The sequence below is a fragment of the Xanthomonas arboricola pv. guizotiae genome (assembly GCF_002940205.1).
Lineage (GTDB): Bacteria > Pseudomonadota > Gammaproteobacteria > Xanthomonadales > Xanthomonadaceae > Xanthomonas > Xanthomonas arboricola_C.
Map to the genome: position 1 here is coordinate 56,757 of NZ_MDSK01000008.1, position 104,154 is coordinate 160,910.

A 104,154-nucleotide genomic window follows, 5' to 3' on the forward strand; every position below is an offset into this window, starting at 1 on the left:
CGACATCGCCATCCGGGGGCTGACCGACCTGCGTGCGCAGACCTTCGACCAGACCGTGGACGTGAACCCCAAGGCCGGCAATCTGCTCACCGTGGTCGGCGCGGTGGCCGGCGGCCCGGTCGGGGCGGCGGTGGGCGCGGCCGCCAATGCGGTGCTCGGCAAGCCGCTGGGGGCGATCGGCGCCAAGACCTATCACGTCACCGGGCCGTGGAAGGATCCGCAGGTGGACGTGGTGGAACGCGAGGTGCGCGAGCGGGCGTCCGGCAAGCCGCCTGCAGAAGGCGCGCCCGCGGCAACGCCAGGCACGCCCGGTCGGTCGCCACGCTGACGCGCCCGGTTGCGGGCGCGCTGGCGAGTGTCGGTGCTGCTGGTCGCGGGCGCTCAGGCCTTGCGGCAAGGGATCGAACGCGGCACGCGCATCAGCGGGCGCGTCCCGTGCGCCGACGCACTCAGTCGAGCGGACCGTCGCCGTCGCTGTCGGCGCGCACGAACATCGGCAGACGCAGGCGCGAACGGTGGCCCTGCACCGGCGCCTGATCGGCACCGGCGGCGCCACGGAAATAGCCGCGTTGCCATTTCTCGCGCGCCGCGGCCGACTGCGCATCCGGCAGTTCCTGCAGAAACTGCGTGCGGCTGCGCGTCCAGTCGGCATGCTGTTGCGCCAATTGCGGCGCCTCCGACAAGGGCTTCCACTGCGGCTGCACCTGTTCGATCAGCTGGCGCGGCAGCGGGAACAGATGGCAGAACGGCTCGCCGGCCGCGAAGCGCACCTGCCCGGGCCGGGTGAACTTCCAGTTCATGGTGAAGGTGGACGGGCTCCAGTCGGTTTCGACCATGCCGCTCAGCGCGCCGATGCCGTCCTTGGGCCGGTTCAATGGTCCGGTGACGAACAGGTCCATGCCGGTGTCGGTGCGAAACAGGCAGGGCACGTGGAAGGTCAGCACGCCGTAGCCGAAGTGGCTGAGCGCCGGTGACGCGGCGCCGGCGTCGGTAGTGATCCGGATCGCATCCAGGCCATCGCGCCCGTCCCAGCTGGCTTCGAAACCGGCCTGGCACAGCAGCTCCCAGCCATGCGCATTGGCGATCGCCAGCGGCAGGCAGCGGTAGGCATAACGCTGGTCGGTGGCGTCCATCCAGTCGCGCTCGTGCGGGGCGGGGCGGATGTCCAGCGTGTGGCCATCCAGGACGTGGGCAGTGAGCTTCATGCGCGGGCGTCGGCGTGGCGATGGGCCCGCGATGATAGCTGTGCGGCATGTTCAGCCGAACGACTTGTCTCCCCGGCGCGCGGGCCCCATCCTGACTGCATGACCGATAACGCTCTCACTCTGGCCGAAACCCGGCTGCTGCTTCCTTCCGGCCTGGACACCGGCCATCTCGACCGCACCTTCGGCGCCCTGCTGGGCCCGGGCATCGACTTCGGCGACCTGTACTTCCAGCATTCGCGACGCGAGAGCTGGAGCGTGGAAGACGGCATCGTCAAGGACGGTGCGCATTCCATCGAACAAGGCGTGGGCGTGCGCGCGATTGCCGGCGAGAAGACCGGTTTCGCCTATTCCGACGACATCCAGCGCGACGCCTTGCTGGAGGCGGCGCAGTCCGCGCGCGCGATCTCGCGCGAGGGCGGTGCGCAATCCACCCGCTCGCTGGTGCGCGGCAACGGCCGTGCGCTGTACCCGGCCACCGACCCGATCGACGACATGGACAGCGCGACCAAGGTCGAGTTGCTGCGCCGTATCGACCAGTACGTGCGCGCCGCCGAGCCGCGCGTCAAGCAGGTGATGGTGAGCCTGTCCGGCGGGGTGGACACGGTGCTGATCGCGCGCAGCGACGGCGTGCTTGCCGCCGACGTACGCCCGCTGGTGCGCCTGAACGTGCAGGTGATCGTCGAGCAGGGCGGGCGGCGCGAGTCCGGTTACTCCGGCGGCGGCGGCCGTTACGGCTATGCCGAACTGTTCGCCGATGGCCGCCCGGAAGGCTTCGCCCGCGAAGCGCTGCGTCAGGCGCTGGTCAACCTGGATGCGATTCCGGCACCGGCCGGCGTGATGCCGGTGGTGCTCGGCCCGGGCTGGCCCGGCGTGCTGCTGCACGAGGCGGTGGGGCATGGCCTGGAAGGCGACTTCAATCGCAAGGGCACCAGCGTCTACGCCGGCCGCATCGGCGAGCGCGTGGCCTCGCCGGGCGTGACCATCGTCGATGACGGCACCCTGGATGGCCGCCGTGGCTCGCTCAATATCGACGACGAGGGCACGTCGACCCAGTGCACCACGCTGATCGAAGACGGCGTGCTGGTCGGCTACATGCAGGACACCCACAACGCGCGCCTGATGGGCGTGGCGCCCACCGGCAACGGCCGGCGCGAATCGTTCGCGCACCTGACCATGCCGCGCATGACCAATACCTACATGCGCGCAGGCCAGCACGATCCGCAGGAGATGATCCGCTCGGTCAAGAAGGGCATCTACGCGGTCAACTTCGGCGGCGGCCAGGTCGACATCACCAGCGGCAAGTACGTGTTCTCGGCCACCGAGGCCTACCTGATCGAAGACGGCAAGGTCACCGCGCCGGTCAAGGGCGCCACGCTGATCGGCAACGGCCCGGAGACCATGCAGAAGGTGCGCATGATCGGCAACGACCTGGCGCTGGACGAAGGCGTAGGCGTGTGCGGCAAGGACGGGCAGAGCGTGCCGGTCGGCGTCGGCCAGCCGTCGCTGCTGATCGACGGCATCACCGTTGGTGGAACGCAGGCCTGAGATGCGGGGAATTGGGAATCGGGATTCGGGAATCGCAACGGCAAGAGCGCGGAGCGGGGTTCCTGGCTTTTGCGATGCAGCGGTCCCGATGCGCTTGCGGCATCGGGATTTGAAGGTCGTCGCAGCGGGAGTTGGTTGCTGCGTGTCTGGCGCTTACGGCGCGTCGACCTCGATGCGTCGCAGCAGGAATTGGCAGTGGAAGTCGGGCCGGTCTGCGAGCACTGCCGGGCTGCTGCACCGCCGCTTCCGTGACTCCTTACTCGTCGTCTTCCGACGCCGATTCGCCGTCTTTCAATCCCGAATCCCCACGCTCCAATCCCTGCTCCTGCGACAGCTCGCGCAGCACCTGGAACAGCTCGCGGTAGGCGCGCGGGGGCTTGTTCTTGGCCCGCTCGTGGATCGCGTTGCGCACCAGTTGACGCAGCTGCTGGCGGTCGGCGGCCGGGTAGGTTTCCAGCAGTTCAGCCAGCGCCACGTCGGCTTCGGCGAGCAGGCGTTCGCGCCAGCGCTCGACCCGGTGGATCGCCGCCACTTCACGGCGCGCGGTGTCGCTGTTGGCATCCAGCGCATCGCGGATCGCGGCCAGCGTTTCGTCGTCCTCGCGGCGCATGTGCTTGGCCAGAAACGCCAGCTGGCGCTTGTGCGCGATATGCGAGGTGATGCGCTTGCTCTCTTCGATATGCGGGATCAGCGATTCGGGCACCGGCAACTTGGCCAGCTGCGCCGGAGTGAGCGCCACCAGCTTTTCGCCCAGGTCGAAGATTTCCAGCGCCTCGCGCCGCTGCTGGCTGCGGCTGGCGCCGCGGAATTCACCGGTGTCTTCGTCGCGTCCGCGCATCGCCATCCATCCGAAACAAGAAGTTATTCATCATTGAGACTAGGATAAAGCATTGAACGCACTCTCCTCCGAAACACGTGTCCAGGACGACAGCCTGCAGCGCCTGGATGCGCTCACTGACATCGCGCAGCGCCTGCTCGAGCGCGCCCGTGCCGCCGGCGCCACCCAGGCCGAAGTGAGCTGCAGCGAAGAGCGCGGCCTGGACGTCAACGTGCGCCTGGGCGATGTGGAAACGGTGGAATCCACCCGCGACCGCGGCATTGCGGTCACCGTGTACTTCGGCAAGCGCAAGGGCAGCGCCAGCACCGCCGACCTGCAGGATTCCAGCCTGGAATCGACCGTTGCCCAGGCCTGCGCGATCGCCCGTTACACCGAGGACGACGTCGCTGCCGGCCTGGCCGATCCGGAACTGATGGCGCGCGACTTCCCCGAGCTGGACAGCTGGCACCCATGGGCACTGGATGCCGATACCGCGGTGGATCTGGCGCTGGCCTGCGAAACCGCCGGCCGCGACGCCGACGCGCGGATCAGCAATTCCGATGGCGCCTCGGCCAGCACAGGGCTCAGTCTGTCGGTGTACGCCAATTCGCATGGCTTCATCGGTCGTGAGCGCGGCACCCACCACTCGATCAGCTGCGCGCTGATCGCCGGGCAGGGCGACGGCATGCAGCGCGATGGCTGGTACAGCAGCGCGTTGGCGCGCGAAGACCTGGAGGCGCCGGAAGCGATCGGCCGCCACGCCGCCGAACGCACCCTGGCGCGGCTGCAGCCACGCTCGCTGCCGACCGGCCAGCTGCCGGTGCTGTTCGCACCGGAGGTGGCGCGCTCGTTGGTCGGGCATCTGCTCGGCGCGGTCTCCGGCGGTGCGCTGTATCGCCGCGCCAGCTTCCTGCTCGACAGTGTCGGCAGCAAATTGTTCCCGGACTGGTTCAACATCGAAGAACTGCCGCATCTGCGCCGCGGGCTGCGCTCGGCTGCATTCGACGGCGAAGGCGTGGCGACGCGGCGTTCGGCATTGATCAGCGACGGCGTGCTGCAGCGTTACGTGCTGGGCAGCTACTCGGCGCGCAAGCTGGGCCTGCAGACCACCGCCAACGCCGGCGGCGTGCACAACCTGCAGGTCACCGCCAACGCCGGCGACCTGGCTTCGCTGGTGGCCGGCATGTCGCGCGGGCTGCTGGTCACCGAGCTGATGGGCAACGGCGTCAATCCGGTGACCGGCGATTATTCGCGCGGCGCCGGCGGCTTCTGGATCGAGAACGGCGTGATCGCCTATCCGGTCGACGGCCTGACCATCGCCGGCAATCTGCGCGAGATGTTCGCCGGGATCGAGGCGGTCGGCAACGATGTGGACCCGCGTTCGCACGTCAAGATCGGCTCGGTGCTGCTCAACCGCATGACGGTGGCAGGCGATAGCTGAGCGCGGCCGACCAGGCTGCTGCGCCCACTGCCAGACTGCAGAGCACCCGGCGCACGTCGTGCCGCTGTGCCTGACGGCAGCCGCCGTACATCGCCGAGACCATGTCTTCCCGCACTGGTGGCTGGCTGAATCGTTGCTATAGTCCGCCGCACCACAACCATGCATGGGGAGACATGATGAGCGAATTCGAGCCGCACGCCGTACCGCCGCCGCCGCCGATCGGCACCAGCGCGCCGTCGGAGGAGCGCACCCTGGCGCTGGCCGCGCACCTGCTCGGCATCCTGACGTCCTTCATCGGCGCACTGGTGATCTGGCTGATCAGCAAGGACGCCAGCCCGTCCAAGCCGTTCGCCACCGATCAGGCCAAGGAAGCGTTGAACTTCCAGATCACCGTGATCATTGCCTACGTGGCTGCGGTGATCCTGACCATCGTGTCGTTCGGCATCCTGTTCTTCGTGCCGACGCTGGTGTGGATCGCCAACCTGGTGCTGTGCATTCTGGCCGCGGTCAAGGCCAACAACGGCGAACACTACCGTTATCCGTTCACGCTGCGCCTGATCAAGTAATCCGGCGCGACGGCAATGACAAAGGCCCGGCAGCGATGCCGGGCCTTTGGCGTTTCAGGCGATGACGCGATCAGTTCTGCGCCGGGGTGTTCTCGGCGAAGTACTCGTGGCTGTCGGCGTTGGTGATCGCCTGGGCCGGGTTGCTGATCGCCAGGCTGCGCGCTCCGGACTGGCCATACACGCGGTCCTGGGTACCGGCCACCGCGGTGAAGTGGCTCATCTCGTGCACCAGCGTGCCGGCCTTGGAGTCGGTGCCCTGGGTCGGCGCGCTCCAGAAGGCGTTGCAGACGTAGATTTCGTACGGCGCATTGGCATAGACGTACGCGTAGGCGCTGTCGGTGCAATCGCAGTTGATGGTGATCTGGCCGTTGTTCTGGTCCAGTGCGTTGTCGATGTTGACGAAGTTCGAGCTGACCCTGCTGTAGCGCGAGGCGTTGTAGGCGCCGAACCAGGTGGTGTAGCGCGCACCGGTGCTGCCGGCATTGAGGTAGTTGCGCGCGTTCTGCGAGTAGGCGCGGGCCGCGGTGACCGCGCTGCCGGCCTGACTGGTGCGGGTGGTGCTGCAGTTCAGGTAATTGACGCCATTGACCACCGCGGTCGGCCCGATCGCCATCTGGCGCTGCACGCCGCGGTTGACGCCGTCCAGCCACACCGTCAACGGCGCGCTGCCGGCCACTGCGGTCTTGCCGTCGGCGGTCTTGAGCAGGCTGCCATCGGCCAGCGAGGCGTATTGCAGCGGCGAACTGACGCGGATGGTGTAGTTGCCGCTGGTGGACAGGTCGTAGGCGCCGGCCAGGTCGACCACGCCCTGCACGGTCTGGCCGGGCTTGAGGATGGTGAAGTCGGCCGCCTTGGGCAGGCCGCGCTTGACCAGGCGTCCGGTGTAGGTCACCGGCGCGCCATCGCGGCTCACTTCCAGGATGCCGTTGTCCAGCGTCTGCAGCGGTAGTTGATAGGTCGGCACGCGGGCGATCTAGCTGCCGTTGTTGGTGACGGTCACTGCGATCTTGCCCTGGTGTCGCCCGGCCTGATCGGCGACCGGCGCCAGTTCGATGGTCAACGGGACCGGGCCGCGCACGGACTGCGCCTGCGCCGAACCGAGCACGCCAACAACGGCCAACGTACCTGCCGCAAACGATGCGAGAAAAACGTTCTTCACCAGTGACTCTCCATGTGGTCGGGGGATGTCCGCGGGACGCGGGCAGGTCAACCTAGGCAGAGCGAGCAGACGCAACAAGAGAGCCGATTGCTGCTGTTTTTGGCCTGCTGGTGGCTACGCAATGACAAATATGGACATCGATGGCGACAATTCAGCCGGGAATTGCGGATCGGTTCACGCTTTTTGCCGGTCTGCGGAAATTTACACGTTAAAAATGTACGTAAAGAGAATTTACGTTTTGTGACACGGCGCGGTGCCTGCAGGGCGGCGCGCTGCAACCGCACCGTGCGCTGGCGCACGGTGTGCGCAAAGAGAGGTGCGACCGCCTGCTCGACGCGGGCTGCTGGAATCGAACGCGCTTGTGTAATCCGTCTGCGGTGGCGTTGAAGCCGGCTGTGCTGGCGTCCTCGTCCCGCGCATCGGCGGCGCCGGTGCCGGCGCTCCGTTGCCGGACATCAACACGCGGGGCGCGGCGCCGCGACACGGCCGCTCGAACGAACGCAGCGCGCCAGCTAATGCGCGCGGTCCACCGCAAACCGGCCCAGCGTCGCCAGCGTGTCGCCGAGCGTACCGTAGGGCTGCAGGATGGCGTGCATGCGGGTGGCCAGTTCGGCCAGCTTGGCCTTGGCGCCGTCCATTCCGAGCAGGGCCGGATAGGTGGACTTGGCCTGCGCGGCGTCCTTGCCGGCGGTCTTGCCCAGCTGCGCCGAGCTCGATTCCACATCCAGGATGTCGTCGCGGACCTGGAATGCCAGGCCCAGCGCATCGGCAAACGCATCCAGGCGTTGCTGGTCGTCGGCTGCGGCGGCGCCGGTGAGCGCGCCCATGCGTACCGCGGCGCGGATCAATGCGCCGGTCTTGAGGGCGTGCATGCGCTCGAGATCGCGCAGCGATTGCAGCTGGCCGGTGGCGTCGATATCCAGCGCCTGGCCGCCGCACATGCCGGCAGCGCCCGCGGCGGTGGCCAGACTCTGCAGCCAGCCGACCCGCAGTTCCGCGCTGACCGGGGCCGCGGCCAGCAACTCGAAGGCGCGTGTCTGCAGCGCGTCGCCGGCCAGGATCGCCGTGGCTTCGTCGAAGGCGATGTGCACGGTGGGCTGGCCGCGGCGCAAGGCATCGTCGTCCATTGCCGGCAAGTCGTCGTGCACCAGCGAATAGGCGTGGATCAGCTCGACCGCCACCGCGGGCGTGTCCAGGCGGTCCTCGTCGGCGCCGAACAGCGCGCCGGTCGCATACACCAGCAGCGGACGCATGCGCTTGCCGCCGCCCAGCACCGCGTGCCGCATCGCGGCGTGCAGTCGCTGCGGTGCCAGGGTGGGGCTTGGCAGACTGGCCTCCAGGCGGCGTTCGGTGCGGCCGATCCAGTGCTCGAACAACGCCGAACTCACCTCAGCCGCCGTCCTGCGACGGCGGCTGGAAGGCTTCGGCCAGATCGGGGCGCGCGGGGTCGGTCAGCATGCGCACGCGCAGTTCGGCCTGTTCCAGTGCCTGCTGGCAGTCGCGGTACAGGCCGATGCCGCGCTCGTAGGCGGTGAGCGATTGTTCCAGGCTCTGGTCGCCGGCTTCCATCTTCTGCACCAGTTGCTCGAGTTCTTCCAGCGACTGTTCGAAGCGGGCGACCGGGGAGGTTTCGTTCAAGGATTTTTTGACCATCGTCAAAGTGTGCGGCGCGCAGGCAGGCGGGTCAATTCGCATTGGCGTGGTCACGCCAGCGCAGGGATGCGCCATGCGTGCTTAGCCAGTCGCTCAATGCCGCCGAGACGATGCAGTCGCCGGCTGCCAGCACCTGGCCGTCGGCCCACAGCACCGGCAGGCGCGCGCGTTGCCAGGGCGGTAGATCCAGCGCCTGCAGCAGGTGCTTGAGCCGATGCGAATGCGCGCGCTGCGGCAGCACGATGCGCTCGCCCCCCTGGCGCGCGCGCACCAGCAGCGGTTGCGCGAAGCGCAGGCCGGGGGCGCCGTGCAACTGCAGCTGCGCGCCATCCGGCAGTGGCAGTGGGGTCGCGCCATCCCAGCGGGCCTGCCATGACGCCGGCCACGCGCTGTGCGGACACAGCAGGTACAGGCACTGGCGCCAGCGCCGCACCTGCACCTGTTGCCAGGCAAAGCAGGCCTGCCGATCCGGCGCGGCGTCGTCGATTTCCCGCTCCAGGGCGGCCACGCCGTGCGCGGGCAGCGGCGGCGCCTGCGCTGCCGCCACCCAGGCGCGCAGCAGCCGCGGCCGACGTGTTGGCGGCTGCGCACGCAAGGCCTGCAGATCCAGTGCGCCGGCGGCGGTCAGCAGGCCGGGCAGCAGCGCGGCGTCCTCCTGCAGCAGCAGGTCGCTGGCATCGGCGCTCAGCTGTGCGCTGCGTGCCAGTGCCTCGGCGGCCTGTGGCCAGCGCTGCTGCAATACCGGCATCAGCCGGGTACGCAGGAAGTTGCGGTCGTGGCGGGCATCGGCATTGCTGGGGTCTTCGATCCAGTGCAGGCGATGTGCCTGCGCATACGCCAGCACCTCGGCGCGCGCGTGCGCCAGCAGGGGGCGCCACAGCATGCCGGCGGCGAAGGGACGCTGCGCGCGCATCGCGGCCAAGCCGTCCGGGCCGGAAGCGCGCAGTGCGCGCAGCAGGAAGGTTTCGGCCTGATCGTCGCGATGGTGCGCCAGCGCCAGCCATTCGCCGGGCGCCAGTGCGGCGGCAAACGCGGCGTGGCGTGCATGGCGTGCCGCCGCTTCCAGCCCCAGGCCGCTGTCGCGCGCGACCTGCACGCGCACGATCTGCAAGGGGACGTGCAAGGCATCGCACTGGCGCTGGCAATGCGCGGCCCAGGCGTCGGCATCGGCATGCAGGCCGTGATGCACATGCACCGCACGCAGCCCCGTGTCGCGATAACGCGGCGTCGCTGCCAGCAGGTGCAGCAAGACGCTCGAATCCACGCCGCCGCTGTAGGCGACCAGCACCGGGCCGGGCGGCGCGGCCGGTGGCAGCAACCCGGTCATCGATGCAGGTGGCGTGCTGCGGCGCTGCATCCGCACGCGGGCGGCGGGGTATGACGCGCCGCCACCGTCCGCGCTGCGCGCAGCCTGACCATCAGCGCTTGGCCGCAGTCTCGAAGGTGGCCGACTGCGGCAACTCCACCGGCACGCCGGCGCTGTCGCAGGTACCGGCCTTGCACAGGCGCTCGCGCAGGCGTGGGGTGGCCTGGACGATGACGTGGTAGATCACGTTCTCTTCCAGCGTGCCGCGGAAGGCGGCGCTGCCCGGGCCGGTGGCCCAGATGCCGACGTCTTCGCCGCCATGGCTTTCGGACTTGGTCGGCACCAGCGATTCCTGCATGTAGCTGGGCGCCTCGGTATCGACATGGGTCAGGTCCGGGCGGCCGGCGGCCGGCTCGCTGTTGCTGGGCTCGTGCGGGTACTTCTTGGGGCCGGCCGGCTGCGCGTTGCTGGCGCCGGTGTAGCCGGGGCCGTTGGCGTAGCTCAGCGTGGTATAGGGCTGGCCGGCCAGGTCGGTGGCCAGTTGGCTGCGGTCGCCTTCCTCGCCGCCGGTGCCGCGCACCTTGCCCAGGATCGGGTTGCCGCGCACCGGGTAGCCGACGAAGTTGAGCGTATGCGAATGGTCGGCGGTGACGATGATCAACGTGTCCGGTGGCGCGGTCTGCACGGCGGTGCGTACCGCATCGGACAGCGACACGGTTTCGTCGAGCGCGCGATAGGCATTGCCGGCGTGGTTGGCATGATCGATACGGCCGCCTTCGACCATCAGCACGAAGCCGTTCGGGTCGCGCGACAGCGACTGGATCGCGGTGCGGGTCATCTCGGTCAGGCTGGGCTCGCCCTGCGCGGTGCGGTTGCGGTCGTGATCGAACTGCATGTGGTCCGGCTCGAACAGGCCCAGCAGTGCGGGCGCGCCGGCCGCGGCCTGCAATTGCTGCTCGTTCCACACATAGGCGCCCTGCGGGTGCGCCTGCTTCCACTCGGCGACCAGATCGCGGCCGTCCAGGCGCAGGCCGACCTTGTCGTCGTATTCCGGATCGCGTTCCTGCACAGTCTGAAACTGGCTGCGTCCGCCGCCCAGCACCACCTGCGGGCCACGCCCGAAGCGCGCGCTGGACAGCAACTGCTGGGCAATGTCCTGGCAGCCGGCCGTGCGCGCGGACTCGGGCAGGTCGGTGTCGTTTTCCCAGTTGCGGTCCGGCGAATGCGCATAGGTCGCCGCCGGGGTGGCGTGGGTGAGGCGGGTGGTGGTGACGATGCCGGTGGCCATGCCGGCGCTGTCGGCCAGCTGCAGCCAGCTCAACAAGCCCTTGCCCAGGCTATCGGCGCAATCGCTGCGGTTGCCGCTGCTGACGCCGATCGCGCCCATATGCGTTTTCACCCCGGTGCTGATCGCGGTCATGGTGCCGGCCGAATCCGGCGTCTGCGAATCGGTGTTGTAGGTCTTGCTGAAGGCGGTCGCCGGGAACTGCTCCCACGACAGCAGGTTCTCCTCGCCCGGCCCGCCCTTGCGCTGGCCATCCAGGATGCGCGCGGCCGCCACCGTGGTCAGGCTCATGCCGTCGCCCAGGAACAGGATCACGTTGCGCGCGCGCCCGGCCATCGCGCCGTTGCCGGCTGCGCGCGCGGCGCCCGAGCGGTACCACCATTGCGGCGTCTCGCCGGCGGGATGCGCCACCTGCGGCACCTCCACGCGCACGGCGGCGGGCGCGGATGCGCTGGTGCCGGCGCTGGACGCGCAGGCGGCGACACACACGGTGGTCAGGGCGGCGAGGGCAGGCAGGCGGTAACGCATCGGCATCGAACTCGTGACTGAATTAGCGCGCATTATGCCGGGATGCCTGGCGTCACACAGATGACACGCCGCTGTTCCAGTCGTGGCCTCGCGGGCGGCGCGGGCCTGGGCTATGGTGCATGCACTCTCCCCCGGATGATTCGACGCATGACACTGGTCTCGGCCTGGTTGCGCATTCCGTTCTGGCAACGCGTGGTGGCCGGCTTCGTGCTGGGCGCAATCGCCGGCGCTGCCATGGGCCCGGCCGCCGATGTGTGGTTCGGCCCGCTCGGCGATCTGTACGTCACCCTGATCAAGATGATCGCGATCCCGCTGGTGTTCTTCGCTGTGATCAATGCGATCTCCTCGCTGCATGGGCAAAAATCCGTCGCCGCGCTCGGTGGGCGTACCTTCCTGTGGTTCGTCATCACCGCCGCGCTGGCGGTGGGCGTGGGACTGGCGGTAGGCACTGTCATGCAGCCGGGCGCCGGCCATTTCAGCCTGAGCGTGGATTCGGCCTGGAAGCCGCGCGATGTGCCCAGCCCGATCAAGGTGCTGCTGGACGTGGTGCCCTCCAACCCGTTCTACGCACTGACCGGCATCGGCACCAGGACCAATGCGGCCGGCGAAACGGTGCTGGCGGCCGGGCGCGGATCGATCCTGCCGGTGATCTTCTTCGCCGCGCTGCTGGGCTTTGCGATGGTCAAGCTCGGCGAGCGCGTGGCCGAGGCACGCAAGCTCACCGCGCAGTTGAGCGACATTATGATCCAGGTCACCCGCTTCGTGCTGGAGATGACCCCGCTCGGCACCTTCGGGCTGATCGCCAGCCTGGTCGGCAGCTATGGCTTCGAGAAACTGCTGCCGTTCGGCAACTTCGTGCTGGCGCTGTATGTGGCCTGCGCGATCCATATCGTGGTGGTCTACAGCAGCCTGTTGTTGCTGCATGGATTGAATCCGTGGAAGTTCTTCCGCGGCGCGGCGCCGGGCATGCAGGTGGCCTTCGTCAGTTCATCGAGCTTTGCCGCGATGCCGGTGGCGATGCGCTCGATCACGCATAACCTGGGCGTCAGCAAGGACTACGCCGCGTTCGCGGTGCCGCTGGGCGCCAGCATCAAGATGGATGGCTGCGGCGCGATCTTCCCGGCCCTGTGCGCGGTGTTCATCGCGCAATACACCGGCGTGCCGCTGACCGCCAACCAGTACTTCGTGGTGTTGATCGCCTCGGTGCTGGGCAGCTTCGGCACCGCCGGCGTGCCCGGCACCGCGGTGATCATGGCCACGGTGGTGCTGAGTGCGGCCAACCTGCCGCTGGAAGTGATCGGCTACCTGTACGCCATCGACCGCATCCTCGACATGATGCGCACCATGACCAACGTCACCGGGCAGATGCTGGTGCCGGTGCTGGTGGCCAAGCAGACCGGCCTGCTCGACAAGGCGGTCTATGAGTCGGCCTCGACGAACGTAGGGTTGGAAGATCCGCTGACCGACCGCGCGCCGACGCAGCGCTGACCGCCGCCGATGCGCGCTGGATTTCCCACGCTGCGCGATCGCCTGCAGCAGTTGCCCGAGTTGCACTGCGTCGACGGCGTGTTGGTGCAGCGGTCGTTGGCCGACGACCCGTTCGAGCAGCAGTATCTGCAGGTGCGGCGCAAGGAAGGCCGGCTCTACACCGATGCCCAGGTGCGCAGCCTGCCGCGTCCCGGCGGCAGGCTCGGTGCCAGCCTGGAATGGCAGGTGCGTGCGCTGTCCAGTGCCTTGCTGGTCCAGCACCTGCGCGCGCAGGCGGGCGAGGGCGCGATTGCCGAGCTGGGCTGCGGCAACGGCTGGCTGGCGCAGTTGCTGGCGCAGTCGCTACAGCGCGACGTCTGCGGCATCGACGTCAACCGCACCGAGCTGACCCAGGCCGCGCGCGTGTTCGGCCACGACCAGCGCCTGAGCTTCATCGCCGCCGACATCCAGACCCTGGCGCTGCCGCGTGATCTGTTCGATGTCATCGTGATCCCGGCCTGCATCCAGTATTTCGCCGCCCCCGCCTCCTTGGTCATCCGCCTGCTCGCCCAACTGCGCGACGGCGGCGAGTTGCACATCCTCGACAGCCCGCTGTATGCGGATGCGCAAGCCGCCAACGCAAGCGCCGCGCGCAGCCTGCGCTACTTCACCGAGCTGGGCGTTCCGGCGCTGGCCGCGCACTACCACCAGCACACCTACGCCAGCTTCGACCGCTTTGCGGTGCAGCGACTGTTCGACCCGCGCCGCCCGGGGGCGCGCCTGCGACGAATGCTCGGGATGAAACAACCCCACTTTCCCTGGCTGTGTCTGCGCAGGCAGGACAACCTGGATGCGCTGCGTTCCTGAGTGAAGCATCGGCACTGCCGGACGCGGCGTCAGGCGTTTGCCTCGGGCGCGCTGACGTCCTACCTGCATGGCACACTGCCAGCTCATCCATTGACGGGGGCGGGCGGTGATTGGCCAACAGCGTGATCTGACATTTCGTTTTCTGGCCGAGCCCAGCGACGCCAACTTCGGCGGCAAGGTGCATGGCGGCGTGGTGATGAAGTGGATCGACCAGGTCGGCTTTGCCGCGGCCAGCGGCTGGAGCGGGCATTACTGCGTCACCGTGGCGGTGGGCGGCATCCGCTTCGTGGCGCCGGTGCGGATCGGCGATCTGGTCGCGGTATCGGCCAAGCTGGTCTACACCGGCCGCACCAGCATGCACTTCGCCATCGATGTGCGGGCGCGCAGCCCGATGGGCGGCGACTCGCGGCTATGCACCCATTGCATCATCGTGTTCGTGGCGATGGACCCGGATGGTGTCACGCCGGTGGAAGTGCCTTCCTGGCAGCCAGGCACGCCCGAGGATCAGCGCCTGGCCGAATACGCGCTCAAGGTGATGGAGCTGAGCAAGGGCATCGAGGGCACCATGGCGCATTACCAGGCCGATGCCGCGCGCTGATCGCAGTGGCAAGGTGCGCGGTGCTGCGCACGTGATCCAGATGCGTGTGCGCCGACGGTAGGGAGCTTCCGCGCAAAGACCGTCCACCACGCAAAAGGCCGCGGAATCCGCGGCCTTGCTGTCGTGCAGTGGATCAGGTGCTCGGGATCACAGCACCCGACGTGCCTGGATGAACTTCTCGCTCCAGTAACCGCTGGCCAGCGAATCCACCCGCACGTCCTTGCCGCGGCTGGGCGCGTGCAGGAACTTGCCATCGCCGACCACCAGGCCCACGTGGTCGATGCGACCGCGCCTGCCGAAGAACACCAGGTCGCCTGCCTTGAGCGCGTTGGGGTCCTTGATCAGTTCTGCAGACTCGTCACGCGCGATGTCGCGCGACACGCGCGGCAGGTCGATGCCCAGGGCGGTCTTGAACACGTAGCCGACCAGGCCGCTGCAGTCGAAACCTTCGGTGGACTCGCCGCCCCAGACGTACGGGGTGCCGAGCAGGGCCATGGCACGTTGCAGGATCACCTGCACACGGCTGTCGGCCACGGCGTTCTGGGCAGCATTGGCTGCGCTCTGGGAGACGTCGTAATTGGCCAGCAGGCGGCTGAGGTCACCGGCGAACATCGCCGAGCGGTCCATCAGCGGAATGGCGTCGTTGGCGGCCAGGTGCGGAAGCAGGGCGGCCAGTGTTGCGGTGGCAGCGGCGTCGGCGCGGCTGCGGGTTGCGGCTTTCTCGGCGGCGACGGCGTTGTCCGCCGTGGTCGTCTGCGGAGCGGAGGGGGTGCCGTTGGCGGTCTGGGCCAGGGCGGGCAGGGCTGCGAGCCAAAGGGCAGTGGCGCATAGCAGGCGGAGCGGTTTCCGGGGCGGAAGCGGTGCGGCGCCAGTGTTGATCTGTTCGTCGTTCGTCACGCGGGAATCACAATTCTGCTGTCGATGCGGGATGATGCCTTGGTGAAAGAATCGTTACGTTCAAAAAAAGTTAAATTTCCGTTTTGTTACTTGCGATGTGCGTCACAATTCAGTGCAAAACCCGCTTTGAACCTGAATAATGGTCACGCCAGTAGGCGCCATCCAGGAAATCCAGGCGGACTGTACCGCCGGTGGTGGGTGCATGTACGAAGCGGCCTTCACCGACATAAATGCCGACGTGGGTCACGCTACCGCCGGAACCGAAAAACACCAGGTCGCCGGTGGCGAGTCGCTCGGGTGGGATACGTGGACCCTGGATGGCGGCCAGATCGCGCGAGGTGCGCGGCAGCGCCAATGCCATCACGTCCTTGTAGACGTAGGTGACCAGCCCGCTGCAGTCGAAGCCGGTCTCCGGCGTGTTGCCGCCAAATCGATAGGGCGTGCCAACCAGTCCCAATGCGCGCATCAGGATGTTGTTGGCAGCGGCCGGGTCGGCCGGCGGTACTTGTGGCCACACGCGCGCTGCCGGCGGCTGCGCGGCTGGGCGCCGGACCGGTGGTTGCGACGAGCAGCCTCCCAACAGCAGCAGGCCCAGCAGCAGGCTTGCCGCGGCGCGCCGGGAGCGGGCGGCGAAAACTGGCGTGATATGCACGGAGCCGGGATAATGGGCGGTTAGAAAGGTCGCCATGATGGCGGCGCACCCGGCGGCCGACAAGCCGTCCTCCACCGTCTGCCACCGGGCAGCCTATCCAGAGCCAGGCATGAAGATCGAAAAAGACAGCGTCGTCCGCTTCCACTACACCGTTTCGGAGATTGGCCAGGAGCCGATCGAAAGCTCCAAGGAGCGTGACCCGTTGGCGATCATGATCGGCCACGGCAACATCATCCCGGGCCTGGAAGCGGCCATGATGGACAAGGAAGCCGGCGAGAGCTTCGGCGTGGACGTCAAGGCCACCGACGCCTACGGCGAATACCGCGAAGGCCTGAGCCAGCGCGTGCCCAAGAAGCATTTCGGCGCCACCAAGCTGGTGCCTGGCACCCAGGTCGTGTTGCAGACCAACTTCGGTCCGCGCGCAGTGACGGTGCAGAAGGTCGGCATGAGCGTGGTCGATGTTGACCTCAATCACCCGATGGCCGGCAAGGACCTGCACTTCGACGTGGAGATCATCGAAGTGCGTGAAGCCACCGCAGAAGAGCGCGACCATGGCCACGTGCACGGCGACGGTGGTCATCACCACTGAGGACGGGCGGGCCACGCGGTTGCGCGGTGATCGGGTGGGCAGGGCGCGTGTACCCACACGCACCTGTCGTATGCCGCTGTTCGGGCGCTGCGACGTCGCACGCGGCCCGGATGCATGTCGACCCGCCGCGATGGCTTGCCGCCCGTTTTGCGTGATTGCTGTTCCTGACGGCCCGCCTCCTCGGCGGGCCGTCTGCATTCTGCGGCGCGCGCCGCCGCACCTGGTTGCCTGAGCCGTGATGACATCCCGCGACACGCTGTTCCCCATCGCCGCGAGCGAGCGCATCGCGGTGCTGGACGTCCTGCGCGGCTTCGCGCTGCTGGGCATCCTGCTGATGAACATGGAAGCCTTCGTCGGCCCGCTCGATCTGGCCATGACCGGCGTGGAGCCGCACTGGCACGGTGCCGACCGGCTTGCCGACGCGCTGGTTTACGTGTTCGTGCAAGGCAAGTTCTACACGCTGTTTTCGCTGTTGTTCGGAATGGGCTTTGCGGTGATGGCGCAACGCGCCGCGCAGGCCGGGCGCGGGTTGTTGGGCACCTATTTGCGGCGTACCGTCGGGTTGCTGGTGATCGGGCTGCTGCATGCGCTGCTGCTGTGGTCCGGCGATGTGCTGGTGACCTACGCCTTGCTGGCCTTGTTGCTGCTGGCCACGCGCTCGGTGCCGACGGTGACGCTGCCGTGGTTTGCCGTGTTGGTCTACTGTGGCGCGCCCGGGTTGATGTTGCTGTACGGCGTCGCAGGTACCTTGACGCAGCTCGATCCGGCCGCTGCCGTGGAATGGAAGGCCGCGATGGCCGATGCGGCGCAACAGGCGGCAGCGAACGTGCAGGCGCAGCGCACCGCCTTCGGGAGCGGTAGCTATGCGCAGGCCACGCTGCAGCGCTGGCACGACCTGCAGCACGCGATGACCGGGCTGAGCATCAATGGCCCGGCGATGCTCGGCATGTTCCTGCTGGGCAGCTGGTTTGTGCGCAGTGGCGCGATCGCCGCGCCCGAGCGCTTCCCGCGCCTGTTCCGGGCCCTGCGCTACGGAGTGCTGCCGCTCGGGCTGGGCGTGATGGGCGTGAGTTACGCGCTGGAGCCGTGGATCGATCCGGCGCGGCTGGATCTGCGCCTGTCGGGTGCATTCGCGTTGTCGCTGATTGCCGGCCCGCTGATGAGCCTGGGCTATGCGGCGTGGGTGGTGCGCCTGGCGCCGCGCCTGGCCTGGCTTGCGCCCGCCGGACGCATGGCGCTGAGCAACTACCTGCTGCAGTCGCTGGTGTGCACGTGGATCTTCTACGGTTACGGGCTGGGCTATTTCGAGCAGCTGCCGCGCGTATGGCAGCTGCCGTTCGCGCTGGCGCTGTTTGCGTTGCAGGTGGTGCTGAGCCACCAGTGGTTGCGCTGGTTCCGCTTCGGGCCGATGGAATGGCTATGGCGCAGCGTGACCTATCTGCGTGTGCCGCCGATGCGCCGCAGCGACGCGCGCGTGGGGTAGTGCGCACATGAGCGGCGCGCCTGTCGATGTGGTGGTGGTCGGTGCCGGCGCCATTGGGCTGGCGACTGCGCTGGCGTTGGTCGAAGCGGGCCGGCAGGTGCACGTGCTCGACGCCGGTGCGGTGGGTGCGGCGACGTCGTACGGCAACTGCGGCACCATCACGCCGAGCCATGCGCCGCCGCTGGCAGCGCCGGGCATGATCGCGCAGGCGCTGAAGTGGATGCTGACGCCGGACGCGCCGCTATATATCCGGCCACGCCTGGACCCGGCGCTGTGGCGCTGGTTGCTGCGGTTTGCGCAGCGCTGCAATACGCGTCACTGGCAGGCCAGCGCGCAGGCGCGCGCGGCGTTGCTGGGCGATGCGCGGCAACGCTTCGACGACTGGGTCGCGCGCTATGCGCTGGACTGCGAATTTCGCAGCGATGGGCTGGACTACGTGTTTGCCGATGCGCGCCGCTTTGCGCACTATCGCCACGAGTGCAACCTGCTTGCGCAGTGGGGCATCCAGGCCGAGATGATCGAGGGCGCCGACTACATGCGCCAGGATCCGGCATTTCGCGCGGGCATTGCCGGTGCGATCCATTTCCCCGGCGATGCGCATCTGCGTCCGGAGCGTTACACCGCAGAACTGGCAAGAGTGCTGCGTGTGCGTGGTGCGGTGATCCAGGCGCAGTGCCGCGTCGATGCGGTGGTGCCGGACGCACGCGGCGCATGCGTGCACACCGCGCGTGGGCGAGTGCAGGCGCGCGAGGTGGTCATCGCAACCGGCCCATGGTCGCCGCAGCTGGCGGCGCAGCTGGGCCTGCGTCTGCCGGTGCAGGCCGGCAAGGGCTATTCGATCACCTACACCGCCCCGGCGCTGATGCCGCGTCGCCCGGTGGTGCTGAAGGACCGGTGGGTGTTCGTGGTGCCGTGGCGCGATCGTCTGCGTATCGGCAGCACGATGGAATTCTCCGGGCACGACACCCACCTCAACCCTACGCGCCTGGCGGCACTGGAGCGTGCAGCGGCCGATTATCTGCATGCGCCGGCCGGTCCGGCCGTGATCGAGCGCTGGTATGGATGGCGGCCGATGACCTGGGACGACCTGCCGGTGCTCGGCGCGCTGCCGGGCTGTCCTCACGTCTGGCTCGCAGCCGGACATGGCATGCTCGGCATCAGCATGAGCACTGCAAGCGGACAACTGATGGCCGACCTGATCACGGGCCGCGCACCTGCGCTGGACCCGCATCCCTACCGGGCGGAGCGCTTCGCATGAGTGCCCGGTACGACTACGACGTGGTGATCCTGGGAGGCGGTTCCGGCGGACTGGCCGCTGCGTTTCGCGCGGCTAAGTACGGCGCACGCGTGGCGATGATGGAGCCCAACGCGTTGGGCGGCACCTGCGTCAATCTCGGTTGCGTGCCGAAGAAGACGATGTGGCTGGCGGCCGATCTGGCCGGCAAGATCGAGCTGGCGAGTGCGTTGGGATTCGATGTGCCGCGCCCGACACTGGCCTGGCAGGAACTGGTCACCCACCGGCAGGGCTACATCGGCAACATCCACGCCAGTTATCGGCGCCGCCTCGACGAAGATGGCGTGGTCATGATTCCGCAGCGCGGCGTGTTGCAGGATCGCCATACCATCATGGGCAGCGACGGCGTGCCGGTGACCGCCGAGCACATCGTGATCGCCACCGGTGCGCATCCGCTGCGGCCGGACATCGAAGGTGCCGAGCACGGTGAGGTGTCCGACGATTTCTTCAATCTCTGTCATGCGCCCGCGCAGGTGGCGATCGTCGGCGGCGGCTATATCGCGGTGGAGATCGCCGGCCTGCTGCAGGCGCTGGGCAGCCGGGTGCATCTATTCGTGCAGGGCGAGCGGTTGCTGGAGCGCTTCGATGCCGAGCTGACCCTGCAATTGGCCGACAACCTGCGGCATCTGGGCGTGCGCCTGCATTTCGGTTTTTCCACCACCGGCCTGGAACGCGATGCAGAGGGCAGGCTACGCGTGCATGGCCATCCTGCGCACCCCAGCGAGCAGGGCAACGACGTCTTCGACAAGGTGTTTTTCGCCGCCGGCCGACGCGCCAACACGGCGGGGCTGGGTCTGGAAGAGGTCGGGGTGCGCCTGGGCGCCAAAGGCGAAGTGGTGGTGGACGAAGGCCAGACCACCAGCGTGCCGAACATCCATGCCATCGGCGATGTCGGCGGCAAGGTCGGACTGACGCCGGTGGCCATCGCGGCGGGACGCAAGTTGATGGATCGCCTGTTCGGCAAGCAGCCGGATGCGCGCATGGACTACGAAGGCGTGCCGAGCGTGGTGTTCTCGCATCCGCCGCTCGGGCAGGTCGGGCTGACCGAGGAGCAGGCGCGCGCGCGGCATGGCAGCGCGGTGCGCGTCTACCGCAGCAACTTCCGCCCGATGTTGCACGCGCTGGCCGACGCGCCGCAGCGCAGCCTGTTCAAGCTGGTCTGCGTGGGCGAACAGGAGCGCGTGGTCGGCGTGCATCTGCTGGGCGAGAGCGCCGACGAAATGCTGCAGGGCTTTGCGGTGGCAGTGAAGATGGGTGCGACCAAGCGCGACTTCGACGAGACCGTGGCGATCCATCCCACCTCGTCGGAAGAGATCGTGTTGATGCATTGATGCATTGATGCATTGGTGCGGCAGTTGTGGCGGGACCAACGAGGGCATCAGTCCCTGGCCCGATGCAGGGAATGATGTCGGTCCCTGCGTTGCACAACTTGCGGTAGCCCCGCGCGACACCGCATGCCACTTCTGCACCCGACGCAGGTGCGCTTGACGCAGGCCAGGGCGATGCAAGCAGACGGATCAAAGCCCCTCTCCCCTCGGGAGAGGGGTTGGGGTGAGGGTCCGGTAAAGTCGATGCATCACTCACCTGCCGATCTGCCGTCTACAGCCGGCGATGCCTCACCGGCATTGCATGGAAGTTGACCGCGCTGCTTGGTCTGCCGTGCCTGGTTCCGCGCGTCACCTCACTCCAACCTCCGCTCCGCGCTGTCAGCCCAAGCGCTTCAAGACACGCGCGCCGACAGCACGCTAAGCCTGCCTCCCCGTTCGGACGGAAGAGGGATCTCGATCCCGTAGCTGGCATCCTTGCGCGATGTCCAAGCCCCGCAACCCAACGACGCGTCGATCCGCCAACCCATCTGCGCGTGCCGCCTCCAACGCCGAGCCGCCCTCCAGCGAACAGGCGCGATTACGCATTCTCGCGGCGATTCGTGCAATTCCTTCCGGCCAGGTTGCCGGTTACGGCGACGTCGCGTTGCGCGCCGGCCTGCCCGGGCGGGCGCGGCTGGTGGCGCGCGTGCTCAGCGGCAATGACGATCCGCAGCTGCCCTGGCACCGGGTGTTGCGCAGCGATGGCCGGATCGCGTTGCCGGAAGGCTCGTCCGGCTACCGTGAGCAATGCCGGCGGCTGCGTGCCGAAGGCGTGGTGGTCGCGCAGGGCCGGGTGCGCCGTGCCAGTGTCGCGCAGCGCCTGGATGCCGCCGTGTGGGGACCTTCATAAGCCTGCCGTTATGATGGTCGGCATTCCGAAGGATGCCGTCATGCCCCAACTGCCGCCCGTCACCAAAGCGTTGTTGATCGCCAATATTGGCTTGTTCCTGCTGCAGTGGGCACTGGGCGACCTGGGCGCCGGCGTGCTGCCCTCCGATGCGGCGCTGTCCTCGTTGATGCTGTGGCCGATCTCCAACGGCTTCGATGCGTTATCGCCCGGCGCCAGCTTCATGCCGTGGCAGCTGCTGACCTATGCGTTCCTGCACGGCGGCTTCAACCATCTGTTCTTCAACATGCTGGCGCTTTTCATGTTCGGCGCGGCGCTGGAGCAGACCTGGGGCCAGAAGCGTTTTCTGACCTATTACCTGGTGTGCGTGGCCGGTGCCGGCGTGTGCCAGTTGCTGATGGCCTGGTTCACCCAGAGCGGGGCGCCGGTGGTGGGCGCGTCGGGTGGTGTGTTCGGCCTGTTGCTGGCCTACGGCATGCTGTTTCCCAATCAGCGGGTGATGCTGCTGTTCCCGCCGATCCCGATGAAGGCACGCACCTTCGTGATCGTGTTCGGCGCGATCGAGCTGTTCCTGGGTGCGACGGGCTGGCAGCCGGGCGTGGCCCACTTTGCGCATCTGGGCGGCATGCTGTTCGGCTGGCTGATGATCCGTTACTGGCGCGGGCAGTCGCCGTTTGGCGGCAGTGGTGGCAGGAAGGGCGGTGGCAAGGGGCGTAAGCCGCCATTGCGCGTGGTGCGCTGAAACAGTCGCGGCATCGCAGATCGACGCTGACCCGTAGGAGCGGCCCCGGCCGCGATGGCCTTACCGATGAAGCCCCATCGCGGCCGGGGCCGCTCCTACCAGGTGTGCGTTGTCACAGATGAAAACTCAGGCACAAAAAAGCGCGCTGCGCGTGGTGCATTGAACCAGTTGCGGCATCGCAGATCCACGCTGACCCGTAGGAGCGGCCCTGGCCGCGATGGCCTTACCGATAAAGCCCCATCGCGGCCGGGGCTGCTCCTACCAGGTGTGCGTTGTCACAGATGAAAACTCAGGCACAAAAAAAGAGCGCGGAGTCCGCGCTCTTTTTTTTGTTGCCTGCCGCTGGGTGTCGATTGCCAGCGACTTCCCGGCGCTCGAATCAGCGCCAGATCTTCAACTGCTCGGCGTCCACGCGCTGCATCGGCTGGCCGGCCTTGCAGCTGAACGCCGCACCGAACTCCGGCAGGTTGGACAGCGGGCCGTTGGTGCGCCACTGGCCCGGCGCCCGGATGTCGGCGCTGGCGCGCTGCACCGCTTCGTTAGGCGACAGCTGCTGGGCCCACAAGCCGGCCCAGGCGGTGAAGAAGGCCTGCTTGTCGGCCTCGGTGGCTGCCGGCTGCGCCTTGCTGAAGGCCTGCCAGGCCAGTTCGACGCCGGCCAGATCGGCCAGGTTTTCTTCGGCGGTCTGCGCGCCGTTGACCTTGACGTTGGGCACGCCCGGGTACGGGTAGGCAGCAAACTGGCTAGCCACCTTGCCGCTCAGCAGGGTCCAGCTGGTCTTCTCGGCCGGCGTCCACCAGCTGCGCAACTCGCCCCTGGCGTCCACCAGCGAGCCCTTGGCGTCGATGGCGCGGGTGATTTCGTGGGCGACCAGCGCGCCATAAGCGCCGTACTGCGCAGCCGGCGTGCCGCCGGCGGCGAGCACCGGCGGCTGCAGCACGGCGGCGGTGACGATCAGGCGGTTCTGCGCAATGTCGTAGGCCACCGCCGGCTGCTGCGGCAGCACGTCCCAGCGACGGTCGGCGTTGCCCTTGCCGATGCGCTTCATCTCCTCGCGGTGACGCCAGGTCGAGGCGATCAGCATGTTGCCGCCGAAGCTGCCGCGGCCCATCGGCTGCACGGTGTAATCCAGATCGCGACGCGGCGCGCCGACCTCGATCTTCATCGCCGCCAGCTTGGCCTTGGCTTCGGCGATCACCTCGCCGTTGCCCCAGCCGGTGCGCTCCAGCGCGGCCAGCTGCGCGTCGCGCACCTGGTCGGCGATGGCTTCGGCCTGCCGGCGCATGTCGCTGCTCAGATAACGCGCCACGTATTCGCGGCCGAGCATCGGGCCGGCGGCGACGTTGATCGCGTCCAGCACCTGCTGCCAGCGCTGCGGCGGCAGCGCATCGCCACGCAGCAGACGGCCGCGGAACTGGTATTCGGCATCGTGGAAGCTCTTGGACAGGTACGGTGCCATGGCATCGCCCACGCGCCAGCGCAGATAGGCCTTCCACTGGTCCGGCTTGATGCTGACGATCATGCTGTCGAGCTGCTTGAACATGGCCGGGTCGGCCATCGACACCAGGTCGTCCTTGACGCCCTGCGCTTCCAGGAAGTCGGCCAGGCGCAGATTCTTGTACTGCTTGGTCAGCTCCTTGGTGGCGATCGGCGCGTAGTTGTTGAACGGGTTGTTGATGCCCTGCACCGACTGCGCGCTGCGCGCCAGCGCGGTCTCGATCTGCAGCACGGAGGCGGCATCGGCGTCGAGCTTGTCGGCCGGCGTGCCGGTCAGCGCCAGGATCTGCTTGACGTAGGCGCGGTAGCGGCCCATCAGCGCCTGGGTGTCGGCGTCGGTGCGGGTGTAGAAGGCCGGGTCGGGCAGGCCCATGCCGCCCTGCATGAAATACCCGATATGGCGATCGAGTGCCTTCAGGTCCACGTCCGGGCCGAAATTGAAGCCGACCGGGATGCCGACCTGATGCAATGCGGCGATCGAAGCGGGCACATCCTTGGCCTTCTTGATCGCGTCGATGCGCGACAGCAAGGGAGCGATGGGGTTGGAGCCGTCCTTCTCGACGGAGGCTTCGTCCAGGCCGCTGGCCCAGAAGTCGCCGAGCAGTTTCTGCACGTTGCCCTGCGGGGCCTTCATCGAGGCGTCGAGCAATTCGCGCTGCTGCTGCAGCGCGCGCTCGGACAACTGGCCCAGCGCGGTCACGGCGCCGGCCTGCGGTACCGGGTTGGCCTTGAGCCAGCCGGCGTTGGCATAGTCGTAGAAATCGGTGCAGGCCGCCGAGACGGCCGGAGCCTTGGGCGTTGCGGCCTTCTTCTTGCGAGCGGCGTCGGCGTCGGGGGCGGACAGCAGCGTGATCAGGCTGAAGCCAAGAGCGAGGGCAAGCGGACGAATGGTGGGCATCGAGAAGAAGGGTGGCCAGAGTAAAGTCGGCGGAGTTTAGCAAGGCTGCGTGCTGCGCAGGCATGCGCCCGCTGCGGTTCGTCTCCGGTACCGGCCGCCTTGCATGAACGCGACAGGCCCGCAAGCACGGGCCTGTGCATGTTGCGATCGAGCTGAAAGCGCTTGCAGCCGCCGACCAGATCACCACGCGGTCTTTTTCGGCACGCACCATCGGATCACCTGCCTTGCATGCGAAGGCCTGTGCGAAGGACGGCATGTTCGAGGGTGCGGCTGACTGCGGTGACGATGGCGGCGATGCATGTGGCCGGCCGTGATTCAGCCCCCGGACGCAACAGAAAAGCCGAAGGAAAAAAAAACGGGCGACGATCTTTCGATCGTCGCCCGCCAGGGTGACCGCGCTTGCGCGATTACCAGATCACGACCTGCTTGTCGCCCTGACGCACCATCGCATCGCCGGCCTTGCACGAGAACGCGGCGGCGAAGGCCGGCATGTTCGACGGCGCACCGATGGCGCGGAAGTTGGCCGGCGCGTGCGGATCGGTCTTCAGGCGCACCACCAGTTCTTCCGGAGTGAAGTTGCGGCGCCACACCGTGGCCCAGTTGAGGAAGAAGCGCTGGTCGCGGGTGATGCCGTCGGTCTTGGGGTCGTCCTTGCCGGCGGTGGCGGTCTTCATCGCGTCGTAGGCGGTGTTGAGGCCGCCCAGGTCGGCGATGTTTTCGCTCAGGGTCAGGTCGCCCTTGACCTTGTCGCCGGCCGGGGTGCGATAGCCGTCGAACTGCGCCACCAGCTTGCCGGTGCGCGCCTTGAACGCGTCCAGATCCTTCTGCGTCCACCAACCCGGATCGGCGATGAAGTTGCCATCGGCACCGAAGCGGCTGCCCTGGTCGTCGTAGCCATGGGTCATCTCATGCCCGATCACCGCACCGATGCCGCCGTAGTTCATTTCCTCCGGCGCATTCGGGTCGAAGAATGGCGGCTGCAGGATGGCGGCCGGGAATACGATCTCGTTCTGCAACGGGTTGTAGTAGGCGTTGACGGTCTGCGGGCTCATGCCCCATTCGGTCTTGTCCACCGGCTTGCCGATCTTGGACAGGTTCCACTTGTAGTTGTACTCGGACGCGGCCATCACGTTGCCCAGGTAGCTGTCGCGGCTGGTGTTCAAGCCGTTCCACTCGCGCCACTTTTCCGGGTAGCCGATCTTGGGCGTGAAGCTTTCCCATTTGGCGATCGCCTTGGTCTTGGTCTCCGGGCTCATCCAGTCCAGCTTTTCGATGCGGGCCTTGAGCGCGGTGCGCAGATTGCTCACCAGGGTTTCCATCTTGGCCTTGGAGTCGGCCGGGAAGGCGACCTTGACGTACATCTGACCCAGCGCTTCGCCGGTCTGGCCATTGATGGTCGCCAGCACACGCTTCCAGCGCGGCTTGATCTGCTTCTGCCCGCGCAGGGTCTGGTTGTAGAACGCGAAGTTCTCATCGACGAACGGCTGGCTGAGGAACGGCGAGGCGCCATCGACGGTGTGGAAGCGCAGGTAGGCGCGCCAGATCGCCGGATCGGTGTCGGCAATCATCGTGCTCACTTCCTGGTGGAAGGCCGGGATCGCCAGCGAGAACATCTCCGGCGTGGTCACGCCCTGCGACTTGAAGAACTCGGTCCACGACCAGTTGGGGGTCAGCCTGTCGGCATCGGCCGGGGAGATCGGGTTGTAGGCCAGCGAGGCATCGCGCGACATCTGGGTGCTGGTCTTGGAGACCTTGGCCAGACGGGTCTCGAACGCGACCACCTGCTTGGCCTGCGCGGCCGCATCGGCCGCAGCCACGCCGGACAGTTCCAGCACCTTGGCTACGTGCGCCTGGTAGGCCTCCAGCTTGGCCTTGTTGGCGGCGCTGGTGTAGTACTCCGGATCCGGCAGGCCCAGGCCGCCCTGCATGGCATAGGCGATGTTCTGGCTGGATTTCTTGAAGTCGGCCTCGGCACCGAAGCTGAAGAGCTCGTTGTTGCCCTTGGCGGCGCTGCTGCGCAGATAGTCGACCAGCTTGGCCTGGTCGTTGATGGCGTCGATCGCGGCCAGTTCCGGCTTCAGCGGCTCGATGCCCTGGGCGTTGATCTTGGCCTCGTCCATGCCGGTGGACCACAGGTCGCCGACGATCTTTTCCACGCCGGTGGCGCTGGTGTCGGCCGCGGCCTGTTCGACCAGTTGCTGCTGGATCGCATTGGAGCGCTCGTCGAGCATCTCTAACGCGCCCCAGCTGGTGCGATCGCCCGGCACCGGGTTGGCGGCCAGGAACTTGGCATTGGCGTAGGCATTCAAATCCGTGCAGGCGTTGCCGTTGGTGTCCAGGTCGGCGGCGGTGAACGGGTTCACGGCCGGCAGCTTGCTATGGTCCAGGGTCAGCGCCTTGGGAGCCGCCGGGGTGGTTGCGGCGGTATCGGCCGCGGGCGCGGCCGGCGCGGCGTCTTCGGATTTCTTGCAACCGCTCAGCGCGGCGGCCACGGCCAGGGACAGGGTCAGCAAATGAGGTGTACGAATCACAAAGGGCTCCAGGAGCAGATGTGGGAAGCCCCGTCGCCGGGGCTGTGGCCGGCACTCTACGCCTGCCCAGCCGGATGGCATGGTGTCGAAGGTCATGGGTGCGGCGCGTGCAGGCGGGCCGGTTGCCCGGATCGGCCGCCGTCCTGCGCCGGGAGCCGGGCCCAGCGGCAGCCCGGTGCTTGCGCGCGCCATGCGCCGGGGCGTTAGGCCATGCTCGCCTGGCCTGGCCAGGCCTGGCCTGGCAGGCTGCGTCGATGAGCGAGCACGGTCGAGCGGGCCAGGAGCACTCGAATGCTGCGGCTGTGCAAGCAGTGCTATATACGAGCGCATGCCTACCGCCTCCGAACCGTTGGATGCCCTGATCATCGGCGCCGGCCACAATGGCCTGGTCTGCGCCGCCTACCTGGCCAAAGCCGGCAAACGGGTGCTGGTGCTGGAGGCGCGCGATGTCGTCGGTGGCGCAGTGGTCACCGAAGAATTCCATCCGGGGTTTCGCAACTCGGTGGCGGCGTACACGGTGTCGTTGCTGCAACCCAAGGTCATCGCCGATCTTGCCCTGGAGCGACATGGCCTGCGCGTGGTGGCGCGCCGCATCAACAACTTTCTGCCATTGCCGACGGGCGAGTACCTGCTGGCCGGGGCAGGGCGCACCGCCGTGGAAGTCGGCAAGTTCTCCGCGCGCGATGCCGCTGCACTGCCCGCCTATGAAGCGCGCCTGGAGCAACTGGCCGATGTCTTGCGTGCGCTGGCCTTGCAGCCACCGCCGGATGTCAGCGATGGTGGATGGCTGCGCGCGCTGCCGCAGCTGTGGCGCGCGGGCAAGCTGGGGCTGCAGCTACAGGAATTACCGCTCGCGTTGCGGCAGGAGCTGCTGGACCTGTTCACGATTTCGGCCGCCGAGTATCTGGATCGCTGGTTCGAAAGCGCACCGATCAAGGCGCTGTTCGGCTTCGATGGCATCGTCGGCAATTACGCCAGCCCCTACACGCCGGGCACGGCCTATGTGTTGTTGCACCATGTGTTCGGACAGAGCAACGGGGTCAAAGGCGCCTGGGGGCACGCCATCGGCGGCATGGGCGCGATTACCCAGGCGATGGCCGCGAGTGCGCGCGAGTCTGGCGCGACCATTCGCACCGGCTGCGCGGTGGAGCGCGTACTGGTGGAGCAGGGACGTGCGGTTGGCGTTGTCACTGCCGAGGGCGAGACGATTCGCGCCCGTGCCGTGGTGGCCAACATCAATCCGAAGTTGCTGTATCAACGCCTGATGCAGCCGGACGACGTACCTGCGGCAACGCGCGAACGGATCGCGCATTACCGCTGCGGATCGGGCACTTTCCGCATGAATGTCGCGCTCTCGCACCTGCCGGATTTCACCGCCTTGCCCGGCAGTGGCGATCATCTGACCGCCGGCATCATCCTGGCGCCGAGCCTGGACTACATGGATCGCGCCTGGCAGGACGCGCGCACCTGGGGCTGGTCGCGCGAGCCGGTGGTCGAGTTGCTGATTCCCAGCACGCTGGACGACACGCTGGCACCGCCCGGTCAACACGTGGCCAGCCTGTTCTGCCAGCACGTGGCACCGCAGCTGCCGGATGGCCGGCATTGGGACGATCATCGCGAGGAAGTGGCCGAGTTGATGATCGCGACGGTCGAGCGCTACGCACCCGGATTCGCGGCCTCGGTGCTGGGCCGGCAGATCCTCAGCCCGCTCGATCTGGAACGCATCTTCGGGCTGATCGGCGGCGACATCTTCCACGGCGCCCTCAGCCTCAACCAACTCTTCAGCGCACGCCCGATGCTGGGGCAGGGCGCCTATCGCGGCGCGATTCCCGGGCTGTATCTATGCGGGTCCGGCACGCATCCCGGTGGCGGGGTGACCGGGGCGCCTGGGCATAATGCGGCGCGGGTGATCTTGGGTGGCTGATGCTGCCAGCGATGGCAGCCCAAAAAAAGGCCCCGGAAGACCGGGGCCAGAGGCAGTACGTCTGGAGGGTGAAGGTGAGTGAACCCACCTTCGCCTTTGCACGCGATCAAACAATCAGAAATCGTAGGACGCTGTCAGACGCATGTAGCGCGGCTGGTTGTAGCTCCAGGCTTCGGTGCCAAGCCCATACGTGTTGGACACGGTTCGGCGAGTGACTTCATTAGTGCTGGAGACGCGATTGACCGAACGGTCATTCAGTACATTGAATACATTCAGCGAAAACGCCAACTTGTGATCGGCGAAGCCTGGACGATACGTGACGCCTAGATCGAGATTTTTGATCCATGGAGTCTCGCCAGCGCCGCCCGCAGAGACAGGTTGACCATAGCAGTAGTGATACGACGAACCATAACCGACCGGATCGTAATTCACCGCTGCAGCGTCAGGGCCGGCGTAATAACCCAGGCACGACTTCGGCGTGCCCGACATCACCCTGAGCGTGGCAGATGCCAGCCATTCTGGAGTGAATTGGTAGGCGCCGAACGCCTTCAACTGATGGCGACGATCGTTGGCCAGATTGCCACCGGCGTAGTACATCAGCTGGGCTGCGTCCCAATCCTGGGTTTTGGAAATGTCTGCTTGCCCAAGATCCGACTTCACCTGCCCTTCGGTGTTGCCGTACAGGTGCGACCAGGTGTAGTCGACACGGCCATACCACTTTTCATCGAAGGGATGCTCGATGAATAGATCCACGGCAACGTAGTTGCGCTTGGCCTTGTCGGTGAAGCCCCAATCGGACTGCGACATCCGCAGCTGGGTGTAGCCAGAGCCATCGGTGTTGGCAAGGTTGTAGGTATTGGTTTCGCCAGGGTTGAACATTACGCAACCAGGAATGGTCACGCTACTCGGGTCGCCGCCAGCTGCTTCCAACGTATCGGACATGCGTCCTGGATCGCAGACATCGTCGATCGCGGTCTGCAATTTACGGTAGGTGACTTTGGCGCCTGAATTCCACTTCTCGCCAAGCGTCTTTTCGAAGCCGATCAGGAATTCGTCTTGATACTGCGACTTCAGATCGCCTGGTGCGAACGAGTTCGGATCCGGGGCTTGACCATATTCACCATTGGAGGAAACCGGGCCGGGGCCGAGTGCAGCCAGTCCGGTCGGTTCGCCATTGGCGTCGATCCCGGTGTAAGTAAAATATTCGTTCGTGAACGTCGAGGCCGATGCCCCGCGAATGGCGACCTGATTGGGCAGCGCCAGATAGTAGCGACCGACATTGGCGAACACCTTGAAGGAAGAGTCGCCAAAGACATCCCAGCTCACCCCGACGCGCGGAGCCCACTGGTCACCACTATCCACGTAAGCCACATGATCGCTGTTGTAGTTGGTGAACTTGTCGTTGCGGATACCCAGCGTGAGGAGCCAGTGATCGTTGACCTGCCACCGATCTTCCAAGTAATAGGCCTTCTGCTCGACGGCCATGCTGGTGACTGTGGTGAGGATACGGCGGTTCACGAAGTAGCCATTACCTCCGGAGGGGCCAACGCCCAGAGCACCATTGATGGGTTCGCTGGGATCGTCCTGCCTGCCGTAGATCCAGCGATACCCTGGACCACTGGTAAATACGCCTTCGTCGTAAGCATTGAAGTACATATTATCCACGCCGGCGGTCAAATCATGATCGCCCAGACGATAGTTCAGCTCCAGGCGCAGATTGCGGCTCTTATTGATCGGGTCTGCTGCCTTGACGGTCGTGGTGGCCTGCCCGTTGGTGATTCGCCGACCTCCGGTGATTGCGGGGTCCTGTAGAGCCGAACTGGCGATGTTGGGCAATACCGATGCACCGGGGTTGAACTGTTGGTTGTGCTGAGTATCGCGTCCCCACGTTGCATTGAGGGTCAGGTCGTCTGTGATGTAACTGGTGAACTTGACGATATCGACACTATCTTTGAGCTTGTACGTATCCGTGAACAAGCCTGAAGGGCCCTGATCCGTAAGTGTTGCATAGTCATAGTTGTTGTATACGCCAGAACGTCGGTCGTTATTTTCAATGCGCGTATATTCTAAAATATTGCTGTCATTGATATTCCAGTCCAGTTTTCCGTAGAACTTCGGCGAACTGTTCTCATAATGGTTGCGTCCCTGGTCGCTGGCGGCCGTCGCAATATTGGTGGTTGCTCCGTCGACCTTGTCCGTCTCGCCGGCCACGAACAGGAACAGGCGATCCTCAATCAGCGGGCCACCCGCGTACGCGCTGTAAACGGTTCTGTTCTGCACGTCGCCCTTGCCGCGGCGATAGATCGTGCCGGGCAGTTCGTCATCTTCATAACCATAATTCGCCGGTAGTTCGCTATTCGGATACCAAGCATCGCCGCGTGAGCTCGCCAGCGATTTCGGTTCCCATACCGCCTGCGCTCCGAAATGCCACTCGTTGGTGCCGCGCTTGCCCACCTGGCTGATGACGCCGCCGGTCGAGCGGCCGTATTTTGCGCTGTAACCGCCTGTATAGGTTTCCTGCTGGTCGATGGCGCCGTAAGGCAGGCTGAGCCCGCCGAGGTTGTTGAAAGGGTTGGTGACGTTGACGCCGTTGATGTAATAAGCGTTTTCCGTCACACCCGCGCCGCCAAAGGAGATGGTGGAGCGCGAGCCGTTATTGAAAGCACCGCTTCCGGAGATGGCACCCGGAGCCAACAACGCAATCGCTTCGGCGCTGCGTCCCAGCGGCAGTGTGGCCAGCTGCTCGGAGGTGATTACCGAGCGGGAGCTGGTCGAGCTCACATCGATCTTGGGTGCGTTGGCTGCGGTCACCGTGATCGCGCCTAGCGTGGTCGTATCGGCGTTGCCTGCGGCGCTGGCGCCAGCGAACGACACCTCGGTGCCGGATCCTACGCGCAACTGCACGTTCTTGCGGGTGTCCACGACCTGATCGCCGCGCTTCAGGGTGACGGTGTAGGCGCCAACCGGCAACGAGCCGAGGTTGTAGCGGCCATTGGCGTCGACGGTGATGGTGCGGCTGAGGCCGGTGTCGCTCTGCACGACAATCGTGCTGCCGGCTTCGGACGGGGCGCTGCCGTAAATGCTGCCGGTGGTGCTCTGCGCGTAGACCGCGCCGTTGGTTAGGCATGCACCGAGCACGACGGCTAGGGCGGTGCGTTTGAGGACTTGGCGACGAAACTGCTTGCTCATTGCTGACCTTTCAACTGGATTTCGGATTAGGGCGGTCATCGAGGAGTCAGATGGCCTTAACTCGAACGTAATGAATGTCTGCTTGGAAGTGCAAGCATTTGAAACGTTTTGTTAATGAAATAACGGATATCCGCGTCGGAAGTGAGGAACTCGGCACAAAAGTGAGGATGGCCGCACATCGAAACAAACAACCTCGACAATGCGAGTGGTTTATTTAGTTACATTCGATACAGATTGTTGTCGGTGATTCATCGAGCTCGACTATCTCATCGGTCATTGCGCCTGAATGGAGCGAGCCAGCCGCCAGCTTCGCATCACAAGCGCATCGGCAAGCGAGCCCACGCTTGCCAGCCGCGTGATCATCCAGCGCTGCAGGCATCATTGAGGCAAGGCCGGCTGTCTAAACACCCAGCACAGTGCAAGCCGACTGACGCCGCCAGTGCAGACGAGTCGTTAGTCCCGCGAGAAGTCGCTGAAATTGGCAGGCCCAGCCGGAACCAGCCCCGAGGTCGTTGGAATCCGTCCGTTTGGGGGGGGGGGGGCGCCGGTCGCGCGGCGGTCTCGAATACATGGGGCGGGTATCGGAACAAAGCGCAGCCGCATCCAGCCAAGCCGGTACACTGGCCACTCTTTTTGGCGCAGCGCCAGGCGATGGCTGAGCCGGTTGCGACGCAGCACATGACAAGTTGAGTTAAGCGATGAAAACGATGTTCGAAGGTGGTTGCACGGCAGCGATCAGTCCCGCGCAGGCAACTTGCGCATGACGGGCGAGCGCAGGGTTGCCGCGCATGCGGTGCAGGGCGCGTTGGCGCCGCATCCGCGGATCCGCAATGTCATTGCGGTGGGGTCGGGCAAGGGTGGGGTGGGCAAGTCCACCACCGCGGTGAATCTGGCGCTGGCGCTGCGTCAGCTGGGTGCGCGCGTGGGCGTACTGGACGCGGACATCTATGGGCCGAGCGTACCGGCGATGCTCGGCCTGAGCGGGCGGCCGGACAGCCCGGACAACAAGTCGATCGAGCCCTTGCGCGCGTTCGGAATCGAGGCGATGTCGATCGGCCTGCTGGTCGACCAGGACACGCCGATGATCTGGCGCGGGCCGATGGCGACCTCGGCATTGACCCAGCTGTTCAACGACACCCTGTGGGACGACCCGGATTACCTGCTGGTCGACCTGCCGCCAGGCACCGGCGATATCCAGCTGACCCTGTCGCAGAAGATCCCGGTGGCCGGTGCGGTCATCGTCACCACGCCGCAGGACATCGCCACGCTGGATGCGCGCAAGGCCTTGAAGATGTTCGAAAAGGTCGAGGTGCCGGTGCTCGGCATCGTCGAGAACATGGCGGTGCACAACTGCAGCCAGTGCGGCCACCGCGAGCACCTGTTCGGCGAAGGCGGCGGCGAGCGCATGGCCGCGCAGTACGGCGTGCCCTTGCTGGGGTCGTTGCCGCTGGCGATCGCGATCCGCGAGCAGGGCGATGCGGGCCAGCCGATCGTGGTGGCCGCGCCGGAGTCGGCGGCAGCGCAGGCCTATCTGGCCGCTGCCACGCGCCTGGCGGAGGAGCTGGGCAAGCGGCCGCGCGCCAGCATCCCGATTTCGGCTTCGCTGCTGTAGCGCGCAGGCCGGCGCTGGTGCCGGCCGCTTGCTAGAATTCGCTGCCTTTCGCGCGGGCCGCTCGGCCTGCCGCCTTCCGTCTTCAAGGAACACCGCATGAGTATCAAGAGCGACCGCTGGATCAAGCGCATGGCCGAACAGCACGCGATGATCGAGCCGTTCGAACCCGGCCAGATCAAGCACGATGCCGCCGGGCAGCGCATCGTCAGCTTCGGCACTTCCAGCTACGGGTACGACGTGCGCTGCTCGCGCGAGTTCAAGATCTTCACCAACATCAACTCGACCATCGTCGACCCGAAGCACTTCGATCCGGGCAGCTTTGTCGATATCGAATCGGATGTGTGCATCATCCCGCCCAACAGCTTCGCGCTGGCACGCACGGTGGAATACTTCCGCATCCCGCGTGACACCCTGGTGGTGTGCCTTGGCAAGAGCACCTACGCGCGCTGCGGCATCATCGTCAACGTGACCCCGCTGGAGCCGGAGTGGGAAGGCCACGTCACGCTTGAATTCAGCAACACCACGCCGCTGCCGGCGCGCATCTACGCCAACGAAGGCGTGGCGCAGATGCTGTTCTTCCAGTCCGACGAAGTGTGCGAGACCTCGTACAAGGACCGTGGCGGCAAGTACCAGGGCCAGACCGGCGTGACCCTGCCGCGCACCTGATGCAGTGGGGCGGCCGCGACCCTCAGCAGGGTGCAGTCGCCCGCTCGCGGTAGCGCAGCAGCTGGCGCACGCCGGCGGCGATCAGCAACAGCGGCCACCAGGTGGCGATCAGGTTGCCCACGTCCAGATGGGCCAGCCCCAGGTTGTCCAGCAGGAACAATGCGCCCAGGACGATCAGGAACAGGGCGGGAATCAGGCGATAGTTCATGGCGATGTCCTCGGTGGGTGTGAGGCCATGCTGCGCCGGATGCGCCCGTCGATCAGGTGCCGGAAGTCAACAATCGCGGATGACAGACGTCATGCGGGTAGGGGCATGCGGCAGCAATGCCATTGGCGGGGCTGATTGTGCTGCCGCGTCTGACCGGACGCTATCGACGCGCTAGCCTGCGCTGGTGGGCAGGCAGCGCCTCCGGTTTTGCAGCGCAATTGACAGCGCACCAGGCTTCGCCCGTACCCTCATCCGCCCCTTCGGGGCACCTTCTCCCGATGGGAGAAGGGATGTCGGCGCTCTGACCAGGCGCTGGGGCTGATCGACTGCTGGAATCGCTCCATTCCATATTCATGGGAGCTAACGCCGATCATGCGCACAGGCAATGGAGCCGCGCCTCAAGGCGCATTGCCGCATCCAATCAGTGACAGATCAGCAGCTACGGCCGATAGTTCGGGAATCAACAGCGCCAGAAGCGCGCTCTTACGAATCCCGAATCCCGATTCCCGGCTATTTGCCCCGCCCAAACAACATCCCCACACCGCAGGCGACCAACGCCGCCGGCCACCAGGTGGCGATCAACCTGCCAAGACTGACATTGGTCCAGCCCAGGTTATTGGCCAGGAACAGCAGGCCGACGAGGATCAGGATCAGCGCGGCGACGACATTGGATTTCATGCGGGCAGGTGGTTGTGAGACGGGCGCCTATCGTAGCCGCTGCGCCCACGCAGCGACATGCTGGTGCAGCGCATCGGCCTCGAAGCGTTGCGCGCTGCCGCTGCCCCAGACCGGGCCAGGCCAGGCCGCATCGCCCGGATGCCGGCCGACCAGATGCACGTGCAGCTGCCGCACGATATTGCCCAGCGCGCCGATATTGAGCTTGGCGACCCCGGGCTCGAGCCGCAGCAACTGCGAGAGCTGATTGATCTCGGCCAGCAATAGACGCTGCTGGCCGCCATCCAGATCGATCCACTCGCTGACATCGGCGACCCGCGGCACCAGCACCAGCCACGGGAAGCGGCTGTCGTCCATCAGCCGCACCTGCGACAGCGGTCCGTCGGCGACGAACACGCTGTCTGCGGCCAGCCGCGCATCGGGCTGGAAGCCGCTCGTTTCGGACATGCCTGCTGCAGTCCCGCTCATCCCAGATGCGCTTCGAAAAAGCCCAGCGTGCGCTGCAGTGCACGCTCGGCGCTGTCGGCGTCGTAATGCGTGGGATCGATGCTGCGGTTGAAGGCGTGGCCGGTCGGATACACGAAGGTTTCCATCTGCGGCAGCTTCTCGCGGTGGGCCTGGATCGCCTCGGGCGGAATGCTGGTGTCCTGCTCGCCGAAGTGGAACATCACCGGCGCCTTCGGCGTTTCGTCCAGCAGCTGGGTGTTGCGGCCGCCGTAGTAGCTCACCGAGGGCAGGCCCAGGCGGATCGCCGACAGCAGCGCCACCGAGCCGCCCCAGCAATAGCCCACGGTGCCGACCTTGCCGGCGCGGCCGAGCAGGGTGGCGGCGGATTTGACCACCTCCACCGCGCGCTCCAGGCCGACCGCATTGGCCAGTGCCAGGCCGCGCTGCAGGCTTTCCTGGTCGTAGGGCAGCTGCACGTCCTTCTCTTCCAGGTCGAAGAAGGCCGGCGCCAGCACTTCGTAGCCGCGTGCGGCGTAATCGTCGGCCACCGCGCGGATATGTTCGTTGACACCGAAGATCTCCTGGATCACCACCAGGCCGCCGCGCGGGCTGGAGGTCGGGGTGGCGTGCCAGGCGGCGACCTGGCCGTCGGGGGTGTCGAGCGTGGTCCAGTGACCCATGGGAACTCCTGCTGAGGTAGGGGGAAGGCGCGCATTATCGACCGGATCGGCGGCGCTGCAGGTGAGGGTCTCGCTAAGATGACCTTGCCCGCCCGCAGCGCGGTTCAGGGCGCTGCCCGCGCGCCGCTATAATCGCTGCACTTCAGGCCCCAGGCCGCTCCGTTCCCAGGCTCCTGCTTCCATGTCCCAGCTGAATCACAAAGTCGGCTTCGTCAGCCTTGGCTGTCCGAAGGCGCTCGTCGACTCCGAACGCATCCTCACCCAGTTGCGCGTGGAGGGCTACGACATCGTGCCCAGTTACGACGCTGCCGACGTGGTGGTGGTCAACACCTGCGGCTTCATCGACTCGGCGGTGACCGAGTCGCTGGATGCGATCGGCGAGGCGATGAACGCCAACGGCAAGGTGATCGTCACCGGCTGCCTGGGCAAGCGCCCGGAACAGATCCGCGAGGCCTACCCGCAGGTGCTGGCGGTGTCCGGCCCGCAGGACTACCAGAGCATGATGGAGGCGGTGCACGCCGCATTGCCGCCGCGCCACGACCCATTCGTGGATCTGGTGCCCGACTACGGCATCAAGCTGACCCCGCGGCATTACGCGTACCTGAAGATCTCCGAAGGCTGCAACCACCGTTGCAGCTTCTGCATCATTCCCTCGATGCGCGGCGATCTGGCCTCGCGTCCGGTTGATGAGGTGCTGCGCGAAGCCGAGCGGCTGGTCCGCGGCGGGGTCAAGGAACTGCTGGTGGTCTCGCAGGACACCTCGGCCTACGGCGTGGACCTGAAGTATGCCGAGCGTCCGTGGCGCGACCGCATGTACCAGACCCGCATGAAGGCGCTGTGCGAAGGCCTGTCGGAGCTGGGCGTGTGGACGCGGCTGCACTACGTGTATCCGTACCCGCACGTGGACGATGTGATTCCGTTGATGGCCGAAGGCAAGCTGCTGCCGTACCTGGACATCCCGTTCCAGCATGCCAGCCCGCGCATCCTCAAGCTGATGAAGCGGCCCGGTGCGGTGGAAAAAACCCTCGAGCGCGTGCAGCGCTGGAAGGCGATGTGCCCGGAGATCACGGTGCGCTCCACCTTCATCGTCGGTTTCCCCGGCGAAACCGATGCCGAATTCGAATCCATGCTCGAGTTCCTGGACCAGGCCCAGCTCGATCGCGTCGGCGCGTTTGCGTATTCGCCGGTGGACGGTGCCAGCGCCAACGCGTTGCCGGATCCGGTGCCGGAAGAGGTGAAGCAGGAGCGTCTGGCGCGCTTCATGGCCAGGCAGGCGGAGATTTCCGCCGCGCGGCTGGAGGCCAAGATCGGCAGCGTGCAGCAATGCCTGGTCGACCTGATTGAGGACGATATCGCGGTGGCGCGCTCACGCGCGGACGCACCGGAAATCGATGGCCTGGTGCATATCCAGAACGGCGGCGAGCGCGGCTTGAAGGTCGGCGACCTGGTCGATGTGGAAATCACCGACAGCGACGAGCACGATCTGTTCGGCGATGCATTGCCGGCCAATGTCGCAATCCAGCAGGGACGCGCGTTGAATCTGCAGATGGTGTAACTGGGCGCTGGTCGTAAACATCTGTCCGTAGGAGCGCGCTTGCGCGCGATGGGTCTTATCGATAACGCTCCATCGCGCACAAGTGCGCTCCTACACACAGGTCAGTAGATTGCGATCACTCGCCTACTGGCTGGCGTAATCCACCGACACCACCACGAAGGTGTGCTTGCCCGACGGCAACTGCGCTTCGAACTCGTCGTCCACGCGTTTTTTCAGCAGTGCGCGCGCCAAGGGCGAGTCGATGCTGATCCAGCCGCGTCCGGCGTCGGTTTCGTCCGGGCCGACGATACGGTAGTGCAGCAGCTCGCCGCTGTCGGCGTCCTCCAGTTCGACCCGTGCGCCGAAGAACACCGCGCGCGGATCGGTCGGTGCGGTATCCACCACGCGCAGCGCTTCCAGGCGTTTGCTGAGATAGCGCACACGCCGATCGATCTCGCCCAGCTGCTTCTTGCGATAGGTGTATTCGGCGTTCTCCGAGCGGTCGCCTTCTGCCGCGGCGGCGGCCAGCGCACGCACCACCTCCGGCCGACGTACGCGCCACAGCTCTTCCAGCTCGGCCTTGAGCCGGGCATGGCCGTCGGGCGTGATCAGTGCGGTGCTTTTTTCGGCGGGCGGGCGCCAGCGGCTCATGGGCGGTGTATCGGACAGCGGGGCCGCGATGCTAGCGCGCATGGCCGGCTTGCGCATCTGCCGTCGCACGGCGAAGCTTTGCGCTTTTTTGGACACGGACGTTGTCATGTTGCTGATGCCGCTGCACAAGCCCTGGTCGCGCCAGAACATTCCCTGGGTGACCCTGCTGCTGGTGTTGATCAATGGGGTGGTGTACCCGGGCTACCCTTCGGGGCGACCGTGTCATCGAGACGTGTCAGCGGCGGTCAAGCTGATCAACGCTTCCCACCAAAAATGCTGCCGAAGATGCCGCGCACGATCTGCTGGCCGATCTTGCTGCCGATGGTGCGCGAGGTCTGCTTTGCCATCGTTTCCAGCATGCCCTGACGGCGGCCGGTGCCGAACACGGCATCCTTGACGGCTTTTCCGAAACCGCTGTCCTGCGTTTCCTCGTCCTCGCGGGTGCGTGCCGGCGGTGCGGCGTTGTGTTCGGCGACCTGTTCGACCCGGCGCGCCAGCAGCTCGGCAGCCGATTCTCGGTTGATCGCGGTGTCGTAGCGGGTGCCGACCGGGCTGGCCGCGCGCACCTGTGCGCGTTCGGTCTCGCTGATGGCGCCCATGCGGCAGCGCGGCGGGGCGATGAGCGTTTGCTGCACCGGTGCCGGCACGCCCTTGCCTTGCAGCGGCGACACCAGCGCCTCGCCGGTGCCCAGGCTGGAGATCGCCGTGGCCACATCGAGCTTGGGATTGGCCACGAAGGTCTGCGCCGCGGTCCTGAGCGCCTTCTGGTCGCGCGGGGTGAACGCACGCAGGGCATGCTGCACGCGGTTGCCGAGCTGGCCGAGGATGTTGTCCGGAATGTCGTCGGGAAACTGCGAACAGAAATACACGCCCACGCCCTTGGAGCGGATCAGCCGAACGACCTGTTCGATCCGCTGCACCAGCGCGGCGGGCGCATCGTCGAACAGCAGATGCGCTTCGTCGAACACGAATACCAGCTTGGGGTGTTCCAGGTCGCCCACCTCGGGCAGAAGCTCGAACAGTTCCGAAAGCAGCCACAGCAGGAAGGTGGAATACAGCTTCGGCTTGAGCACCAGTTGATTGGCCGCCAGGATGCCGATCACACCACGGCCGTCCGCAGACACGCGCATCAGGTCGGCCAGCTCCAGCGCCGGCTCGCCGAAGAAGTGCTCGCCACCGTCCTGCGCCAGCCGCAGCAGGGCGCGCTGGATCGCGGCCACCGACTGGCTGGAGACCAGCCCGTAACTGGTGGACAGCTCCTTGCGTTCTTCCACCACCAATCCAAGCAGCGCGCGCAGGTCGTCCAGGTCCAGCAACAGCAGGCCGCGGTCGTCGGCCAGCTTGAACACGATGTCGAGCACGCCCGACTGGGTGTCGTTGAGTTCCAGAATGCGCGCCAGCAGGGCAGGGCCCATCTCGCTGACGGTGGTGCGCACCGGGTGGCCGAGCTGGCCGTACAGATCCCAGAGCACCACCGGGCTAGCGGCCGGTGCGTAGTCGGCGATGCCGATCTCTGTGGCGCGCTGCAGCACGCCGGCGGCGTCGTCGCCTGCCACCGCCAGGCCGGCGACATCGCCTTTCACGTCGGCCAGGAACACCGGGACACCCATGCGCGAGAAGCCTTCGGCCAGGGTCATCAGGGTCACGGTCTTGCCGGTACCGGTGGCGCCGGCCACCAGTCCGTGGCGATTGCCGAAGCGCCCTTCCAGCACGACCGGGATGTCGTCGGTGACGCCTTTGCCGAGCAGGAACGAGGCCATAGCGCAGATCCGGTGGGAAACGCCGGATTCTAGCGGGCAATCCGGCTGGGCGGACCGGGCGGGGCTTGGCCCCGGATTTCGACCGCGCTGTCTGGCTGCCAGCCGCCGACAGGCAGTGCAATGACGCAGCCTGCGCGCCAGTCGCTTGACGCACTTCCCCAAGGCATTCCAGGCGCGCTGCGCCACCGCCAAGCTAACGGCCCACTGACCCTGCCGGCCCCGCCGCCTTGCCCCGGTGTCGCCCCGGCGGCTACCCTGCCTGCCTTTCCGCTGTACTGCCTACGATGCCGCTCGCTCATTTTGGTTTGCGCCCATGGCCGGTTCTGGTCGTGGTGGCGCTGATGTCTGTCGTCCCCGCTGCCCACGCCGTTTCCAAACGCGACACGGAGAAGGCCGCCGTGCTCGATGCGCGCATGGCCGCCGCCGAAAAGCGTTACCGCGATGCGCTGGTGCTGGTGAACAACTCCGACCCCAAGGGCACCGCCGAAGGCGATGCCGCGCTGGAGGACATGGAAGACGTCATCGACGCCTGCATCAAGCAGCGCGGCTGCCTGGTCGCCAATCAGCTGGCCACCTACAAGCGCCTGCTGAAGGCGCGCGCCGATGCCGAAGCGCCGGCCGCCGAAGACCCGCAGGACGACGACACCCTGCTGCAGGCCGACCCGGACCACCTCGGCCCGGCGGCGAACGGCGTGCCCGAGGCGGCGCGTGCTGCCACGCTGCTCAACGACCAGCGCCACGATTTCGACAAGATGGTGCAGTACAACCCTGCCGTGCAGGCCGGCATCCGCCGCTGGCTGACCGACATGCGCCCGGCGCTGCTGACCAGCTACGAGAACTACAGCAACCTGCGCGGGGTGATGTGGCCGGAATGGCAGAAGCGCGGCCTGCCCGAGGCGCTGCTGTTCGGCATCATGGCCAAGGAATCCAACGGCAAGGTGCACGCCAGCTCGCGTGCGGGCGCGGCCGGGCTGATGCAGTTCATGCCGGCCACCGGGCGCCGTTTCGGGCTGGGCCCGGACGGCACCGGCTTCGACACGCGCTTCGATGCACGCAGCGCCGCCGAAGCCAGCGCCGCCTACCTCAACGAGCGCATGGCCGGGCTCAACCGCAACATCGAGCTGGCGCTGGCCGCCTACAACGGCGGCGAAGGCCGCGCCGCGCGCGTGTTCTCGCAGAGCGGCGGACGCGGGTTCTGGGAGCAGGACGTCTACAACCAGTTCCCGGCCGAAACCAAGGACTACGTGCCGATGGTGATCGCCGCGGCGTGGATCTTCCTGCACCCGCGCCAGTACGGTGTGGACTTCGCCAAGCTCGACGCGCAGCCGGCCACGCTGAAGCTGGCCAAGTCGACCACCATCTACGAACTCACCATCTGCCTGGGCAGCATGGGCACGCGCGATGGCTACATGCGTGCGCTGCGCAATCTCAACCCGCGCTACGACTCCGATGGCTGGATCCCGGCCGGCACCGTCATCAACGCCACCAACCGCATCGTTGGCCTGTACACGCGTTACTGCGTGAGCGGCCCGCGTGCGGATCTGGCACGCACCCTGATCACGGCCGATCTCAACAACGCCATCGTGCGCAGCAGCGCATCGCCCGAGTACACGCCAAGTGTGGCGGTCGGCGACGTGAGCCCGATGGCCGGCGTGCCGACCACCGTGGCCACCGGCCAGCCGGCGATCGCCAAGCCCAAGGCCAAGCAGGCGCGCAGCTACACCATCGCCAGGGGCGACACGCTCGGCCGCGTCGCGCAGAAGTACCAGTGCGAGCTCAAGGCGCTGGCCAAGGCCAATGGCCTGAAGGCGCCGTCGTATGCGCTCAAGCCAGGGCAGAGCATCAAGCTGGCTGGTTGCGATCGCTGAGCAGCGCTTGCAGTACCACGTTGGTTAGAGCATCGGCCAGCCGCGCCGGGCCGCGCTCCGTTAGAAGCGGTAGGCCGCCCCGTAGGAGCGGACCTGGCCGCGACAAAGCAGCCCCGGTAGCTCCAGCACAGGCAAGGCCGCTCCAGATCGGAGGCTGGGCGTGCCAAAGGCGCAAGCGCCCCCAGGCTCACTGCGACTGCCACGTCGCGGTCGGGCCCGCTCCTACAATCGCATCGTTCTTGTGGGAGCCGGAGTGGGCATCGGTGCTGTGGCGAGCGAGCCTGAGTGCGACGCCGCTGTCATGGCGGCGTTTCGTCGCGGACCCATGCTCCTGCATCGGAGTAGACCATCGAGCTGACCAGCGGAGATCGTCGGCTAGTGCAGGCGTACCGTATCAGTGCGCTGCGCCGTTGTAGGAGCGGACCTGGCCGCGACGAAGCAGCCCGGGTAGTTCCAACGTAGGCGAGGACGCGCTGCATCGAAAGCTGGGAGGGCGACATGCGCCTGCGCATTGAACGTCGTCGAGAAGGCCCTGTCGCGGTCAGGCCCGCTCCTACGACGGCGTCGCTGCGGCTGGCGCGCGGCGGTGATCAGCCCACCTGGCGACGTGCGAGCGCTTGCCCCAGGCGCACCGAGGTCTCCGCGGCAAGTCCGCCATCGAGCGTCGCGACACCTGGCGGCAGCAGCACGATCACGGTCGAGCCGTAATTGAAGCGCGCCATCTCCGCAAACCGCTCCAGCACGATGCCCTTGCCGCGATAGTCCTTGCGCGTGATGCGATCGCCGTAGCGCGGGATCTCCACGCCGCTCCACACCGTTTCCACCCCCGACACCAGCAGCGCGCCCACCATCACCGAGACCATCGGGCCGAAGTCGGTGTCGAAGTGGCAGACCAGGCGCTCGTTGCGCGCGAACAGCCGCGGTACGTTGCGCACCGCATCCGGGCCAACGCTGAACAGGCGGCCGGGCACGTGCACGGTCTCGCGCAAGGTGCCGGTCCACGGCATATGCACGCGGTGGTAGTCCTTGGGCGAGAGGTAGACGGTGGCGAACAGGCCGTCGTTGAACGGCAATGCCGCTTCGGCGTCGCCGAGCAATTCGGCGGCAGTGAACGACTGTCCCTTGGCCTGGAAAATGCGGCCGTTCTCGATCGGGCCGAGCTGGCTGATGCGGCCATCGGCGGGCATCAGCAGCGCCGCAGGATCGGGGTCGGGCACGCGTGCGCCCGGCTTCAGGGCGCGGGTGAAGAACGCATTGAAGGTGGGATAGGCGCGCGGGTCCGGTTCCAGTGCCTCGCCCAGGTCCACGCCGAACTTGCGCGTGACCGTGTCGATCAACCATTGCTTGGTGGACGGCGTATCGGAATAGGCCAGCGCGCGCGCCAGCGAGGACAGCAACCGGTGCGGCAGCACGTAGGTCAGGGAAGTGACGAGACTCACGGAGCGGTTACCTTGGTCAGTTGCTGGAGGTCGGCGGCGATCGCCCTGGGGTCGAGCGGGGGACGGATCAATCCGGCCAGGCGGCCCCGCGGGTCGAGCACGGCGATGCCGGCCGAGTGATCCATGCTGTAGTCGTTGGGATTGTCCGCAAAGCCCTTGCCCGGCACTTTCTGGAACACGAAGCCCAGCGCGGTGGCGAAGCGCTGCAGCGCCGGCACCTCGGCGGTGGCGGCCAGGGTGTCCTTGTGGAAGGCATGCGCGTATTCGCCCAGGCGGGCGGGCGGGTCGCGCTGCGGGTCCACCGACACGAACAGCACGCGCGGGCGCAGGCCATCGGGGATGCTTTCCCACTGCTGCTGCGCCACCGCCAGATCGGTCAGCGTGGTCGGGCAGACGTCCGGGCAGAACGTGAAGCCCAGGAACACCAGCGTCCAATGTCCCTTCAGCTCACCGGGGACCAGCTGGGTGCCGTCGGACTGGCGCAGGCTGAACTGCGGCAGCGTGCGTGGCTGCGGATAAAAGGTGATGGTGCTGGTGGGCGGCCAGGGCGAGCTGGGCGCGGCGCCGAGAAACTTCTGGCCCAGCAACAGCCCCAGGCCGGCGGCCAGCGCCACCAGCAGCACGATGCCGGTATTGCGATTGAACATGGCGGTTTCCACTGCAACGGACGCTCATGATACCGATCCGACCTCTATAATCGGGGGCCGATTCCTCTTTAGTTGTTGCCATGACTGCCGCCGCGGCCGACGAACTGCACACCATCATCGACCTGATCCGCTACGGCACCAGCCGTTTCAATGCAGCCGGTCTGACCTTCGGCCATAGCTACGACAACGCGCTGGACGAAGCCACCCAGCTGGTCCTGCACAGCCTGCATCTGCCGCACGATCTGGGCCCGGCCTACGGCCAGGCGCGTTTGCTGCGCTCGGAAAAAGAGCAGGTGCTGGGCTTGTTCGAGCGCCGCATCAGCGAGCGTGTGCCGGCGGCGTACCTGACCGGCGAGGCCTGGTTCGCCGGGCTGAGTTTCAAGAGCGATGCGCGCGCGCTGGTGCCGCGTTCGCCGATCGCTGAATTGATCGAAGCCGGCTTCGAGCCCTGGCTGGGCGGCCGCGAAGTCACCTGCGCGCTGGACCTGTGCACCGGTTCGGGCTGCATCGCGATCGCCATGGGCCACTACAACCCGCAGTGGGACGTGGACGGCGTGGACATCAGCGACGATGCGCTGGCACTGGCCGCCGAAAACAAGGCGCGCCTGCACGCCGACAACGTCACCCTGCTCAAGTCGGACCTGTTCGCCGGGCTGGGTGGCCGCCGGTACGACCTGATCGTCACCAATCCGCCGTACGTCACCAACGACGAAACCGACGCGCTGCCGCAGGAATATTCCTACGAGCCGGAGCTGGGTCTGCGTGCGGGCGACGACGGCCTGGATCTGGTGCTGAAGATCCTGCGCGATGCGCCGCAGCACCTCAGCGAAGACGGTCTGCTGATCTGCGAAGTGGGCGAGTCCGAGCAGCACCTGATCAAGCTGCTGCCGGAAGTGGATCTGGCCTGGGTCGAGTTCAAGGTCGGGCAGATGGGCATCTTCGCGGTCGAATGCCGCGAGCTGATCGCGCACGGCGCACGCATCGCCGAGCTGGCCGCGCAGCGATGAGCCTGCGCGCATGAGTGCCAATTCGTTCGGCAAGCTGTTCACTGTCACCACCTTCGGCGAGTCGCATGGGCCGGCGATCGGCTGCGTGGTCGATGGCTGCCCTCCCGGCCTGGAGATCGCGCCGGAAGACTTCACCCACGATCTGCAGCGGCGTGCATCCGGCAAGAGCCGGCACACCTCGGCACGCCGCGAGGCCGACGAGATCGAGATCCTGTCCGGCGTTTATGAAGGCCGCACCACCGGCACGCCGATCGGCCTGCTGATCCGCAACACCGATCAGCGCAGCAAGGACTACAGCAACATCGCCCAGCAGTTCCGCCCCGGGCACGCCGACTACACCTATTGGCAGAAGTACGGCATCCGCGATCCGCGCGGCGGCGGGCGTTCGTCCGCGCGCGAGACCACCATGCGCGTGGCCGCCGGGGTGATCGCCAAGAAGTGGCTCAAGCAGCGCTACGGCGTGCTGGTGCGCGGATTTCTGTCGCAGCTGGGCGAGATCCGCCCCACCGGTTTCGACTGGAATGCGGTCGAGGACAATCCGTTTTTCTGGCCGCATGCCGAGCAGGTGCCGGAGCTGGAGACCTACATGGACGCGCTGCGCAAGTCCGGCGACTCGGTCGGCGCGCGCGTGGACGTGGTGGCCGGCGGCGTGCCGGCGGGCTGGGGCGAGCCGATCTACGGCAAGCTCGATGCCGAACTGGCCGCCGCCTTGATGAGCATCAATGCGGTCAAGGGCGTGGAAATCGGCGACGGCTTCGCCAGCGCCGCGCAGAAGGGCACCGAACACCGCGACCTGATCACCCCGGAAGGCTTTCTCAGCAATCATGCCGGCGGCATCCTGGGCGGCATTTCCACCGGCCAGGCGATCACCGCCTCGATGGTGCTCAAGCCGACCTCCAGCCTGCGCCTGCCCGGCGCGAGCGTGGATGCGGACGGCGCGGTGGTCGATGTGATCACCACCGGCCGCCACGACCCGTGCGTGGGCATCCGCGCCACCCCGATCGCCGAGGCGATGATGGCGCTGGTGTTGATGGACCAGGCCTTGCGTCATCGCGCCCAGTGCGGCGATGTCGGCGAGGTGGCGCCACGTATTCCCGGTCAGGCCGATGTCTGAGTCGCGTCGCGCCAGGGTGTGGGTCAGCCAGCCGTTGTTCGACGATGTCGTCGCGCAGCTGGGCGAGCATTTCGAGCTGACCACCACCGCGCGCGTCAGCGCGTATTCGCCGGCCGAGCTGGCTGCGCGGCTGGCATCGCTGGACGGTGCGCTGATCACCCTCAACGAGCGTATCGGCGCGGCGGAAATCGCCTCCGCGCCGCAGCTGCGCGCGATCGCCAACGTCGGCGTGGGCTACAACAACCTGGATCTGGACGCGCTCAGCGCTGCCGGCATCCTGGCCAGCAACACCCCGGATGTACTGACCGAGACCACCGCCGATCTCGGCTTTGCCTTGCTGATGGCCACCGCGCGCCGCATCACCGAAGCCGAGCGCTGGCTGCGCGACGGGCAGTGGGGGCAGTGGTCGTTCAAGACCATGCTCGGCGCCGATCTCCACGGCAGCACGCTGGGCATCCTGGGCATGGGCCGGATCGGGCAGGGCATCGCCCGCCGCGGCGCGCATGGCTTCGGCATGCGCGTGCTGTATCACAACCGCAGCCAGCTGCCGGCCACCACCGAACAGGCGCTCGGCGCGCAGTACGTGGACCTCGATACGTTGCTGGCGCAGTCCGATCACCTGGTGCTGGTGCTGCCGTACACCAGGGACTCGCACCACATCATCGATGCCGCGGCGCTGGGCAGGATGCGCCCCACCGCCACGCTGGTGAATATCGCGCGCGGCGGCCTGGTCGATGAAATCGCGCTGGCCGATGCGCTTGCCAACGGGCGTCTGGCCGGTGCCGGCCTGGATGTCTACGAAGGCGAGCCGTTCGTCCGTCCCGAGCTGCTGGCCCTGCGCAACGTCGTGCTCACCCCGCATATCGGCAGCGCCAGCCTGGCCACGCGCCGCGCGATGGTGCAGCTGGCGGTGGACAACCTGATCGCCGCGCTGGGCAAAGGCGCCAATGCCGGCCATCCGCCGAGCGCGCTGAATGCCGATGCGGTGGCTGCTGCCAAACAGGGCGGCGCGCGCGCTGGCGAAGCGACCAGCACCGGCACCGGCACCGGCAAAACCATCACGACCAAACGATAGGGAACCTCCGCGGCCAGCTTTGGAGGTTCCCCGAACCCACTGCGCAAGCGCGTTCCCCCTCTTTTCTTATTCGATAAAGACAATCTCATGAGCAACGAAAACCGTCGTTTCAACGTCGCGGTCGTGGGCGCCACCGGCGCTGTCGGCGAGACCATGCTGAGCATCCTGGCCGAGCGCAACTTCCCGGTCGCCACCCTGTACGCGCTGGCCTCGGCGCGCTCGGCCGGCGGGCAGGTGGAGTTCAATGGCGGCAAGGTCGATGTGCTGGACCTGGCCGACTTCGATCCCACCGGCGTGGACATCGCGCTGTTCTCCGCAGGCGGCAGCGTGTCCAAGGAGTACGGCCCCAAGTTCGCCGCCGCCGGCGCGGTGGTGATCGATAATTCCTCCGCGTTCCGCTACGACGACGACGTGCCGCTGGTGGTGTCGGAGGTCAACCCCGAAGCGCTGAAGCAGCGCCCGCGCGGCATCGTCGCCAACCCCAATTGCTCGACCATGCAGATGCTGGTCGCGCTCGGCCCGATCCACCGCACCTACGGCATCGAGCGCATCAATGTGGCGACCTACCAGTCGGTCTCCGGCGGCGGGCGTTCGGCGATGGAAGAGCTGGGCAAGCAGACCAGCGAGCTGCTGAGCTTCCAGCAGATCGACCCGCAGCGGTTCCCGGTGCAGATCGCCTTCAACCTGATTCCGCACATCGACGACTTCCAGGACAACGGCTACACCAAGGAAGAGATGAAGCTGGTCTGGGAAACCCGCAAGATCCTGGGCGACGACTCCATCCAGGTGAATCCCACCGCAGTGCGCGTGCCGGTGTTCTACGGTCACTCCGAAGCGGTGGCGATCGAAACCCGCCACAAGATCAGCGTCGAAGACGCGCGCGCGCTGCTGGCCGCATCGCCCGGCGTGGAAGTGGTGGACGAGCGCAAGCCCGGCGGCTACCCGACGCCGGTCACGCATGCCTCCGGCAAGGACGCGGTGTTCGTCGGCCGTATCCGTGAGGACCTGTCGCATCCGCGCGGCCTGAATCTGTGGATCGTCTCGGACAACATCCGCAAGGGCGCCGCGCTCAACGCCGTGCAGCTGGCCGAGCTGGTCGCACAGGAAGGCTGAGCGCGGTAGGAGCGCGCTGGCGCGCGATGGAGCCTTCCCTGTGATGCCTCATCGCGCGCAAGCGCGCTCCTACCAATGCGCTGCCGATGAGCTGCAGGATTTCGCATCGCGGCATCGCGGCATCGCAGCGGCAGCTGCGCTCTGCGGCGGGTCGCCGACTTTTTCGCTCATGCAGCGGCTATATTGATGCCCATGAAACATAGGGGCGGGGGCGCGATGCGTCCGATACAAGGGATAGGTGCGCTGCTGCTGATGGCCTGCAGCGGCGCTGCCATGGCGTTGGGCTTGGGCGATATCCGGGTGCTGTCCAGGCCCGGGCAGCCGTTGGTGGCCGAGATTCCGGTCATCTCCAACGAGCCGGGCGAACTCGACAACGCACGCGTGGCGCTGGCATCGGCCACCACGTTTGCACGGGTCGGCCTGGAACGCCCGCAAGGCCTGGTCAGCAACCTGCAATTCCAGTTCGCGCAGGACGTGCGCGGGCGTGCGGTGATCCGCGTGACCAGCAGCCAGGCGGTGGAGCAGCCGGCGATCAACTTCCTGATCGAGGTGGAGTGGGGCCAGGGCCGGCTGGTGCGCGAATATTCCGCACTGGTCGATGCGCCCAATACCGCCGCAGCGATCGCCGAGCCGGCTATCGAGGCGCCGCGCGCCGGGGCCAGCAACGCTATCGTGCGCGCGGCGGCCGCCGGGCCCGCTGCCGCTGCCGAACGCGCCGGGCAGGCCGCCGACGCGGCGGCGCCCGGTGCACGTTCCAGCATGCGCGCTGCCGCGCCGGTGCCGGCTGGCGATGCGCTGCCGGCGGTGCGCTCGGGCCAGACCTTGTCGGAGATCGCTGCCGCGGTGGCCCGTTCCAGCGGGCATTCGCTCGACCAGACCATGCTGGCGCTGCTGCGTACCAACCCGGACGCCTTCATCGGCGGCAACATCAATCGGTTGAAGCAGGGCGCAGTGCTGCGCACCCCGCAGGAGGATGCGCTGGCGCAGGTCGGCGCCGCCGAAGCGGCGGTGATGGTGCGCGAGCAGGCCGCGCAGTGGCGTCAGGCGCGCTCGGCGATTCCGCAGCCGGCCGAGGCCGGTGCTGCCGCCGCAACGCCCACGCCCGCCGCCGCAGCAGCGGCGTCGGCAGGTGCCGGCGCGCGGCTCGAGATCGCCCCTGCGGTGGCGAGTCAAACCAACACCGCCGGCGCCACGTCCGGCACCAGTGCCGAAGGCGAGGGCGACATGGCGGCCAATCAACAGTTGCAACAGGCCAGGGAAGACATCGCCACCCGCGATGCGGAATTGCAGGATCTGCGCACCCGCGTGGCCGATCTGGAAAAGCTCAAGCAGCAACAGCAAGCCTTGATCGCGATGAAGGACACCGACCTGGCGGCCGCGCAGAAGCGGCTGTCGGAGACGCCGGCTGCGGCACCGCAGGGCAGCGGGTTCCCGCTGTGGCTGATCGGTGGCCTGGTGTTGATCGTCGCGGCGGTCGTCGCCTGGCTGGCGGCACGCCGGCGCAAACCCTCGCCGCTGCCGCCGTTGCCGCGGCGTCCGTTCGACTTCGTGCCTGCCGGTGCTGCGGCAGACGCCGCCGCGCCGCTGGACGATGCGCAGGCCACCGTGCCCAGCGAGCACGATGTGCTGCACGACCCCGAATTCGAGCAGGCCGACCTGCGCGAAGACGAACGCGCCCGCCAGACCCAGCAACCGCTGTCCGATGTGCTGCGCCGCGAGCCGCTGCCGTCCGAGCCTGCCGCCGCGCCGCCGGTGCTCGCCAGCGAGGACTGGCGCTCGTTGCGCGCAACGCCGCCAGCGCCTCCGGTAGCGCATCCGGCGTTCGTCGCGCCCGAGGACGCGGTGCCGGAGCAACCGGGGTCCGCGCACGCGCAGCCGGAAGACGGCGCGCCGCCGCACGTCGACGTCGCGCACGCCAGCAACGATCTTCCGCCGGGCGTGCCGTTTGCATCGGTCGCCACGCAGGACCGCCTGGATATCGATCCGGCACCCATCGCGCCGGCCGCTGCACCCAGCGCGGTGAACAGCAGGGAGTTCGCCTCGGCAGGGCGCGATCGTCTGGAGCTGGCCGTGGCCTACATGGACCTTGGCGACAGCGACACCGCACGCGGCCTGTTGCTGGAAGTCGCGGCAACCGGCGACGCGGCCAGCCGCGCCGAGGCCGCCGAACTGCTGGAACGCCTGGCATGAGCCCGGCGCTGGACAGCACGGCCGCCGCACGCGAGCGCCGCATCGATTACGTGGAATTCGCCTCGCTCGACCTGGAGGCCAGCCGCGCCTTTTTCGAAGCCGTGTTCGGCTGGCAGTTTCAGGCCTATGGCCCGGATTATCTGGCCTTCAACGACGGTCGTCTGGACGGCGGTTTCTATCACGCCACTGCGGCAGCGCCGGCAGACGCCGGCCCGCTGGTGGTGCTGTATGCCGACGCGCTGGAGTCCATGGCCGAGCGCGTTCGCGCGGCCGGTGGCGAGATCGTCAAGCCGGTATTCCGCTTTCCCGGCGGCAGCCGCTTTCATTTCCGCGAGCCGGGCGGTAACACGCTGGCAGTGTGGTCCGAGCGCGCGGTCGGCTAGTCCGCGCGCTCCATCGATTCGATAACAGGCAGGTTCCGATGCGTTACGCGCTGGGCGTGGAGTACGACGGCAGCGAGTTCCAGGGCTGGCAGCAGTTGGGGGAACATGGCGGGCCGAGCGTCCAGGCCAGCCTGCAGGCGGCGCTGTCCTCGGTGGCCGATGCCCCGGTGCAGGTGGTATGCGCAGGCCGCACCGATGCCGGCGTGCATGGCGAATGCCAGGTGGTGCATTTCGACAGCGATGCGCGCCGCGAGCCGCGTGGCTGGATGCTGGGCACCACCGCGCGCCTGCCGCCCTCGATCGCGGTGCGCTGGTGCGTGCCGGCCGCCGCCGACTTCCATGCGCGGTTTTCCGCGCGCGCACGCCGCTATCGGTATCGCCTGCTCAACCGGCAGATACGCCCGGCGCTGTATCGCCAGACCTTGAGCTGGGAACGGCGCCCGCTGGATGCCGATGCCATGCATGCGGCCGCGCAGGCCTTGCTGGGCGAGAACGATTTCAGCGCATTCCGCAGCGTGCAGTGCCAGGCCCTGCATGCACGCCGCAACCTGCAGGCCATCAGCGTGCAACGCATCGGCGAGGTGGTGGAGGTGCAGGTCCAGGCCAATGCATTCCTTCATCACATGGTGCGGAATATTGTTGGCTCGCTGATCCTGGTCGGAACCGGAGAACAACCGGGCGACTGGATCGCGACGTTGCTGGCCGGCCGCGACCGCACGGTGGCCGGGCCGACAGCGCCGCCACAGGGCCTGGTCTTCATCGGGCCGCTGTATCCCGCAGAGTGGCATCTGCCCGCTGAGGTAACCCAATGAATCGATCGCTGTACCGCACCCGTATCAAGTTCTGTGGCATGACCCGCGCCGGCGATATTCGACTGGCCGGCGAGCTGGGTGTGGACGCGGTAGGTTTCATCTTTGCGCATGGCAGCCCGCGCCGCGTGGCGCCAGCCGAAGCGCGCGCAATGCGCCAGGCCACCGCGCCGATGGTCGATGTGGTGGCGTTGTTCCGCAACAACTCCAAGGAAGAAGTGCGCGAGGTGGTGCGCACCGTACGTCCGACCTTGCTGCAGTTCCATGGCGAGGAAGACGACGCCTTCTGCCGCAGCTTCAACCTGCCGTATCTCAAGGCGGTGCCGATGGGCAGCGGCGGGATGAACGGCGAGGACGCCAACGCGCGGACCCTGCAGCTCGCCTTTCCCAATACCGCCGGTTTCCTGTTCGACAGCCATGCACCCGGCGCAGGCGGCGGCACCGGCAAGACCTTCGATTGGTCGCGCCTGCCGACCGGCCTGCATCGCCCGTTTCTGCTGGCCGGCGGCATCACCGCCGACAACGTGTTCGATGCGATCGTGGCAACGCTGCCATGGGGCGTGGATGTGTCCAGCGGCGTGGAGCTGGCGCCCGGGATCAAGGACGGCCACATGATGCGCAAGTTCGTCGAAGAAGTGCGTCGGGCCGATTGTCACGAGATGGGGTGAGTTGGGGATTCGGGAATCGGGATTGGGGATTGGGGATTGGGGAATCGGAATAGGCAGTCTGCTTCGTTGTTTTGATTGCCCTAGATCTTTCGCCTCTCCCACGATCGATTGTTCGGTCGCTGTTTCGCCGACCACTGAGCGTTCCAATCAGACGCTTGCTGCATCCGTGGTGCGCTGCTGATCTTCTGAAAGTGCGCAACGCAACCAGCCGGCAAGCTGGTCGATGCGTGGATCCGGGTTGCGCCTTGCGGCGCACAGCACCCAGCGGCCGCGGGTTGGCGTGAAGCCCCAGGGCGCCAGCAGGCGTCCGGCGGCCAGGTCCGCGGCGACCAGCGGTTGCGGTGCGATCGCCACGCCCAGGCCGGCGGCGGCGGCTTCCAGCAGGTAGACCAGATGTTCGAATTCGGTGCCGAAGCGCAGCGTTTCGGGTGCCACGCCGTGGCGTTGCGCCCATTCCGGCCAGGCCTGCGGGCGCGAGCGGGTGTGCAGCAAGGCGTGGTCGAGCAGGGCAGCGGGCGTTCTGCCAGCCAGCTGCGTCGCCGATGCCAGCTGCGGACTCAGCACCGGGCCGATCCACTCCACCCCCAGCTCGTGCACCTGCCAGTCGCCAGGCCAGGGCGGGGTGTCCAGCAGCAGTGCCGCATCCAGGCCGTCCAGGTCCGGGCCGGGCGGCTGCTCGCTGGCCGACAGGTGCAGGCGTACCTGTGGCAGATCCCGCTGCAGCCGGCCCAGCCGCGGGATGACCCAGCGCGCCAGTAGGCTGCCCGAGCAGCCCAGCACCAGCGGCGCCTCGCTGCTGGGGCGGCGCAATGCCGCCCAGGTGTCGCCGATCAGCGCAAAGCCCTCACCGGTCGCATCGCGCAGCCGGGCGCCGGCGGGCGTCAGCACCAGGCCACGGCCCTGGCGGGCGAACAGCGCCGCGCCCAGGGCCTGTTCCAGCGAGCGCACGTGTCGGCTGATGGCGCCATGGGTCACGTGCAACTCCTGCGCGGCCCGGCTGATGCTCTGCAGACGCGCGGCGGATTCGAACGCGCGCAGCGCTGCCAGCGGTGGAAGTAGGGTGCTCATATGTGAGTTCAGATCACAGGTTGCAGCAATCTTATCGATTTATCGCACACCGCGGCTGCGCTACAGTGACGCCTCTTGTATGACCAGCATCGCTGCAGAGGATTTCCATGTCGGCCCAGCCCATCAGTGACTTTCACGCCTATCCGGACGCTGCCGGCCACTTCGGCAAGTTCGGTGGCCGGTTCGTCGCCGAGACCTTGATCGGCCCGTTGCAGGAACTGGCTGCCGCCTACGACCAGGCGCGCCGGGATCCGGCCTTCATCGCCGAGTACGACAAGGATCTCAAGCATTACGTCGGCCGGCCCAGCCCGATCTACCACGCCGAGCGGCTCAGCCGCGAAGTGGGCGGCGCGCAGATCCTGCTCAAGCGCGAAGACCTGAACCACACCGGCGCGCACAAGATCAACAACACCATCGGCCAGGCCTTGCTGGCCAGCCGCATGGGCAAGACCCGCATCATCGCCGAGACCGGCGCCGGCCAGCATGGCGTGGCCAGCGCCACCGTCGCCGCACGGCTGGGCCTGGAATGCGTGGTCTACATGGGCGCCACCGACATCGAGCGGCAGAAGATCAACGTCTACCGCATGAAGCTGCTGGGTGCCACGGTGATCCCGGTGACCTCCGGCTCGGCCACGCTCAAGGACGCGCTCAACGAAGCGATGCGCGACTGGGTCACCAACGTGCAGGACACCTTCTACATCATCGGCACCGTGGCCGGCCCGGATCCGTATCCGCGCATGGTGCGTGACTTCAACGCGATCGTCGGCCGTGAAGCGCGCGCGCAGATGCTGGAAGACTTCGGCCGCCTGCCGGATGCGATCAGCGCCTGCGTCGGTGGCGGCAGCAATGCGATCGGCCTGTTCCATGCCTTCCTCAACGACCCAGGCGTCAGGATCTATGGCGCCGAGGCGGCCGGCGACGGCATCGCCAGCGGCCGTCATGCGGCTTCGATCGCGGCCGGGCGCCCCGGCGTGCTGCATGGCAACCGTACCTATGTGATCTGCGACGACGACGGCCAGATCACCGAAACCCATTCGATCTCCGCCGGGCTGGATTACCCGGGCGTGGGCCCGGAGCATTCGTTCCTGTCCGACAGTGGCCGCGCGGTCTACCAGGGCATCACCGACGACGAAGCGATGGCCGCCTTCCATCTGTTGGCGCATACCGAAGGCATCCTGGCCGCGCTCGAGTCCAGCCATGCGGTGGCGCAGTCGATCAAGCTCGCGCGCGAGATGCCCAAGGACGCGTTGATCCTGTGCAACCTGTCCGGCCGCGGCGACAAGGACATGCACACCATCGCTGCGCGCGAAGGCGTGCAGGTCTGATGCCACTGCGGCGCGTCACCGTGACCGCGCTGGCCGACCAGCCGGGCGAACAGGCGCTGCTGTCCGCCTGGCTCGACCGCTGGGCGACGCAGATCCGCAGCTGCTCGGAAAATAGCGGCTGCGGCTGCTGCCTGGACAGTTTCGACCTCGAGGTCGAGGCCCAGGCATTGACCGAACTGCCGCCTGCCATGTACCAGGACATCCATTGAAGCGGTCGCGCCGCCTCTAACTTTCTTGCAAGGTCTTTCAATGCGTCGTATCGACCAAACCTTCCAGCGCCTGCGCGCCGACAGCCGCAAGGCGCTCATCCCCTTCATCACCGCCGGCGACCCGTCGCTGGAAGCCACCGTGCCGGTGATGCATGCGCTGGTACGAGCCGGTGCCGACGTCATCGAGCTGGGGGTGCCGTTTTCCGACCCGATGGCCGACGGCCCCACCATCCAGCGCAGCTCCGAGCGCGCGCTGGGCCGTGGTGCCGGCCTGGCCTACGTGCTGGAGGCTGTGCACGAATTCCGCCGCGAAGACGCCACCACGCCGGTGGTGCTGATGGGCTACCTCAACCCGATCGAGATCCACGGCACGCGGCGCTTCGCCGACGCCGCCGTCGCTGCCGGTGTGGATGGCCTGCTGCTGGTCGACCTGCCGCCCGAAGAAGCGGCCGAGACACGCGCCATCTTCACCGAGGTCGGGCTGGCCTTGATTGCGCTGGCCTCGCCGACCACCAGCGAGCAGCGCCTGGACATGCTGTGCAGCAGCGCCCAGGGCTATCTGTACTACGTCAGCTTCGCTGGCGTCACCGGCGCCTCGAATCTGCTCGACACCCATGCTGCCGGCGACCGCCTGCGCCAGCTGCGCCGGCGTGCCGGTGCCCCGGTGGTGGCCGGCTTCGGCATCAAGGACGCCGCCAGCGCCGCCGCAATGGCCGTCGACGCCGAAGGCGTGGTGGTCGGCAGTGCCCTGGTGGCCGCCCTGGCCGATGCGACGGATGTCCGCAGCGCCCGCGAACGCGCCGAAGCCTTCCTGGCCCCGCTGCGCGAAGCGCTGGATAGTTGAAGCTTGTTTGGATCAGTACGTCATGCTGCAGGTTGCACACGCGGCTGCATTGCATACCTTGACCCCGAAATTGGATTCAAGCTTGCAACTTCCGCCGCTTGTGCAACTGCATTTCACTGCGGCAGAAGGGACCTGAATGGATTGGCTTGCGAGCAAGCCGAGTGCCATATTCTCAGTCGCAGAGCCAGTCATAGGGATCTGATAGCCATCGGGGACATCCATCGGTGCGACATAGCCGTACAGGCGGATCCACACCGCATCGCGCCCGCTCGCTTCCACCGGAATGCCCAGGGTCTTTTTGAATGCCAGTAAATCCTTTCTGACATCGGGGGCCGACAACAGGCGTGCATCGATCCGCGGCAAGCTTCTGACTTCGTCAGCACTGGCAAAGGTCGCACCTATTTGATCCTGCCGGACCGGGTACATCGCTGTGCTTCCACCACGGTTGCATTGTGTGCAGTCCGAGCTCATTGCACAGAAAGTCTGACCATTGGGAAGTAACGTGGGGCTGCATCCAGACCCTCCAGGGCAGGCGCAGGTCAGGACGGCGGTCGGGCTGATTGCCCAGACGCCTTTTTCCTGGGTAAACATGAACCAGCCAGTAGGCACCCTTATTGTCATCGAGCCATCTGGATTGATGTGCGACGTCGTCTTGCTCGGAAGCGGCACGTTGGTCTCGGTCCCGCACATCTTTACTTCGGCTTGGCTGCTACCGATAACGGAGATCAGAAGTAAGAGAGCTGCAATGCATGCCGGTGTTCTCATGATCGATCCTTGTTCACTGAGGTTTCCAGGGGGGGCTTGTTTCGTTTGGGCGATGCGCATTTAAACAGGCGTATGGCTGCTGGAGCACTCCAGCCACGATCCCTGGGCGCCAAGTCGCTGATACCATAATCGTGTTGCTTGTAAAAGCCTGTGCCGATGGGCGGCTGGCTGTCCGCTCGACTATCTTGCTGGTGTTTCGCCGCGTAGGTCTGCGAAAGCGCCGGGCGCCGGGCTGGTTTACACTCCGCATTCTGATGCCCCATGGGGCGTGCTTTTACGGAATCAAATGAGCTGGCTCAGCAAATTGATGCCCTCCGGCATCCGCACCGAGAACACCCCGGCCAAGAAGCGCAGCGTCCCCGAGGGCCTGTGGGAGAAGTGCAGCAACTGCGGCAGCGCGCTGTACGGCCCCGAGCTCGAGGAAAACCTCGAGGTGTGTCCCAAGTGCGACCACCATATGGCGATCCGCGCACGCGCGCGCCTGAACTCGCTGTTCGATCCCGACACCGCGACCACCGAGATCGCCGCCCAGCTGGGCCCGGTCGACGTGCTCAAGTTCAAGGACCAGAAGCGCTACGGCGAGCGCATCAAGGCCAGCCAGAAGAGCAGTGGCGAGTACGACGCACTGATCGCCATGCGCGGCACGCTCAAGGGCAATCCGCTGGTCGCCGCGGCCTTCGACTTCGCCTTCATGGGCGGCTCGATGGGCTCGGTGGTCGGCGAGCGCTTCGCACGCGCGGCCGAAGTGGCGCTGGAAGTCGGCTGCCCGTTCGTATGCTTTTCCGCCAGCGGTGGCGCGCGCATGCAGGAAGGCCTGTTCTCGCTGATGCAGATGGCCAAGACCTCCGCTGCGCTCGGTCGCTTGCGCGAAGCCGGCCTGCCCTACATCTCGGTGCTGACCCATCCCACCACCGGCGGCGTGTCGGCCTCGTTCGCGATGCTGGGCGATATCAATATCGCCGAGCCGCATGCGCTGATCGGCTTCGCCGGCCCGCGCGTGATCGAGCAGACCGTGCGCGAGACCCTGCCGGAAGGCTTCCAGCGTTCGGAGTTCCTGCTCGATCACGGTGCCGTCGACCAGATCTGCGACCGCCGCGAACTGCGCGACCGCATCGCCGATCTGACCGCGATGATGATGCGCCAGCCGCATCCGCAGGACGCGGCCGCATGAGGCCAGTGGTTGCGCGCATGCGCGACACCGTCGCACGCGCCGCTGCGCGTGCGTCCACCCGTAGGCAGGAACACCGTAACGCATGAGCAGTCGCAAGTATTTTGGAACCGACGGCATCCGCGGTCGGGTCGGGCAGGGCGTGATCTCGGCCGATTTCGTGCTGCGGCTGGGCAATGCGCTCGGTCGGGTGCTGACCCAGGGCCGCAGCAAGCGTCCGCTGGTGCTGATCGGCAAGGACACCCGGATTTCCGGCTACATGTTCGAAGCCGCGTTGGAAGCCGGCCTGGTCGCCGCCGGCGCCGACGTGCAGCTGATCGGCCCGATGCCGACCCCGGCCATCGCCTTCCTGACCAACACCCTGCGCGCCGACGCCGGCGTGGTGATCAGCGCCTCGCACAACCCGCACTACGACAACGGCATCAAGTTCTTTTCCGCCGAAGGCGAGAAGCTCGACGACGCCACCGAAGCGGCGATCGAGGCCGCGCTGGACGAGCCGTTCCACACCGTGGAATCGGAGCGCCTGGGCAAGGCGATCCGCACCCGCGATGCGATCGGCCGTTACATCGAATTCTGCAAGGCCAGCGTGGCGCGCGGGTTCACCCTGCACGGCCTGAAGATGGTGCTGGATTGCGCGCATGGCGCGACCTATCACATCGCGCCGATGCTGTTCCGCGAGCTGGGTGCGGACGTGGTCGTCATCGGTGCCGCACCGGACGGGCTCAATATCAACGCCGGTGTCGGCTCCACCCATATCGACAACCTCGCCGCCAAGGTGCGCGAGAGCGGTGCGCAGCTCGGCATCGCCTTCGATGGCGATGGCGATCGCGTGCTGATGGCCGACGACCAGGGCAACCCGGTCGATGGCGACGATCTGCTCTACGTGCTCGCGCGCTCCTGGCAGGCCAGCGGGCGGCTCACCGGCACCGTGGTCGGCACCTTGATGACCAACTACGGGCTGGAACAGGCGCTGGCCGCATTGAACATCCCGTTCCAGCGCGCCAAGGTCGGCGACCGCTACGTGCACCAGGCCCTGGTCGAAGGCGGCGGCACGCTGGGCGGTGAGACGTCCGGCCACCTGCTGTGCCTGGATCGCGCCACCACCGGCGATGGCATCGTCAGTGCGCTGCAGGTGCTCGAGGCGCTGGGGCGCGACGGGCAGAGCCTGCGCGAGGCCCTGAGCAGCCTGAGCAAGGTGCCGCAGAAGACCGTCAATGTGCGGCTGGGGGGCGGTGCGGCCAAGGTGATCGTGGAGGCCGCCGGCGTGCAGCAGGCGCTGCAGCAGGCGCAGGCCGCCGTGCAGGGCCGTGGGCGCGCGTTCCTGCGTCCGTCCGGCACCGAGCCGGTGGTGCGCGTGACCGTGGAAGCCGACGACGCCGGCCTGATGCAGGACACGCTCGACCGTCTCTCCGGAGCCGTGCGTGACGCGGCGTGAGTCGCTGATCATCGGTGTGTGCGTGGTCTTTGCCAAGGCCGCGACGTTCTACCTGTTGTATCGCCTGCTGTCCTGAGCGGCAGGCCTTCCTTCCGACTTCCCGACTTCAACTGCAGATATCCGTATGAGCGCCCGCATCCCGACCCTGGACATCACCCGTTTCGACAGCGACCGCGACGCCTTCGTCGCCGAGCTCGGTGCGGCCTATCGGCAGTGGGGCTTTGCCGGCATCCGCAACCACGGCATCGCGCAGGCCGACATCGACGCGGCGTATGACGTGTTCAAGGCGTTCTTCGCGCTGCCCGAACAGGTCAAGCGTCGCTATCACGTCGAAGGCAGCGGCGGTGCGCGTGGCTATACCGCATTCGGCGTGGAGACCGCCAAGGATTCCAAGCATTTCGACCTGAAGGAGTTCTGGCATATCGGTCGCGAGATCGTGGACGATTCGCCGTACCGCGCGGTGATGGCGCCGAACCTGTGGCCCGAAGAGGTGCCCGGTTTCCGTGAGCGCGGCTATCGCCTGTACCAGCAGCTGGACCACCTGGGCTCGCGCGTGCTGTCGGCACTGGCGCTGCATATCGGCCTGCCGCAGGACTATTTCGTCGACAAGACCAACAACGGCAACTCGATCCTGCGGCCGATCCACTACCCGCCGATCACCAGCGACGACATTCCCAATGTGCGCGCCGGTGCGCACGGCGACATCAACTTCATCACCCTGCTGGTCGGCGCCAGCGCGGCCGGACTGGAAGTGCGCTCCAACGATGGCGAGTGGGTGCCATTCACTGCCGACGCCGACACCATCGTGGTCAACATCGGCGACATGCTGCAGCGCCTGACCAACCATGTGTATCCGTCCACCATCCATCGCGTGGTCAATCCGCCGGGCGAGCAGGCGCGCAAGCCGCGCTATTCGGTGCCGTTCTTCCTGCACCCCAATCCGGATTTCCTCATCGACGTGCTGCCTTCGTGCATCACCGCCGACAATCCGAGCCGCTATCCCGAGCCGATTACCGCGCACGGTTTTCTGGAAGAACGTCTGCGCGAGATCAAGCTGAAGTAATCCGTTGCAGCCACGACAGCGCAGCCAGCGGCTGCGCTCGCAGCATCGGCAATGACTTACGCCACAGTTTGATTCATAAATCCTGCTGGCGGCCGGTTAAAGCTTGCATTCACCTCAGCCGATAACCCAGGCTGATCGCTAGCGCGACGTCGGACTCGCCTGGCGCCCGCTGCCGATTGCACTAGGCTTGGGGGGGCGCATGCGGATGCAGTGGTTCAAACGGATCGGTCCGGTTGCGGGGCTGCTGGCGTATTGCGCCGCAAGCTGTGCGTGGGCGACGCCGCTCAGCGTGACCGTTGTCGATGCCAACGGCATGTTGGTCGATGCGGTGGTCAGCCTGGAGCCTGCGCGTCCACTGGCCGCCGGGGGGGCGCCCAGGACCGTCGAGATGGATCAGGTCAATTCGCAGTTCGTGCCTGCGGTGCTGGTGGTGCGCACCGGCACCCTGGTGCGGTTCCCCAACAACGACCAGATTCGCCATCAGGTCTATTCGTTTTCTGCCGCAAAGCGGTTCGAGTTGCCGCTGTTCCAGGGCAGCACGGCCGCGCCGGTGCGCTTCGACCAGGCTGGGCTGGTGACGGTCGGCTGCAATATCCACGACTGGATGCTGGGCTATATCGTGGTGGTGGACACGCCGTATTTCGGCAAGACCGGCAGCGACGGTCGCGTGCAGCTGGATGCGCCGGCAGGCAGCTACACCTTGCGGGTCTGGCATCCGCGCATCCAGGGCGGCGCGCTCGCCGAGCCGGTGGCGCTTGCGCGCGAGGCCGCGCAACGGCGCGTGACCTTGCAGACCACCGGCCCCGCACCAGCGGTGGCACCTCCGGATGCGCGGGTGCGCGCGCTGCAGGACAAGTTCCGCCGCGCCGACCCGCAGAAGCCCAAGCCATGAAGGCCATGCGCCTGCATACCCGCATCGCGGCATTTCTGGTGCTGGTCGTGCTTGTCACGCAGGCGCTGACCCTCATCGCGGTGCAGGTCGCCACCGAGCGCAGCGTCAAGGCGCAGCTCGGCGAAGAGCTGCAGATCGGCGAGCGCGTCTGGCAACGCATCAATCTGCGCCGCGACGAACAACTGCTGCAGTCGGCCTCGGTGCTGGCCGACGATTTCGGTTTCCGCGCAGCCGTGGCCAGCGGCGATGTGCCGACCATGCAATCGGCATTGCGCAACCACGCCGCGCGAATGTCGGCGCAGACCGCGCTGCTGCTGGCGCCGGATGGCGGATTTTTGACCGGGCTTGCCGATCTGCCGCAAGCCGAACAACTGCGCGCGGTGCAGACCCTGCTGCTGCAGGCGCAGCGCGATGGGCGTGCGGTGGGCGTGGTCGCGCTGGACCAACGCATCGTGCGGCTGGCGGTGGTGCAGGTGCTGGCACCGAGCCGGGTGGGCTGGATCGCGATCGGCAACGAATCCGGTGAGGGTCTCGCGCAGGATTTCCGTTCCACCACCGGATTGGATGCGACCTTCTTCACCGATGGTCCGCCGGTGCGGGTGCTGGCGTCCACGCTGGAGCCGGCCGCGCGCGCCGAGTTCGCGCAGCAGTTGCCGACCGCCGAACGCGCGCAGGGCGCGGCGGTTGCGTTGACGCTGGCCGAGTCGCGCTACCTGGTCAAACTGCAGTCGATCCAGGGCGACAGCCATGTGCGGGTTGCGTTGCAGGCCTCGCTGGATCGCGCGGTGGCGCCTTATCGTGTGCTCAAGTTGCGCATCCTGCTGTTGGCGGGCCTGGCCACAGCTGCGGCGCTGGGTGTGGCGATCTTCCTGGCGCGCAGCGTCAGCAGGCCGGTCGCGCAGCTGGTACAGGCAGCGCGGCGCATCCAGCGCGGCGACTACCACACCGCGGTCGCGGTGCCCTCCGGGCGCGAACTGGCCGAGCTGGCCGACAGCTTCGGGCGCATGCAGCAGCAGATCGCCAGTCGCGAGCAGCACATCCTGCATCAGGCGCGCCACGACGCCCTGACCGGTCTGCCCAATCGCATCTGGCTGCTGGAGCGGCTGAAGGAGGTGGTGGAGCAGACCGTGGCGTCCGGCGGCACGGCCGCGGTGCTGATCCTGGATCTGGAACGCTTCAAGGAACTCAACGACAGCCTGGGCCACGATTTTGCCGACCAGGTGCTGGTCGAAGCTGGCCGCCGCCTGGCCGACGTGGTGCAGGAACCCAACCTGGTCGGGCGGCTGGGCAGCGACGAATTCATGGTGGTGGTGGCGCAGACCGACGTCACCACTGTGCAGCAGGACGCACAGCGCCTGCTGCTGCAGTTGCGCCGCCCGCTGGCGCTGCCGCAGGCGCGCATCCAGCTGGAAGCCAGCATCGGCATCGCCCTGATTCCCGAACACGGCGCCGATCCGGACACCTTGCTGCGGCGCGCGGACATCGCACGGCGCCAGGGCGGCAATGTCACCACCGTCGGCGCCAGCGTGTATCGCCTGGGCCAGGACGAGCAGCATCTGCGCCGGCTGCGCCTGACCGGCGATCTGCGCCAGGCCATTGGCGGCAACGAGCTGAGCTTGCGCTTCCAGCCCAAGATCTGCCTGTGCAACGATCGCGTCGAACAGGTCGAGGTGCTGGTGCGCTGGCAGCATCCGGTGCTCGGGGCGATCGGCCCGGACGAGTTCGTTCCGCTGGCCGAGCATTCCGGCGTGATCCATCCCTTGACCCGCTTCGTGCTGGACGAGGCGCTGCGCTGCCAGGCGCAATGGCGCAGGCAGGGGCTGGAACTGGGCATGGCGATCAATCTCTCCGCGCTGGATCTGTCCGACCCCGGCCTGCCGGATTACCTGCGTGGCCGTCTGGAACATCACGCGGTGCCGGCGCAGTCGGTGACGCTGGAACTGACCGAAAGCGCGCTGATGCGCGATGTCGAATCGGCGCTGCACATGCTGCATCAGCTGCGCAGCGTCGGCGTGCGCCTGTCCATCGACGACTTCGGCACCGGCTATTCCTCGTTGGCACAGCTCAAGCGCATGCCGGTGAACGAATTGAAGATCGACAAGAGCTTCGTCATGCAGCTGGCCGAGGGCACCGACGATGCGTTCATCGTGCGCAGCACGATCGATCTCGGGCACAACCTGGGCTTGAGCGTGGTCGCCGAAGGCGTGGAGAACGCCACCGCGCTGGGGCTGCTGCGCGGTTATGGCTGCGACATGGTGCAGGGCTATCTGTATTCGCCGCCACTGGAAGAAGTACCGCTGGTCGCCTGGTGCATGCGGCAACTCGATCTGGCGCCGGTGGCGCAGGCAGGCGTGCAGCGATGAGCAAATGGCCAGGTGCGCTGCTGTCTGCTGCACTGGCCGGGCTGGCCAGCGCGCCCGCGTCGGCGATCGCCGGCGACGGACGCCTGCTCGCCACCGGTGGCGTGTCGATGATCGAAGGCAGCAGCGGTGGCGGCATCGTGCCGTGGGCCACGCTGTCGGGCTACGGCACCCGCGACGAACTCGGCAGCGTGCTGTTTGCCACGCATGTGGACAGCGGCGATTACCGGCTCGACGTGCAGGGTGCCGCGCTGACGGTCGGCAACCGGCTGGAACTTTCGCTGGCGCGGCAACGGCTGGATCTGGGCACCCTGCAGGATCGGCTGGGCCTGCCATGGAATGCGCTTGGCCAGGAGGTGTTCGGCGCCAAGCTGCGGGTCTACGGCGATCTGGTCTACGGACATGCGCCGCAGGTCAGCGTGGGCGTGCAGTACAAACGCCTGCGCGATGGCACGCTGCCGCTGGCGATCGGCGCGCGTGACGATCACGGCACCGACGTCTATGTCAGTGCCAGCCGGTTGTTCCTGCAGGCCGCGGGCGGCTATCAACTGCTGCTCAACGGCACGCTGCGCGCGACCCGCGCCAATCAGACCGGCTTGCTCGGTTTCGGCGGCGATCGTCGCAACGCCCATCGGCTGGTCGGCGAAGCCAGTGCCGCTATCGTGCTGTCGCCGGCGTGGGTGGTCGGCGTGGAATATCGCGACAAGCCGGACAATCTCGGCTTCGCCCGCGAGCAGGCCTGGGCGGATGCATTCGTGGCCTGGTTTCCCAGCAAGCATGTGTCCCTGGCCGCGGCCTGGGCCGAGCTTGGCGACATCGCCACGCTCACCGACCAGCGCGGTCCCTATCTTTCCCTGCAGGTGGCGTTCTGATGAATCGACGGCTGCGCTGGCCCTTGCTGTGCATGCTGGCGCTGATGAGTGCCTGCGCCACCACGCAATCGCGCCCCACGCTCTATGACGAACTCGGGGGGCAGGCCGGCATCGAAGCGCTGGTGGAGGCCATGCTGTCGCGCATCGCCGATGACCAACGCATCGTCGACACGTTTGCGCGCGTCAACATCGTGATGCTCAACGAGCGCCTAGTGCAGAAGTTCTGCCATGTCGCCGACGGCCCGTGCCCGGATACCGCCAAGTCGATGCAGCAGGCGCACGCGCACCTGGCCATTCGCGAAGGCGACTTCAATGCGCTGGTGGAGGATCTGAACTGGGCGATGGATCAGCGCAAGATTCCGCGCCGCACGCAGAACCGTCTGCTGGCGCGATTGGCGGCCATGCATGGCGAAATCGTCAACCACTGAGGGGGTTGCATCGCTGCCGCGCGCAGCGATGGGCGCGCGTGGTCGCTCCTCGCAACAACATGTTTCCAGCCACGGACTGCGGCTCTGGGCGGGGCTGTCCATGGCATCCGACGTCCGCTCGCGACGTGTTGCCAGTCGCCCTGCGCCGTAGAGAAGCGTGAGGCCGCCGCCGGTATCGGTCGTGGCCAGTGGCAACCGACCAATTGGCTGCGGCAACGGAGCCACGTCACCGGTGTGGAATTGCAGGCGCGCGATGCCGCAGGCCGCCGCTGCGCCGCCGCCTCACTGCAATGGACGCACCCGCTGCGATCCGCGCGCCATCAGGCGCAGTGCGAGCGCATGCGGCACCACGCGTAGGGCCGCGTTGACCAGGCGATAGCGCCAGCCCGGCACGGCCAGCACCTGGCCACGCTCCAGCGCGGCAATGCCGTACTCGGCCACGTCGTCGGCCTGCAGCCACGCCCAGCGGGGCAGGGTGGACATCGCCGCGCGGGTGCCGGTGACATCGTGAAACTCCGACCAGGCAAAGCCGGGACACAGCGCGCAGACCTTGACCGCGCAATCGGCGTTTTCCAGCGCCAGCGATTCGCTGAAGCGCAGCAGGAAGCTCTTGCTGGCGGCGTACAGCGTCTGCCCGTCGGCACCCGGCGTCAGTGCGGCGAACGAGGCCACATTGAGGATGCGGCCCTGGCCGCTGGCGCGGATCATCGGCAGCAGCCGCCAGGTCAGCTCGCACACCGCGCCCACCATCACCTGCAGAAAGCGTGCATGCGTGGCCCAGTCGTTGTGCAGATAGCGGTCCGGCACGCCGTAGCCGGCGTTGTTGACCAGGGTGCCTACCGTCCAGCCACTGCGCTGGATCTGCCCAACCAATGCTTCGACCGCGGCGGCATCGCCCAGATCGGCCGGCACCACTTCCACCCGCACCAACGGCCGCAACTCCTCGGCCAGCGCCTGCAGCCGTTCGACCCGGCGCGCGGTCAGGATCAGCGGCACGCCACGCCTTGCGTAGGCGCGCGCAATCTCGCGGCCGATGCCGCTGGAGGCGCCGGTGACCAGCGCGAACACAGGCGAAACGGACATGGCAGGTTCCTGGTGGAGGAGGGGGAGGACAGGCAATGGACAGAAGTGTGCCGGTTGCCGACAGGGCATGGGCTATTCTGTCGCCTGTCTTCCACTCAGGAACCTGCGCCTGATGCGTCGAAAGATCGTTGCCGGAAATTGGAAGCTGCATGGCAGCCGCGCCTTTGCCACCGAACTGGTGGCCCAGATCGCCGCGCACATGCCCCTGGAGGGTGTCGATGTCGTCATCCTGCCGCCACTGCCTTACCTGGGCGACCTGATCGAGGATTTCGAGGGGCGTCACCTGCGTTTCGGTGCCCAGGATGTCAGCAGTAACGAGAAAGGCGCCTATACCGGCGAAGTCTCGGCCACGATGCTGGTCGATGTCGGCGCCGAGTACGGGTTGGTCGGCCACTCCGAACGGCGCCAGTATCATCACGAGAGCAGTGAGTTGGTGGCGCATAAATTCGCCGCCGCCACGCATGCCGGGCTGATCCCGGTGCTGTGCGTGGGCGAGTCGCTGGAACAGCGCGAGGCCGACCAGACCGAGGCGGTGCTGCGCGCCCAGCTCGAGCCGGTGCTGGCGCTGGTGGGCAGCGCGGGCTTCGCCCGCGCCGTGCTCGCTTACGAGCCGATCTGGGCCATTGGCACCGGCCGCACCGCCAGCCCGGAGCAGGCCCAGGCGGTGCACGCGTTCCTGCGTGGCGAAGTCGCGAAGGCGGATGCTAGAATCGCCGATGCGTTGCCCATCCTGTACGGGGGCAGTGTCAAGCCCGATAACGCGAGCGAGCTGTTTGCCCAGCCCGACGTCGATGGCGGGCTGGTCGGAGGCGCCTCGCTGGTCGCCGAGGATTTCCTGGCCATCGCGCGCGCGGCGGCCGCTTGTTAACCCATTAAGTTTTGTCCGGGGACGGATTTCGAAATGCTGATGTTGATCCTCAATGTGGTCTACGTGCTGGTCGCGCTGGCGATGATTGCGCTGATCCTGATGCAGCGTGGTGCGGGTGCGGCAGCCGGTTCCGGCTTCGGCGCCGGCGCGTCGGGCACCGTGTTCGGCTCGCAGGGCGCGTCGAACTTCCTGTCCAAGTCGACCAAGTGGCTGGCGGTGGTGTTCTTCAGCATCAGTCTGTTCATGGCGTGGTACGCCACCCACGGCGCACGTCCGACCGACCAGAACCTGGGCGTGATGTCGCAGTCGGCCACCCCGGCGCCTGCCGCAGCGGGCGAGCTGACCCAGCCGTTGCCGCAGGCGCCGGCCGCCGGCGCAGTCCCGACCGCTCCTTCGCAGCCAGTGCCGGCCGCAACTCCGGCTGCAACGCCGGCGCAGTCCGCACCGGTACAGCAGGCGCCTGCGGCACGCGAAGAAAACGCTTCAGAACCAGCACAAAAACGCTGAAGCCGGTTACAATACGCTGCGCACTGGGATGCCCAGCGGCGCAACGTATGCCCAGGTGGCGGAATTGGTAGACGCACTACCTTGAGGTGGTAGCGACTTAGGTCGTAGGGGTTCGAGTCCCCTCTTGGGCACCATTGTTTGGCTGCAGTTCCTGCGCATCGCCTGTCGCGCGCAGGGCCTGCCTATACCCCATGCCGGCACGCGGCGCGTGCGGGCAGAGGCAAGAGAGAATCGCTGTGCTGGCCGAATATTTGCCGAGTCTGCTGTTTCTGATCGTCGCCACCGGTATCGGCATCGTGCTGATGCTGGTCGGTCGATTCCTCGGTCCGCGTAGTCCGGACCCGCGCAAGCTCTCGCCTTACGAGTGTGGCTTCGAAGCCTTCGAAGACGCGCGCATGAAGTTCGATGTGCGCTACTACCTGATCGCGATCCAGTTCATCGTGTTCGATCTGGAAATCATCTTCATCGTGCCGTGGACGCAGGTGTTCATGGAGATCGGCGCACGTTCGCTGGTCACCATGGGCCTGTTCGTCGGCATGTTGTTCCTCGGCTTTATCTACGTGTGGAAGAAGGGAGCGCTGGAATGGGAGTGATTCAGACCCTGGATCGTCTGATGACCAACCCGATGCCGGAAGGCCGGGTGGAAGACATCCTGCGCCCGGAAGGCGAAAACCCGCTGCTCGAGAAGGGCTACGTGACCACCAGCGTGGATGCGCTGCTGAACTGGGCGCGCACCGGCTCGATGTGGCCGATGACCTTCGGCCTGGCCTGCTGTGCGGTCGAGATGATGCATGCCGGTGCGGCGCGCCTGGACCTGGACCGCTACGGCGTGGTGTTCCGCCCGTCGCCGCGCCAGTCCGACGTGATGATCGTGGCCGGTACCCTGGTCAACAAGATGGCTCCGGCGCTGCGCAAGGTCTACGACCAGATGCCGGATCCGAAGTGGGTCATCTCGATGGGCAGCTGCGCCAACGGCGGCGGCTACTATCATTATTCGTATTCGGTGGTGCGCGGTTGCGATCGCATCGTGCCGGTGGACATCTATGTCCCGGGCTGCCCGCCGACCGCCGAGGCGCTGGTCTACGGCATCCTGCAGCTGCAGAAGAAGATCTGGCGTACCCAGACCATCGCGCGCTGACACCCGTCTTCTTCTACCGAGAGCAGCCAAGCCCCCATGGCAGAGCAAGCATCCTCCTTCACTGACCGACTTGCGGCACGTTTCGCCGGTGCGCAGATTTCCGTGGCGTTGCCGCGCGGCGAAGTGACGCTGGAAGTCGCTGCCGCCGATTGGCACGCCACCTGTCTTGCATTGCGCGACGAGCTCGGTTTCGAGCAGCTCAGCGACCTATGCGGCGTCGATTACCTGGGCTACGGCAGCGACGAGTGGGATACCGCCGACGTGTCGTCGCAGGGCTTCAGCCGCGGCGTCGAAGGCAAGGCCGTCGGCCGTTTTGCCTGGGGCGAATTTCCCAGCCAGGAAAGCTCCGACGGCGCGCAGCCGCAGCAGTTGCCGCAGCAGCGTTTTGCGGTGGTCGCGCAGCTGATCTCCTACCAGCACAACCAGCGTCTGCGCGTGCGTTGTTACGCACCGGACGAACAGGTGCCGGTGGTGGCATCATTGACCGATATCTGGCCAGGCGTGAACTGGTTCGAACGCGAAGCCTTCGACCTGTTCGGCATCGTCTTCGATGGCCATCCGGACCTGCGCCGCATCCTGACCGACTACGGATTTGTCGGCCATCCGTTCCGCAAGGATTTCCCGCTGATCGGCAACGTCGAAGTGCGTTACGACGATGAGCGCAAGCGTGTCGTGTACGAGCCGGTGACCTCGGTCGAGCCGCGCGTCGGTGTGCCGCGCGTGATCCGCGACGACGCCCGTTATGAGACTGCCGCTGGTGAAGTGGGCAAGTCGGAGACCGCCAAGTGAGTGAGTTCCGCCAGGCAACCGATGCCTTCGCGAGCAATCCTGTCGAAAGCAAGCAGGAAATCCGCAATTACACGATGAACTTCGGCCCGCAGCATCCTGCGGCGCACGGCGTGCTGCGCCTGATCCTGGAAATGGATGGCGAGACCGTGGTACGTGCCGATCCGCATATCGGCCTGCTGCACCGTGGCACCGAGAAGCTGGCCGAATCCAAGCCGTTCAACCAGTCGGTTCCGTACATGGACCGTCTGGATTACGTGTCGATGATGTGCAACGAGCACGCCTACGTGCGCGCGATCGAGTCCCTGATGGGCATCGAAGTGCCCGAGCGTGCGCACTATATCCGCACCATGTTCGACGAGATCACCCGCATCAAGAACCACCTGATGTGGGTTGGTTCCAACGCGCTCGACCTGGGCGCGATGGCGGTGATGCTGTACGCGTTCCGCGAGCGCGAAGAATTGATGGACGTCTACGAGGCGGTCAGTGGTGCGCGCATGCACGCTGCCTACTACCGTCCCGGCGGCGTTTATCGCGATCTGCCCGATCGCATGCCCAAGTACAAGGAATCCCGCTGGCACAAGGGCGGGGCACTGAAGAAGCTCAATGCAGCGCGCGAAGGCTCGATGCTGGACTTCCTCGAGGATTTCACCAATACGTTCCCGTCGCGTGTGGACGAGTACGAGACGCTGCTGACCGATAACCGTATCTGGAAGCAGCGTACCGTCGACGTCGGCATCATCAGCCCGGATCTGGCGCGTGCCTGGGGCATGACCGGTCCGATGCTGCGTGGCTCGGGCATCGAATGGGACCTGCGCAAGAAGCAGCCGTACGCCAAGTACGACGCGGTGGAGTTCGACGTGCCGGTCGGCACCAATGGCGACTGCTACGACCGCTATCTGGTGCGCGTGGCCGAGATGCGCGAGTCCAACCGCATCATCAAGCAATGCGTGAAGTGGCTGAAGGCCAACCCCGGCCCGGTCATGGTCACCAATTTCAAGGTCGCTCCGCCAAGCCGCGAAGGCATGAAGGACGACATGGAAGCGCTGATCCATCACTTCAAGCTGTTCAGCGAAGGCTACTGCGTGCCGGCCGGCGAAACCTATTGCGCGGTCGAAGCGCCCAAGGGCGAGTTCGGCTGCTACCTGATGTCCGATGGCGCCAACAAGCCGTTCCGCGTGCATCTGCGCGCGCCGGGCTTTGCGCATCTGTCGTCGATGGACGCGGTGGTGCGTGGCTATCTGCTGGCCGACGTCGTGGCGATGATCGGTACTTACGATTTGGTTTTCGGTGAGGTTGACCGATGAAGGCGACGGGTAATTTCGAAGCGGCGCGCGACGTCGATCCGCAGGTGGTGCTGAGCGACAAGACGCGCGCGCACATCGATCACTGGTTGAGCAAGTTCCCGCCCGATCGCAAGCGTTCGGCGGTGCTGCAGGGCCTGCATGCTGCGCAGGAGCAGAACCAGGGCTGGTTGACCGACGAGCTGATCGTCGGCGTGGCCAAGTATCTGGACCTGCCGCCGGTGTGGGCCTACGAGGTCGCCAGCTTCTACTCGATGTTCGAGACCGAAAAGGTCGGCCGCCACAATGTGGCGTTCTGCACCAACATCAGCTGCTGGCTCAACGGCGCCGAAGATCTGCTGGCGCACGCGGAAAAGAAACTGGGTTGCAAGCTGGGGCAGTCCACGGCCGATGGCCGCGTCTACCTCAAGCGCGAAGAAGAGTGCCTGGCGGCCTGCTCTGCGGCGCCGATGATGGTCATCAACGGCCATTACCACGAGCACCTGACGAAAGAGAAGGTCGACGCGCTGCTGGACGGGCTGGAGTAAGACATGGCACATCATCACGCACCCTCAGGCCCGGTCGGTCCGGCGCCGTTGCCGCATCAGGTCGTCTACACGACGCTGCACTACGACACCCCGTGGTCGTACGAGAGCTATCTGAAAACCGGTGGCTACGCCGCGCTGCGCAAGATCCTCGAAGAGAAGATCGCGCCGGCCGACGTCATCGAGATGGTCAAGGCGTCCAACCTGCGCGGCCGTGGCGGCGCGGGCTTCCCGACCGGCCTGAAGTGGTCGTTCATGCCCAAGGGCACGATGCAGAAGTACATCCTGTGCAACTCGGACGAATCCGAGCCGGGCACCTGCAAGGACCGCGACATCCTGCGTTACAACCCGCACTCGGTGGTGGAGGGCATGGCGATCGCCTGCTATGCCACCGGCTCGACCGTGGGCTACAACTACCTGCGTGGCGAGTTCCACCACGAGCCGTTCGAACACTTCGAGCTGGCGCTGGCCGATGCCTATGCCAACGGCTGGCTGGGCAAGAACATCCTCGGCAGCGGCGTGGATATCGATATCTACGGTGCGCTGGGTGCCGGCGCCTACATCTGCGGCGAAGAAACCGCGCTGATGGAATCGCTGGAAGGCAAGAAGGGCCAGCCGCGCTACAAGCCGCCGTTCCCGGCCAACTTCGGCCTGTACGGCAAGCCGACCACCATCAACAACACCGAGACCTACGCGTCGGTGCCGGCGATCATTCGCAACGGCCCGGAGTGGTTCCTCGGCTTGAGCAAGACCAAGAACGGCGGCCCGAAGATCTTCTCGGTGTCCGGCTGCGTACAGAAGGGCGGCAATTTCGAAGTGCCGCTCGGCACCACCTTCGACGAATTGCTGGAAATGGCCGGTGGCCTGCGTCCGGGTCGCACCCTCAAGGGCGTGGTGCCTGGCGGTGTGTCGATGCCGGTGCTGAAGGCCGACCAGGTTGCCGGCCTGCAGATGGATTACGACACCTTGCGTGCGCTCGGCACCGGTCTGGGTTCTGGCGCCATCGTGGTGCTGGATGACAGCGTGTGCTGCGTGCGCTTCGCCTGCCGCATCTCGCAGTTCTTCCACAAGGAATCCTGCGGCCAGTGCACCCCGTGCCGCGAGGGCACCGGCTGGATGCACCGCGTGCTGGAGCGCATCGTTGCCGGCAAGGCGACGATGGAAGACCTGCATCAGCTGCGTACCGTTGCCGGCCAGATCGAAGGCCACACCATCTGTGCCTTCGGCGAGGCGGCGGCATGGCCGATCCAAGGCTTCCTGCGCCAGTTCTGGGACGAGTTCGAGTACTACATCGTCAACGGTCGTTCGATCGTCGACACGCACGTCGGAGTGGCCGCATGAGCGCCCAACCAGTGAACCCCAACGTGCCACCGGACCATGTCACCGTCGAGATCGACGGGCAGTCCCTGGTGGTGCCGAAGGGTTCGATGATCATCCAGGCGGCCGACAAGGCCGGCATCCCGATCCCGCGCTTCTGCTACCACGAGAAGCTGCCGATCGCGGCCAACTGCCGCATGTGCCTGGTCGATGTCGAGAAATCGCCGAAGCCGTCGCCCGCCTGCGCCACGCCGGTGATGGATGGCATGAAGGTCACCACGCGTAGCGAAAAGGCGCTGAAGTACCAGCGCAGCGTGATGGAGTTCCTGCTGATCAACCATCCGCTGGACTGCCCGATCTGCGATCAGGGCGGCGAGTGCGAACTGCAGGACGTGTCGCTTGGTTACGGCCGTTCGGTCAGCCGCTTCAACGAGCGCAAGCGCGTGGTGCCGGACGAGGACATCGGTCCGCTGGTTGCCACCGAAATGACCCGCTGCATCCAGTGCACCCGTTGCGTGCGTTTCACCGCAGACATTGCCGGCACCTACGAGCTGGGTGGCATGTATCGCGGCGAGAATCTGCAGATCGGCACCTACGACGGCAAGCCGCTGACCACCGAAATCTCCGGCAACGTCATCGACGTCTGCCCGGTCGGCGCGCTGACCAACAAGGTGTTCCAGTTCCGTGCGCGTCCGTGGGAGTTGATGGCGCGCGAGTCGCTCGGCTACCACGATGCGATGGGCTCGAACCTGTTCCTGCACGTGCGTCGCGGCGAAGTGCTGCGCACCGTGCCGCGCGAGAACGAGGCGGTCAACGAATGCTGGCTGTCCGATCGCGACCGCTATTCGCATCAGGGCCTGTACGCCGAAGACCGTGCGGTCAAGCCGCTGAAGAAGGTCAACGGTGAGTGGACCGAGGTGAGCTGGGCCGAAGGCCTGGCCGCCGCGACACAGATCCTGCGCGAAAACGCCGGCGATGCGCTCGGTGTGCTGGTGCATCCGTCCACCTCCAACGAAGAGGGCGCATTGCTCGCGCGTCTGGCCGAGGGGCTGGGCAGCGGCAATCTGGACCACCGTCTGCTCAATCGCGATTTCTCCGACGCCGCAGTGGCCGAAGCCTTCGCCACGCCGCTAGCCGAGATCGAGCGCGCCGATGTGGTGGTGCTGTTCGGCACCAACGTACGTCACGAGCTGCCGTTGCTGCATGCCCGCCTGCGCAAGGCCAGTATCCAGAATGGGACGAAGATCCATTCGGTCAACCCGGTCGATTTCGATTTTGCCTTCACCCAGGCAAGCCGTACGGTCGTTGCGCCGTCGCAGCTGGCCGGTGCCCTGGACGATGCGGCATTGCGCGATGCGGTCAAGGGCGCCACGCGCGCCGTGATCGTGGTCGGCGCACTGGCTGAAAACCATCCGCAGGCTGCCGCATTGCGTGCCGCTGCACGCGAGTTTGCCGCTGCAACCGGTGCCTCGCTGTGCCGCATCCCGCAGGGTGCGAACGCAGTCGGTCTGGTGTCGCAGGGTGTGCTGCCGACCGCACGCGATGTCGCCGGTATGCTGGCGCAGCCGCGCCAGGCCTACGTGCTGTATGGCATCGAGCCGGGTCTGGATTTCGCCGATGCCGCTGCCGCACGCAGCGCCTTGGCGGGTGCCAAGGTGGTCGCCTTCAGCCAGTTCGCCTGTGCGTCGACGCGCGATGTGGCCGATGTGATCCTGCCGATCGGTGCGTTGCCGGAAATCGATGCATCGCTGACCAATCTGGATGGTCGCGTGCAGACCGCACGTGCTGCCGGTCGCCTTCCGGTCGAAGCGCGCGAAGGCTGGCGCGTCCTGCGTGCACTCGGTGGCGAGCTGGGTCTGGCCGGTTTCGAATTCATCGATCTGGTCGGCCTGCGTGCCGGCATGCAGAACCGTCCCATCAGCCCTGTCGCCTCGGCGCAGCCGGCTGCGGGCAGCGACGGGCTGGAAGTTGCCGCCACCGCTGCGATCTATCGCACCGATGCGGTGGTGCGTCGCGCCGCCGCGCTGCAGTCGCATCCGCTCAACATCGCGCCGTGTGTGGCGATGCATCCGGAGCAGGCCGCGCAGTTGCAGGTCGGCGCCGGTCAGATGGTCAAGGTCGGTACCGACGCCGGTAAGGCGACGTTGCCGGTGGTGCTGGACAAGCGCGTCGCACCGGGCACGGTGTGGATCGAATCCGGCCATGGCGCAACCGCGCCGCTCGGTGCCGGTCGTGTAACGGTGGTGGCTGCATGAACGAATTGCTGTTGAACCTGGTCGATCCCCTGCACCAGTGGTTTGTCGGTCTGGGCGATGGCGGCGTGGTGCTGTGGACCGTGCTGAAGATCCTGCTGATCGCCGTGCCGGTGATCGTGTCGGTGGCCTTCTACGTGGTCTGGGAGCGCAAGCTGATCGGCTGGATGCACGTGCGTCACGGGCCGATGTACGTGGGCATGGGCATCTTCCAGGCCTTCGCCGACGTGTTCAAACTCCTGTTCAAGGAGATCGTGCAACCGAGCAGCTCGCACAAGGCGATGTTCGTCATCGCGCCGCTGCTCACGCTGGCGCCGGCCTTCGCGGCCTGGTCGGTGGTGCCGTTCGACGCGCAGCTGGTGCTGTCCAACGCCAACGTGGGTTTGCTGTATCTGCTGGCGATGACCTCGCTGGGCGTGTACGGCATCATCCTGGCCGGCTGGGCGTCCAACTCCAAGTACGCGTTCCTGGGTGCGATGCGCTCGGCCGCGCAGGTGGTCAGCTACGAAATCGCGATGGGCTTCGCGCTGGTCGGCGTGATGATCGCCTCCGGCAGCGTCAACCTGAGCCAGATCGTGTTGGCACAGGGTGGCAATTCGGGCTTCTTCGACTGGTTCCTTATTCCGCTGTTTCCGTTGTTCATCGTGTACTGGGTCTCCGGCGTTGCCGAAACCAACCGCGCGCCGTTCGACGTGGTGGAAGGTGAATCGGAAATCGTCGCCGGCCACATGGTGGAATACTCGGGTGGCGCGTTCGCGCTGTTTTTCCTGGCCGAGTACGCCAACATGATCCTGGTCAGCTTCCTGATCTCGATCTTCTTCCTCGGCGGTTGGTTGAGCCCGATCCAGGGCTGGGTCAATGCGGATATCTCGCCGTGGATCGACTGGTTGTGGAGGGGCGGCTGGCCGTGGCTGCTGATGAAGGTGTTCTTCTTCGCCAGCGCCTACATCTGGTTCCGCGCCAGCTTCCCGCGTTACCGCTACGACCAGATCATGCGTCTGGGCTGGAAGGTCTTCATTCCGCTCACGATCGTGTGGATCGCAGTGACGGCGTTGATGGTGTTTTACGGCGTGATCCAGAAGGGCGTGTAATTGATGAACAAGATCACCCATTACTTCAAGAGCCTGTTGCTGCTCGAACTGCTCGGCGGTTTGTGGCTGACGTTGAAATACACGTTCAAGCCCAAGTACACCGTGCTGTATCCGATGGAGAAGTTCCCGCAATCGCCGCGTTTCCGTGGCCTGCACGCATTGCGTCGCTATCCCAACGGCGAAGAGCGCTGCATCGCCTGCAAGCTGTGCGAAGCGGTGTGCCCGGCGCTGGCGATCACCATCGACTCGGCCAAGCGCGAGGACGGCAGCCGCCGCACCACGCGCTACGACATCGATCTGTTCAAGTGCATCTTCTGCGGCTTCTGCGAAGAAAGCTGCCCGGTGGACTCGATCGTCGAGACGCATATCCTCGAGTACCACTTCGAGAAGCGTGGCGAAAACATTGTCAACAAGCCGCAGCTGCTGGCGATCGGAGACCGGTTCGAAACCGAGATCGCCGAGCGTCGCGCTGCCGATGCCGCCTTCCGTTGAGGTCATGATGGACTGGGTCACTATTGCTTTTTACGCCTTCTCCGCCGTCGCGGTCGTGTCCGCCGGTGCGGTGATCAGCGTGCGCAACCCGGTGTACGCCGTGTTGTGCCTGATCCTCACCTTCTTCTCGATGGCATGCATCTGGTTGCTGGTCGGCGCCGAGTTCCTCGGCGTGACGCTGGTGCTAGTCTACGTCGGCGCGGTGATGGTGCTGTTCCTGTTCGTGGTGATGATGCTGGACATCGACACCAGCCGCCTGCGCGAGGGCTGGGTCAAGTACATGCCGCTCGGTGTGATCGTGGCGGTGGCCATGCTCGCGCAGATGGTCACCTTGATCGGAGTCAAGGCGCGTAGCGTCACGCCGTTCCCGGCAGACAACGCAGCGGCGCAGGCCGCCGACGTGTCGAACCTGACCTGGCTGGCCAAGACTCTCTACACCCAGTTCCTGCTGCCGTTCGAGTTCGCCGCGGTGATCCTGACCGTGGCCGTGGTGGCCGCGGTGATGCTGGCCCTGCGCAAGCGCACCGGCATCAAGCACCAGAACGCGGGCGAACAGTCGCGGGTGAAGGCGGGCGATCGTCTGCGCATCGTCAAAATGGCGGTTGAAAAGCCGGTACAGGTCGCGCCGAAGCTGGATGCGGCCGACGGACAGGAGGCGAAGTCTTGATTACCTTGGGCCACCTGCTGGGACTGGGCGCGGTGCTGTTCTGCATCTCCCTGGCCGGCATCTTCCTCAACCGCAAGAACGTCATCGTGCTGCTGATGTCGATCGAGCTGATGCTGCTGTCGGTCAACGTCAACTTCATTGCGTTCTCGCGCGAGCTTGGCGACCCCGCCGGTCAGCTGTTCGTGTTCTTCATCCTGACCGTTGCCGCCGCGGAGGCTGCGATCGGCCTTGCGATCCTGGTGACTCTGTTCCGCACGCGCCGCACGATCAATGTGGCCGAAGTCGATACGTTGAAGGGCTGACCTGTAGATGGAAATCACTCTCTCCAAGAGTCTGCTGATCGCGGTGGTGCTTGCGCCGCTGGTCGGCAGCATCATCGCCGGCCTGTTCGGTCGCCAGGTAGGGCGCAAGGGCGCGCAATACGTCACCATCCTGGGCGTGGCGGTCAGCTGCGTGCTGTCGTGCCTGACGCTGTATCAGCTGGTGGAGCAGGGTGCCAGCCCGTTCAACCAGAACCTCTACACCTTCTTTGACGTCGGTAACTACTCGGCGCATGTCGGCTTCATGGTCGACCGCCTGACCGCGATGATGATGGTGGTGGTGACTTTCGTGTCGTTGCTGGTGCACATCTACACCATCGGCTACATGGAAGAAGATCCGGGCTACCAGCGCTTCTTCAGCTACATCTCGTTGTTCACCTTCTCCATGCTCACGCTGGTGATGAGCAACAACTTCCTGCAGCTGTTCTTCGGCTGGGAAGCGGTGGGTCTGGTGTCCTACCTGTTGATCGGTTTCTGGTTCAAGCGCCCGACCGCCGTGTTCGCCAACATGAAGGCGTTCCTGGTCAATCGCGTCGGCGACTTCGGCTTCATTCTCGGCATCGCTGGTGTGCTGCTGTGGTTCGGCTCGCTGGATTACTCCACCGTGTTCGCCAACGCGACCACCATGGCCGGTGCCAAGGTGCAGCTGTTCGCTGGTCATGAGTGGAGCGTGATGACGCTGATCTGCATCTGCCTGTTCATTGGCGCGATGGGCAAGTCGGCGCAGGTGCCGCTGCACGTGTGGCTGCCGGACTCGATGGAAGGCCCGACGCCGATCTCGGCACTGATCCATGCCGCCACGATGGTGACCGCCGGCATCTTCATGGTGGCGCGTATGTCGCCGCTGTTCGAGCTGTCGGAAACCGCGTTGAACTTCATCCTGTTCATCGGTGCGACCACGGCCTTCTTCACCGGCCTGATCGGCATCGTGCAGAACGACATCAAGCGCGTGGTGGCGTATTCCACGCTGTCGCAGCTGGGCTACATGACCGTGGCGCTGGGCGTGTCGGCGTATTCGGCCGCCGTGTTCCACCTGATGACGCATGCCTTCTTCAAGGCGCTGCTGTTCCTGGCGGCCGGTTCGGTCATCATCGGCATGCACCACGAGCAGGACATGCGCAAGATGGGCGGCCTGCGCAAGTACATGAAGGTGACCTACTGGACCAGCGTGATCGGTACCCTGGCGCTGGTCGGTACGCCGTTCTTCTCCGGCTTCTACTCCAAGGACACCATCATCGAGGCAGCCGCACACCATGCCCACGAGTCGCATAGCTGGATCGCGACCTATGGCTACTGGGCAGTGCTCGGCGGCGTGCTGGTGACCAGCTTCTACAGCTTCCGCCTGCTGTTCCTGACCTTCCACGGCAAGGAACGTTTCCGCGATGCCCATGCGCACGATGTGCATGCACACCACGACAGCGCGCACACCGATGCCGAGGCGCAGGTCCACGCGCACGACAGTCATGCGCACGACGCACATGCACACGAGACGCACGGCCACGACGACCACGGTCATGGTCACCATGGTGCCCACGAGCCGCACGAATCCACGTGGGTGGTGACGCTGCCGTTGATCCTGCTGGCGATTCCGTCGGTGGCGATCGGTTTCTTCACCATCGGTCCGATGCTGTTCGGCACCGATTGGCAGGGCCACCACGCCGCACATGCGCTCAAGGGGCAGGCCGTGTCGTTCTTCACCGGCATCGTCGATTTCTACGATCCTGCGCGTGACACCGTCGGCGCACTGGCCGAAGAGTTCCATGGCCCGGTCGCCTTCGCGCTGCATGGCATGATGGCGGCACCGTTCTTCCTGACGGTCGCCGGCCTGCTGCTGGCTGCGCTGTTCTATCTGTGGAAGCCGGAACTGGCCACCAAGTCGCGCAAGACGTTCGCGCCCATCGTGTGGCTGCTGGAAAACAAGTACGGCTTCGACAAGCTCTGGATCAATGGCTTCGCCGGTGGCGGCGTGGTCCTTGGCAAGGCATCACGTGCCATCGATACCCATGTGGTCGACGGTGTCGTCGTCAATGGTTCTGCCCGACTGATCGACCTGGCTGCAAATCTGCTGCGTCGCACGCAATCCGGTTTCCTCTATCACTACGCCTTCGCAATGATCATCGGTTTGATCGCCTTGTTGGCGGTACTGATGCATTTCTGGCGTTGACCTGTACGGAATAAGAAAACGTGTCGAACTGGCCTTTACTGTCTATCTTGATCTGGCTGCCGATTATCGGCGGCGCCTTGATCCTTGCGTTGCGCAACGCCGAGACTGCCCGCTGGGCATCGTTGGCGGTGGCGGTGGCGACCTTTGTGCTGAGTCTGCCGCTGCTGGGCTACGACACCGCCAATGACGCCCTGCAGTTCATCGAACTGCATGCCTGGATCCCGGCCTACAACATCGGCTACAACCTGGGCGTGGACGGCATCGCGGTCGCGTTGATCGTGCTGACCACGCTGGTGACGGTGCTGGCCCTGATCGGCGCCTGGCGCTCGATCGACAAGCGCGTCAATCAGTACGTCGCCGCCTTCCTGATCCTGGAAGGCGTCACGGTCGGCATCTTTGCCGCGACCGACGCGATGCTGTTCTACGTCTTCTTCGAAGCCATGCTGATCCCGATGTTCCTGATCATCGGCGTCTGGGGCGGTCCGCGGCGCATCTACGCGGCGATGAAGTTCTTCCTGTACACCTTCCTCGGCTCGGTGCTGATGCTGGTGGGCCTGGTGTACCTGTACCTGAAGGGCGGCAGCTTCCAGCTGGCAGATCTGTACGCGCTGCAGCTGACCGCCAAGGAGCAGACCTGGATCTTCTTCGCCTTCCTGATCGCGTTTGCGGTCAAGGTGCCGATGTTCCCAGTGCACACCTGGCTGCCGGACGCGCACGTCGAAGCGCCGACCGCCGGTTCGGTGTTCCTTGCTGCGATCGCGTTGAAGATCGGTGGCTACGGCTTCCTGCGCTTCAACCTGCCGATCGTGCCGGATGCCAGCCACGAGTTCGCCTGGCTGGTGATCGCGCTGTCGCTGATCGCCGTGGTCTACGTCGGTCTGGTGGCCCTGGTGCAGGACGACATGAAGAAGCTGGTGGCGTATTCGTCCATCGCGCACATGGGCTTTGTCACCCTCGGCACCTTCATTGCCTTTACCCTGGTGCGTGAGTACGGCAGCACCGACGCCGCCCGCCTGGGCCTGCAGGGCGCAATGGTGCAGATGATTTCGCACGGCTTCGTGTCCGGTGCGATGTTCTCCTGCATCGGCGTGCTGTACGACCGCATGCATACCCGCCGCATCGCCGATTACGGCGGCGTGGTCAACGTGATGCCGTGGTTCGCGACGTTCTCCATGCTGTTCTTCATGGCCAATGCCGGCCTGCCGGGTACCAGTGGTTTCGTCGGCGAGTTCATGGTGATCCTGGCCAGCTTCCAGAAGCATCCGCTGGTTGCCTTCGCCGCCGCCACCACGCTGGTGATCACCGCCGCATACACGCTGTGGCTGTACAAGCGCGTGTTCTTCGGCGAAGTGGCCAACGCACACGTGGCCGAGCTGAAGGACATCAATGGCCGCGAAGCATTCGTGCTGGGGGTGTTCGCCGTTGGCGTGCTGGCCCTGGGCCTGTATCCGAAGCCGCTGACCGATCTGATGGAACCATCGATCGCCAAGCTGGCTACCCAGATTGCCGCGACCAAGCTGTAACAGCTTGCCGTACGTTTTGATTTCCAGGATTTGATGATGACCACGCCAACGCTCGCGCCGTTGACCACCGCTGACCTGGCTCCGCTTGTTCCGGAGCTGGTGCTGATCGGCGGCGCCTTTGCACTGCTGATGCTCGACCTGTTCGTGAGCCAGCGGAACAAGGTCTGGACCCACCTGTTTTCCGTCGCCGTGCTCGCGGTGGTGTTCGCGCTGTTGGCGACCGGTACGGGCGGGCAGGGCGAGATCTTCCACGGCATGTTCGTGCGCGACACCGCGGCCGACGTGATGAAGACGGTGATCGTGCTGGTCAGCGGCCTGAGCCTGGTCTACGGCTGGACCTACCTGCGCGAACGCAATCTCTACCAGGGCGAGATCCCGGTGCTGGTGTTGTTCGCCACCGCCGGCATGATGCTGCTGACCTCGGCGGGCAGCCTGTTGATGGTGTACCTGGGCCTGGAACTGCTCGCGCTGTGCTCGTATGCGCTGGTCGCTTCCAACCGCGACAACGGCCTGGCCACCGAAGCGGCGATGAAGTACTTCGTGCTGGGTTCGCTGGCCTCGGGCCTGCTGCTGTACGGCATGTCGCTGGTCTACGGCGCCACCGGTACGCTGAGCCTGAGCGGCATCCACGACGCGATCGCAGGCTCCAACGAGCGCACGCTGCTGCTGACCGGCACCATCTTCATGATCGCCGGCGTGGCCTTCAAGCTGGGTGCCGCCCCGTTCCACATGTGGTTGCCTGACGTGTACCAGGGCGCGCCTGCGCCGATCGCCTTGTTCATCAGCTCTGCGCCCAAGCTTGCCGCCTTCGGTATGGCGTACCGCCTGCTCGAGGTCGGCATGGGGCCGCTGTCGCCGCAGTGGCATCTGTTGATCGGTGGCCTGTCGGCGGTGTCGCTGGTGATCGGCAACCTGATGGCGATCGCGCAGAGCAATCTCAAGCGCATGCTGGCGTACTCGACCGTCTCGCACATCGGCTTCCTGTTGATGGGCGTGGCCGGCGGTGGCGAGGAAGGCTATGCCGCGGCGATGTTCTATGCGGTGAGCTATACCATCATGTCGACCGCGGCGTTCGGTGCGATCATCGCGTTGTCGCGCAACGGCTTCGAAGCCGAGAACATCGACGACTTCAAGGGGCTCAATGCGCGTAATCCGTGGATGGCCGGCCTGGTGCTGTGCATCATGGCCTCGCTTGCGGGCATCCCCCCGTTCCTGGGTTTCTGGACCAAGCTGGCAGTGCTCGGCGCTGCGGTGAATGGCGACATGCTGTGGCTGGCCCTGGTCGGCGTGCTCTGCGCGGTGATCGGCGCGTTCTACTATCTGCGCGTCATCAAGGTCATGTACTTCGATGAGCCGGTGGGCGAGCCGTTGCCGGCCAACAACGACCGTGTACTGGGTACCGTGCTGGGCGTCAACGCGCTTGCGTTGCTTGCGCTGGGCCTGGCCTGGAGCCCGATCATGGTGTGGTGCCAGCGTGCTTTTGCAGGCATCGCCTGAGTCACGCGTCCTTGCATGACTTCGCGGCGCGTGCGCCACACGCGCCGTCGATAGAGGACTGAAATAAAGCCGTGATTGCTGTTTCGTTTTTGTTGCAATGCGGTTATCATTTGCCGCGACGTTGGAGGCCCCCAGGGTTTTCAATCGATGAAAAACTAGGGCTTGCAATTGCCGCTCAAGTTCTTCATAATTCCGCTTCTGCTGCGGGGTGGAGCAGTCTGGCAGCTCGTCGGGCTCATAACCCGAAGGTCGCAGGTTCAAATCCTGCCCCCGCTACCAAGTTTTGAAGTACTGCTTTAATGCGATGCCTTAGGGCAGTCCTTCAGCTTCTTGGATCGCAAAGACGCATGTTCCCGTCTTTGCGCCGGCCCTGAGAGGTCGGGCTTTTTTCACGCAAGGGGCCCATCGGGCCCCTTGTTTTTTCCGGAACCGGAAAGTTTGCTGCCGGTTGCCGGGGGGTCTACTGGCAATCATCTGATCAGGGCAGTCTGTGAGCGAAAAAGCGACCGAAATCGCGAATCTGCTGAGTCCAACGGTTGAGTCCCTGGGCTTGGAGCTGCTGGGTGTGGAATATCTTCCCGCTCCAGGTGGCGCCACGTTGCGCCTGTACATTGATGTGCCGCTGGCCGAACAGCCCGAGCGTGTGATCAACGTCGACGACTGCGAGCGCGTGAGCCGCGAAGTCTCGGCCCAGCTCGACGTCGAAGACCCCATCACCGGCAACTACACGCTCGAAGTGTCCTCGCCGGGTGTGGACCGTCCGTTGTTCACGCTGGAGCAGTTCGGCCGTCACGTTGGCGAGTCCGCCAAGATCGTGCTGAAGCTGGCGCAGGATGGCCGGCGCCGCTTCCAGGGCCAGATCGTGCGGATCGAGGCCGCGGCGGACGCGGTGGTGTTCGCCGTCGACGGCAAGGATGTGCAGGTCGGCTTCGACAACATCGACAAGGCACGCATCCTGCCGGATTGGGTCGCTCTGGGCCTGGCCCCGCAAAAACCGAACAAGCCCGGCCCGAAAAAACCCGGGCACGAGAAGAAGAAACCATCCAACGAGTCGGCGGCTGGCAAGCCGCGCGCGGAGTGACGAAATGAGCAAGGAACTTTTGCTGGTAGTGGATGCGGTGGCCAACGAGAAGGGCGTGCCGCGCGAAGTGATCTTCGATGCGATCGAGGCCGCGCTGGCTTCCGCAGCGAAGAAGCGCTATCCCGACCAGGACGTGCTGGCACGCGTCACCATCGATCACAAGGACGGTACCTATGAAACCTACCGTCGTTGGGAAGTGGTTGCCGACGACGTGGTGATGGAATCCCCGGATCGCCAGATGCGTCTGATGGATGCCGTCGACGAAGCCGACGGCGTCGAGGTGGGCGACTACATCGAAGAACAGATCGAGAACCCGGACTTCGGCCGTATCGCGGCGCAGGCTGCCAAGCAGGTGATCGTGCAGCGTGTGCGCGAGGCCGAGCGTCAGCAGGTGGTCGATGCCTGGAAGGACCGTGTCGGCGAGTTGATCACCGGTGTGGTCAAGCGCGCCGAGCGCGGCAACATCTTCGTCGACCTGGGCGGCAATGCCGAAGCCTTCATTCCCAAGGACAAGGGCATTCCGCGCGATGTGCTGCGCCCGGGCGACCGCGTGCGCGGCTATCTGGCCGAAGTGCGTTCCGAGCCACGTGGCCCGCAGCTGTTCATCAGCCGCGCCGCGCCGGAATTCATGATCGAGCTGTTCAAGCTGGAAGTGCCGGAAGTGGGCCAGGGCCTGGTCGAGATCAAGGCCTGCGCACGCGATCCGGGCGACCGCGCCAAGATCGCGGTGATCGCGCACGACACCCGCACCGATCCGATCGGCGCGTGCATCGGCATGCGTGGTTCGCGTGTGCAGGCGGTGTCCAACGAGCTCAATGGCGAGCGCGTGGACATCGTGCTGTGGAACGAGAACCCGGCCAACTTCGTCATCAATGCGATGGCGCCGGCCGAAGTGCAGTCGATCATCGTCGATGAAGACAAGCACTCGATGGATCTGGCCGTGGCGGAAGACCGCCTGGCCCAGGCGATCGGCAAGGGCGGCCAGAACGTGCGTCTGGCCAGCCGCCTGACCGGCTGGCAGCTCAACGTGATGACCGCCGACCAGGTGGCCGCCAAGTCCGAAGCCGAGCAGACCTCCGCGCGCCAGTTGTTCATGGATCGCCTGGAAGTGGACGAGGAAATCGCAGCGATCCTGGTGACCGAAGGCTTCAACACGGTCGAAGAAATCGCCTATGTGCCGGTCGGCGAGTTGCTGGCGGTGGAAGGCTTCGACGAAGACATCGTCGAAGAGTTGCGCGCCCGTGCCCGCGATGCGTTGCTCAACGCCGCGTTGGCAGAAGAAGAAGGCCTGGAAGGAACTCAGCCCACCGAGGACCTGCTGGCGCTGGAGGGGATGGACGAGGAAACGGCCTTTGCCCTGGCCGAGCATGGCGTGCGCACCAGCGAGGACTTGTCCGACCTGGCAGCGGACGAGATCGTCGACTTCGGCATCGAGGGTCTGACCCAGGAGCGCGCCGCGGCGCTGATCCTGGCGGCCCGCGCCGAGGAGATCGCCCGTTTGGAGCGCGGCGAATGAGCCGGCAATGAACCGCGCCCTGACCCCATCAGGGCTTAGAATCAGCGTTTCCCTTGCTCTGGGCGAGGGGGCGCCAACCAGATCATAGGATCCGAATGTCGCAGCAAACCACCATCCGCAAGCTTGCCGAACTGGTCAATACGCCGGTCGATAGACTGCTGGTTCAACTGGCCGAGGCCGGAATGAAGTTCAGCGGTCCCGATCAGGTCGTGACCAGCACCGAGAAGATGAAACTGCTTGGCTTCCTGCGTCGCACGCATGGCAAGGCCGAGACGCCCGCCGAAGCGGCGAGCGAAGCAGCCAAGAAGATCACGCTCAACCGGCGCAAGCTGCAGGAAGTCACGGTCAGCGCCGGCCGCACCAAGACCACGGTCAACGTGGAGGTGCGGCAGAAGCGCACCTATGTGAAGTCCGAGAACGAAGGTGGCGGCCGTGCCGCGCCGATGACGCCGGACGAGGAGCGCGCCGACATCCTGGCCAAGCTTGCCGCCTCGCGTCAGCGCAATCTCGACGAGCAGCAGGCGCTGGCCGAAAGCGACCGCCTGCGCGACGAAGCGATCCAGCGCAAGCGTGAAGAAGAGCAGGCCGCCAAAGACCGTGCAGAAGCCGAGCGCAAGGCTGCCGAGGAAGCCGCTGCGGCTGCCAGTGCGCCGGCGCCGGTGGCTGCCGCCCCCGCACCGCCTGCCGCGCGCCCGTCCTCGTCGCCGTCTGCGCCGCGTCCGGCCCGCCCGGCTGGCGCATCGCCGGCATCGCGTCCGGCCACGCCGGCGCGTCCGGACGACCGCTCCAATGCGGCCAAGCACAAGACGCGCGGTTCGCACGTCATGGTGGCCGGGGTCGAGGACGACGACGCGACCAAGCGCTTCGCCGGGCAGTTGCATCTGTCCGCGGCCGATCGTGCGCGCCGCTCCAACGTGCGCGGCAAGCCGACCGGTCGTCCGGGTTCGTCGTCCTCGCGCCGCGGCAACGACAACGGCCGTGGCGGCAACCAGGGCAACAGTGGTCCGCACGGGTTCGAGCGTCCCACCGCACCGGTGGTGCGCGAAGTGGCGATCGGCGAGACCATCACCGTGGCCGACCTGGCGCAGAAGCTCGCGCTCAAGGGCGGCGACGTGGTCAAGGCGCTGTTCAAGATGGGCGTCATGGCGACCATCACCCAGAGCATCGACCATGACACCGCCGCGCTGGTGACCGAAGAACTCGGCCACAAGGCGGTGCGTGCCGACAATGCCGACTTCGAGGACGCGCTGCTGGCGCATGCCGAGGACGCGCAGGGCGATGCCACGCCGCGTCCGCCGGTGGTGACCATCATGGGTCACGTCGATCACGGCAAGACCTCGCTGCTGGATTACATCCGTCGCACCAAGATCGCCTCGGGCGAGGCCGGTGGCATCACCCAGCACATCGGTGCGTACCACGTCGAAACCGGCCGTGGCGTCATCAGCTTCCTGGATACGCCCGGCCATGCCGCGTTTACCTCGATGCGTGCCCGCGGCGCCAAGATCACCGACATCGTGGTGCTGGTGGTTGCGGCCGATGACGGCGTGATGCCGCAGACCAAGGAAGCGGTGGCGCATGCCAAGGCGGCGGGCGTTCCGTTGATCGTGGCGGTGAACAAGATCGACAAGGCCGGTGCGGATCCGCTGCGGGTCAAGAACGAGCTGCTGGCCGAAAACGTGGTGGCCGAAGAGTTCGGCGGCGATACCCAGTTCATCGAAGTGTCGGCCAAGCTCGGTACCGGTGTGGACACGCTGCTGGACGCGATCTCGCTGCAGGCCGAGGTGCTCGAGCTCAAGGCAGTGGCCGAGGGCCGCGCCAGCGGTACCGTGATCGAATCCTCGCTGGACAAGGGTCGCGGCCCGGTGGCCACGGTGCTGGTGCAGCAGGGCGCGCTGAAGCGTGGCGATTACCTGGTGTGCGGCATCCAGTACGGGCGTGTGCGTGCGCTGTTCGACGAGACCGGCCACCAGCCGGCCTCGGCCGGCCCGTCGATCCCGGTGCAGGTGCTCGGCCTGTCCGGCGTGCCGGAAGCCGGCGACGACTTCGTGGTCGTCGACGACGAGCGTCTGGCCAAGGACGTGGCGCAGCAGCGCGAAACCAGGCGTCGCGAGTCGCGTCTGGTGGCCTCGGCCAGCAACCGCATGGAAGACATCCTGGCCCAGATGGGCAAGGGCGAAGGCCAGCAGGTGCTGAACCTGGTGATCAAGGCCGATGTGCAGGGCTCGGTGGAAGCGCTCAAGCAGTCGCTGGTGGCGTTGTCCAACGACGACATCCGCATCAACGTGATCCACTCCGGCGTGGGCGGCATCACCGAATCCGATGCGAATTCGGCAGCCGCCTCCAAGGCCACGATCATCGGCTTCAACGTGCGCGCGGACGCATCGGCGCGCAAGATCGTCGAGTCCAACGGTATCGATCTGCGTTATTTCTCGATCATCTATGACGTGATCGACCAGGTGAAGCAGGTGGCGTCCGGTCTGCTCGGCGTGGAAATCCGCGAAGAGATCATCGGTATCGCGCAGGTCCGCGACGTATTCCGCAGCTCCAAGTTCGGCGCGGTTGCGGGCTGCATGGTCATCGAAGGCGTGGTGAAGCGCAGCAAGCCGATCCGCGTGCTCCGCGACAGCGTCGTGGTGTTCGAGGGCGAACTGGAATCGCTGCGTCGCTTCAAGGAAAACGTCGAGGAAGTGCGCAACGGGACCGAGTGCGGTATCGGCGTGAAGGCCTACAACGACGTCAAGGCCGGCGATCAGATCGAGTGCTTCGAGCGTATCGAAGTCGCCCGTACGCTGTAACGGCTGACGGGGCCCCCGCGCTGTAACGGCTGAGGGGCCCCGGACTTCGCCAGGCGGAGTTGCAACGCGAGTTCTGCAAGGCGAGGGCGGCATGGCCGCCCGCGTCCGTTTTTGGCTTCGGTGCCAACTGGCCCTCCGAATCAACCAGGTCCACGACCATGCCAACCAAATCATTCCATCGCACCGACCGCGTGTCGGCGCAGGTGCGTCGCGACCTCGGCACGATCGTGCACGCGGCCGTGCGCGACCACGGCCTGCCGTCGGTCAGCGTGTCCGACGTCGAAATCAGCCGCGACCTGGCGCATGCCAAGGTGTTCGTCACCGCACTGCAGCAGGAACGTTCGGCCGAAGCGGTCAAGGGGCTCAAGGAAATCGCCGGTCAGTTGCGCACGCAACTGGCACGCGCGATGAAGCTGCGCCACGTGCCCGAGCTGCATTTCCATTACGACGATTCGGTCGACCGCGGCGAGCGTATCGACAACCTGCTGCGTGACCTGGACGATGTCGGTCCCGAGGCCGCGTCCAGCGACGAGGACGCCGAGCAGCGCTGAGCGCTGCCGGCCGGCCGCCTGTCGATCAGCGGCCCTGATTTCAACGGGCGCGCACAGTGCCCGATTCGAGCACCGATCTGTTGAAACCCCGTATCGTCTATCGCCCGTTGCACGGCATCCTGTTGCTCGACAAGCCGGCGGGAGTCAGCTCCAACACGGCCTTGCAGTCCGCGCGCCGTTTGTTGCGTGCCGAAAAGGGCGGCCACACCGGCAGCCTGGATCCGCTGGCCACCGGCTTGCTGCCGCTGTGTCTGGGCGAGGCCACCAAGATTGCCGGCCTGCTGCTCGGTTCGGCCAAGGCCTACGACGCCGAGATCGTGCTGGGTGTCACCACCGATACCGACGATGCCGATGGCCAGGTGTTGCGCGAGCGTGCGGTGCCGGCACTGGGCGAAGACGCGCTGCGTGCAGCGCTGACGCCCTTTATCGGGCGCATCCGGCAACAGGCGCCGATCTATTCCGCGCTCAAGCAGGGCGGCGAGCCGCTGTACGCCAAGGCGCGCCGTGGCGAGGTGATCGAGGCGCCGGTGCGCGAGGTCGAGGTGCATGCGATCGATGTGCTCGGTTACGCCGCGCCGCGGCTGCAGTTGCGGGTGACCTGCGGCTCGGGCACCTATATCCGCAGCCTGGCGCGCGATCTGGGCGAGGTGCTCGGCTGCGGTGCGCATATCGTCTCGCTGCGCCGGCTCTGGGTGGAGCCGTTTCGCGTGCCGCAGATGATCACGCTGGAAGCGCTGTCGGCAGCCCTGGAAGCGGGCACCGACGCGCAGGCGCTGTTGCTGCCGATCGAGGCCGGACTGGCCGATTTTGCGCGGATCGTGCTTGATGCGGCGCATGCGGCGCGTTTTCGCATGGGCCAGCGCCTACGCGATGCCGCATTTCCGACCGGCCAGGTGGCCGTGTTCGGACCCGACGGAATTCCCTCAGGGCTAGGCCTGGTGGACGCGGAGGGGCGTTTGTCGCCGCAGCGATTGTTCAATGGACTGAACCAAGCGGTAGCTTGTTAAGGTTTAGTCAACTTGTTCCCTGGGCCGTGCGACGGTACAATTTCGCGGCCCTGATCGGGGCACCTCAGCGCCAAGCGCGCTCATCCCAAGCAAACGGCGAGTCCGGCGGTGCGTCATGCACGTTCCTGTCGACCACGCATCTATCGAGTAAACATCATGTCCGTCGACACCCAGAAAGTTATTGAAGACAACAAGCGCAGCGCCCAGGACACCGGTTCGCCGGAAGTGCAGGTCGCCCTGCTGACCGCGCGCATCGAGCTGCTGACCGGCCACTTCAAGACCCACAAGAAGGATCACCACAGCCGTCGTGGCCTGCTGCAGATGGTCAACCGTCGCCGCAGCCTGCTCGACTACCTGAAGAAGAAGGACAACGAGCGTTACAAGTCCTTGATCGAGAAGCTCGGCCTGCGCCGCTAATCGAGTCACACCGCCGCGGCGCAGCGATGCGCCGCGGCTTTGTTTTGGTCATTCGCATCACGTTATCTGCAGCATGCAGTTCATGGGCCGGAGCCTCCCGGCCGCCCGTTCTCGGCATGGGTCGACGACGGTCCAACGAAGACAGCAACACCTAAGGGAAAAAACCTCCGTGGCAAAAATCACCAAAACCTTCCAGTACGGCAAGCACACCGTCACCCTGGAGACGGGCGAAATCGCTCGCCAGGCAGGCGGCGCCGTCATCGTCAAGTTCGACGACACCGTACTGCTGGTCACCGCCGTCGCCGCCAAGAGCGCGCGCGAAGGGCAGGACTTTTTTCCTCTGACGGTCGATTATCAGGAGAAGTTCTACGCCGGCGGCCGCATCCCGGGCGGCTTCTTCAAGCGCGAAGGACGTGCGACCGAGAAGGAAACGTTGATCTCGCGCCTGATCGATCGCCCGATCCGTCCGCTGTTCCCGGAGGACTACAAGAACGAAGTGCAGATCATCGCCACCGTGATGTCGATGAACCCGGACATCGACGGCGATATCGCCGCGCTGATCGGCGCATCGGCCGCGCTGTCGCTGGCCGGCACCCCGTTCAATGGCCCGATCGCTGCGGCGAAGGTCGGTTACAAGAATGGCGAATACATCCTCAACCCGACCGTGACCGAGCTGAAGGATTCGCAGCTGGAGCTGGTCGTGGCCGGTACCGCCAATGCGGTGTTGATGGTCGAGTCCGAAGCCGAGTTGCTCTCGGAAGAAGTGATGCTGGGCGCAGTGACGTTCGGCCATCGCGAGATGCAGAAGGTCATCAACATCATCAACGAGCTGACCGTCGAAGCCGGCACCAAGCCGTCCGACTGGGTGGCTCCGGCCAAGAACGACGGCATGATCGCCGCACTGAAGGAAGCGGTGGGCGACCAGCTCGCGTCGGCGTTCCAGGTGCGCGACAAGCTGCAGCGCCGCGACGCGATTTCGGCGATCAAGAAGGACGTGCTGGGTGCGCTGGCACCGCGCGCCACGATCGAAGGCTGGGCTGCCGGTGACCTGTCCAAGGAATTCGGCGAGCTGGAATACCAGACCATGCGCGGCTCGGTGCTGAGCACCAAGGTGCGTATCGACGGCCGTGCCCTGGATACCGTGCGTCCGATCAGCGCCAAGGCCGGCGTGCTGCCGCGTACCCACGGCTCGGCGCTGTTCACCCGCGGCGAGACCCAGGCGATCGTGATCACCACGCTCGGCACTGCACGCGACGGTCAGGTCATCGACGCCGTTTCGGGCGAGTACAAAGAGAACTTCCTGTTCCATTACAACTTCCCTCCGTACTCGGTGGGCGAGTGCGGTCGTTTCGGCGCGCCGAAGCGTCGCGAGATCGGCCACGGTCGTCTGGCCAAGCGCGGCGTGCTGGCGGTGATGCCGAGCCTGGAAGAATTCCCGTACACCATCCGCGTGGTCTCGGAAATCACCGAGTCCAACGGTTCGTCGTCGATGGCATCGGTCTGCGGCAGCTCGCTGGCGCTGATGGACGCCGGTGTGCCGATCAAGGCGCCGGTCGCGGGTATCGCGATGGGCCTGGTCAAGGAAGGCAACGACTTCGTGGTGCTGTCGGACATCCTGGGTGACGAAGATCACCTCGGCGACATGGACTTCAAGGTGGCCGGTACTGCCGAAGGCGTGTCCGCACTGCAGATGGACATCAAGATCGAAGGCATCACCGAAGAGATCATGAAGCAGGCATTGCAGCAGGCCAAGGCCGGCCGTCTGCACATCCTCGGCGAGATGGCGCATGCGCTGACCACCCCGCGTCAGGAACTGAGCGACTACGCGCCGCGTCTGCTGACGATCAAGATCCACCCGGACAAGATCCGCGAAGTGATCGGCAAGGGCGGCTCGACCATCCAGGCCATCACCAAGGAAACCGGTACGCAGATCGACATCCAGGACGACGGCACGATCATCATCGCCTCGGTCAATGCGATTGCCGCGCAAGCTGCGAAGTCGCGCATCGAGCAGATCACCTCGGACGTGGAGCCGGGCCGCATCTACGAAGGCAAGGTCGCCAAGATCATGGACTTCGGTGCGTTCGTCACCATCCTGCCGGGCAAGGACGGCCTGGTGCACGTCTCGCAGATCTCCAGCGAGCGCGTGGAAAAGGTCGGCGACAAGCTGAAGGAAGGCGATCTGGTCCGCGTCAAGGTGCTGGAAGTGGACAAGCAGGGCCGTATCCGTCTGTCGATCAAGGCAGTGGAAGAAGGCGAGGGTGTTCCGCCGTCGGCCGAGTAATCGCCGCTGGTTGATGCGTCACGAAAAAGCGGGCTTCGGCCCGCTTTTTTGTTGGGTGTTCGGCAAGGGCGCCTGACTTGATCCTCCTCCTGCGGAAGAAGCTGCCCCGCAGGGGCGGATGAGGGTGCGTGCGAAGCCTCGTATGGTCGAACCTTGGCCAGGGTTTCGCTCCCGTCCCCTCAGCCCAGCCCCTCTCCCGGCGGGAGAGGGGCCTTGATTCCTTCTCCTGCGGGAGAAGGTACCCCGCAGGGGCGGATGAGGGCACGGGCGAAGCCTCGTATGCTCGAACCTTGGGCAAGGCTTCGCTCCCGTCCCCTCACCAGGGGCCTTGATTCCTTCTCCTGCGGGAGAGAGGGGCTTGATCCCTTCTCCTGCGGGAGAAGGTGCCCCGCAGGGGCGGATGAGGGCACGCGCGAAGCCTCGTATGGTCGAACCTTGGGCAGGGCTTCGCTCCCGTCCCCTCACCCCAACCCCTCTCCCGGCGGGAGAGAGGCTTTGAGCCTTGCTCACCCAGGCTGCTGGGTTGGCGCGGGCTGCGTTTGCGGACGCGGCGGCACCACGCGCGGGAAACCCGGCGGCATCGTCTGGTCCGTGGGCAAGGTGGTCGGCGGAGGCAGCGGCTCGGCCGGCAGCGGTGCGCTCATCGCCGCATCCGGGCGCAGTTTCAACAGGGCCGCCCAGTCGCGTCGATTGAAGTCGCAGAGTTCTTCGTGCGCCGGCGTGCACTCGCTGGCGATGCCCAGGCCATCTTCGCTCTGGTCCTGGCTGGCGTCGGACTGCGGCGTCGGTAATACCATGCGGCCGGCGCGGTCCAGCGGCATCTTGCGCATCATCACCGTATTGAACACATTGCCGCCGATCAGATACACGGTGCGATCGCCACCGACGCTGGCGGCGATCACCACGTCGCAATGCGATTGCCACGGCATCGGCGCGCTGCCGCCAAGCCCGGCCTTGAGGCCGGCGTAGCCGAGCGCAGCACTACGCCCGCGCAACAGGCACAGCAGATCGCCGGGAGCGGGTTTCTCCACCGCCGGGTCGGTGAACCGGTACGGGCCGCTGGCGCCATCGTTGTAGGCGCTGCGGATGTAGTCCAGATGGCGTGCAGAACGATGAAAGCCGCTCAAGCCGGCCTGCGTCATCACCCAGGAAATGAAGGCAGCGGACCACGGGTTGTCGATCAGGAACGCGCGGCAATCGCTGGCGGTGTAGCGCGTGCCATCCAGTGCAGCGCAACTCGATGCGCCGGGGCGGCCGCCCATCGATGCCAGCGTGCCGCTGTCGCGCCAGTAGCCGGCCACGCGCTGCCAGGCGACCATGCCGTGGTCGGCCAGATAGCCCGATTCGGCCTCAGTCACGCCAAGGCTGGCCAGACGGCCCTTGGCATCGATAAACGGGCGTTGCCACAGGCGATGCTCGTTGCAGGCGGCACGCACGATGGCGATTGCTGCAGGGCTGGTGCCGAAGCGTGGTGGCACATCGCAGACTTCCGCGGCGGCCGCGGCGCCGCCCCATGCGGCCAACACCAGACAGAGCCACGGCCAAGGTTTTACAGTCATCGCAGATCCTGCACAGAACAATCGCAGCAGGCTGACAGAGCCGGCTGCGGGCACACGTGAAATCAGTGCGGCGGCGGGCCGAGTTTGAGCGACAGATCGACCGCGTGCACATGCTTGGTGAGCCCGCCGATGGAGATGCAATCCACCCCATCGGCCGCAATGGCGGCAATGCCGGCCAGATCCACGCTGCCGGAGACTTCCAGCGGAATGCGTTGTTCGCGCGGCAGGGCGGCAACGATGCGCACCGCGTCGCGGCGCATCGCCGGGTCGAAATCGTCGATCAGGATGCGCGTGCAGCCGACCTGCAAGGCCTCGCGCAGCTGCTCCAGCGTTTCCACCTCGACCACCAGCGGCAACTGCGGTTGCTGCGCACGAGCGGCATGCACGGCGGCGCTCAGCGAGTCGGCGGCGCGGAGATGGTTTTCCTTGAGCATCACGGTATCGAACAGGCCGATGCGGTGATTGTCGCCACCGCCGCAGCGCACCGCGTATTTCTGCGCGGCGCGCAGGCCCGGCAGCGTCTTGCGCGTATCCAGGATGCGCGTGCCGGTGCCGGCCACCGCAGCCACGTAGGCAGCGGTGGCGGTCGCGGTGGCCGACAGCGTCTGCATGAAGTTGAGCGAGGTGCGCTCGGCGCTGACCAGGCTGCGGCTGCGGCCCTGCAGCAGCGCCAGCACCGTGCCGGCGGTGACGTGCTGGCCTTCGTGCACCTGCCAGTCGATCCGCACCTGCGGATCGAGCGCGCGGTGCGTGGCGTCGAACCACGGCCGCCCGGCGATCACGGCGTCCTGCTTGCACAGCAGGTACGCGCTGTCGGCCTGATTGGGCAATAGCGCCGCGGTCACATCGCCGCTGCCGATGTCCTCGGCCAGCGCGCGTGCCACATCGGCGTCCACCAGCGCGGCCGGCGGAGCCTCCGGCACGGTGGTGCGAACGGAAGGAGTCACTTTTCGGGGAAGTCGGCGATCTGCGCGGTGCCGATGGCTTCTTCGGCCAGCAGCACCGGGATGCCATCGTCGACGCGGAAGATCTGCTTGCGGTCGCGCGTGATCAGCGCCTCGCGCAGCGGCTGCGTCTGCGTGGTGCCGTCGGCACGTTGCAGGGTTCCGCCGGCGATGGCGGTGTTGAGTGCCTCCAGGCCCTTGCCGTCGAGCAGCGAAAGCGGCTGGCGGGTGTCGGGCGAGCACAGCAGGTCGAGCAGTTTGCGATCCATCGAAGTCTTGTCTTGCGTGGAGATTGGCTAGAATACGTCTTTACCGCAGGGCAGGGCCATGACCTCCAACCACTCCGCGCCGCTGGTCGGCATCGTGATGGGTTCCCGTTCCGATTGGGAAACCATGCAACACGCAGCTCAGAAGCTCGACGCGCTGGGCGTGCCGTACGAAGTCAAGGTGGTCTCGGCGCATCGTACGCCGGACGTATTGTTTGCCTACGCCGAACAGGCTGGCGAACGCGGCCTGCGCGCGATCATTGCCGGCGCCGGTGGTGCGGCGCATCTGCCGGGGATGCTGGCGGCCAAGACGGCGGTGCCGGTGCTCGGCGTGCCGGTACAGTCCAAGGCGCTCAACGGCATGGATTCGCTGCTGTCGATCGTGCAGATGCCGGCCGGGATTCCGGTGGCGACGTTTGCGATCGGCACTGCCGGCGCGGCCAATGCGGCCCTGTTCGCCGCTGCGATGCTGGCGCCGGAGCAGGCGCAGATCGGCCAGGCACTGGCGCAGTTCCGCGCCAGGCAGACCGACGATGTCATGGCCAGCGACGACCCGCGCCAATGACCACGGTCGGCATTCTGGGCGGCGGCCAGTTGGCCCGCATGCTGGTGTTGGCCGGTGCGCCGCTGGGCTTGCGGTTTGCGGTGTTCGACCCGGCCACCGATGCCTGCGCAGGGCAGGTGGCGCCGCTGCAGGCAGGCGCCTTCGACGACACTGCCGCGCTTGCCGCATTCGCCGCGCACGTGGATGTGATCACCTTCGATTTCGAAAACGTGCCGGCCGCCGGCGCGCAGCAGTTGGCTGCGCAGGTGCCGGTGTTTCCCAGCGCTGCCGCATTGGCGGTGGCGCAGGACCGGCTCAGCGAAAAAACCCTGTTCCGCGCGCTCGGCATTGCGGTGCCCGAATTCGCCGCCATCGACGACCGTGCAGGGCTCGATGCCGCGTTGGCCCGGATCGGCACGCCGTGCGTGCTCAAGACGCGCCGCTTCGGCTACGACGGCAAGGGCCAGTTCCGCATCAGGACGCTGGCCGATGCCGATGCCGCATGGGACGCGCTCGGCGCGCAGGCGGCGAAGGTCGGGTTGATCGTGGAAGCCTTCGTGCCGTTCGAGCGCGAGGTCAGCGTGGTGGCGGTGCGTGGGCGCGATGGCGAATTCCGCGCCTGGCCGCTGACCGAGAACTGGCACGTGGATGGCGTGCTCTCGGCCAGTCTTGCGCCGGCGCGAGTGGATGCCGGGTTGCAGGCTGCAGCGGAGGCGCATGCGCGTGCGGTCGCCGAGCGCCTGGACTACGTCGGCGTGTTCGCGCTGGAACTGTTCGTGCGCGATGGCCAGTTGCTCGCCAACGAGATGGCGCCGCGCGTGCACAACTCCGGGCATTGGACCATCGAAGGCGCCGAGACCTCGCAGTTCGAAAATCATGTGCGCGCCGTGCTCGGTCTGCCGCTCGGCAGCACCGCGATGCGCGGGCATGCCTGCATGCTCAACTGGCTGGGCGCGATGCCGGACGCGGCTGCATTTTTGGCGGTGCCCGGTGGGCATTGGCACGACTACGGCAAGCAGTCGCGCGAGGGTCGCAAGGTCGGCCATGCCACGCTGCGCGCCGAGACGCCGCAGCTGCTTGCTCGGGCCCTGAGCGAAGCAGGCGCCGCGCTGCAGCGTGATGTGCAGGTCGGACCGGTGCTCGCGCGCTTGAACGAAGGGTGATTCGCAGAGCCATCGGTGGTACTGCTGGCCTCGCCGATGCGCAGGTCCGTGGCGAAGATGCACGGCAGTGCGCGGTGCCGCCAGGCGCCGTTGCAACAGGTCGCCTGATCGTCGACCTGTTGCAACGGCGCAAGCGCTAGCCCAACCGGCTGGCCACGAACTCCCAGTTGATCAGCTTCCAGAACGCCTCCAGGTATTGCGCGCGGTCCTGGCGGTAATCCAGGTAATAGGCGTGCTCCCACAGGTCGCAGGCGAGCAGCGGGGTGTCCGGCCCGGTGAGCGGCGTGGACGCATTCGGCGTGGCGACGACCGCCAGTGCGCCATCCGGGCGCTGCACCAGCCACACCCAGCCCGAACCGAAGCTGCCCAGGGCGACGCGGTTGAATTCCTGCCTGAAATGCACGAAGTCGCCGAACGATTTGGCGATACGGTCGGCCAGCCGGCCCAGCGGCTCGCCGCCGCCGCGTGGGCGCAGACACTGCCAATAGAAATTGTGGTTCCACACCTGCGCAGCCAGATGGAACAGCGTGCCTTGCGCCTGCGCGATGATGTCTTCCAGCGTCAGCTCGGCGAACTCGCTGCCTTCGATGCGCGCATTGAGCCGATCGACCTCGCTGCGGTGACAGACGCCGTGGTGCGCCTCCAGGGTGGCGGCAGACAGATGCGGCTCCAGGGCGACGCGGGAGTAGGGCAGTGCAAGGTGTTCGATCGGCATGATGGCAAGGGCAGCGAAGGGAGTGCGGCGATAGGTCGCGCTGAAGGCTTACAATGCGCGCCTTTGCGGAAGTCTATCCGACCCGGCGGTCGGGCCTGCCGCTCCCAGTCAGGAGAGTCCAATGCCGGTGATGGAACGGATCCAGGCCGAAGTCGAACAACACCCGATCGTGCTGTTCATGAAAGGCACCCCGCAATTCCCGATGTGCGGTTTTTCTAGCCGCGCCGTGCAGGCCCTGGTGGCTGCCGGCGCCGATCAGTTGCGCACGGTCAACGTGCTGGAAGAACCCGAAGTGCGCGCCAATCTGCCGCGCTATTCCAACTGGCCGACCTTCCCGCAGCTGTTCATCCACGGCGAGCTGATCGGCGGTTGCGATATCACGCTGGAACTGTTCGAAGCCGGCGAGCTCAAGCGTATCGTCAGCGAGGCCTACCAGCCGTGAGTCTGGCGCAGGCCCGGCCCGACGCGGCGGCGCTTGCCGGCCGCGTGGTGCTGATCACCGGTGCAGCCGGCGGGCTGGGCAGCGCTGCGGCGCAGGCGTGTGCATCCGCCGGCGCGACCGTGGTGTTGCTCGGCCGCAAGCTGCGCCCGCTGGAGCGGGTCTATGACGCAGTTGCCACGCTGGGCCAGGAGCCGTTGCTGTACCCGCTGGATCTGGCCGGCGCCACGCCGGACGACTACGCCACGCTGGCGCAGCGGTTGCAGTCCGAGCTCGGTGGCCTGCACGGCCTGCTGCACTGCGCCGCCGATTTCGCCGGCTTGACCCCGGCCGAACTCGCGGCGCCTGCCGACTTCGCACGCAACCTGCATATCAACCTCACCGCGCGCGCCTGGTTGACCCAGGCCTGCCTGCCGCTGTTGCGGCAGCAAGGCGATGCGGCGGTGGTCTTCGTCGTCGATGACCCTGCACGCGTTTGCCAGGCGTACTGGGGTGCCTATGGCGCTGCCCAGCATGCACAGCGTGGCCTGCTCGCCAGCCTGCATCACGAAACCGCCGCCGGCCCGGTCCGCATCAGCGGACTGCAGCCCGGCCCGATGCGCACCGCCTTGCGCGCGCGCGCCTTCACCCATCAGGAGGACAGCGACGCGATGGACCCCACGCGCTATGCCGCCGCCTGCGTCACCTTGTTGTCCACGGCAGGTGGCGCGCACCGCGGCGCGATCTGGAGTCCTTCCGCATGACCATTCTTTCGGCGGCACTGCTGCTGTTCCTGATCCTCGACCCGCTGGGCAACATCCCGGTGTTTCTCAGCGTGCTCAAGCCGCTGCCGCCGAAGCGCCAGCGCTTCGTGCTCGCGCGCGAGTTGCTGATCGCCCTGTTCGTGCTGATGGCGTTCCTGTGGGGCGGCAAGTACGCGCTGGAGCTGATGCATCTGCGCCAGGAATCGGTGGCGATCGCCGGCGGCATCGTGCTGTTCCTGATCGGCATCCGCATGATCTTTCCGCGCCCGGAAGGCCTGATGGGCGAGATCCCCGACGGCGAGCCCTTCATCGTGCCGCTGGCGATCCCGCTGGTGGCCGGCCCGTCCGGCATGGCCGCGGTGATGCTGATGGGCAGCAACGAGCCCACCCGGTTATGGGATTGGAGCCTGGCGCTGATGATCGCCTGGATCGGTGCATCCACCATCCTGGCCTCGGCCCCGCTCTTGTACAAACTGCTCGGTCATCGCGCACTGACCGCGATCGAGCGGTTGATGGGCATGTTGCTGGTGGCCATTTCGGTGCAGATGTTTCTGGACGGCCTTGGCACTTATTTCAAGCTACCGGTGTCGATCTGAGTCCAGTCGGCGATGGGCGGGCGGGGTGCATGGGGACGGGTCGTTGAATGTCCGGCGGGAATTTGAAGCCGCGTCGCTGACCCGTGGCGTGAGCGGATGGCGGTGTCTGGCGGCCATAGCGTGGGATGGCTTCCGATAGCCAGCGCTGCGTTTTCAGGCCAAACGTTGCCGATTTGCGACAAGCCAGCTCGATAGCGCGACGCCGGTCGCAAATGCCGCGCGACTTTGCGCAAGCTGGCGTTTAGGCCTTCACATGCGAAGTTCATGTTGCACTGCGCGAACTTTGTCACGTCGCCGTCACAATCAGGCCTTAGCGTGTTAATCTGTTGTTAACCGTTGCGGCAGCAACCAGCCGCGCGGCAAGGGACCCCAGATCATCGGCAGCCCACCCCCGGGAACGGTTGGGCTGACTGCGCCTTTTTGTCACTGCCCAACCTGTATCGAGGCTACCGAAATGACCCACCCCCGCTGTCTCCGCATGTCCAAGCTGACGCTTGGCCTTGTTGCCGCACTCGCCGCCGCCCCTGTGTTCGCCCAGAGCACCTCTGCCGGCGTCGCTGGCCTGGTGACCAGCAGCGCCGGCCAACCGGTGCCGAATGCCGAAGTGACGATCACCCACGTCGAATCCGGCACGGTCAGCCGCGCCACCACCGATGCCAGCGGACGCTACAACGCGCGCGGCCTACGTGTGGGTGGGCCGTACACGATCACGATTAACGCGTCCGGTGCTGGCAATACCACCCGTGAAGGCGTGTATCTGAATCTGGACAAGGTCAATCAGGTCGATGCAGCCCTGGGCGGCGATCTGGCCACGCTGGGTACCGTGCAGGCGATCGCAGGCAATTACGGCTCGGCGATCTTCAGCGCCAACAAGATGGGCACCGGCACCAACGTGACCCGCGAAGAAATCGAGTCGCTGCCGTCGATCAACCGCAACCTGCAGGACTACGTACGCCTGGATCCGCGTGTTGCGCAGACCGACAAGGCGCGCAACGAAATCTCCATCGCCGGCCAGAACCCGCGCTACAACGCGATCCGTGTTGACGGCATCAGCACCAACGACGCGTTTGGCCTGGAATCCAACAGCCTGCCGACGCCGCGCCAGCCGTTCTCGATGGATGTCATCGACGAAATCTCGGTGGACGTTGCCAATTACGACGTCACGATCAGTGGCGGCACCGGTGGCGTGATCAATGCCGTCACCAAGTCGGGTACCAACGAATTCCATGGTTCGGTCTATGGCACCTACCGCGAGAACGATTGGTCGGGCAAGAACCAGAACGACATCCGTCCCCAGCTGTTCGACCGCGAATCGACCTACGGCCTGACCCTGGGCGGCCCGATCGTCAAGGACAAGCTGTTTTTCTTTGCCAACTACGAAAAGTACAAGGGCAAAGGCGTTTTTACCGGTAATAGTGGCTTTGGACCGACGGGGTCTGGCGAGAGCAACATGGTTGGCATCACGCAGGCACAGATTGATCAGGTCATCGATATTTCGCGTAACGTCTACGGTTTCGATCCCGGCACCCTAACCTTACCTGCGCTCGATTCTGATTCCGAGGAAAAGGGTTTCAAGCTGGATTGGAATATTAGTGATAAGCATCGCGGCTCGTTTCGCTATGGCAAGTCGGAGCAGAGCACGGCTAACCTTAATGGCTTCAGCAACACCTCGCTTGCACTGAACTCATACCATTACGTTCGAGACTTCGAGCTTGAGACCTATACCGGTCAGTTGTTCAGCGACTGGACCGAAACGTTCTCGACTGAAGCCAAAGTCTCCTATCGCGATTACTCGGCGGTTCGTACTGCTGCATCGCAGTTGCCAGCGATCGCCGTGCGCTTCGGTAACAACACGTTGAACCTTGGTACCGAAGCCAATACCCAGGCCAATGAGCTACGTACCGAAACCTGGAATGCATTCTTTGCCGGCACGCTGTTCTTGAACGACCACACGGTCAAGTTCGGCTTCGATTATGAAGACAACGACATCTACAACCTGTTTGGGCCGCGCGTTTTCGGTAACTATACGTTCAATTCGGTTGCGAATTATCAAGCGAATCTGCCGAATGCCTATCGCTACTCTTATTCGCCGACCGGTATTGACGATATCGCTGCGAAGTGGGGCATGCGTAACGTGGGCGTGTTCCTGCAGGACTCCTGGGCCGTCAACAGCAACCTGACCCTAAACTTCGGTCTGCGTTATGACGAGCCGATGGTGAAGAGCTCACCGCAGTTCAACCAGGCTGCCTTTAACGCATTTGGTCGTCGCAATGATGAAACCATTGATGGCAACGGCTTGTGGCAGCCGCGCTTTGGTTTCAACTACACCTTCGACGCAGACCGTCCTACCCAGTTGCGCGGCGGTGTTGGTCTATTCCAGGGTGCTGCCGCGTCGGTGTGGTTATCTAACCCGTATTCCAACACCGGTTTGGCGTACACCGATTACAACTTCCCTAACGCGTCCAACAGCGGGATTCGCTTTACGCCGAATATCAACAACCAGCCGCGCGGAACATCGGGAGCCACGCAGTCGGTCGATTTCGTAGACAAGGATCTCGGCCAGCCTGCAGTGTGGAAGGCCAATCTGGCGTTCGATACCGAGTTGCCTTGGTACGGCATCATTGCGTCGATGGAAGGTGTCGTCACCAAGGTCAAGGAAGCGATCTATTACCAGCAGCTCAATCTTGGTGCCGCAACTGAGGTTGGTCAAGATGGCCGTAGGATCTACTGGAATCCCAACGGACTTAATCCGGCAAACTGGAACTCGCTGGGTAACGCATGTCTTCGCGAAACCGGTGTGGCGGTGGGGTCATCATGTGTAAACAGCGGCACGGACATCCGTGCGGGTCGTAACACCAGTTTTAACGACGCCATCATTGCGCGCTCCACCGACCAGGGTGGCACGCAGAGTTTCACTGTCGGCTTGAACAAGCCATTCAACGATAGCGACTGGTCGTGGAGTCTCGCGTACACGTACTCGAATGCGAAGGAAGTCAGCGGCCTGAACAGTTCTACATCGGGCTCGCAGTTGCTCAACACTGCAACTTTCCAGGCAAACGAAGAGGTCAACGCGACCTCGGCTTACGAGATCAAGGACAGCTTCCTGGGCACCCTGCAGTGGAAGCATAATTTCTTCGGCGATTTTGCGACCAAGCTCGGTCTGGTGTATCAAGGTCGTAGCGGCCGTCCGTACAGCTACACTTTCGACAACGACGCCAACGGCGATGGTCGCTTCAATGATCTGTTGTACATCCCGGCAGCACGTGGCGATGTGCTCTTCCGCAATGCCGCTGAAGAAAATGCGTTCTGGAACTACGTCAACAACGATCAGTATCTTTCCACACATAAGGGCCAGGTTGCGGGTCGCAACGCGGTGCGTAATTCTTGGGTCAACCAGTTCGATCTGCACATCGAGCAGGAGCTTCCGGGCTTCTTCGATGGCAACAAGGCGCAGATCTGGGTCGACGTCATGAACGTGGGTAACCTGCTCAACAAGAAGTGGGGCCGCGTCGACGAGTACGCGTTCCCGGGCTTCAAGGGTGTGGCCGAGTACGGTGGTATCGACCCGACCACCAAAAAGTATGTTTACCGGTTTAATGAGCCAGATGCTGCAACTGTCTACGACGACAAGGGCATATCCCGCTGGGCACTACAGCTAGGCTTCCGTTATCAATTTTGATGTCGGTATGTGCTAAAAAAACGGCCGTCACTCGGCCGTTTTTTTTCGACATAAAAGTGTGGCACTGATATATGGCCTTGAAATTTTAGCTTCAACGCAAATATGAGTTGGAGAGGGAAAATCTTACTGATATCTTTGGATATAGGTTTGCAGCACGGTAATTTTCTTCAAATCGAAATTAGTAAAGTGAAAGGATCGGCATTTCATTAACGTGATGGTTGTCGCATTCTATTTGCGACTTAGTGTGTTCTAATCGCAGATTGACCGAGCATTAAAGAAGATGGAACCTCTTATTGCAATGCCAGTGATATTTAAACCCACTAGATCGATGAAGGGCGATCTTGATCTTGTCTTATTCAAAAGCATGGATGCTGTAAAAAGGTTTTCAATTTCAGAAGAATTCTTGTGCGATTCCCGAATTTTTTTATTTAAAAATATACTTAGAAGGCATTCAGATTTAGATTGCAATCAAGATGTCATCGCCCGTCTTGCCGCATATGTTAGTCGGCTAGACGAGTCGTCGCCGGCTTCGATTTTGGAAGCGCACCGTAATTTGATGTGCCTTGAAAATAAAAGTAGTTTTCGAAAAGAACCTGTTCAAGTCGGAGTGCGGAAAAGCTCAAGTATAGGTTTTATAGCTCCTCTCTATGAGGTGAAGTTAGAGATCGTCTGGTTGATGGATATGTGTAAAAAAGAAAAGGATATTGTCGCCTTGATGGTTATATTTAACTTTTTCTTTTTGCATGTCCATCCCTTCGCTGATGGAAATGGACGCATGTCACGACTGATTTTGCATAAGATGCTCATGGAGAGAGGGTTTGAGAAATTGTCGATTTTTGTTTCTTTGATTAATCTGGTTGAAAAAGAGCGGTTTGTTGATCGGCTTCACTTCGCCCGGCAATATGGCTTAACAGGCTGCTGAAATACCAGCCGCGACGCGAGGCGCAACCAGCGGAATTTTCCAGTACATGTCAGAAGTGGCGAACAATTGACCATGCAG

92 protein-coding genes, 2 tRNA genes and 1 pseudogene (1 of these 95 cut by a window edge) are annotated in these 104,154 nt (G+C 65.6%); 68 read left to right on the forward strand and 27 right to left on the reverse strand.

All coding sequences use genetic code 11. The features are described 5' to 3' along the window. Nucleotides 1-328: the 3' end of a YhdP family protein gene (locus tag XarbCFBP7408_RS06745; RefSeq protein WP_104562300.1), read on the forward strand. It extends 3,599 nt beyond the left edge of the window; only the last 328 of its 3,927 coding nucleotides appear in the window; its start codon lies off the left edge, out of view; its stop codon occupies nucleotides 326-328. Nucleotides 329-449: 121 nt separating this feature from the next. On the opposite strand, the gene XarbCFBP7408_RS06750 is transcribed toward XarbCFBP7408_RS06745, so the two are convergent. Continuing rightward, nucleotides 450-1,205, reverse strand: coding sequence for a DUF6065 family protein (locus tag XarbCFBP7408_RS06750; RefSeq protein WP_104562301.1), 756 nt, complete (start codon nucleotides 1,203-1,205; stop codon nucleotides 450-452). A gap of 99 nt (nucleotides 1,206-1,304) precedes the next feature. Between XarbCFBP7408_RS06750 and tldD the strand changes: the two genes are divergently transcribed. Then, on the forward strand, nucleotides 1,305-2,750 hold the full coding sequence (gene tldD, locus XarbCFBP7408_RS06755; protein ID WP_104562302.1) for a metalloprotease TldD: 1,446 nt from the start codon (nucleotides 1,305-1,307) through the stop codon (nucleotides 2,748-2,750). Between the two features lie 256 nt (nucleotides 2,751-3,006). Here the strand turns inward: tldD and yjgA are convergent, their stop codons facing one another. Then, nucleotides 3,007-3,588: a ribosome biogenesis factor YjgA gene (gene yjgA, locus XarbCFBP7408_RS06760; protein WP_104562372.1), complete on the reverse strand. Its 582-nt coding sequence runs from the start codon at nucleotides 3,586-3,588 to the stop codon at nucleotides 3,007-3,009. A gap of 52 nt (nucleotides 3,589-3,640) precedes the next feature. On the opposite strand from yjgA, the gene pmbA reads away from it, so the two are divergent. Then, nucleotides 3,641-5,008 (forward strand): metalloprotease PmbA, encoded by a 1,368-nt coding sequence (gene pmbA, locus XarbCFBP7408_RS06765; protein ID WP_104562303.1) that lies wholly within the window; start codon nucleotides 3,641-3,643, stop codon nucleotides 5,006-5,008. Nucleotides 5,009-5,109: 101 nt separating this feature from the next. Beyond that, nucleotides 5,110-5,574, forward strand: a complete 465-nt coding sequence (locus tag XarbCFBP7408_RS06770) for a DUF4870 domain-containing protein (protein WP_181106612.1) — start codon at nucleotides 5,110-5,112, stop codon at nucleotides 5,572-5,574. A gap of 70 nt (nucleotides 5,575-5,644) precedes the next feature. Here the strand turns inward: XarbCFBP7408_RS06770 and XarbCFBP7408_RS06775 are convergent. The 5 genes and pseudogenes from XarbCFBP7408_RS06775 to XarbCFBP7408_RS06795 all read right to left on the reverse strand — a co-directional run bounded on the left by XarbCFBP7408_RS06775 (nucleotide 5,645) and on the right by XarbCFBP7408_RS06795 (nucleotide 11,511). Then, nucleotides 5,645-6,733 (reverse strand): annotated as a pseudogene (locus XarbCFBP7408_RS06775) (M35 family metallo-endopeptidase). Between the two features lie 512 nt (nucleotides 6,734-7,245). Further along, complete coding sequence (locus tag XarbCFBP7408_RS06780) at nucleotides 7,246-8,121, reverse strand: polyprenyl synthetase family protein (protein WP_104562304.1); 876 nt, start codon at nucleotides 8,119-8,121, stop codon at nucleotides 7,246-7,248. Nucleotide 8,122: 1 nt separating this feature from the next. Then, nucleotides 8,123-8,386 carry an exodeoxyribonuclease VII small subunit gene (locus XarbCFBP7408_RS06785; RefSeq protein ID WP_104562305.1) on the reverse strand — a complete coding sequence of 88 codons (264 nt, stop codon included), beginning with the start codon at nucleotides 8,384-8,386 and terminating at the stop codon, nucleotides 8,123-8,125. A 31-nt stretch (nucleotides 8,387-8,417) separates the two neighbouring features. Next, nucleotides 8,418-9,713: a tRNA lysidine(34) synthetase TilS gene (gene tilS / locus XarbCFBP7408_RS06790; RefSeq protein WP_104562306.1), complete on the reverse strand. Its 1,296-nt coding sequence runs from the start codon at nucleotides 9,711-9,713 to the stop codon at nucleotides 8,418-8,420. 91 nt (nucleotides 9,714-9,804) lie between these two features. Beyond that, nucleotides 9,805-11,511, reverse strand: coding sequence for an alkaline phosphatase (locus XarbCFBP7408_RS06795; protein ID WP_104562307.1), 1,707 nt, complete (start codon nucleotides 11,509-11,511; stop codon nucleotides 9,805-9,807). A gap of 141 nt (nucleotides 11,512-11,652) precedes the next feature. On the opposite strand from XarbCFBP7408_RS06795, the gene XarbCFBP7408_RS06800 reads away from it, so the two are divergent. The 3 genes from XarbCFBP7408_RS06800 to XarbCFBP7408_RS06810 all read left to right on the forward strand — a co-directional run bounded on the left by XarbCFBP7408_RS06800 (nucleotide 11,653) and on the right by XarbCFBP7408_RS06810 (nucleotide 14,437). After that, entirely contained in the window at nucleotides 11,653-12,993 is a 1,341-nt protein-coding gene (locus XarbCFBP7408_RS06800) for a dicarboxylate/amino acid:cation symporter (RefSeq protein ID WP_104562308.1), read from the forward strand. A 9-nt stretch (nucleotides 12,994-13,002) separates the two neighbouring features. Continuing rightward, nucleotides 13,003-13,839, forward strand: a complete 837-nt coding sequence (locus tag XarbCFBP7408_RS06805; protein ID WP_181106614.1) for a class I SAM-dependent methyltransferase — start codon at nucleotides 13,003-13,005, stop codon at nucleotides 13,837-13,839. Between the two features lie 106 nt (nucleotides 13,840-13,945). Next, on the forward strand, nucleotides 13,946-14,437 hold the full coding sequence (locus tag XarbCFBP7408_RS06810) for an acyl-CoA thioesterase (RefSeq protein ID WP_104562309.1): 492 nt from the start codon (nucleotides 13,946-13,948) through the stop codon (nucleotides 14,435-14,437). Nucleotides 14,438-14,584: 147 nt separating this feature from the next. On the opposite strand, the gene XarbCFBP7408_RS06815 is transcribed toward XarbCFBP7408_RS06810, so the two are convergent. Further along, nucleotides 14,585-15,334: a C40 family peptidase gene (locus tag XarbCFBP7408_RS06815; protein ID WP_104562310.1), complete on the reverse strand. Its 750-nt coding sequence runs from the start codon at nucleotides 15,332-15,334 to the stop codon at nucleotides 14,585-14,587. A gap of 109 nt (nucleotides 15,335-15,443) precedes the next feature. Continuing rightward, nucleotides 15,444-15,986, reverse strand: a complete 543-nt coding sequence (locus XarbCFBP7408_RS06820; protein ID WP_181106618.1) for a C40 family peptidase — start codon at nucleotides 15,984-15,986, stop codon at nucleotides 15,444-15,446. A gap of 109 nt (nucleotides 15,987-16,095) precedes the next feature. Between XarbCFBP7408_RS06820 and XarbCFBP7408_RS06825 the strand changes: the two genes are divergently transcribed. The 6 genes from XarbCFBP7408_RS06825 to XarbCFBP7408_RS06850 all read left to right on the forward strand — a co-directional run bounded on the left by XarbCFBP7408_RS06825 (nucleotide 16,096) and on the right by XarbCFBP7408_RS06850 (nucleotide 22,308). Beyond that, complete coding sequence (locus XarbCFBP7408_RS06825) at nucleotides 16,096-16,575, forward strand: FKBP-type peptidyl-prolyl cis-trans isomerase (protein WP_010377590.1); 480 nt, start codon at nucleotides 16,096-16,098, stop codon at nucleotides 16,573-16,575. A gap of 238 nt (nucleotides 16,576-16,813) precedes the next feature. Then, a complete protein-coding gene (locus XarbCFBP7408_RS06830; protein ID WP_104562311.1) occupies nucleotides 16,814-18,058 on the forward strand; it encodes a DUF418 domain-containing protein in 1,245 nt (414 codons plus the stop codon). 7 nt (nucleotides 18,059-18,065) lie between these two features. Continuing rightward, a complete protein-coding gene (locus XarbCFBP7408_RS06835) occupies nucleotides 18,066-19,316 on the forward strand; it encodes an NAD(P)/FAD-dependent oxidoreductase (protein WP_104562312.1) in 1,251 nt (416 codons plus the stop codon). After that, nucleotides 19,313-20,683 carry a glutathione-disulfide reductase gene (gorA, locus tag XarbCFBP7408_RS06840; protein WP_104562313.1) on the forward strand — a complete coding sequence of 457 codons (1,371 nt, stop codon included), beginning with the start codon at nucleotides 19,313-19,315 and terminating at the stop codon, nucleotides 20,681-20,683. The genes XarbCFBP7408_RS06835 and gorA overlap by 4 nt, the downstream gene beginning before the upstream one ends. Nucleotides 20,684-21,161: 478 nt before the next feature. After that, nucleotides 21,162-21,569: an MGMT family protein gene (locus tag XarbCFBP7408_RS06845; protein ID WP_104562314.1), complete on the forward strand. Its 408-nt coding sequence runs from the start codon at nucleotides 21,162-21,164 to the stop codon at nucleotides 21,567-21,569. A 40-nt stretch (nucleotides 21,570-21,609) separates the two neighbouring features. Next, nucleotides 21,610-22,308 carry a rhomboid family intramembrane serine protease gene (locus XarbCFBP7408_RS06850; protein WP_104562376.1) on the forward strand — a complete coding sequence of 233 codons (699 nt, stop codon included), beginning with the start codon at nucleotides 21,610-21,612 and terminating at the stop codon, nucleotides 22,306-22,308. Between the two features lie 379 nt (nucleotides 22,309-22,687). Here the strand turns inward: XarbCFBP7408_RS06850 and XarbCFBP7408_RS06855 are convergent, their stop codons facing one another. Both XarbCFBP7408_RS06855 and XarbCFBP7408_RS06860 read right to left on the reverse strand, forming a co-directional pair. Then, complete coding sequence (locus tag XarbCFBP7408_RS06855; RefSeq protein ID WP_104562315.1) at nucleotides 22,688-24,703, reverse strand: M13 family metallopeptidase; 2,016 nt, start codon at nucleotides 24,701-24,703, stop codon at nucleotides 22,688-22,690. A 407-nt stretch (nucleotides 24,704-25,110) separates the two neighbouring features. Next, nucleotides 25,111-27,213: a M13 family metallopeptidase gene (locus tag XarbCFBP7408_RS06860; RefSeq protein WP_181106620.1), complete on the reverse strand. Its 2,103-nt coding sequence runs from the start codon at nucleotides 27,211-27,213 to the stop codon at nucleotides 25,111-25,113. Between the two features lie 349 nt (nucleotides 27,214-27,562). Between XarbCFBP7408_RS06860 and XarbCFBP7408_RS06865 the strand changes: the two genes are divergently transcribed. Beyond that, nucleotides 27,563-29,158 (forward strand): phytoene desaturase family protein, encoded by a 1,596-nt coding sequence (locus tag XarbCFBP7408_RS06865; protein WP_104562316.1) that lies wholly within the window; start codon nucleotides 27,563-27,565, stop codon nucleotides 29,156-29,158. Nucleotides 29,159-29,272: 114 nt separating this feature from the next. On the opposite strand, the gene XarbCFBP7408_RS06870 is transcribed toward XarbCFBP7408_RS06865, so the two are convergent. Next, nucleotides 29,273-32,347, reverse strand: a complete 3,075-nt coding sequence (locus tag XarbCFBP7408_RS06870; protein ID WP_104562317.1) for a TonB-dependent receptor — start codon at nucleotides 32,345-32,347, stop codon at nucleotides 29,273-29,275. Nucleotides 32,348-33,107: 760 nt separating this feature from the next. On the opposite strand from XarbCFBP7408_RS06870, the gene apbC reads away from it, so the two are divergent. Together apbC and dcd are read left to right on the forward strand one after the other, a co-directional pair. Next, nucleotides 33,108-33,959 carry an iron-sulfur cluster carrier protein ApbC gene (gene apbC / locus XarbCFBP7408_RS06875; RefSeq protein WP_104562378.1) on the forward strand — a complete coding sequence of 284 codons (852 nt, stop codon included), beginning with the start codon at nucleotides 33,108-33,110 and terminating at the stop codon, nucleotides 33,957-33,959. Between the two features lie 96 nt (nucleotides 33,960-34,055). Beyond that, a complete protein-coding gene (gene dcd, locus XarbCFBP7408_RS06885) occupies nucleotides 34,056-34,625 on the forward strand; it encodes a dCTP deaminase (protein WP_010366727.1) in 570 nt (189 codons plus the stop codon). Between the two features lie 22 nt (nucleotides 34,626-34,647). Here dcd and XarbCFBP7408_RS06890 read toward each other — a convergent pair whose 3' ends face one another. The 4 genes from XarbCFBP7408_RS06890 to XarbCFBP7408_RS06905 form a co-directional block, all read right to left on the reverse strand. Beyond that, nucleotides 34,648-34,833 carry a LiaF transmembrane domain-containing protein gene (locus tag XarbCFBP7408_RS06890; RefSeq protein ID WP_104562319.1) on the reverse strand — a complete coding sequence of 62 codons (186 nt, stop codon included), beginning with the start codon at nucleotides 34,831-34,833 and terminating at the stop codon, nucleotides 34,648-34,650. A 510-nt stretch (nucleotides 34,834-35,343) separates the two neighbouring features. Further along, nucleotides 35,344-35,511: a LiaI-LiaF-like domain-containing protein gene (locus XarbCFBP7408_RS06895; RefSeq protein ID WP_006452352.1), complete on the reverse strand. Its 168-nt coding sequence runs from the start codon at nucleotides 35,509-35,511 to the stop codon at nucleotides 35,344-35,346. Between the two features lie 27 nt (nucleotides 35,512-35,538). Beyond that, entirely contained in the window at nucleotides 35,539-35,976 is a 438-nt protein-coding gene (locus XarbCFBP7408_RS06900) for an HIT family protein (RefSeq protein ID WP_104562320.1), read from the reverse strand. Beyond that, nucleotides 35,973-36,635: a dienelactone hydrolase family protein gene (locus XarbCFBP7408_RS06905; protein ID WP_047128956.1), complete on the reverse strand. Its 663-nt coding sequence runs from the start codon at nucleotides 36,633-36,635 to the stop codon at nucleotides 35,973-35,975. Before XarbCFBP7408_RS06905 ends, XarbCFBP7408_RS06900 begins: the two co-directional genes overlap by 4 nt. A 181-nt stretch (nucleotides 36,636-36,816) precedes the next feature. Here XarbCFBP7408_RS06905 and rimO point away from each other — a divergent pair, with 181 nt between their 5' ends. After that, nucleotides 36,817-38,190 carry a 30S ribosomal protein S12 methylthiotransferase RimO gene (gene rimO / locus XarbCFBP7408_RS06910; protein WP_104562321.1) on the forward strand — a complete coding sequence of 458 codons (1,374 nt, stop codon included), beginning with the start codon at nucleotides 36,817-36,819 and terminating at the stop codon, nucleotides 38,188-38,190. A gap of 123 nt (nucleotides 38,191-38,313) precedes the next feature. Here rimO and greB read toward each other — a convergent pair whose 3' ends face one another. Then, nucleotides 38,314-38,820 carry a transcription elongation factor GreB gene (gene greB, locus XarbCFBP7408_RS06915; RefSeq protein WP_104562379.1) on the reverse strand — a complete coding sequence of 169 codons (507 nt, stop codon included), beginning with the start codon at nucleotides 38,818-38,820 and terminating at the stop codon, nucleotides 38,314-38,316. Between the two features lie 254 nt (nucleotides 38,821-39,074). Beyond that, on the reverse strand, nucleotides 39,075-40,580 hold the full coding sequence (locus XarbCFBP7408_RS06920; RefSeq protein WP_104562322.1) for a helicase HerA-like domain-containing protein: 1,506 nt from the start codon (nucleotides 40,578-40,580) through the stop codon (nucleotides 39,075-39,077). A 284-nt stretch (nucleotides 40,581-40,864) separates the two neighbouring features. On the opposite strand from XarbCFBP7408_RS06920, the gene XarbCFBP7408_RS06930 reads away from it, so the two are divergent. Next, nucleotides 40,865-42,448, forward strand: coding sequence for a transglycosylase SLT domain-containing protein (locus XarbCFBP7408_RS06930; protein WP_181106722.1), 1,584 nt, complete (start codon nucleotides 40,865-40,867; stop codon nucleotides 42,446-42,448). A gap of 590 nt (nucleotides 42,449-43,038) precedes the next feature. Here XarbCFBP7408_RS06930 and asd read toward each other — a convergent pair. Next, nucleotides 43,039-43,887, reverse strand: a complete 849-nt coding sequence (gene asd / locus XarbCFBP7408_RS06935; RefSeq protein ID WP_104562324.1) for an archaetidylserine decarboxylase — start codon at nucleotides 43,885-43,887, stop codon at nucleotides 43,039-43,041. Next, nucleotides 43,884-44,534: an SCO family protein gene (locus XarbCFBP7408_RS06940; protein WP_104562381.1), complete on the reverse strand. Its 651-nt coding sequence runs from the start codon at nucleotides 44,532-44,534 to the stop codon at nucleotides 43,884-43,886. The genes asd and XarbCFBP7408_RS06940 overlap by 4 nt, the downstream gene beginning before the upstream one ends. Before the next feature lie 80 nt (nucleotides 44,535-44,614). Between XarbCFBP7408_RS06940 and prmB the strand changes: the two genes are divergently transcribed. The 8 genes from prmB (at nucleotide 44,615) to XarbCFBP7408_RS06980 (ending at nucleotide 52,893) form a co-directional block, all read left to right on the forward strand. Further along, nucleotides 44,615-45,541, forward strand: a complete 927-nt coding sequence (prmB, locus tag XarbCFBP7408_RS06945) for a 50S ribosomal protein L3 N(5)-glutamine methyltransferase (RefSeq protein WP_104562325.1) — start codon at nucleotides 44,615-44,617, stop codon at nucleotides 45,539-45,541. A gap of 10 nt (nucleotides 45,542-45,551) precedes the next feature. Further along, nucleotides 45,552-46,655, forward strand: coding sequence for a chorismate synthase (gene aroC, locus XarbCFBP7408_RS06950; RefSeq protein WP_104562326.1), 1,104 nt, complete (start codon nucleotides 45,552-45,554; stop codon nucleotides 46,653-46,655). After that, nucleotides 46,648-47,730 carry a 2-hydroxyacid dehydrogenase gene (locus XarbCFBP7408_RS06955; RefSeq protein WP_104562327.1) on the forward strand — a complete coding sequence of 361 codons (1,083 nt, stop codon included), beginning with the start codon at nucleotides 46,648-46,650 and terminating at the stop codon, nucleotides 47,728-47,730. Before aroC ends, XarbCFBP7408_RS06955 begins: the two co-directional genes overlap by 8 nt. A gap of 87 nt (nucleotides 47,731-47,817) precedes the next feature. Next, a complete protein-coding gene (locus XarbCFBP7408_RS06960; RefSeq protein WP_104562328.1) occupies nucleotides 47,818-48,843 on the forward strand; it encodes an aspartate-semialdehyde dehydrogenase in 1,026 nt (341 codons plus the stop codon). Between the two features lie 216 nt (nucleotides 48,844-49,059). Further along, nucleotides 49,060-51,033, forward strand: a complete 1,974-nt coding sequence (locus XarbCFBP7408_RS06965; protein WP_181106724.1) for a FimV/HubP family polar landmark protein — start codon at nucleotides 49,060-49,062, stop codon at nucleotides 51,031-51,033. Continuing rightward, nucleotides 51,030-51,416 (forward strand): VOC family protein, encoded by a 387-nt coding sequence (locus XarbCFBP7408_RS06970; protein ID WP_104562330.1) that lies wholly within the window; start codon nucleotides 51,030-51,032, stop codon nucleotides 51,414-51,416. Before XarbCFBP7408_RS06965 ends, XarbCFBP7408_RS06970 begins: the two co-directional genes overlap by 4 nt. 38 nt (nucleotides 51,417-51,454) lie before the next feature. Then, complete coding sequence (gene truA / locus XarbCFBP7408_RS06975; RefSeq protein WP_104562331.1) at nucleotides 51,455-52,228, forward strand: tRNA pseudouridine(38-40) synthase TruA; 774 nt, start codon at nucleotides 51,455-51,457, stop codon at nucleotides 52,226-52,228. Continuing rightward, the gene (locus XarbCFBP7408_RS06980; RefSeq protein ID WP_016903693.1) at nucleotides 52,225-52,893 is read left to right on the forward strand and encodes a phosphoribosylanthranilate isomerase; all 669 of its coding nucleotides are present in this window, start codon (nucleotides 52,225-52,227) and stop codon (nucleotides 52,891-52,893) included. The genes truA and XarbCFBP7408_RS06980 overlap by 4 nt, the downstream gene beginning before the upstream one ends. A gap of 147 nt (nucleotides 52,894-53,040) precedes the next feature. On the opposite strand, the gene XarbCFBP7408_RS06990 is transcribed toward XarbCFBP7408_RS06980, so the two are convergent. Beyond that, a complete protein-coding gene (locus tag XarbCFBP7408_RS06990; RefSeq protein WP_104562333.1) occupies nucleotides 53,041-53,961 on the reverse strand; it encodes a LysR family transcriptional regulator in 921 nt (306 codons plus the stop codon). A 107-nt stretch (nucleotides 53,962-54,068) separates the two neighbouring features. Here XarbCFBP7408_RS06990 and trpB point away from each other — a divergent pair, with 107 nt between their 5' ends. From trpB to trpA, 3 genes are read left to right on the forward strand one after another with little or no spacing between them, the layout of a single operon-like run. Continuing rightward, on the forward strand, nucleotides 54,069-55,286 hold the full coding sequence (trpB, locus tag XarbCFBP7408_RS06995; protein WP_104562334.1) for a tryptophan synthase subunit beta: 1,218 nt from the start codon (nucleotides 54,069-54,071) through the stop codon (nucleotides 55,284-55,286). A gap of 20 nt (nucleotides 55,287-55,306) precedes the next feature. Continuing rightward, nucleotides 55,307-55,495 (forward strand): hypothetical protein, encoded by a 189-nt coding sequence (locus XarbCFBP7408_RS07000; protein ID WP_146094140.1) that lies wholly within the window; start codon nucleotides 55,307-55,309, stop codon nucleotides 55,493-55,495. Between the two features lie 40 nt (nucleotides 55,496-55,535). Next, a complete protein-coding gene (gene trpA, locus XarbCFBP7408_RS07005) occupies nucleotides 55,536-56,339 on the forward strand; it encodes a tryptophan synthase subunit alpha (protein ID WP_104562336.1) in 804 nt (267 codons plus the stop codon). A 12-nt stretch (nucleotides 56,340-56,351) separates the two neighbouring features. On the opposite strand, the gene XarbCFBP7408_RS22320 is transcribed toward trpA, so the two are convergent. Next, entirely contained in the window at nucleotides 56,352-57,164 is an 813-nt protein-coding gene (locus XarbCFBP7408_RS22320; RefSeq protein ID WP_146093745.1) for a hypothetical protein, read from the reverse strand. A 226-nt stretch (nucleotides 57,165-57,390) separates the two neighbouring features. Here XarbCFBP7408_RS22320 and accD point away from each other — a divergent pair, with 226 nt between their 5' ends. The 7 genes from accD (at nucleotide 57,391) to XarbCFBP7408_RS07040 (ending at nucleotide 65,322) form a co-directional block, all read left to right on the forward strand. Continuing rightward, complete coding sequence (gene accD / locus XarbCFBP7408_RS07010) at nucleotides 57,391-58,275, forward strand: acetyl-CoA carboxylase, carboxyltransferase subunit beta (protein ID WP_104562337.1); 885 nt, start codon at nucleotides 57,391-57,393, stop codon at nucleotides 58,273-58,275. Between the two features lie 82 nt (nucleotides 58,276-58,357). Then, complete coding sequence (glmM, locus tag XarbCFBP7408_RS07015) at nucleotides 58,358-59,707, forward strand: phosphoglucosamine mutase (RefSeq protein ID WP_104562338.1); 1,350 nt, start codon at nucleotides 58,358-58,360, stop codon at nucleotides 59,705-59,707. Nucleotides 59,708-59,831: 124 nt separating this feature from the next. Continuing rightward, complete coding sequence (locus XarbCFBP7408_RS07020) at nucleotides 59,832-60,770, forward strand: isopenicillin N synthase family dioxygenase (protein ID WP_104562339.1); 939 nt, start codon at nucleotides 59,832-59,834, stop codon at nucleotides 60,768-60,770. A 205-nt stretch (nucleotides 60,771-60,975) separates the two neighbouring features. Beyond that, nucleotides 60,976-61,662 (forward strand): methylamine utilization protein, encoded by a 687-nt coding sequence (locus XarbCFBP7408_RS07025; RefSeq protein ID WP_104562340.1) that lies wholly within the window; start codon nucleotides 60,976-60,978, stop codon nucleotides 61,660-61,662. Then, nucleotides 61,659-64,025, forward strand: a complete 2,367-nt coding sequence (locus XarbCFBP7408_RS07030; RefSeq protein WP_104562341.1) for a putative bifunctional diguanylate cyclase/phosphodiesterase — start codon at nucleotides 61,659-61,661, stop codon at nucleotides 64,023-64,025. Before XarbCFBP7408_RS07025 ends, XarbCFBP7408_RS07030 begins: the two co-directional genes overlap by 4 nt. Further along, complete coding sequence (locus XarbCFBP7408_RS07035) at nucleotides 64,022-64,894, forward strand: DUF3034 family protein (RefSeq protein ID WP_181106728.1); 873 nt, start codon at nucleotides 64,022-64,024, stop codon at nucleotides 64,892-64,894. The genes XarbCFBP7408_RS07030 and XarbCFBP7408_RS07035 overlap by 4 nt, the downstream gene beginning before the upstream one ends. Then, a complete protein-coding gene (locus tag XarbCFBP7408_RS07040) occupies nucleotides 64,894-65,322 on the forward strand; it encodes a group I truncated hemoglobin (protein WP_104562343.1) in 429 nt (142 codons plus the stop codon). Before XarbCFBP7408_RS07035 ends, XarbCFBP7408_RS07040 begins: the two co-directional genes overlap by 1 nt. A 282-nt stretch (nucleotides 65,323-65,604) precedes the next feature. Here the strand turns inward: XarbCFBP7408_RS07040 and XarbCFBP7408_RS07045 are convergent, their stop codons facing one another. Further along, the gene (locus XarbCFBP7408_RS07045; RefSeq protein ID WP_104562344.1) at nucleotides 65,605-66,405 is read right to left on the reverse strand and encodes an SDR family NAD(P)-dependent oxidoreductase; all 801 of its coding nucleotides are present in this window, start codon (nucleotides 66,403-66,405) and stop codon (nucleotides 65,605-65,607) included. A 112-nt stretch (nucleotides 66,406-66,517) separates the two neighbouring features. On the opposite strand from XarbCFBP7408_RS07045, the gene tpiA reads away from it, so the two are divergent. The 25 genes from tpiA to pnp all read left to right on the forward strand — a co-directional run bounded on the left by tpiA (nucleotide 66,518) and on the right by pnp (nucleotide 92,506). Beyond that, nucleotides 66,518-67,273 (forward strand): triose-phosphate isomerase, encoded by a 756-nt coding sequence (tpiA, locus tag XarbCFBP7408_RS07050; protein ID WP_104562345.1) that lies wholly within the window; start codon nucleotides 66,518-66,520, stop codon nucleotides 67,271-67,273. A 33-nt stretch (nucleotides 67,274-67,306) separates the two neighbouring features. Further along, complete coding sequence (gene secG / locus XarbCFBP7408_RS07055) at nucleotides 67,307-67,780, forward strand: preprotein translocase subunit SecG (RefSeq protein WP_104562346.1); 474 nt, start codon at nucleotides 67,307-67,309, stop codon at nucleotides 67,778-67,780. Nucleotides 67,781-67,829: 49 nt separating this feature from the next. Further along, nucleotides 67,830-67,914 (forward strand) — tRNA-Leu (locus XarbCFBP7408_RS07060). Nucleotides 67,915-68,016: 102 nt separating this feature from the next. Then, entirely contained in the window at nucleotides 68,017-68,373 is a 357-nt protein-coding gene (locus XarbCFBP7408_RS07065; RefSeq protein ID WP_003485539.1) for an NADH-quinone oxidoreductase subunit A, read from the forward strand. Further along, nucleotides 68,364-68,918, forward strand: a complete 555-nt coding sequence (locus XarbCFBP7408_RS07070; RefSeq protein ID WP_016944318.1) for a NuoB/complex I 20 kDa subunit family protein — start codon at nucleotides 68,364-68,366, stop codon at nucleotides 68,916-68,918. The genes XarbCFBP7408_RS07065 and XarbCFBP7408_RS07070 overlap by 10 nt, the downstream gene beginning before the upstream one ends. 36 nt (nucleotides 68,919-68,954) lie before the next feature. Then, a complete protein-coding gene (locus tag XarbCFBP7408_RS07075; protein ID WP_104562347.1) occupies nucleotides 68,955-69,707 on the forward strand; it encodes an NADH-quinone oxidoreductase subunit C in 753 nt (250 codons plus the stop codon). Then, nucleotides 69,704-71,011 (forward strand): NADH-quinone oxidoreductase subunit D, encoded by a 1,308-nt coding sequence (locus XarbCFBP7408_RS07080; RefSeq protein WP_016902995.1) that lies wholly within the window; start codon nucleotides 69,704-69,706, stop codon nucleotides 71,009-71,011. Before XarbCFBP7408_RS07075 ends, XarbCFBP7408_RS07080 begins: the two co-directional genes overlap by 4 nt. Further along, on the forward strand, nucleotides 71,008-71,535 hold the full coding sequence (gene nuoE / locus XarbCFBP7408_RS07085) for an NADH-quinone oxidoreductase subunit NuoE (RefSeq protein WP_016902996.1): 528 nt from the start codon (nucleotides 71,008-71,010) through the stop codon (nucleotides 71,533-71,535). Before XarbCFBP7408_RS07080 ends, nuoE begins: the two co-directional genes overlap by 4 nt. Before the next feature lie 3 nt (nucleotides 71,536-71,538). Continuing rightward, complete coding sequence (gene nuoF, locus XarbCFBP7408_RS07090) at nucleotides 71,539-72,873, forward strand: NADH-quinone oxidoreductase subunit NuoF (RefSeq protein WP_104562348.1); 1,335 nt, start codon at nucleotides 71,539-71,541, stop codon at nucleotides 72,871-72,873. Beyond that, nucleotides 72,870-75,104, forward strand: coding sequence for an NADH-quinone oxidoreductase subunit NuoG (nuoG, locus tag XarbCFBP7408_RS07095; RefSeq protein ID WP_104562349.1), 2,235 nt, complete (start codon nucleotides 72,870-72,872; stop codon nucleotides 75,102-75,104). Before nuoF ends, nuoG begins: the two co-directional genes overlap by 4 nt. After that, nucleotides 75,101-76,192: an NADH-quinone oxidoreductase subunit NuoH gene (nuoH, locus tag XarbCFBP7408_RS07100; RefSeq protein WP_104562350.1), complete on the forward strand. Its 1,092-nt coding sequence runs from the start codon at nucleotides 75,101-75,103 to the stop codon at nucleotides 76,190-76,192. Before nuoG ends, nuoH begins: the two co-directional genes overlap by 4 nt. A 3-nt stretch (nucleotides 76,193-76,195) precedes the next feature. Further along, nucleotides 76,196-76,684: an NADH-quinone oxidoreductase subunit NuoI gene (gene nuoI / locus XarbCFBP7408_RS07105; RefSeq protein ID WP_002810206.1), complete on the forward strand. Its 489-nt coding sequence runs from the start codon at nucleotides 76,196-76,198 to the stop codon at nucleotides 76,682-76,684. A 4-nt stretch (nucleotides 76,685-76,688) separates the two neighbouring features. Then, the gene (locus tag XarbCFBP7408_RS07110; RefSeq protein ID WP_181106734.1) at nucleotides 76,689-77,351 is read left to right on the forward strand and encodes an NADH-quinone oxidoreductase subunit J; all 663 of its coding nucleotides are present in this window, start codon (nucleotides 76,689-76,691) and stop codon (nucleotides 77,349-77,351) included. Then, entirely contained in the window at nucleotides 77,348-77,653 is a 306-nt protein-coding gene (gene nuoK, locus XarbCFBP7408_RS07115; protein ID WP_006450557.1) for an NADH-quinone oxidoreductase subunit NuoK, read from the forward strand. Before XarbCFBP7408_RS07110 ends, nuoK begins: the two co-directional genes overlap by 4 nt. Nucleotides 77,654-77,660: 7 nt before the next feature. Continuing rightward, entirely contained in the window at nucleotides 77,661-79,835 is a 2,175-nt protein-coding gene (nuoL, locus tag XarbCFBP7408_RS07120) for an NADH-quinone oxidoreductase subunit L (RefSeq protein WP_104562351.1), read from the forward strand. Nucleotides 79,836-79,855: 20 nt separating this feature from the next. Then, entirely contained in the window at nucleotides 79,856-81,358 is a 1,503-nt protein-coding gene (locus XarbCFBP7408_RS07125; protein WP_104562352.1) for an NADH-quinone oxidoreductase subunit M, read from the forward strand. Nucleotides 81,359-81,394: 36 nt separating this feature from the next. Further along, nucleotides 81,395-82,855 carry an NADH-quinone oxidoreductase subunit NuoN gene (gene nuoN, locus XarbCFBP7408_RS07130; RefSeq protein ID WP_104562383.1) on the forward strand — a complete coding sequence of 487 codons (1,461 nt, stop codon included), beginning with the start codon at nucleotides 81,395-81,397 and terminating at the stop codon, nucleotides 82,853-82,855. Between the two features lie 202 nt (nucleotides 82,856-83,057). Further along, nucleotides 83,058-83,134 (forward strand) — tRNA-Met (locus tag XarbCFBP7408_RS07135). A 211-nt stretch (nucleotides 83,135-83,345) separates the two neighbouring features. Further along, nucleotides 83,346-83,936, forward strand: a complete 591-nt coding sequence (rimP, locus tag XarbCFBP7408_RS07140; protein WP_104562353.1) for a ribosome maturation factor RimP — start codon at nucleotides 83,346-83,348, stop codon at nucleotides 83,934-83,936. 4 nt (nucleotides 83,937-83,940) lie between these two features. After that, entirely contained in the window at nucleotides 83,941-85,452 is a 1,512-nt protein-coding gene (gene nusA, locus XarbCFBP7408_RS07145) for a transcription termination factor NusA (RefSeq protein ID WP_104562354.1), read from the forward strand. A 95-nt stretch (nucleotides 85,453-85,547) separates the two neighbouring features. Beyond that, nucleotides 85,548-88,247 (forward strand): translation initiation factor IF-2, encoded by a 2,700-nt coding sequence (gene infB, locus XarbCFBP7408_RS07150; RefSeq protein ID WP_181106730.1) that lies wholly within the window; start codon nucleotides 85,548-85,550, stop codon nucleotides 88,245-88,247. 158 nt (nucleotides 88,248-88,405) lie between these two features. Then, nucleotides 88,406-88,798: a 30S ribosome-binding factor RbfA gene (rbfA, locus tag XarbCFBP7408_RS07155; protein ID WP_024937968.1), complete on the forward strand. Its 393-nt coding sequence runs from the start codon at nucleotides 88,406-88,408 to the stop codon at nucleotides 88,796-88,798. Nucleotides 88,799-88,878: 80 nt separating this feature from the next. After that, complete coding sequence (gene truB / locus XarbCFBP7408_RS07160) at nucleotides 88,879-89,805, forward strand: tRNA pseudouridine(55) synthase TruB (RefSeq protein ID WP_104562384.1); 927 nt, start codon at nucleotides 88,879-88,881, stop codon at nucleotides 89,803-89,805. Between the two features lie 156 nt (nucleotides 89,806-89,961). Next, on the forward strand, nucleotides 89,962-90,222 hold the full coding sequence (rpsO, locus tag XarbCFBP7408_RS07165; RefSeq protein ID WP_003485583.1) for a 30S ribosomal protein S15: 261 nt from the start codon (nucleotides 89,962-89,964) through the stop codon (nucleotides 90,220-90,222). A gap of 169 nt (nucleotides 90,223-90,391) precedes the next feature. After that, the gene (pnp, locus tag XarbCFBP7408_RS07170) at nucleotides 90,392-92,506 is read left to right on the forward strand and encodes a polyribonucleotide nucleotidyltransferase (protein WP_104562356.1); all 2,115 of its coding nucleotides are present in this window, start codon (nucleotides 90,392-90,394) and stop codon (nucleotides 92,504-92,506) included. A gap of 506 nt (nucleotides 92,507-93,012) precedes the next feature. Here the strand turns inward: pnp and XarbCFBP7408_RS07175 are convergent. The 3 genes from XarbCFBP7408_RS07175 to XarbCFBP7408_RS07185 all read right to left on the reverse strand — a co-directional run bounded on the left by XarbCFBP7408_RS07175 (nucleotide 93,013) and on the right by XarbCFBP7408_RS07185 (nucleotide 95,278). Then, nucleotides 93,013-94,065 carry a DUF2272 domain-containing protein gene (locus tag XarbCFBP7408_RS07175; RefSeq protein ID WP_181106732.1) on the reverse strand — a complete coding sequence of 351 codons (1,053 nt, stop codon included), beginning with the start codon at nucleotides 94,063-94,065 and terminating at the stop codon, nucleotides 93,013-93,015. 62 nt (nucleotides 94,066-94,127) lie between these two features. Next, nucleotides 94,128-95,012 carry a carboxylating nicotinate-nucleotide diphosphorylase gene (nadC, locus tag XarbCFBP7408_RS07180; protein WP_104562358.1) on the reverse strand — a complete coding sequence of 295 codons (885 nt, stop codon included), beginning with the start codon at nucleotides 95,010-95,012 and terminating at the stop codon, nucleotides 94,128-94,130. After that, on the reverse strand, nucleotides 95,009-95,278 hold the full coding sequence (locus XarbCFBP7408_RS07185) for a Trm112 family protein (protein WP_104562359.1): 270 nt from the start codon (nucleotides 95,276-95,278) through the stop codon (nucleotides 95,009-95,011). Before XarbCFBP7408_RS07185 ends, nadC begins: the two co-directional genes overlap by 4 nt. A gap of 58 nt (nucleotides 95,279-95,336) precedes the next feature. Between XarbCFBP7408_RS07185 and purE the strand changes: the two genes are divergently transcribed. Next, nucleotides 95,337-95,840, forward strand: a complete 504-nt coding sequence (gene purE / locus XarbCFBP7408_RS07190) for a 5-(carboxyamino)imidazole ribonucleotide mutase (RefSeq protein ID WP_104562360.1) — start codon at nucleotides 95,337-95,339, stop codon at nucleotides 95,838-95,840. Continuing rightward, nucleotides 95,837-96,982: a 5-(carboxyamino)imidazole ribonucleotide synthase gene (locus XarbCFBP7408_RS07195; RefSeq protein ID WP_104562361.1), complete on the forward strand. Its 1,146-nt coding sequence runs from the start codon at nucleotides 95,837-95,839 to the stop codon at nucleotides 96,980-96,982. The genes purE and XarbCFBP7408_RS07195 overlap by 4 nt, the downstream gene beginning before the upstream one ends. A 136-nt stretch (nucleotides 96,983-97,118) precedes the next feature. On the opposite strand, the gene XarbCFBP7408_RS07200 is transcribed toward XarbCFBP7408_RS07195, so the two are convergent. Further along, the gene (locus XarbCFBP7408_RS07200; RefSeq protein WP_104562362.1) at nucleotides 97,119-97,697 is read right to left on the reverse strand and encodes a superoxide dismutase; all 579 of its coding nucleotides are present in this window, start codon (nucleotides 97,695-97,697) and stop codon (nucleotides 97,119-97,121) included. A 121-nt stretch (nucleotides 97,698-97,818) separates the two neighbouring features. Here XarbCFBP7408_RS07200 and grxD point away from each other — a divergent pair, with 121 nt between their 5' ends. From grxD to XarbCFBP7408_RS07225, 5 genes are all read left to right on the forward strand, one after another. Further along, nucleotides 97,819-98,139 carry a Grx4 family monothiol glutaredoxin gene (gene grxD / locus XarbCFBP7408_RS07205; RefSeq protein WP_006450539.1) on the forward strand — a complete coding sequence of 107 codons (321 nt, stop codon included), beginning with the start codon at nucleotides 97,819-97,821 and terminating at the stop codon, nucleotides 98,137-98,139. After that, nucleotides 98,136-98,879 (forward strand): SDR family NAD(P)-dependent oxidoreductase, encoded by a 744-nt coding sequence (locus XarbCFBP7408_RS07210; protein WP_104562363.1) that lies wholly within the window; start codon nucleotides 98,136-98,138, stop codon nucleotides 98,877-98,879. The genes grxD and XarbCFBP7408_RS07210 overlap by 4 nt, the downstream gene beginning before the upstream one ends. Then, the gene (locus XarbCFBP7408_RS07215; protein ID WP_006450537.1) at nucleotides 98,876-99,475 is read left to right on the forward strand and encodes a YhgN family NAAT transporter; all 600 of its coding nucleotides are present in this window, start codon (nucleotides 98,876-98,878) and stop codon (nucleotides 99,473-99,475) included. The genes XarbCFBP7408_RS07210 and XarbCFBP7408_RS07215 overlap by 4 nt, the downstream gene beginning before the upstream one ends. 454 nt (nucleotides 99,476-99,929) lie before the next feature. After that, on the forward strand, nucleotides 99,930-103,154 hold the full coding sequence (locus tag XarbCFBP7408_RS07220) for a TonB-dependent receptor (protein WP_104562364.1): 3,225 nt from the start codon (nucleotides 99,930-99,932) through the stop codon (nucleotides 103,152-103,154). 280 nt (nucleotides 103,155-103,434) lie between these two features. Next, nucleotides 103,435-104,076, forward strand: a complete 642-nt coding sequence (locus tag XarbCFBP7408_RS07225) for a Fic family protein (protein ID WP_104562365.1) — start codon at nucleotides 103,435-103,437, stop codon at nucleotides 104,074-104,076. Nucleotides 104,077-104,154 lie beyond the last annotated feature (78 nt).

Excerpts from the sequence above, each read along its gene's own strand:
- XarbCFBP7408_RS06750 (WP_104562301.1), bottom strand. The coding sequence starts at position 1,205 with ATGAAGCTCACTGCCCACGTCCTGGATGGCCACACGCTGGACATCCGC.
- tldD (WP_104562302.1), top strand. The coding sequence starts at position 1,305 with ATGACCGATAACGCTCTCACTCTGGCCGAAACCCGGCTGCTGCTTCCT.
- yjgA (WP_104562372.1), bottom strand. The coding sequence starts at position 3,588 with ATGCGCGGACGCGACGAAGACACCGGTGAATTCCGCGGCGCCAGCCGC.
- XarbCFBP7408_RS06770 (WP_181106612.1), top strand. The coding sequence starts at position 5,110 with ATGTCTTCCCGCACTGGTGGCTGGCTGAATCGTTGCTATAGTCCGCCG.
- XarbCFBP7408_RS06785 (WP_104562305.1), bottom strand. The coding sequence starts at position 8,386 with ATGGTCAAAAAATCCTTGAACGAAACCTCCCCGGTCGCCCGCTTCGAA.
- tilS (WP_104562306.1), bottom strand. The coding sequence starts at position 9,713 with ATGACCGGGTTGCTGCCACCGGCCGCGCCGCCCGGCCCGGTGCTGGTC.
- XarbCFBP7408_RS06795 (WP_104562307.1), bottom strand. The coding sequence starts at position 11,511 with ATGCCGATGCGTTACCGCCTGCCTGCCCTCGCCGCCCTGACCACCGTG.
- XarbCFBP7408_RS06800 (WP_104562308.1), top strand. The coding sequence starts at position 11,653 with ATGACACTGGTCTCGGCCTGGTTGCGCATTCCGTTCTGGCAACGCGTG.
- XarbCFBP7408_RS06805 (WP_181106614.1), top strand. The coding sequence starts at position 13,003 with ATGCGCGCTGGATTTCCCACGCTGCGCGATCGCCTGCAGCAGTTGCCC.
- XarbCFBP7408_RS06825 (WP_010377590.1), top strand. The coding sequence starts at position 16,096 with ATGAAGATCGAAAAAGACAGCGTCGTCCGCTTCCACTACACCGTTTCG.
- XarbCFBP7408_RS06830 (WP_104562311.1), top strand. The coding sequence starts at position 16,814 with ATGACATCCCGCGACACGCTGTTCCCCATCGCCGCGAGCGAGCGCATC.
- XarbCFBP7408_RS06835 (WP_104562312.1), top strand. The coding sequence starts at position 18,066 with ATGAGCGGCGCGCCTGTCGATGTGGTGGTGGTCGGTGCCGGCGCCATT.
- gorA (WP_104562313.1), top strand. The coding sequence starts at position 19,313 with ATGAGTGCCCGGTACGACTACGACGTGGTGATCCTGGGAGGCGGTTCC.
- XarbCFBP7408_RS06845 (WP_104562314.1), top strand. The coding sequence starts at position 21,162 with ATGTCCAAGCCCCGCAACCCAACGACGCGTCGATCCGCCAACCCATCT.
- XarbCFBP7408_RS06850 (WP_104562376.1), top strand. The coding sequence starts at position 21,610 with ATGCCCCAACTGCCGCCCGTCACCAAAGCGTTGTTGATCGCCAATATT.
- XarbCFBP7408_RS06855 (WP_104562315.1), bottom strand. The coding sequence starts at position 24,703 with ATGCCCACCATTCGTCCGCTTGCCCTCGCTCTTGGCTTCAGCCTGATC.
- XarbCFBP7408_RS06865 (WP_104562316.1), top strand. The coding sequence starts at position 27,563 with ATGCCTACCGCCTCCGAACCGTTGGATGCCCTGATCATCGGCGCCGGC.
- XarbCFBP7408_RS06870 (WP_104562317.1), bottom strand. The coding sequence starts at position 32,347 with ATGAGCAAGCAGTTTCGTCGCCAAGTCCTCAAACGCACCGCCCTAGCC.
- apbC (WP_104562378.1), top strand. The coding sequence starts at position 33,108 with ATGACGGGCGAGCGCAGGGTTGCCGCGCATGCGGTGCAGGGCGCGTTG.
- dcd (WP_010366727.1), top strand. The coding sequence starts at position 34,056 with ATGAGTATCAAGAGCGACCGCTGGATCAAGCGCATGGCCGAACAGCAC.
- XarbCFBP7408_RS06890 (WP_104562319.1), bottom strand. The coding sequence starts at position 34,833 with ATGAACTATCGCCTGATTCCCGCCCTGTTCCTGATCGTCCTGGGCGCA.
- XarbCFBP7408_RS06895 (WP_006452352.1), bottom strand. The coding sequence starts at position 35,511 with ATGAAATCCAATGTCGTCGCCGCGCTGATCCTGATCCTCGTCGGCCTG.
- XarbCFBP7408_RS06900 (WP_104562320.1), bottom strand. The coding sequence starts at position 35,976 with ATGAGCGGGACTGCAGCAGGCATGTCCGAAACGAGCGGCTTCCAGCCC.
- XarbCFBP7408_RS06905 (WP_047128956.1), bottom strand. The coding sequence starts at position 36,635 with ATGGGTCACTGGACCACGCTCGACACCCCCGACGGCCAGGTCGCCGCC.
- rimO (WP_104562321.1), top strand. The coding sequence starts at position 36,817 with ATGTCCCAGCTGAATCACAAAGTCGGCTTCGTCAGCCTTGGCTGTCCG.
- greB (WP_104562379.1), bottom strand. The coding sequence starts at position 38,820 with ATGAGCCGCTGGCGCCCGCCCGCCGAAAAAAGCACCGCACTGATCACG.
- XarbCFBP7408_RS06920 (WP_104562322.1), bottom strand. The coding sequence starts at position 40,580 with ATGGCCTCGTTCCTGCTCGGCAAAGGCGTCACCGACGACATCCCGGTC.
- XarbCFBP7408_RS06930 (WP_181106722.1), top strand. The coding sequence starts at position 40,865 with ATGCCGCTCGCTCATTTTGGTTTGCGCCCATGGCCGGTTCTGGTCGTG.
- XarbCFBP7408_RS06940 (WP_104562381.1), bottom strand. The coding sequence starts at position 44,534 with ATGTTCAATCGCAATACCGGCATCGTGCTGCTGGTGGCGCTGGCCGCC.
- prmB (WP_104562325.1), top strand. The coding sequence starts at position 44,615 with ATGACTGCCGCCGCGGCCGACGAACTGCACACCATCATCGACCTGATC.
- aroC (WP_104562326.1), top strand. The coding sequence starts at position 45,552 with ATGAGTGCCAATTCGTTCGGCAAGCTGTTCACTGTCACCACCTTCGGC.
- XarbCFBP7408_RS06955 (WP_104562327.1), top strand. The coding sequence starts at position 46,648 with ATGTCTGAGTCGCGTCGCGCCAGGGTGTGGGTCAGCCAGCCGTTGTTC.
- XarbCFBP7408_RS06960 (WP_104562328.1), top strand. The coding sequence starts at position 47,818 with ATGAGCAACGAAAACCGTCGTTTCAACGTCGCGGTCGTGGGCGCCACC.
- XarbCFBP7408_RS06965 (WP_181106724.1), top strand. The coding sequence starts at position 49,060 with ATGCGTCCGATACAAGGGATAGGTGCGCTGCTGCTGATGGCCTGCAGC.
- XarbCFBP7408_RS06970 (WP_104562330.1), top strand. The coding sequence starts at position 51,030 with ATGAGCCCGGCGCTGGACAGCACGGCCGCCGCACGCGAGCGCCGCATC.
- truA (WP_104562331.1), top strand. The coding sequence starts at position 51,455 with ATGCGTTACGCGCTGGGCGTGGAGTACGACGGCAGCGAGTTCCAGGGC.
- XarbCFBP7408_RS06980 (WP_016903693.1), top strand. The coding sequence starts at position 52,225 with ATGAATCGATCGCTGTACCGCACCCGTATCAAGTTCTGTGGCATGACC.
- XarbCFBP7408_RS06990 (WP_104562333.1), bottom strand. The coding sequence starts at position 53,961 with ATGAGCACCCTACTTCCACCGCTGGCAGCGCTGCGCGCGTTCGAATCC.
- trpB (WP_104562334.1), top strand. The coding sequence starts at position 54,069 with ATGTCGGCCCAGCCCATCAGTGACTTTCACGCCTATCCGGACGCTGCC.
- trpA (WP_104562336.1), top strand. The coding sequence starts at position 55,536 with ATGCGTCGTATCGACCAAACCTTCCAGCGCCTGCGCGCCGACAGCCGC.
- XarbCFBP7408_RS22320 (WP_146093745.1), bottom strand. The coding sequence starts at position 57,164 with ATGCGCATCGCCCAAACGAAACAAGCCCCCCCTGGAAACCTCAGTGAA.
- accD (WP_104562337.1), top strand. The coding sequence starts at position 57,391 with ATGAGCTGGCTCAGCAAATTGATGCCCTCCGGCATCCGCACCGAGAAC.
- glmM (WP_104562338.1), top strand. The coding sequence starts at position 58,358 with ATGAGCAGTCGCAAGTATTTTGGAACCGACGGCATCCGCGGTCGGGTC.
- XarbCFBP7408_RS07020 (WP_104562339.1), top strand. The coding sequence starts at position 59,832 with ATGAGCGCCCGCATCCCGACCCTGGACATCACCCGTTTCGACAGCGAC.
- XarbCFBP7408_RS07025 (WP_104562340.1), top strand. The coding sequence starts at position 60,976 with ATGCAGTGGTTCAAACGGATCGGTCCGGTTGCGGGGCTGCTGGCGTAT.
- XarbCFBP7408_RS07030 (WP_104562341.1), top strand. The coding sequence starts at position 61,659 with ATGAAGGCCATGCGCCTGCATACCCGCATCGCGGCATTTCTGGTGCTG.
- XarbCFBP7408_RS07035 (WP_181106728.1), top strand. The coding sequence starts at position 64,022 with ATGAGCAAATGGCCAGGTGCGCTGCTGTCTGCTGCACTGGCCGGGCTG.
- XarbCFBP7408_RS07040 (WP_104562343.1), top strand. The coding sequence starts at position 64,894 with ATGAATCGACGGCTGCGCTGGCCCTTGCTGTGCATGCTGGCGCTGATG.
- XarbCFBP7408_RS07045 (WP_104562344.1), bottom strand. The coding sequence starts at position 66,405 with ATGTCCGTTTCGCCTGTGTTCGCGCTGGTCACCGGCGCCTCCAGCGGC.
- tpiA (WP_104562345.1), top strand. The coding sequence starts at position 66,518 with ATGCGTCGAAAGATCGTTGCCGGAAATTGGAAGCTGCATGGCAGCCGC.
- secG (WP_104562346.1), top strand. The coding sequence starts at position 67,307 with ATGCTGATGTTGATCCTCAATGTGGTCTACGTGCTGGTCGCGCTGGCG.
- XarbCFBP7408_RS07070 (WP_016944318.1), top strand. The coding sequence starts at position 68,364 with ATGGGAGTGATTCAGACCCTGGATCGTCTGATGACCAACCCGATGCCG.
- XarbCFBP7408_RS07075 (WP_104562347.1), top strand. The coding sequence starts at position 68,955 with ATGGCAGAGCAAGCATCCTCCTTCACTGACCGACTTGCGGCACGTTTC.
- nuoE (WP_016902996.1), top strand. The coding sequence starts at position 71,008 with ATGAAGGCGACGGGTAATTTCGAAGCGGCGCGCGACGTCGATCCGCAG.
- nuoF (WP_104562348.1), top strand. The coding sequence starts at position 71,539 with ATGGCACATCATCACGCACCCTCAGGCCCGGTCGGTCCGGCGCCGTTG.
- nuoG (WP_104562349.1), top strand. The coding sequence starts at position 72,870 with ATGAGCGCCCAACCAGTGAACCCCAACGTGCCACCGGACCATGTCACC.
- nuoH (WP_104562350.1), top strand. The coding sequence starts at position 75,101 with ATGAACGAATTGCTGTTGAACCTGGTCGATCCCCTGCACCAGTGGTTT.
- nuoI (WP_002810206.1), top strand. The coding sequence starts at position 76,196 with ATGAACAAGATCACCCATTACTTCAAGAGCCTGTTGCTGCTCGAACTG.
- XarbCFBP7408_RS07110 (WP_181106734.1), top strand. The coding sequence starts at position 76,689 with ATGATGGACTGGGTCACTATTGCTTTTTACGCCTTCTCCGCCGTCGCG.
- nuoL (WP_104562351.1), top strand. The coding sequence starts at position 77,661 with ATGGAAATCACTCTCTCCAAGAGTCTGCTGATCGCGGTGGTGCTTGCG.
- nuoN (WP_104562383.1), top strand. The coding sequence starts at position 81,395 with ATGACCACGCCAACGCTCGCGCCGTTGACCACCGCTGACCTGGCTCCG.
- nusA (WP_104562354.1), top strand. The coding sequence starts at position 83,941 with ATGAGCAAGGAACTTTTGCTGGTAGTGGATGCGGTGGCCAACGAGAAG.
- infB (WP_181106730.1), top strand. The coding sequence starts at position 85,548 with ATGTCGCAGCAAACCACCATCCGCAAGCTTGCCGAACTGGTCAATACG.
- rbfA (WP_024937968.1), top strand. The coding sequence starts at position 88,406 with ATGCCAACCAAATCATTCCATCGCACCGACCGCGTGTCGGCGCAGGTG.
- rpsO (WP_003485583.1), top strand. The coding sequence starts at position 89,962 with ATGTCCGTCGACACCCAGAAAGTTATTGAAGACAACAAGCGCAGCGCC.
- XarbCFBP7408_RS07175 (WP_181106732.1), bottom strand. The coding sequence starts at position 94,065 with ATGACTGTAAAACCTTGGCCGTGGCTCTGTCTGGTGTTGGCCGCATGG.
- XarbCFBP7408_RS07185 (WP_104562359.1), bottom strand. The coding sequence starts at position 95,278 with ATGGATCGCAAACTGCTCGACCTGCTGTGCTCGCCCGACACCCGCCAG.
- purE (WP_104562360.1), top strand. The coding sequence starts at position 95,337 with ATGACCTCCAACCACTCCGCGCCGCTGGTCGGCATCGTGATGGGTTCC.
- XarbCFBP7408_RS07195 (WP_104562361.1), top strand. The coding sequence starts at position 95,837 with ATGACCACGGTCGGCATTCTGGGCGGCGGCCAGTTGGCCCGCATGCTG.
- XarbCFBP7408_RS07200 (WP_104562362.1), bottom strand. The coding sequence starts at position 97,697 with ATGCCGATCGAACACCTTGCACTGCCCTACTCCCGCGTCGCCCTGGAG.
- grxD (WP_006450539.1), top strand. The coding sequence starts at position 97,819 with ATGCCGGTGATGGAACGGATCCAGGCCGAAGTCGAACAACACCCGATC.
- XarbCFBP7408_RS07215 (WP_006450537.1), top strand. The coding sequence starts at position 98,876 with ATGACCATTCTTTCGGCGGCACTGCTGCTGTTCCTGATCCTCGACCCG.
- XarbCFBP7408_RS07220 (WP_104562364.1), top strand. The coding sequence starts at position 99,930 with ATGACCCACCCCCGCTGTCTCCGCATGTCCAAGCTGACGCTTGGCCTT.
- XarbCFBP7408_RS07225 (WP_104562365.1), top strand. The coding sequence starts at position 103,435 with ATGGAACCTCTTATTGCAATGCCAGTGATATTTAAACCCACTAGATCG.